The sequence below is a fragment of the Vibrio sp. 10N.222.49.C12 genome, from assembly GCF_041475025.1.
Lineage (GTDB): Bacteria > Pseudomonadota > Gammaproteobacteria > Enterobacterales > Vibrionaceae > Vibrio > Vibrio crassostreae_C.
In genome coordinates this window covers 1-115,343 of record NZ_JBFRVF010000010.1, presented here as the reverse complement: position 1 = coordinate 115,343, position 115,343 = coordinate 1, and the positions used below count along the sequence as shown (strand labels likewise).

The following is a 115,343-nucleotide window of genomic DNA, read 5'->3' as shown; positions in this document are numbered from 1 at the left end:
CCCAGATCCGTACTTTGGTTGTTGGAAATCCATCGTCCTTGCTCGCCAATAAGGCTTTGCCATTTATCCTGAGGATTGCTGTTAGTGTCGCTCTTAGTGTCAAAAATAGCGATGTAGCTCAGTTGCCCTTGCTTGTTAAGCAGTTGCTGAGCGAACCCAATATCCATCAACATTCGGCTACCTAGCTGCCATTCATCTGGTAGCACTACCACTTGAGTGAGCACTTCATCCAAAGTGAGTGTGTCTACTCCTCCCAAGTTCTGGTGTTGCGACTGGCTCATCATCACAATGGGTTCACCCGCTAAGAGTTGCGGCAAAGGTAAGGCATTGTCGAACAGGGAAATGTTTGGTTCTTTGGTTTGAGTGTTGCTTTGTTCGTCGACGCGAGCGTGACGAGATCTTGAAGTGAGGGCGGCGATCAACTCACTGCCTTGAACTGACCAACGTCGACCTTGCTCGTCTCTTACTCGCCCTTCTATAACAGGTAGCGCTGCGCTTAATCCACTTTGTCTTAAGCTGAAGTAGAGCGATTCCGGCAAATAGTTTTGCCCTGCTGGTGGAATGATAAGGTTCTGCGCTTGAGCGCTAAGTTGCTCGGTCGATTCTGCATAACTGCGCTTGGCATTGAGGTTGATGGCTTGCACTGCGACAAACAAGGTGACCGCTAACACAATGCCGATCAGAATCGCTGCGGCTTGCAATGGTGATTGACGATAGTGCGCCGCGAATAGATTCAGAGTCAGTTTGGTATGGGTGAGCTGGTTCTGAGCGAAGCCAGTTTGCTTCATTGGATTACTCACAACGCTGCTGCTCTTGGGGTTAGATCCGCGTTCCTTAAACAACCATCATCTAACACCAATTTTGTCTGCATAAAGCTGGCGCATTCTGGGCTGTGCGTAACCAAAAGCACCGCAGTGTTGCCTTGTGTGGTGATTTCACTCAGCAGCTTCATTACCTCAATGCCTGCTTTGTGGTCGAGGTTACCTGTGGGTTCGTCGGCAAGCAATAGTTTGGGTTTATGGGCTAGCGCACGCGCTATTGCGACTCGTTGTTGCTGACCGCCAGAGAGTGCGGATACATGTCTTTCGAGTAGCTCACTGATGCCCAATGCATCAACTAAATAATCGCACCAGTCGCTCCATTTCTGTTGATTTAAATGAAGAGGGAAGGCGATGTTTTGTTTTACGTTGAGTGGGGTCAATAAGTTGAACTGTTGAAAGATAACGCCCAATTTTTGATGACGAAATCGGCTCCATTGTGGATCTTTCCAATCTAATGAGTTCTCGCCATCGAGCCACAACTCGCCACCGGATAGAGGCTCAAACCCCGCAATGATGTTAAGCAGAGTACTCTTTCCACTGCCACTCGCCCCTGTCAAAGCCACGCTTGCCCCTGTCGCCAAAGTGAAGTCGACATTTTCCAACACGCTATGAGTGTCTTTACCATCAACAAAGCTTTTGTTGGCATGTGTGAGTGTGACAATAGGGCTTTCCATTTCCTTTCCTTATAACCAAAACTTACCATCAAAAGGTGTCGTTACTTGTGGCAATTACTGAAGCGACAAGCTCTATAAAACTGTAGACAACAATTTGAAAAAGAAAGCGATTTATATCGAATAATTAATAACTTGTACTTCGAAAAGAGGGAAATAGATCAGTGTGAGGAGGAATACAGGTGTAAGTGGGAGCTTAGAGTCACCTAGGAGGCTTTTGGGGCTGTTTATAGATAATAAATATCTATGTTAAAAATTGTCCCAATTCCAATTCGTTTTAAAAGAAAACGCCCCCGATTGGTTGAAGCCAATCAGGGTTAGTAAGGCCCAAGAAAATCTAGTTACTTGGACTTTATTGCGAGGATTAATTTTGCTAAGGCACCTAACAAAGCAGCGATAGCGAAAACCAATTCAGGGTTATTCATATTATTACCTATAAAGAAGCTCTCGCCTTATGTGAGAGATTCTTCGTATTATCAACATGCATGTGATGGAAGGCAAGATAAAGAAATGGGGCTACCTGTGGATAACTATCTGATTTATTAGGTTTTACTAAAAGGGGGGGGAGGCGGTGTAGCCTTCAAGTTGCAAAGTACTTGCTTACAATAGTAATGAGTGTGTCAAAGAGTCTGCTTTTACTTCTATTTTTCAACGTCACTTAATATGGATCGTACTCAACTTTCCGTAATCAACGACCTAACCACGCTCTAAGCGTCGTTAAGTCGTTATTGGTTGAGGTCAGGGGTTAATTGAGTGCTTCAATCAGAGTGATTTCGCGTTTGATTTGCTTACTCTCTTGCTCAGTCGCCTGCGCCAGTTTCTTTTCGCGTGTGGTTATGGCTGCTTGTTTGGCTTCGTCAGATTTGAACATCAGTTCTTTTACGTTGATAGAAGCGATGTTTGTGTAGCGGCCATCGTCACTGGTTGGGATTGATATGGTTTCATCATTAATTAATGACTTTACGATCTCTCGCTGTTCATTGTAGCGGCTCTCTAAACCAGAAAGTGCCCATCGCTGCTGAGTTTTACCTTCATACTGACCGTTCTTTTCTTCTTTAAGATACTTGATAGTCATGTTACGGATCGTGCCTGCTTCTTCTCCATACTCTGCTTCCGTATCAAAGAGTACAGGGAACGATTCACCTTCTAGCACGCCGCCTTTCTTGGTTAGATGACCCATTCGATAGCTATTCATACCAATACGGATTTCTGTTTGATCAGTAACCGGTGTGCCATCAGCAAACGCGAGGTTGGTGATGCGTGTACCTGCAGGCTGAGTAAGGTCGATGGTATAAGTCACGCCCGCGAAGAAGTCATTGGTCGAGTATTTTGATGCTCTGCGTTCAGGGTTAAAGCTGTAGGTCACATCACCGGGTTGCACTGAGTTGAAGTAGCCCGCAGACCATTCCATGTAGGTTCTTAACTCTTTGCCTGTCATCTGGTAGACAGTGATTTCTCCACCTGCGTATTGGTAGTTGTACGCGATGTCTTTGGCTTTGATTGGGCCAACGTCGAGCTCTGCATTGTCGTTGTCTATTTGAAGTGCGATGACATTGGCTTTGGGTGCATAGAAGAAGCTCGCTTCTTGGTATAGCGCACTGATGCCTGTGTCTTGAACATGGACTTGAGGGATACCGCGGATTTCGTTTTCTGGGACTAAATCAACGCCGGTAAGCTGAGCGACAGGTCTATTAGCCATTTCTCGGAGTTGTTTGTGATAAGGCTGGTATAACTCGTCCATATTCTCATCAGAGTCGATACCTTTAATTTTATAGGTGAAACTGTCTTTGTTAACGAGAGTGAATGTGCCATCGCGCTCTTCAAATTGAAGATCAATACGAGATAGGGCTCGGCCATACTTGTCGGGCTCAGTAATAATAACGCCATTCACAACAGCCTTATCGATGCGAGTGTGCATGTGACCAGCGACGATGGCATCAAGCTCTGGGTTTGCATTGGCAATGTCGGTGACACCGGTGTCGGCAATGTCATTCTCGTTTTCAATCCCCATATGGGCAACCAATACGATGGCATCCACTTGATCATCAATCTCTTTGACGATTTTTTTCACTTCCAAGGTTGGGTTAGTGAAAGTGACGCCTTCTAAACGGTTGGTACCTTGCGCAAAGACCTCCGTCATTGGGGTATCCATTCCGATCACGCCGATCTTAATGCTACCGCGTTCTAGGATGGTGTAACCAGGCAGGAATGGGTTTCCGTTTTTGTTCTTGATGTTGCCACCGAGAGACTGCCCTTTAAATTGGGTAACGGCCCTGTTGAGGGTTTTGAGGCCAAAGTCGAATTCGTGGTTACCTAAAACCCACACATCGTATTTCATGTGATTAAAGCCAAGCATCATTGGATCAACGGGCTCGTCTTTGAAGGTTTCTACGAAGTTGCCTTGGATGGTATCGCCAGCGTCGACAAGGATAATGTTAGATTGCTCTTTGCGGATCTCACCAACTTTGGTCGCGATTTGGCTCAAGCTACCACGAGTGTTGAGTTTATCTGCCGCGTAATCCCACGCCATAAAATGACCGTGGATATCTGAAGTACCCAGTATCGTGACATCGTGTATGTCGCCATCAGCTGCAAAGGTGGGAAAGGCTAGAGAGAGTAGGATGGCGCTTGATAGTATGTGTCTTTTCATAAGTATGTTCACATCGTGGTTTTAAGTATGACGCTACCATATAGAATCGAGGTTATCTTATGGGTGATCAGTATCATATTTCTAATGATATAACTAATTGATGTTTCAAATAAATGTGATTCATGACCATCTCGTAACCACTTAAGTTATGGAGAAATGCACCACAACTCTTCGCTATCTTTTCAATCTTCGATTTCTTTAATCAAACTTCCTAAGCGATGGTGTATTAACAAGCACGCTTGTAAGCTGTTGAACGTCTTGCCTGTTGAAATAAACAAGGTATATATCGTCCAACTCTCACTTACTGTGGCAGTAAGATGATCTTGCCCTCTAGGCGTGTGGTTTTCGATTCAATGAGATCAATCGCGGTTTGCACTTCATCGAATGGTAGATAGCGGTCAACGTCGAGCTGAATGTCGTTTGTGATGAAGTGATCTAGCATGGTCGTGAACTTATCACGGCGAACATCTTTACCTTCTGCTTCCTCCCAATAACGCAAGAAGAAGGTGCTGAAATCGATGTGTTGGTTTTTCGCGTACTCAAAGAAGCGTGGCTCGTAAAAATCCAACGACAGCGTCCCATAGTTGATAAAGCGCCCGTTGTTGCCAAGGGTGTGAACAAGATCGGTTCCGGGTGAGCCGCCAATCGCATCAAAGGCAACGGTTGGCATAGGCAAGCCTAATGCCTTAATTTGAGAAACTAGATCAGCGTTCGCATCTATCACCCAACAGGAAGTGGCAGGGTATTGTGTCTGCTGTGATGTAACGACAATGATGTTGAAGCCGAGTGATGCTGATAACTGGGAGAAGATCTTACCGATGGCTGAACTGCCCGCGTTGATGATCAACACATCCTCTTGGGTCAGCTTGGCTATTTCTGTCGTTAGCACCCATGCGGTTAGCGCATTAATGTACAACTGACAGGCGTAGCCATTGTCTAAATGTTGAGGAATTTGGAACAGATCATCTGGTGATACATCGACATAGTTCTGCCATGTTCCACTGGTTGCCACAAGCACTCGTTGATTCACTATAAACTTAGCACTGCTGGATTCTACAATCCTTCCTACCGCTTCAAATCCCGGTACTCTCGGCGGCTGATGGCTATGTTTGTATTGGCCCACACCATAAATCGACAACAGATCACTAGGGTTGATGTTAGTCGCTTCAATTTGTACGCGAACTTTATCTTTGTCTAGTACCCCTAAAGCGACATGTTCTAACTTGAGAGATTCTTTTGGCTGACCGAAACGGAACTGGCTAATTCGGGTATTTTGCTTAGTGTCAGTCATAGTTTGGGCACCTTTATGGATTATGAGTACTGCATTGATTTTAAGTGTAGCGTGTTCATAAACAACCTTGGGTCGCTAATATTGCTTAACATAGCTGGCGTCGGTAAACAGTCGTCATCAACGTAGTCGACATAGTCTGCCGCCGAATCGAAGATCAAAATATCCAAAGCCAAACGATCCAAGCCATATCGGCCTCGGTGGATCATATCCGCTGAAAACACCAATAAGTCACCTGCGGCTAACGGTATCTGCTTACCACCAGAGATGTCATCGCTGCTCACTTTGCCGTTTTCTTCTTGGCGAACATTGTACTCTTCTTCGTTATCCCAACGTTTGTGCGTTCCGGGGATAAGTTCCATGCCGGGCTCATCAAAAAGGGGCACTCGCAGATGCAATACTTGGGTTTCCATGATGACTTTCATCTGGTCATCAATGTCGTAGTCGTATTGACAGTCACGATGCCAGAAGTCTTTTTGCTGCGGGTTTACTGGGTTGAAGAACAGCTGTGTATTCATGAATGCCGGCTTGTTCGGAATCACCGCATCAACCACATCCATCACTTGTTTCGAGCTTATGAAGTCGAAAAGCACGCTTCTATCGTCGGCAGGCAAATACTCGCTTCCCGTAATTAAAGACGAGTTAAATGCTTCTTCTTTATAGAATTCTTCGTTGTCTGCTTTCCATGATTCATGAAATTTCAGCACGACTTTTCTAAGCGATGCAATTTGAGCTTCATTGAAATAATTTCTGATAACAAAGTAACCATGTTCGTCGTAACGGTCACTTAATTGTTGGCTGTTTTCTACCACTGACTACCTTCGTTCATTCTTTGCTGTATAATAACTAAGGTCAACAGCCCTAGAGATTTCTTGGGCGCATAATGCCAGACAGTCGTCATTCAACCAAGTAACGAGTGCAGAAGCCTGTAGATTCAGTGATGCGATAAAACTCTATGGGGGCGAGTGTTACATGCCTATCCATATCATGGACTCATGCGATAAAAATCTCCGCATATGTGATCTACCCCCTTTTTTTATAAAATAAAAAGATTCACATGGTGAATGTTTTTGTGGTTTGCATGATTATTGACCATGTTGAAATTTGGTTGCGTATGGAAGATAGAAAATCATGGATGGTTTTTCGCTGGATATGAGAACACTTAATTTTATTATTATTTTGTTCTCTTTCATTTACTGTATTGGCTTGTTGTTATTTCAATTCACTCAACAGTCCATTAAAGGGCTTTCAATCTTTTCCATTTCAATATTTGTTATCGGAACTGGGCCGTTGATGTTGAGCCTAAGAGGGGAGTTCCCTGATTGGGTCACCGTTATTGGTGCCAATATGGTCATTGCGCTTGGTTTTCATCTCGCCTTGTATAGCTTATGTCTGTTTCGAGAATACTCTCTCAAATGCACCTACCTCAGTAGTCTAATGATGTTGGCTCTTTTGCCATGTTTTATTTACTTCACGTTCTATGAGCCTTCCATAAAGGCTCGAATTATCCTCATTAGTTTATATCTGGCTTTTGTGACTCTTTGCACTGCCTTTGCGGTATTAAAGGGCCGGCGTGATGACTTGACTCTAGGTATTCGGATGATGGCCTTGTCATTTACGATATATGGCGGGTTTATGGTTTTTCGAGTTGTGGTGACACTATTTTCCGCTGAGCTCCAGGATTTCATGGCGGCCACTCTCATTCATCAACTTGCCTTTTTAGTGAGCATCGTTCTTATTGTGTCGATGAGCTTTACAATGCTTTGGCTGATTAACGCAAGGTTGCTTAGTTCTATTCACGAGCTGTCCTACAGCGATCCTCTAACGGTACTGGGAAACCGCAGAGCTTTAGATGAAATGGTTCCAGTCGTCATGAAGCAGGCGGGGACTGCACCTGTTAGTGCCATTATGATGGATATTGATAACTTTAAGTCGATCAATGACCAACACGGACACATTGTGGGTGACCTCGTGATCAAGTCTTTTGCTGAAATGGTTCAAAGTGCAATCAAAACATCGCCAACAGCCAGTGCGTTTCGTTTTGGCGGAGACGAGATAATGATTTTATTGCCCAATGTTAATTTCCTACAAGCACAGGCTATTGCTTGTAAGCTGCGATTATCTATTTCAGAGATCTCAGCCGTGCAAGGGAATGAGATGTTTCTGACGTCGAGTTTCGGTGTCGCTCAGCTTCACCCACATGAGAATTGGGATGGGTTTATTAGTCGAGCCGACAAAGCGTTATATCAAGCGAAAACAAACGGTCGCAATATGACTTCAATTTGTCCTAGTCATATTAACGAGATCGTCACTGCCACATCACCAATACCGCTGCAATAGAGAGTAAGATGAGTGCAAGAATGTCTTTGCGTGCGATGCTTTGTCCTAACCAGAAGTAGGATATCAACACCATGAAGATCACTTCGACTTGCCCAAGCGTCTTTACGTACGGAACGGCTTGAAGTGACATTGCGCTAAACCAACCCAGAGAACCGATAACACTCGCTAGGCTTGTCATTACGACCAGTTTCGACTTCTTGAATATCAGGCGCAGCGTGTCGCGTTCTCTGAAAAAGAGATACGTACAGATAATCACTGTCTGAAGGGAAATGACGAGGAACAGCACCCAAGCAGCGCTATGAGGGAACGGCAACCCTATGCTCAAACTTGCTTCCCGTACCCAAAGAGACGTTAAAGCAAAGGCGGTGCTACACGCCATACCTAATAAGAACACTTTTGGGGACAAGCTTCGCCAGCCAGAAGCGCTACTCATGATTAGCACGCCTAAAGTACCAATAAGTACGCCGACCCAACCTGTTAGTGTCAAAGCAGTACCAAAAAACAATACGGATAGCACCGCAGACACGGGGGCTTCACACTTGGCTAATCCTGCGCCTATCGCATAGTTTTCTAGCTTGAACAGCATCACCATTAAGCCTGTCGCGAGGATCTGCATGATGGCGGCAGCAACAATATAGAAAACAAACTCACCCGAAAAATCCGGTGCGGAGACTGGCTGCCATTGATAGAGGGTGTAGAGGTAAATAAGGGCGATTGGGCCAGCCCAAATAAAACGCGCCAACGTCACGCCAGCCACGCTCATGGTGCCACTTAATTTACTTTGAAAGGCATTGCGCCAAGATTGGCTAAAGGCAGCAAGGAGAGTAAAGGCTATCCAACTAAAAGACATGACGCGTCCATGTGTTATGTAATTTGGTGGTGATACTAACAAAAAATCACTTGATAAGAAGTGTCATTATCTGTTTATAGCCACAGGCTCACCTTTATTCTCTATTCGGCAGTAGAGATATCTTCAACAGTTCGATGCTTTCTTCAGAAGATCGGCTGTTTCTTGTTTTTGAAATAGAACAGCGCGCTGATCGAAATGAACAGTAAGGTGAAGTAATAGAAAAACGAAGACAGTGAGGCCAAGAAGGCAAGGTTCTGTTCTATTTCTTGTTCGGTGAAGCCCTGAGACACCAACTTATAGTAGTAAGCGTACAAGATCCCGATCAGCCCGTATCCGAGGTTAAACATTAAACCTTTGAAACTAAGAACGGTGGCTCGGTTGTGCGATTCGGTCTTTTTATTCAGGTGGTAGCTGATGAAAATGTTCATCGTCATGATGATAAAGATTAACACCAACGCCGGAATGACCCCGTAAATCGACCAACCTAAACTGATCCAGTAATAAGTCGCCATGCTTGCTAAACCCATGACCACAATGAAGGTTTTAGGCTCAATACTCTCTGCTAATCTTCGGCTTTGTCCTGCCAATATAATCTTAAGCAAACTTATACCCGCACCAATAAAACCAAAGTAGATAATTGGAATATCAATCGCCAGATAGTATTGGCTGTTCATGGTTAGGAACATGCGTGAGGTGTGTTCGAATAGGCTGTAGTAGAGCAAGATGAACAGCACGTAAGGTGTAGCGAATACCCATTTACCCGCATCGATCGTCAATTTAAGACTTGAGATGGTGGTAGCCAATTTGGTTTGGTCGCTTGGCATCACCTTTTTCTCTTCGCGCATATTAATCGCGGCATAGATGGCGATCATCGCTACAAATAGGGTGGCGAACACAGGAATACGCATCAGGTCTTTAGTGCTTTCTGGTTCGGCTAGTCCAAGGAAATGAAAGATGTTCGTCATAAAGTTCACGTCGTACATCGCCGCACCAATCAGCGTGACAAAGATACCGACCGTTGAGGCGACACGAAGCTGGATTTGCAGCACTCGCGGCCACAACTCTTCATTACCTTGTTCTTTTAAGGTGTCGTAAGCCAATGCCTCGTCGGCGCCGCTGGCCAGTGCCATCGCTAAGCCACTGAGAATCCGGTTAATCAGAAAGACTATGAACACCAAGTCGGGGTTTCCGGTTGGCACTAAGGCGATCATTGCGATCTCAACAAACATCACAATCGAAGACAGCACCACCAGTTTCTTGCGGCCTAAGGTATCGGCGAATGCACCCGACGGTACTTCAGCAAGCACAATGGTGGCCGCCCAAACTACATTGAGCATCGCGAATTGAGACAGGGTTAACCCGTAATCTAAATAAAGTAGTGTGAATATAGGGTAGTAAAAACGCGCAAAGTAGCTGCTTCTAAACATCAAGAAGTAGCGGACATTGGGAATTTTAAGGATCTCTTTGAGCGTCATGATAATTTCAGTAATTTAGATAACACATTATTATGTATAACCCTTTTACTCTTTTAAATCATGGAATTGTTGCCAAATCCCTAAAATATCTGGTTTGGGTGGTCTTCGAACTCATTGTTCATAGTGGGTTATAGGTTTCTCGTCTTCAAATCACTTTCCCCTATTCATTTAGTTTGTGGTGCCGTTTCACTTGTTCGACTGATTTTGGTGCAAGATCGAACTTCTACAACGTCGCTCTCGTATTTACATCTTATTGTATGATTTAATTATTGGTAATAACGATACGCAATGAATCCAATGTAATTGAGGAAGCGAGCATGATCTTAGAGTCATTCAGTCTGGAAGGTAAAGTAGCGATAGTTACGGGCTGTAACACGGGGCTTGGGCAAGGTATTGCATTAGGCCTAGCGGAAGCCGGTTGTAAGGTTGTCGGTGTTAACCGAACAGAGCCTGAAGAGACTATTGAGAAAATGAGTGCAGCAGGTCATTCGTTCCTAAACGTGAGTGCTGATCTTCTCGAGCAAGCGTGCATTCCAGGGGTTATAGAGCGCACTTTGGCTGAGTTTGGCCAAGTCGACATTCTCGTGAACAATGCAGGAATTATTCGCCGCCAAGATGCTATTGAGTTCTCAGAGCAAGATTGGGATGACGTAATGAACGTGAACACCAAGACGGTGTTCTTTATGTCTCAGGCTGTTGCAAAGCAATTTAAGGCTCAAGGTACTGGCGGAAAGATCATTAACATTGCATCGATGCTCTCATTCCAAGGTGGCATTCGAGTTCCTTCCTATACGGCTTCAAAAAGCGCTGTGATGGGCGTGACACGTGCGATGGCGAACGAATGGGCGCGCGATAATATCAACGTGAATGCGATAGCCCCCGGTTATATGGAAACGAACAATACTCAAGCTCTGCGTGAAGATGCTGAGCGTAATCAAGCGATTCTTGAGCGTATTCCGGCTGAACGTTGGGGTAAACCGCAAGATATCGCAGGTCCTTGTGTGTTCTTAGCATCATCAGCATCGGATTACATTAATGGCTATACCATTGCTGTTGACGGTGGTTGGTTAGCACGCTAATTAGTTTTTTATTCTAAATTTTGAGTTTGCAGCAATCTTGCAGGAGAAGATAAATGAAAATCGCTTTAATGATGGAAAACAGTCAAGCAGGCAAAAATGCTATGGTATCAGCTGAACTAGAGTCAGTTGCTGGTGGTTTTGGTCACGATGTCTTCAACCTAGGAATGACAGACGAGAACGATCACCACTTAACGTATATTCATCTAGGTATTATGGCGAGCATTCTGATTAACTCAAAGGCTGTTGACTTTGTTGTGACAGGATGTGGCACTGGCCAAGGTGCTTTGATGTCACTGAACCTGCATCCGGGGGTGGTTTGTGGTTACTGCCTAGAGCCATCAGATGCTTTCTTGTTTAACCAAATTAACAACGGTAATGCTCTCGCTCTCGCTTTTGCTAAAGGCTTTGGCTGGGCAGGTGAACTCAACATTCGTTATATCTTTGAAAAAGCGTTCACAGGCGAGCGTGGTAATGGGTATCCACTAGAGCGTGCAGAACCACAGCAACGTAATGCAGCAATTTTGAATGAAGTGAAAGCGGCGGTGGTAAAAGATAACTTTATTGATTCTCTGAGAGCCATCGACCAAGATCTAGTGAAAACAGCGGTTGGCAGCGAACGTTTCCAACAATGCTTCTTTGAGCATTGCCAAAACCAAGAAATCGCTGATTATGTTCGTTCACTTTTAGATTAATTAGAGCGTTTAGTTCTGATAGAGCCAGCCTTGTTCGGCTGGCTTTTTGATGAATAATTAAAGCAATGTAATGAGACAAACAGTAATCAACTGGCTAAATTGCGATTCGTGTTTTCCTGCATCTACTCTTCATCTTCGGTTTCTTTGGAAGCATTTGAGGCACAGCCTTTCTCTAGCCAGTTATCGAGCACGCGTTGCAGTGCCTTCAAAGAGGTTGGCTTCTCTAGGCGACCATCCATCAGTTTGCTGATCATATCTAACTCGTGTTGTCCTGATTCGCCAGATAAAGCAATGATTGGCGTTTGAGGAGAGCGTGCCTTGATGATTTGGCTTGCGTCAAAACCATTCATTATCGGCATTTGTACGTCCATTAAGATCAAATCGACCTTGTGTGTTTTGAACAGCTCGACGGCATTCTCGCCGTTTTTAGCTTGTAAGCTATTTACGCCAAGTCGACTCAGGTACATCTGAACAAGCGTGCGTTGCACTTCTTTATCATCGACGATCAGTACGGTTGGAGCCAAATGATTCCCAGGGGTTAGCGTGCTTGTTGGTTCTGAATTTTGCGTTGCCGCTTGGTTGTCTGGCTTAGCTTCAGCGTTGGTTTTGTTTTCAGTTGCAGTTTGATTACCTTTCCAATCATCGAAGTAAGGCGTACGAAGTGCGTCTGCTTTGGGGGCATTGGGTACCACCGGGAAGTACAGGTGGAACTCAGTAAACTCCCCAAGTTTAGAGTGGCACTCAACTCGGCCGCCAAATGAACGCATCACACGTTGACAATAGCCAAGCCCTAGGCCGCTACCACCGCTTTTTTGGTAAGAGAAGAAGTCATCAAAGATCTTATGTGCAATGGCTTCGTCAATGCCAGGGCCGGTATCTCGGAATATCAGAACGTTCTCGTAAGGCCCTGTGTTGGTGCTGATCTCAATTTGGCTTTCTGGATAAGAATCAAAGTAATAGATTGCATTACGTATCAGGTTGAAAATAACGAAATTGAATAAGGTTTCATTGAGCTTTGCTACAAAATCAGCGTGTTGTGGTAAACGAATGCGTTCAATGATCTTTTCATTCTCAAAACCATAGTGGCTTACGGCTTGATCTACGGCTTTGTGGATAGAGGTCATGGCCACAGGGCCGTGTTCAGGCGCACTGTCACTGACTTCGCGCAGGATGATATCAATCAGTTGTCGCCCGCGTTGAATCGCCGCTTGGCCATTCTCAATATCCTTTAGGATTTGTTTAGCTGGGGCTTGGTTATCAATGTGCTGTTTTAACACCTCAAAATGCAGCTGCACTTGAGCCAGCGGGTTACGCATTTCGTGTGCGATAGAATTGGCAAGCGCGCGACTTTGGCGAATGCGTCTATCGGCTTCAATGGTGCTTTGTACACGAGTTAACAAGGTTTGCAGTGCAGAGATCTCTTCGTTAGAGAACATCTTATCGTTGCTCTTATGTGATGAGACCAATAAGTGCGTGACCGATTTCCCCTGACCAAATAAAGGCATCACCAAAGCGGTATCGTTGGAGCTCATCTTGTCATACAGGGCTTTGATTGAGCGCTTGGCTGGTGCGGTGTAATCAAGCTCCTGAGACAACTCATCGAACACTAAAACGGACTTGTTGGTAGACAGGTAATCTTCGTAGAAGGTTTCGTTGTAGTTGCTGTTCACCAGACGCAACTTGTCTTCGGGAATCTGCAATAGGCTACCTAATCGACGCATTGCATCATCAATCGACAGCTTGAAATCGTCTTCTAGTGAGAGGATCTGTTGTACTGGCGTTTTCTTGTTTCCGTAGACAAAGAACGAGGCGTAGTGGCTTACGCGCTTGTAGAGAACATGCCACGTGATGCCGATAATCGCGCAGATTGGGATAGCAACAAGCCATTGACTGTCGTCTGTCAGCGGGATAAATATCGCGCCAAAAGGGATCACCAAAATAGCACAAACCAACATCGCATTTAGGCTCATGTACGCCAGGTATTTCACGCTGTAGAAGCGCGAGGTCAGCAGGGCATAGCCAACGAACAACATTTCACTTATCGACAAAGCTGGTGGCAGCCAAGTGAGCGAGAAATCACGCAAGAAGTAGGTCATGCCTAGGTGGATCGTCGCAGTAGACAGCATGAAGACTAAAATGCCGGCGATCATATAGTTGGTTTTGGCTAAAGTTAGCTTGCTGCTGTTGGCGCGCATGGCCACCAGGTTGAGTAGTGTTAGCACTACAAAGCTAATCATCCCAATAAAGAAGTACGGCGTATGCGGGCCAAACTCAATCACGAACTGGCTTGGGCCTGCAATGGTGACGTGTTCAACGGTTAACCCCGGACTTAAATTGATAAAGAAGGAGTAGACGGTCAGGGTGACGAAAATGGCTTGCTGCCACACATGAACCTTACCATTACGTTGTTCAGCGGCGAGTTTGCACGAGAAGTAATAGGCAAAGGCAAACGCAAAGAACGAGGCGAGGTTGGCAAACTTTGCGGCGAACACGGCGGCCGAGGCCCCAAGTTCCGGTAATAAGTCGGTATGGAAATAAGCGTTACTGCTGATCCACGCAACAATGCAGATCGAATACGCGATGTAAGGGGCATGGTGTGTCCCTGCGATCACTTCGTTCTTCTGTTTCAGGCGATAGCAGTAATAGAACAACCACATGACAACCACAGCCACGGTTGCAAGCAGTGTGATTGCTTTTGCATAGATGATCGCCTCTAGGCCGAAATCAAACATGTTCATCCTTTTTCACCGAGCTAGTTTTTCCTGCCGAGCGCGACTTTTCTAATGACTTTCTGCTTTCTCGCACTGCGCGTTTGTAGCTTCGAAAATCGACATTATTGAACGCTTTTACCATCATCTCAAAATTCCAGAATCCACGATAAATGGTCGTGCCATCGTCATTTAATTCGCAATACCCAGAATGGAAGTATGCATTGGAATCAATGGTTTGATAAAACTGAAGCATGAAAGGTTGTTCAATGATGGTGAAACCAATTTTGTAGCCAACTTGATGTAAGACGCTCATTAGCTCTTTTTGAGCGAGATAGAGGAAGTAGAGTTTTTGTTGGGTATTTCCACTGACGGTTAAGCGCAGAACTTCACATATGGCTCGAGATTCGGACAATTGTAACTGGAATTGTTGGTCAAATTCTGGGAGAGAGTAACATTTTGACAGTGTAGGCGGTGTGAAAAGTTGTAACTCTGCGAGTTCATCGCAGCCGTAATCGGGTAAACAGTATTGCCATTGCTCATTGCTGAACGGCGGTGCGTAACTTAGCCAAGTGTCATTCTTAGACCAGTCTTGAATCAGCGCAGAGGAAGCCAGTGTCGGAAAGGCTTCATCGACTGGATGTTTGAGCAGAATAAAATGCTTGCCTGCCTGAGAAAGGTGTAATAAAGGCAGCATCTCAAACCATTTTTCACCCTTGATGAACACCTCAAGATTGCTTAAAGCAATGGCATCGCTGATTGGCATTCCTTGTGGGTGACTCGGTGTTTGTACCAAAAGTGGCTCATGTTCTATCTGTTCGATGATCGCACCGTAATAAGCACTGTCATTGATAGGGAGGTCGACATGAGAAATGGAGCTTGGATTTAATGGAGATTTTGCTTTGATCGCAGCAATTTCACACTCACACCAGAAATCTAGCCAATGCATATAGCACTGCCCTACAGCCTGTTCTAGAAGAGCAATTTCTGCAGATAGTGTATTTGGATAGCGCAGAATCAGATCGCGGTAGTCCATCACCTCAAACAATACAGAGTAGCTTTTGTTTTGATGCTCTGGGAAAAGCAATTCTAATTGGCTTCTACGATATTCAGTCACGCTTTGAAAAAGCTCAGTGCGCTCATGTGGCTGATAAGTGCTGATGACGAGCTCTATCAGCGCTCGCTGTTTTATTTCGATAGACAGACTGCTAGCCAACAGTGAGCCTAAAGACGACGTTAATTTCATGTTTAACCTAGCCTAGGTTTATATAATTATTTTTATTTGATCTGCACTATCTATAGGACACTGATTTTAGGTATGTGTTTGAAGTTACGTTACTTTGAGAGAGCTAATCGTAACTTTACTTGTGTCCATGTTGTGAGAAGTAAGTTGCATAATCGGGTGAGATTTTACTACTTGCACCCACCCTTAACAATAAAGATTTTCCATATTTGAATGAATTCACAGATGAACAAAGTACATTATTATCAACAACTTGTAGGGCTGGTTCACAGTTTTAAAATCAGACATGATTAAGCCGAGCATAAACTTTTGAATTTATAAAATAATCTCAAATATCTATTTTTTGAACCAATATCATAATCCAAATCAACATGAGCTCATCTTATTAATCGTAACGGAAATGTTTTGGGTGTTAAGTATGTAATTAACTGATTAATTGTACCTTTCTTATACTCGCTTATTCTCTCACTACCCATTTTAATGTTCTAAATATCAGGTGGATAAGCGAAGGGCTCCAGCGCTCGGTTTGTTTTCCTGACAATCTCCTGTGTTTATAGAGTAGTTACACCATAATCTCTGATGAAGTGATGACATTCGAGGTTTAAGCTTGCCTGCATATGAAACATTATTGCGAGTAATCCCTCGTAAATGATTGAGGTAGAGAGAATTTATGAAGAACGTACGATTAACATCATTACTTGGAACAGCAACCTTGTTTAGTGTCGTGGCGTTAGCTGGGTGTAGTCAGAAATCAGAGGTACCAACTCAACCGCAAGAGAATGCGAACCCCATCTGCAGCACTAAAAACCTGACGGGTGGTTGGTCGAAAAGTGAGATAACACCAGAAGCCAAGCAAGCTTTAAACGCAGTTCTTAGCCAAATGAACACTTCAGCTGAGCTCAAGCAGATCTTGAGTGTTCGAACTCAGGTTGTCGCGGGTTTGAATTACGCTATTGAGTTTGAAATGGATAATGGTGAAGTGTGGAACACCATCGTTTACCGTTCTCTACAAGGTGACATCGAAATGACGCAACCTGCACAGAAAGGTCTTCTGTGCTCATAATCTAGATGCGTCTGTATCTTGTGAGATAGGCTTATAGCAAATAAAAATGGCTCCGTATTGGGAGCCATTTTTGTTTTTAAGAAGACTGATTTGTTGAACGTTTTCAGTCGGCCAACTCGGGCTCAGCTAACTCCTGAACACAAGCACGGCTGATGTCTTCATCAATGTAGGCCATACCGAGTTTATTGAGGTAGTCCATGCGATCAGCAGTGCGAAGCTCGATGTCGGGGCCTGCAATGTTATTGGCTTGATAAATTTCAGTGAGGTGAGACATGAATTGCTCGCCCACACTCATCATCAATAGACTCATTGCTCCTACGTCCGGTCTTACTTTGGCACGTTGCTTTTCAGATAAGTTTACCGCTAATACGATAGGCTGTTCTTCACCTTCGAATCGAACGCCTCGCTCACGAACGGTTTGTTGAGCCCAGTAGTACGCCAGTTCTTTACTCTGAGTGAGAAACACTGGCTCAACCGATTCGGTATAGTTGTTGCCGATGGTTGCCATAGTTTTTGAAGCTGCTTCGTTGAGCGCTTTGTCTCCAGAACGTTTTAAACCTTGGCCTTGAATCGAAGCCAATAAAGCTGAAGATGTGCCGTGATACCAAGTATCACCCGTCGCGAAACCATTCTCTGATAACAGTGTTTTTGCATCTTGTAGGTGTGTAGGTATTGAAGTCATAGGCACTCTCAAAAAATAAGAATCTTAACAAATAGGAATCTGAACAAATACGTATACAGTTAGCTTAAACAGAAGTTGTTCGGTTAACCGTGGTGTGGAACACAAATCTGAGGCTTTGAGATAAAGCTGGCAGTACAAGCTTTATCTCAAAGCCTTCCCCCGGATCTTACCTAAGTAAGAGAGAAGGACGGGGGAGGCTTTAGCGTTAGCGATTAATCAAAAGTGTTAGTGACTAATCAAAAAAGTACTAGCGATTAATCAAATTGGTTCGATGTATTCAGTTCACCCGCTGCTTTTAGTGCGTTTTCACCCGCGAAGTACTCTTTATGGTCATCACCCATATCTGAACCAGACATGTTTTGGTGTTTAACACATGCGATACCTTGGCGTATCTCTTTGCGCTGAACATTTGCAACATAGCCCAACATGCCTTGGTCACCGAAGTACTCTTTCGCAAGGTTGTCGGTTGACAGCGCTGCAGTGTGGTAAGTCGGTAGAGTAATTAGGTGGTGGAAGATACCTGCTTCACGAGACGCATCTGCTTGGAATGTGCGAATCTTGTCATCAGCTCGTTTAGACAATTCAGTTTCGTCATATTCAGCACTCATTAGGCTAGCACGGTCGTAGGCAGAAACGTCTTCACCAGCTTCAACCATTGCGTCGTATGCTTGTTGACGGAAGTTTAGTGTCCAGTTGAACGATGGAGAGTTGTTGTATACCAGTTTCGCATTAGGGTGTACTTCACGAACGCCATCCATCATCTCTTTGATTTGGCCGATGTGTGGTTTCTCAGTCTCAATCCAAAGTAGGTCAGCACCTGCATTGATTGCTTCGATACAGTCAAATACACAACGATCTTCACCAGTACCTTGGCGGAATTGGTATAAACCTGAAGGTAGACGCTTAGGTCGAACTAGCTTGCCGTCACGGTTGAAACAAACATCGCCTTCAGCCATATCAGCAACATCAATCTCTTCAACATCTAGGTATGAGTTGTAGATGTCACCTTGGTCGCCCGGCTCTTTCACTACGGCGATTTCTTTTGTTAGGCCAGCACCTTGTGAATCGGTACGAGCAACGATGATGCCGTTGTCGATGCCTAGCTCAAGGAAAGCGTAACGAAGCGCACGAAGTTTTGCGTGGAAGTCAGCGTGTGGAACCGTTACTTTGCCGTCTTGGTGACCACATTGTTTCTCATCGGCTACTTGGTTTTCGATTTGTAGACAACAAGCTCCCGCTTCAATCATCTGCTTAGCCATTAGGTAAGTCGCTTCTGCGTTACCGAAACCAGCATCGATATCGGCAATGATTGGCACTACGTGTGTCACGTGGTTGTCGATTTTGTCTTGAATACGGTCTTGTAGGTTCACATCGCCTGCTTCACGTGCAGCGTCTAGCTCACGGAATAAACCACCCAGTTCACGAGCATCGGCTTGGCGTAGGAATGTGTATAGCTCTTCTACTAGGCCAGCAACGGATGTTTTCTCATGCATAGATTGGTCTGGAAGTGGACCAAAGTCAGAGCGAAGTGCAGCAACCATCCAACCAGAAAGGTATAGGTAACGACGGTCAGTCTTGCCATCAAAGTGCTTCTTAATAGAAATCAGCTTTTGTTGGCCGATGAAACCATGCCAGCAACCCAGAGACTGAGTGTATTGAGAGCTGTCTTCGTCGTAAGCCGCCATGTCTGCACGCATGATATCTGCCGTGTATTGCGCAATATCCAGACCTGTTTTGAATTTGTTTTGAGCTCGCATACGAGCAGCAGATTCAGCATTGATTGCATCCCATGGAGCACCTGCAGCGCTTTTTGCAACTTCTATCATTTCGATATCTTGTGTAATTTGCGACATAACTATTCCTTAGTTTCACGTGGGGTATGGTTGCCAAATTGGCTTGGATTAAAACTTTGCTATGGACAAAGAATAACCACGCATGTGATAATTTTGTTAATTTATAGTTATTATATTCGGTATTTTTCTTATGAATATTGCTCGTATAGACCTTAATTTGCTTGTGTATTTAGACATGTTGCTACGTGAAAGAAACGTTACACGAGCAGCAAATCAATTGGGTATTACTCAACCAGCCATGAGTAATGGCCTTCGCCGATTGCGTGATCTGTTTGAAGACCCGCTATTAGTGAGAACAAGTGAAGGGATGATACCGACCGAACGCGCGCACAAGTTGCAGCCACTGATTCGAAACATCTTGGCGAATGTAGAGAAGACACTGCAACCGACCACAGAGTTTAATGCAGAAGACAGTGAACGCGTGTTTCGTATCATGGCGAGTGACTATGCAGAGTCGACCATTATTCAGCCGCTATTAAAAAAACTGAGCGAGATAGCACCGAAAATACGACTGGATATAATGACGCCAAGTGATGTGAGCTATCAGGATGTAGAGCAAGGTACCGTTGATATAATTATCAACCGATTTGACGATATTCCTCAGTCGTTTCACCAGATGAGCCTTTGGCACGACGGGTTTTCTTGTCTATTTAGTTGTGACAACCCGATAGCCGACAATTTCGATATTTTGTCTTATTTAAAGGCGCAACATATTTGGGTAAGTAAGACTGGTATGGGAACGGGAGTCGGGATAAACCCAAGCGAAGCACAAAAGCTTGGTTGGATAGATGAAGCACTAATGCGCATTGGTAAAACCCGTAACATCACGGTGTTTACGCGACACTACTTGTCGGCGATTCTCTTCGCACAACAGAAGAACCTGATCCTGACTATTCCTACCAAAGCCGCTCAACTGCAGCGCAATAACCCTAGATTGTTGATCAAGCCTGCGCCATTTGCGATTGAACCCTTTGAGGTGAAGATGGCGTGGAGTCCATTGTTACAAACCAATCCAGACCACCAGTGGATGCGTCGTTTGATTAAAAGTGTCGCTAACGAAATCGAGAGTGGAGTAACGGAATAACACAGTTTTTAGGGTATTTTTTATATGAATATCCAATATAACCGGCATAAATTAGCTAAATTCATGTCCGTTAAGTAAGTTTAAGTCAGTAAAGTAAATTTGAGCTAGTCACGAAAATTTATTGAGTAGCCATAAATTAGTTTGAGAGAGATTTTATGAGCAGTCGTATTCAACAGGGAAGCTTGAACATTGATAGCACCCTCTACCAATTAATTAATGAGCAGGTGATTCCTGGAACAGGCATTGTCGCTGAAGACTTTTGGCAATCATTTGCAACCATCCTTGAAGATTTGGCGCCAAAAAATCGCGCATTGCTTATCAAGCGTGAAGATCTTCAACATCAAATTGACGTTTGGCACCAAGAGCGTGCCGGGCAAACGCTAGATCCTGTAGAGTACAAACAGTTCTTACAGCAGATCGGTTATTTGGTTCCTGAAGGCGATGACTTTCAAGTGACGACAGCGAGCGTAGAGCCTGAGATCGCAACACAAGCAGGGCCGCAGCTTGTGGTGCCAATCATGAACGCACGCTTTGCACTTAACGCAGCCAATGCGCGTTGGGGCAGTCTATATGATGCGCTCTACGGAACGGACGTGATCAGTGAAAGTGATGGCGCGGAAAAGGGCGGAAGCTTTAACCCTGCTCGTGGCGCTAAAGTAGTGACTTATGCTCGTGAGTTCCTTGATGATGCAGCGCCATTAAACGGTGTCTCTCATAAAGACGTGACCAAATACAGCATCAGTAACGCTAGCATCGGCAATAAGCTCATAGCGACACTCGATAACGGCGAAGAAGTCACTCTCATTGATAGCGACCAGTTCATTGGCTATCAAGGTGACGCAAGTTCCCCTTCGTGCATTCTTCTTAAACACAATAATCTGCACATCGAAATTCAAATTGACCCAAGCGCACCGATTGGTAGCGTTGATGTGGCGGGTATTAAAGATGTGTTGGTCGAAGCTGCCCTAACAACCATTATGGATTGCGAAGACTCGGTTGCTGCAGTTGATGGTGAAGACAAAGCATTGGCTTACCGTAACTGGTTAGGCTTGATGAAAGGTGATCTGCAAGAATCACTAGAGAAAAACGGCAAAACTATTGTTCGTAACCTTAATCCCGATCGCCAATACACCAGCGTGACGGGTGGTGAGATTTCACTAAAAGGCCGCAGCATGTTGTTCATCCGTAATGTCGGCCACTTGATGACTAACCCTGCGATTATTGATGCCGAAGGTAATGAAGTGCCTGAAGGCATTATGGATGGCATGATCACTTCGTTAATTGCGATGCATGATTTAAAAGGCAACAGCGCGTACCAAAACTCGACTGCGAACAGTATCAACATCGTAAAACCTAAGATGCATGGCCCTGAAGAAGTCGCCTTTACTAATGAATTGTTTGGCCGTATTGAAGATGCATTAGGGCTAGATCGATTCACGATAAAAGTCGGCATCATGGACGAAGAGCGTCGTACTTCGGTTAACCTTAAAGAATGTATTCGTGCAGCTAAAGATCGTGTTGTGTTTATCAACACAGGTTTCTTAGACCGAACGGGTGATGAGATTCACACCAGTATGGAAGCGGGGCCTTTTGCTCCTAAAACACAGCTGAAAACCATGACTTGGATTGGCGCATACGAAGATCAAAACGTTGATCTTGGCTTAGCTTGTGGCCTGCAAGGTAAAGCCCAGATTGGTAAAGGTATGTGGCCAGAGCCGGATAATATGGCGAAGATGATGGACGCGAAAATCGGACATCCACAAGCGGGTGCCAATACCGCTTGGGTTCCTTCTCCAACCGCCGCGACTTTGCACGCGCTGCACTATCATAAGGTGAGTGTACCAAGCCGTCAGAAAGAGCTTCGTGAGCGAGTGAGAGCCAATGTCGATGATATTCTTACTATCCCGTTACTGGGCGATCAAAAGCTTACCGCGCAAGATATTCAAAGTGAACTGGATAACAACACCCAAGGTATTTTGGGTTATGTGGTTCGTTGGATTGACCAAGGCGTTGGTTGTTCGAAGGTACCTGATATTAACGATGTAGGGTTAATGGAAGACCGAGCGACGCTGCGTATTTCAAGCCAGCATATTGCGAACTGGTTACGTCACGGCATTTGCGAGGAAGCTCAGGTAATGAAAACCATGAAGCGTATGGCCGCAGTGGTGGATGAGCAAAACGCTGGCGACCCGAGTTACCGTAACATGGCGCCTGATTTTGAAAACAGCATTGCATTTTCAGCGGCGTGTCAGTTGGTATTCGAAGGCTGTGCTCAGCCGAGCGGTTACACCGAGCCAGTGCTGCACGCGATGCGTCTAAAACTGAAAGCGCAGGGATAGTGAAGCAACCGAATAACAAAAACAGAGAATGTAAAATACTAAAAAAAGAAACCCCCTTTAACCGAGCCCAAGGTGCCGCGCTTTTATAGCGCGGCTTTTTTTTGATTCATTTTTGTGGTGGGAAGGGGGGAGAATGGGGCAGGTTAGTGCTCACTAAGACTTAATTATTTCCGAGCCCTAATCACTGCCAGAACTTAGTTACTACCAACCTTATTTTCCGCCAAAGCAAAGATACTTAATGTCCATGTACTCATCGATGCCTTCTTTCGCACCTTCACGGCCAATACCTGATTGTTTCACACCACCGAAAGGCGCGACTTCGGTTGAGATCAGGCCATCATTAATGCCGACCATACCGTACTCAAGCGCTTCTGCAATGTTCCACACTCGGTGGATGTTCTGACTGTAGAAGTAAGACGCCAAACCATAAATCGTATCGTTGGCCATCTCGATAAGCTCTTCGTCCGTGTCGAATTTCATCACGGTCGCGACTGGGCCAAAGATCTCTTGTTGAACGATGTCCATGCTGTGTTTTACATCTTTAAGAACAACAGGTTGAATGAAAAGCCCATTAAGTTCCTGAGTTGGCGTGACAGGCGTGGCACCTTGTTCAATCGCTCGGTTTACCAAAGCTTGGATGTTGTTCTTTGCGTTCAGGCTGACAACAGGGCCAATCGTGACACCTTCATCTAAGCCGTTACCAATCTTAAGCTGCTGAACCGCTTGATCGAATTTAGCCACAAACTTATCGTACACTTTACTGTGAACGTAGAATCGGTTTGCACAGACACATGTTTGACCTGCATTACGGAACTTCGACGCCATTGCCCCTTGAACGGCTGCATCGATGTCGGCATCGTCAAACACAATAAATGGTGCGTTACCGCCAAGTTCCATTGAGGTGCGTTTGATGCCTTTTGCTGCTTGAGCCATCAAAATACTGCCCACACGGGTCGACCCAGTGAAAGAGATTTTTTTGATAAGCGGATGCGAAGTGAATAGGTTGCCCACTTGTTCAGGGCTTTCACCAAGCACCACTTGAAGTAGATCTTTAGGGATACCCGCTTGATAAGCCAGTTCAACCACAGCAAACGCGGAAAGCGGTGTCTCATCCGAAGGTTTCACGACAAAGCTACAACCCGCAGCTAAGGCAGGAGCCGCTTTACGAGTGATCATTGCAATAGGGAAGTTCCATGGCGTAATCGCGCACGCCACTCCGATCGGTTGCTTGATGGTCACCAAACGTTTGCCTGCGACTGTGCTAGGAATGGAATCACCATAAGTGCGCTTTGCTTCTTCTGCAAACCACTCAATGAAGCTCGCGCCATACACCACTTCGCCTGCCGCTTCGGCTAACGGTTTACCTTGTTCAATCGTCATGATTCGAGCAAGGTCATTCTTGTTTTCGAGGATCAACTGGTGCCAGCGATGAAGTAGTGCAGCACGAGATTTAGCAGGGATTTTTGCCCACTCTTTTTGCGCTACATGAGCTCGTTCAATCGCGCTCGATAACTCTGTTTCTGATGATATCGGTGCGTGCCCGATGAGTTCACCCGTTGCTGGGTTTGTGACTGCAACTGCGTTGTTCGCTTCTGTCACCATAAAAGAGAGTAAGTGCTGGTTATCAATGTTTAGCATCGTGATTCCTTTGTCGTGATTACTTTAGACGTGTTGCTGATGTGCGGGTTGGCGAGTGTTCAGATCACTTCGACCAAATGTTGATTAGTCGCAGATTGTCGTTGTTAATTCGATAGTTTTGAAGCCCTTGTTTGCGCAAGCATTGTTTACCAAATCATGTCTATCAAAGTAGGTTTTTCGAAATCCATGATCAGCTAAGTCATGGACTTCGAAATTCTCTAAGAAAGTGTTTACTGCTGACTCCAATTATCAGCTTCGATTTTCGCCAGCGCTTTTGCTGCTTTTTGAAGTGCGGGCAAGAATTTTATTGCTTCGTCCGGTTTCACTCGAATCACAGGTGCTTGTATCGCTAGGCCTAGGTTTGATTGACCTGTTGGTGAGGGTATCAGCACAGCGATACAGACTAAGCCTGGTAAAAACTCTTCGTCATCAATAGCAAAACCTTGGATTTTCGCTTCTTCAATGTCTTTCTCTAGAGTCGAATAGTCGGTAATCGTGTTTACTGTGTATTGAGTCAGCGGCACATTTTCAATTAATCGTCTGCGCTGCGACTTAGACATATGAGCTAAAAACAGTTTTCCAGTAGCCGAGCAGTGCACGGGAACGCGAGAGCCGGGGTGCAGGTGAAAGCGAAGGGGAGCTTCAGTTTCGGCACGATCGAGATAGATGATTTCACCACTTGAAAGAGCCGTCAGGTTACAACTCTCACCGACTTCTGCTCTTAGATTTTCAAGGATCGTGCGTCGCGCGCTGTGCATGGTGCTATTCAAAAGTAGGTTTTCGGCAAGTTTTCTTAGTCGAATGCCTGAGCTGTAGTGCTTTTCGTCGCCATCTCTTTGAATGATGCCCGCGGCTTCTAATTGCTGAAGCATTCGGTGCAGCGTGGGTTTTGGCAATCCGGTCTCTTCGACTAAACCTTGCAGAGAAATAAACTCGTCTTTTTGCGCTATCACCTCTAATAGTGCAAAAAGTCGGAGGGTCGGTGTATCCCCTTGAACTTGCGGTGTTTCTGTTTGCATACAGTGATTCATCCTTGCGATATGTCTATGCCTAAGAGTGTACATACCAAATCATTATTCTTCAATTATCTGAATAAAAGTTGACCTTTTTTATTATTCTAATTATATAAATATAAATTATGGAACAATTGATCTCAATAAATGGAATTTTAAGATGAAGGCGATTGAACGGATTATTGATAAAGCTCATTTAGATCGTAAGCGCGTTGTTTTGAGTGAAGCAGAAGACCCTCGTGTACTCAAAGCGGCGCGATTGGCGATAGATAAACAGCTCGCTTACATCACGCTAGTCGGCGATGAATCGGCGATCATCGCTGCTGCAGAACTTCACCACATTAACCTCGCTGGCATTCATATTGTTTCTCCACAGGCGTCGTCACTCAAAGAAGTGCTCGCTGAGCGGCTGTATACATTAAGAAAAGCTAAAGGCATGACTTATGATGACGCCCTAGAGCGGGTTCAAGATCCACTTGTTTTTGCCAATCTGATGGTCAGAGAGGGGCTGGTGGATGGCACAGTTAATGGTGCGGTTTATACCACGTCTGATGTGGTGCGAGCTGCGCTTCAGATTATCGGCCCCGCGCCAGACAGTGAATTGGTATCCAGTTTCTTTCTGATGATGTTGTGTGAGCCTTTCCATAATCTTAAAGGCGGTATGATTTTCAGCGATTGTGGTTTGGTGATTAACCCCACTGAAACCGAGCTGGCATCGATTGCCGTGGCCGCATCAAACAGTGCTCAAACGCTACTGATGGAAGAGCCTAAAGTCGCGATGCTGTCGTTTTCGACCAACGGGAGTGCCAAACACGAATCGGTCGATAAGGTGCGTAATGCTGCTCAACTCGTGAAACAACGTTGTCCCGGAATCGCCGTCGATCAGGATGTTCAACTCGATGCCGCGATTGTGACTGAAATAGCGGCGAAAAAGCTGCCAGATTCAGAGGTGAAAGGTCAATCGAACGTGTTGATATTTCCCAATTTAGAAGCAGGTAATATTGGTTATAAGCTTGCGGAAAGGTTAGGCGGGGCAGTTGCGATTGGTCCACTGTTACAAGGGTTGAATCAACCTGCGAATGACTTATCAAGAGGGTGTTGTGCACAAGACATCTTTAATGTGATCGCGGTGACCGCGGTACAAGCGCAGCAAGGGAAAGTGTCTGACTCTAAGGCTGATACTGAAGCTGAGGTTGAAGAAAGACAAGAGTCGACGTTTGATTTTAGGTATTAACATCTCGCTCCTGAATCTAGCACTCAAATTCGCACTCATATCCAATCCCCAAACAACCTAATTAGGATTGCTAATGGAGTTACCTGTTTTACTCGCCATTCTTACCACTATTGCGGTGGGTACCTATTTTCAAACTGTCACCGGATTTGGCCTCGGTATCATCGTGATTGGTTTAACGGTTAGCCTTAATCTGGTTTCCTTACCCGTTATAGCTGCTGTGGTCAGTATTGTGACTTTGTTCAATTGCTTGGTTGCATTGATGGGTAAGCCACTGCTTGGGGAACTCAAGATTCTGGTGGTGTTGGTCATCGGTATTATTCCCGGCGTTTCGATGGGGGTGTACTTGCTGGACGAGTTAAGCGATTCGGCAACGCATATTCTCCGAGGACTATTGGGTGCGATGGTGCTATTCGCAGGTTTGAGTTTTATGTTCAAACCTAAAACCAGAAAGGATCGCTCGGCAACCGTATCTTTCCTTGTCTCAGGCTTTAGCTCTGGGTTAGCGGGTGGGTTGTTTGGGATGGCAGGTCCACCGATTGTTTATCATCTCTATCGGCAGCCTTTTACGCTCGATCTGGTGCGAAGCACACTGTTGATGGTTTTCGCTTGTACGTCGATGTCGCGTACTGTCAATGTCTACGCTGCAGGCGACATGGAACAGAGCATACTGTGGTTATCTGCTATTGCTGTTCCCTTGGTAGCGCTTGTCACTATGTTTGCTCGGCGCTTTCCACCGCCGCTGTCTAATGATCAACTCAGAAAGCTGGTGTTTACGGTGTTAATGCTGATAGGCGGATATTTGATGGCTGTCTCTGCATGGTCGTTGTTTGGCTCCTCGTAAAACCATTCTCGACAAAGGAGGTTAGTGATTCGCTAGCCTAAGCTTCCCTGTTTAAACACGCTTTAGCATCTCAAATATGCTCCTAGATAGCCCAAACAAGCAGCTCTCTTGTACATCTAACGTGATGTTGCTGCGATAGTACGGGCTCAAATCCACTCCCATTCCCACACCATGAATCTCAATACCGTTTTTGGTCGACTCACGTTCAATCACCTGTTTGAGATGGTTATCTAAATAGAACTGATCGTTGGCGGTACTGGTAGCGGTATCCATCGGGCAGCCGTCTGAGAACACAATCAAAACCTTTCGCTGGGCGGTGTGCTGCTGCAATCGATGACTCGCGAACTGAACCGCTTCGCCATCAATTCCTTCTTTAAAGATGTCGGCTTTACGAAGACTCGCAATGCCAAGTCGAGAACCTCTCCAATGGGTATCAAAATCCTTAAACACGATGTGCCGAACTTCGTTTAAGCGGCCCGGGTGCTTTGGTTGGCCTTGTTTAAGCCACTGCCGATAGACCTTGCCACCGTTCCAGTTATTGGTCGTAAAGCCAATAATCTCGAAAGGGATGTTGGCCAGTCCAACGGATTTGAGAATTGTATCAATCAGTAGGCTTAGCTTGTGAATGTGCTTTTGCATTGAGCCAGAGCAGTCCATCAAAAATGTGGTGGCACATTGATGAGATGTACCGATGTCAGGTTGATAAAAGACAGTGCTATCCAATGGCGATGTGACGAGCTTGGTGATGGTGGTGGCGTTAACAATGCCTTCTTCTAAATGGTCCTGACGTCGGTTCCTCTGTGGTGTGGCAACAAAGCTAGTAAGCATAGCGGCTAAACGGCGAGTGTTGACTTGTCTCGCCATGATGTCATCGGTTAGCTTTTGTCTCAGTTCGAGTAATAGGGTACGCCTGACGAGTTTGTCTGCGGCGATGACTTGATCAAATTCTGAATTAAAGACCTGATAATTGGCGCCCGACAACTCGAATACCTTGCTACTGCCTGTGATGTCGGTATCGACGTCTTGATCTTGAATGTCACCATCAACAATCAAGGCAAGCTGTGCAAGGATCTTGATGTCTTCTTCAACGGTTGGTGTGGGTGAGTTATCACTTTCCTGTTCTTGGATGATTAACTCTTGTGCAAGGGCTGCAAGCTCATTGGCACTGTGTGCAAACAGTTGTTTGTCTGTTCTATGTTGCTTTAAGCGTTTAAAGCTGTGACCGAAGGTAGGCACGATGCCGGCGCGAGTCGATTCAATGGTCTCAGCAATGGGTTCCGAAACCGGAACACCGGTTAAGCGGGTGTGGATGACTTGCATCAGAGTAAACAGCAACATGCCTATTCGTGATTCGGTGAAGCCATTCTGATGATATTGGTCGCTCCAATACGCAAAGTTGAACTGAATGCTGGTGGTAACGCCTTTTAGATAAGATGGAACTTGCGATTCAATTCGCACCTGCTCGCAGAAGTCATATAACAGACGTTCGACCTCGTTTTTCGGTCGCAATGAGTAGTGAAGATCAGCATCTGAAAGCAAGAGTCGTAATGCCGATGAATCGATCTTACCTTGCATCGATAGCTTGCTGCTTTTTAGCTCGTGGCGAGACACAAAGGTGAGATCGTTAGTATGTGCTGACTGGTAATAACAGGGCTTATTGCCTTTATAGAGACGTTCTCCCCGATAGTTCAGATTGAGTTCGCCACTGATTGCTCTGGCGACAGACACATCAATATCGAGGATCTTTTTCTGCTGGGAAGAAACATTGGCCATGGTTTACGACTCCGAGTGCGAATAGTTTTGAGTATGCGTTTCCAAGGCTTCACCAAAGCAACGGAAATAGTATTCGCTAACCAGTTCTTTCTCTTCGTCTTCACAGCGATTCAAGAATGACAACCTAAATGCGGTGGCTACATCATCGAATATTTGGATGTTTTCGGCCCAAGTGAGCACCGTTCGCGGAGACATCACCGTTGAAAGGTCGCCAGCCCGAAACCCGTTGCGCGTTAACCCTGCCGTTGCGATCATTTTCTCAACCAGTTGTCGGCCACTTTCATTATTCAGCTCTGGAAGCTTGGATAACACGATCTTAGTTTCATGTTGTGGATCTAAATAGTTGAGCGTGGCGATGATGTTCCATCTATCTAATTGACTCTGGTTAAGCACTTGAGTGCCAGAATACAAACCTGAGAAGTTACCCAAGCCAAGCGTGTTGCAGGTAGCAAACAGGCGGAAAGAAGGGTGAGGCGTGATCACTCTGTTTTGCTCTAAAGAGGTGTATTTGCCGTCTTGTTCTAACAGTTGTTGAATCACAAACATCACGTCAGGGCGACCAGCGTCGTACTCATCTAACACCAATGCGATGGGTTGTTGAATGCTTTGCGGAAGAATGCCTTCTTTAAACTCAGTTACCTGCATTCCGTCCTTAATGACGATGCTGTCTTTACCGATGAAATCCAATCGGCTTAAGTGCCCATCTAGGTTGATCCTCAAGCATGGCCAGTTCAATCTCGCGGCAACTTGTTCAATGTGAGAAGACTTGCCCGTCCCGTGCGTACCTTGTATCAAGGTGCGACGATTTGAAGTGAACCCCGCCAATATGGCCAGCGTCACTTCAGGATCAAAACAGTAGTTAGGATCGATTTTTGGCACATACTCTCCCGCATGTTCAAACGCCATCACCGTTAGGTTGCTGTCGATGCCAAAGCGTTCTTTCACACTTACCGGTTGCGTTGGTACCAATTCCGCCTCTTTCATCATATTTCCCTTTATATAGCTCATCACTTGTCGCTGCTATCGCGATATGTCATCGATTATTAACAGCTCCGGTTAAGTTAACGGCACTTTTTGTACGAAAAACTACCAATAATGTGATCCAGTTTTATTAATTAGAATGAATTGTTCCAATTTAATATAAAAAGTTGACGCGCAAAAATTCTACTACTAAGGTGAAAATGAATTCGAAAAAGAGACAATTCATTCCGAAAAATGAAATTTTGGTTAACTCAAGGAGAATGGAAGAATGAGCGAGCAAGAAAAACGTACGGTTGTTTCCGGCACAGTAACAATGACACCATCAGAAGCGTTCGTTGAAACTATGGTTGCTAATGATGTTACCGACATGTTCGGCATCATGGGGTCAGCATTTATGGACGCAATGGATATCTTTGCTCCTGCTGGCATTCGATTGGTCCCAGTAGTGCACGAGCAAGGCGCTGCCCACATGGCAGATGGTTACTCTCGTGTATCTGGTCGCCACGGTGTAGTCATCGGGCAAAATGGCCCAGGTATCAGTAACTGTGTAACAGCAATTGCAGCTGCGTTCTGGGCACATAGCCCGGTCGTAATTGTGACGCCAGAGACAGGCACTAAAACAATGGGCTTAGGTGGTTTCCAAGAATGTAACCAGCTTCCAATGTTCCAAGAGTTTACTAAGTATCAAGGACACGTAACGCACCCAGATCGTATGGCGGAATACACAGGCCGATGCTTCGACCGCGCAATGAGCGAAATGGGGCCAACTCAACTGAATATTCCTCGTGACTACTTCTATGGTGAAACTCAAACCGAGATCCCTAAACCAGCGCGTTTAGATCGTGGTCCAGGTGGTGAAAAATCTCTGAATGAAGCGGCAGACCTGATTGCTGAAGCGAAATTCCCAGTCATCATCTCTGGTGGTGGCGTGGTAATGGCAGATGCCGTTCAAGAGTGTGCAGCGTTGGCAGAAAGACTGGGGGCACCCGTTGTGAACAGCTACCTGCACAATGACTCGTTCCCTGCTAGTCACCCATTATGGTGTGGTCCTTTAGGCTACCAAGGTTCGAAAGCAGCAATGAAGTTGATGGCTCAAGCGGATGTGGTTATCGCTTTGGGTACACGTCTTGGTCCATTTGGTACTTTGCCTCAACATGGCATGGACTACTGGCCGAAGAACGCGAAAATCATTCAGATTGATGCAGACAACAAGATGCTAGGTCTGGTTAAGAAGATTTCGGTTGGTATCTGTGGTGATGCGAAAGCAGCTGCGGTTGCTCTATCTGAAAGATTGGAAGGCCGTGCATTGTTGTGTGATGATAATAAAGGCGCTCGTCAAGACACGGTCGCAACAGAGAAAGCACTTTGGGAAAAAGAGCTTGATGAGTGGACACACGAACGTGACTCGTTCAGCTTGGATATGATTGAAGAAAACTCACACGAGACTCCGTTCTCTGGTGGTGAATACCTACACCCACGCCAAGTACTGCGTGAGCTAGAAAAAGCGATGCCAGAAGACGTAATGGTCTCGACGGATATCGGTAACATCAACTCAGTGGCAAACAGCTACTTACGCTTTGAAAAACCACGTAGATTCTTTGCTGCAATGAGTTTCGGTAACTGTGGTTACGCATTCCCGACCATCATTGGTGCGAAAGCAGCGGCACCTCATCGTCCAGCTATCTCATACGCAGGCGACGGTGCGTGGGCATGAGCCTGATGGAAACCATGACATGTGTTCGCCATAACATTCCAGTGACAGCCGTGGTATTCCACAACCGTCAATGGGGTGCAGAGAAGAAGAACCAAGTCGACTTCTACAACCGACGCTTTGTTGCCGGTGAACTTGAAAACCAAAGCTTTGCAGAGATTGCACGAGCAATGGGCGCTGAAGGTATCACGGTTGATAAGCTAGAAGATGTAGGTCCAACCTTGCAAAAAGCCAACGACATGCAGATGAACGAAGGCAAAACAACCATCATTGAAATCATGTGTACTCAGGAGTTGGGCGACCCGTTCCGCCGAGATGCGCTATCAACACCGGTTCGTTTCCTAGATAAATACAAAGATTACGTATAAGTCGTAGGAAGTTTGTCCGGCCACGGTATTTTCGAGAGTGTTAGAGAAAGTGCAATCGAGAATGTGGTCGGGCAATATTAACGGGTATTGGCAAAGGACTTAGGTGAAGAACGTAAACGCTTAGTTCAATAATTTCCAGTTAAACATTAGAACACTAATTAAATGTTCATTAGGAAAATAAGTGGTTATAGCTATATAAACTTTGTTACTCGTTATTATTAATCGACCATTAACTCATAGCTACTTAGTGAATGGTTTTAATACTGATACTTGTTTATGAAGATATATACTTATTATCATTTTAGAAAAATACAATAACGACACTCGTTGACTATTGGTCAATCGCTATCATTGGTTGATTTTTATCATCGATTGATAGGGTTGTTGATATTTGGATTTTACCGGATTTAAATTAAGTGAATCGTAGTATGCATGTTGTGAAAAATAAACATTATATAAGCTCACTCGAAGAGCTGTATAAAATAATCGATTCACTTATTACAGAGTGTAGTGGGCATCGTGGTTTGATTTATAAAGTGTGTGATTATGAAAATAATAACTTGATGCCAAGCTTAGGTCGCTCAAATCGAAAGAATATTCGCCGTGTCGAACAAGAGCTTCTTTCGACCGTGAGAGTTTATGGCGGGCATTCGTTGAGTGCACACGAGATAAACGATTGGTTATTGATGTGTTTAGCCAAGAAACAGGGGTTTCCAACCCGTTTACTTGAGTGGACAGATAACCTGGTCAATGCGTTGTGGTCTGTGTGTCATAGCCAAAGCAAAGATTGTATCAATATTATTAAATCCATTGATTATCATAAGGTTAGTGTTTTTAACTCACCATGTGATCTCAACAAAACTCAGATATTTAATGTGGCGGACTGCGATCAGCAAGAGCCACGCAAGGACAAGTGGTATTCCATTCACCCATTTAAGGAAGGTGGCAATGATGCCATTCAGCCTTTGTATGATGAGCAAGGATATTCAAACGGTCTAGTGTCCGTTCATATTCTTCCATCAGTGAAAGTAAACCTGATAAAGGAGTTAATATCCATGAATGTTTTAAATGAACCGACAGAGTATGTCGAAGAGAAACTAACGGATTTAAAAAATGAAGCCCATGTAGATAACAATCAAGTAATAAATAAAGGTGACGGAAATATTGAATTGCAGGTTAATACTCATGAACGTCAACTTGAACAGTATGGCCGAAAGTATCATCAAGATTTTGATTTCGACTAAAGTCTAATATTTCTACTGATTTTATTTAGAGCTCATATAAATCTAGTGAGTTACAGGATAAATAAAATTAGAACACCAATTAATGTATAAAAAGATGAAATCTGTGAGCTTAAAGATTGTTTATAACCTAACTCGAAGTTAGAGTGGCGAAGCTTGTTATCAAGTTGTTAAATTTTCACAAATCTAGTTTAAACACTCTAATAAAAAAGTGGCGCAAAGCTACTGAAATTTAAACCAATAACGAAAACATAAAGGATTCTGGAATATGAATATGCAAGCCAATGCAGCGACATTCGTGCTGGAAAACCAAGTCGATACCGCCTTTTTACAATCTTTTAGTGATGCATGGAATAACCATGATATTGAAGCGCTAATGTCGTTTATGACCGAAGACTGTGTCTTCCACACCGTGGCAGTAGAAGGCGAACTTGGAAACACTATCGAAGGGTACGAAGCAGTTCGAAATAGTTTTGAATTGGTTTGGCAGAACTTTCCAGATGCGGCTTGGAGCGATCCTGTCCACTTTGTGTGTGGTGACCGCGCAGTAAGCGAATCAACGTTCTCTGCGACTAACCCGGATGGCAGCATCATCGAAGCTCGCATGGTCGACGTGTTTACTCTGAAAGATGGAAAAATCAGCGTAAAAATCTAAGCCCTGACGATAAGCCAATTCTTACTGAGATGTTGAATCTCGCCAAAGAAAATGGGCGTGGAGTTTACACCTATCGATGGCTGAATCCGCTGTCGAGTAAAGTCGAAACCAAGCATACCTACTACCGAGTGATCGACAATAAGTTGGTTGGGGTGGGTTATTACACAAAATCAAACAAGACGTAAAAGTGTTTCTAGTGAGCCCTCAGCCTAGGTAAATAAAGGGCTAGGGGCTCGAAATACGGGTGTGTGTAAAGAAGCAATTTAGTAAAATTCACAGTGTGAAATTTTTGTTGTGAAATTGTTTAAAAAATAACAGTAGTATGAAAAACATGGAAACCACACAGTAAAGAACAATTTTGAAAAGGGTCTATTGGGATGTTTGACCTAAATGAAATTTAAAGCCGTACGAGGGATAGACTATGAATATGCTGACACTAGACAAAACAGAACTTCACAGAAACCATTCAACATTTATTGCTGAAGCTGTCTTTGCCGTCGAAATGGTGAAAGCAGACAAGCAACTCGAAAAACAAAAAATGGCGAAACAGTTGCTTGATACTCTATTCCCTCTCGAGTCTGGTTCTCACGAAGATGTAGTGAGCTACGAGATTGACTACCGACACGTTCAGGTTTATTTCAAAAACGGTGAACACACAGGTTTGAAACGCGCTAAACACTTTGTGGCTTACACAGGTGATAAATCTAAGCCTTCAGCAATCCTATTCCGTGATGAAAGCGGTACGCACGTTGAAGTGACAATCGGTGCTCGTAAAGGCACTGGCCGCCTGGAGTTGGTTGATATTCAAGATATCCAATTAGAGACGTGCACCACGTTTGGCCAAACTGAGGCTAGCCGTTCTTCAGGTATTCGTCACTGGGTGAGCTTAGTAAAAGGTGATGAAAGCGGCCGCCCAAATGCATCAAGTGAAGACAAAGAGTTCACGGCGAAGAATGGCGAAGACTACAACCTAGGTTTTTGCTTCGCGATCTAATGTGCTGTCTTTGAAATGTGAAGTGCTGCTCTGCTAATCGCAGCACTGACATCCTAACACTGATTTCTCTTTTACCTTTGGTAATTTCCCCGCCCCTATAGCGGGGCTTTTTTATTAGAGCTATAAGTAAATTGGGTGATTATTAAAATTATCTTCAAAAAGTTTGGATGTGATTTTACGGTGCGCCATTTTAATTTAAATTGTTGTATTTAAAGGTTTTTATTCTTTTGTTTTATTCTGTTTTTATTGGGTTAACTATCACTATCAACGGTGGTTTGGGTGACTATTGAGCTAAAAATCAGTCAAAATGCTTTGAGCTGTGCTATAATGTGCGCCTTGGGATTGAGCCAGTAAGTCCATTTATCACTAACTATTGTGATTTTTATTGCCTTTTATTTAGGCGATGCGGCGAGCCAATCAAGTAGTAGTTGGATATGGAGAGCGTCCTTATATTCGTTGAATCGAATATGCGAACATCATAATTTATGAGTTTTAAATCAAAAAAGTACAGTATTGATTCTACTGACTATCAAGTTGGTCAAGACAACGTCAGTAAATGGGGCATGGATGTCCATAACACAGTTTTCGTAGCCTCAGTTGGCTTATCTCTTCTCTTCATCATCACTCTTCTTGCTCTTCCTCCTGCAGATGCTAAAGCTGCAATTGATTCTATTAAGGGTGCTGTTCTATCAAAGTTTGACTTCCTGTTTATGTGGGGAGCTAACATCATGCTAGCGTTTGCTGTTGTTCTTGCTTTTTCACCGTTGGGTAAAATCCGTTTAGGTGGCGAAGACGCGACGGCGGACTATTCAATGTCATCTTGGATTGCGATGTTATTCGCAGCAGGTATGGGTATTGGACTTATCTTCTGGGGTGTTGCAGAGCCAACTGCGTTCTTCACTAACTGGTTCGGAACGCCATTAGACGCAGAGCCTTTCACAGCCGCTGGTCGTGAACTGGCGCTAGGCGCAACCGTATTCCACTGGGGTTTTCATGCATGGGCTATCTATGGCATGACGGCGCTTTGTCTGGCGTACTTTGTTTATAACAAAGGCTTACCGCTATCAATGCGTTCTGTGTTTTACCCAATTCTGGGTGAGCGTGTGTGGGGCAAAACTGGTGATGTAATCGATGTACTAACCGTACTGGTTACTCTGTTTGGCCTTGCGACTTCATTGGGCTTAGGTGGTACACAAGCAGCAAGTGGTATTAGCCACGTGTTCGGCTTGGAAAACAACATCTTCCTTCAGCAATCTATCATCGTTCTGATCATGGGCTTGGCGATCATCTCTGTACTACGTGGTATGGACGGTGGTGTTAAGTTCCTAAGTAACCTGAACATGGTTATTGCATTCATATTCCTTGGTCTTATCGCTGTATTGAATTTCACAACTGTGCTTGATTCAATGGCAACGGCGGCAACGGGCTATGTGAAAAATATCGTAGCTTTGAGCCAAAGTGCGGGTCGTGAAGACACAACATGGCTGCATGGTTGGACTGTGTTCTACTGGGCATGGTGGGTAGCGTATGCACCTTTCTTCGGTATGTTCGTAGCGCGTATTTCTAAAGGCCGTACGGTTCGTGAATTCCTACTTTGCGTATTGATTATCCCAACATTGGTGACTTCAGCTTGGATGTCTATCTTCGGTGGCGTAGCTATCGAGCAAGTGATTAATCAGGTGGGGCAACTTGGCCTCGACCAAGGCATTACAGACGTATCTCTAAGCTTGTTTTACATGCTAGATGCTTACTCGTTCGGTAGCATTCTGTCTGTTCTCGCAGTCGCGCTGATCATCGTGTTCTTCGTTACAACGTTGGACTCAGGTTCTATCGTTATCGATGGCATGACGGCGGGTGGTAAATTAGAAGTGCCAGTGAAACAGAAAGTCGTTTGGGCGGTTATCTCAGGTGCTATCGCGATGGTGATGCTGTGGATTGGTGGTACTCAATCAATCCAAGCTCTGCAATCTATTACGATTATTGCAGCACTGCCGTTTACGATCATTCTTTTGATTGGTTGTGTGAGCTTGTTGAAAGGCCTACTGACAGAAGTCGGTAAAGGGCAAGAAACGGTTACTCCGGCCACTAAGTAAGTACCTCTAGATAGGAACTTACTCTAATCAGCAGATTCAAAGCTCCCTTGCACCGCGTGCAAGGGAGCTTTTTTATGCCGTAGAAGACATCAGCGAAAGAGAAACAAAAAAGAGCCACAAGTGAGTAGTCATTTGTGGCTCTTTTAGTTCTTGGCTCTTAGTTATTAGTCTAGGTGCCCGGTTCTAGCTATGAGCGGGTTTACGCTTACGCGTTCAATTCGTGCTGAATAACGTAATCCAAAGCACCAACAACAGCAGCAACTTGAGCATCGTTACACTCTTCGTCTGTTACTTTGTCACTGTCTGGGTAAACCTCTGTGGTTGTACCGTACTTACAGTCAGTCACGCCGCCACATAAGCCAAGCTTCTTCATTGGGTAGTTGATCACGCCGTGTTGAGTGACGTCTGAACCAATGATCTTGCCTTCGTCATCCGCAGGCGCAATGTGGGTTACTTTTTCAACTGAAGCGATGACAGCAGCTTGGAATTCAGGTTGTGGGTTTTCAGTATCGCCAACAGTGTAGAAACCGTCTGGGATCATACCTTCGATGTACTCAATGCCATCACGAGCTGCGAGTGCAGGTCGGAATTCAGTTTCATCAGAGTCAGTCGTCTCATGCAGGTCAACGTGAACCAATACTTCTGGCAGAGACGCTACTAGAGCTCGTAGGTTTGCTGATTCTTCTGCTGGCGTACCGTCGTAGAAAGAGCGGTTTGGATCAACAGCATTTGGATTCCAGCGGTTGATCACTTCGTAGCCCCAAGGGCTCACACAAGGTGCGACAACAATGTTGAAGTGCGCCGTGTATTTTTCTGCTTGAGTCGCAGCGAATTTGATCGCGCCATGCACGCCACTGGTTTCGTAACCGTGAACACCACCTGTTACCAGAATCGTCGGCTTTGACTCGTCCCAGTTTTTGCTCTTGATAGCGAAGAGTGGGAAGCGAGCTTCGTCGTAGCTCAGTGCGCCGTATTGTTCGATGTCAAAGCGGTCTGCCAGTGCTTTAATCTTTGGTACAACTTCTTGCTGGTATTCACGCTTAACCGTTCGTTGAGCTAACCATGCTTCACGTTCTGCTTGTTGCCATTTTTGCCCTGGCTTACCAATCGGGTAGGTAGATTCACTTTTCATCAATACTTTTTCTTTTATGTTCGTGAAAGATTAAGACAGATTATTCCTGTCTAACAGAGACAGCAATAGAAAACACAACTTGTGACTTTATTTTTTACAGACTCATAACTTTGATGAGTGAATTGATGGTGTTACATTTTATTGATGGTTCAATTCTTTATAAAGAGACAACAAAATGGCTGGAGCAAGTTTACTAACACTGCTAGATGACATTGCAACCGTGTTGGATGATGTCGCATTGATGTCTAAGGTAGCCGCTAAAAAAACCGCAGGCGTATTAGGTGACGATTTAGCCCTTAACGCCCAGCAGGTATCCGGTGTTTCTGCTGAAAGAGAAATCCCAGTGGTATGGGCGGTCGCCAAAGGCTCATTTAAAAACAAGCTGATTTTGGTTCCGGCAGCACTATTGATCAGTGCATTCATTCCTTGGTTGATCATGCCACTACTGGTGATTGGTGGTCTGTTTCTTTGTTTTGAAGGGGCAGAGAAAATCTTAGAAAAGCTTTTTCCTCATGCTCATCAACACGAAGAGAAAGATGAGGAAAGCAGCTCGGGTGAATCTGTTGAAGAGTATGAGAAGCGAAAGGTCTCAGGCGCAATTCGTACCGACTTTATCTTATCTGCGGAAATCATTGTGATAGCTCTGGGTACCGTAACGGGTACAAGTATCGTGACTCAGATTCTTGTCGTAAGTTTGATAGCCGTTGTGATGACGATTGGTGTTTATGGCTTAGTGGCTGGGATCGTTAAGCTGGATGATTTAGGTTTTTATCTCCAGCGCACATCGAATGGGAGTACCATTAAAACCAGATTGGGTAATGGGTTAGTCGCCTTTGCACCAAAGCTGATGAAGATGCTTGCGGTTGTCGGCACGGCTGCGATGTTCTTGGTTGGTGGCGGTATTGTGGTGCACAACGTTCCTGCGATTCATCATTTAATTGAACCGATTATTATGGACTTCAGTGGACATTCGATTGCAACCGCGGTGGTACCAACGCTGTTGAATGGTGTGATTGGGGTTTTAGCTGGATTGATCGTTGTTGCTGTTTGGACTGCTATCGGAAAAATTCGCGGTAAGTAATCGTTAAATTACTGCTGGGAATAAGACAGTCTTTTATCGAAACAAAAAAGGGTCACCATAATTACTATGGTGACCCTTTTCGCTAAATGGAGGGTGTTTATTTAACAGCCCAAGTGCTTATTTTACAGACCAAGCAATCGCCTCGCCGCCACGGATTGGCACAACGATGTCTGAACCGAAAGGCATCGTTTCAGCAACATTCCACTCTTCTTTAACGAGCGTAATTGTATCTGAGTTACGTGGCATGCCGTAGAAGTCTGGGCCATTGTGGCTCGCGAATGCTTCTAGGTTCTCAATCTTGCCTTCTAAATCGAATACTTCAGCGTACAGTTCAACCGCAGCGTGCGCTGTGTAAGAACCTGCACAACCACACGCTGACTCTTTTGCACCTTTAGCGTGTGGTGCAGAGTCTGTACCCAAGAAGAACTTCTTGCTACCGCTTGTTGCTGCTTCAATAAGTGCTAACTGGTGTGTGTTGCGCTTAAGGATAGGTAGGCAGTAGAAATGTGGCTTAATGCCGCCAACCAACATGTGGTTGCGGTTATAAAGCAAGTGGTGAGCAGTAATGGTTGCCGCTACGTTCTCGTTAGCGTTCTTAACGAAAGTCGCAGCATCTGCCGTCGTGATGTGCTCTAGAACGATCTTCAGGTTAGGGAAGTCGTTAACAATCGGTGCTAGAACTGTGTCTAGGAACTCTTTTTCACGGTCAAAGATATCAACATCGTGAGCCGTTACTTCACCGTGTACCAGCAGCAACATACCCACTTCTTGCATTGCTTCGAGTACGTGGTAAATCTTTTGAGCTGAAGTTACACCTGAATCAGAGTTAGTCGTCGCGCCAGCAGGGTATAGCTTCGCTGCTACAACAGCGCCAGATTCTTTCGCTTTACGAATTTCATCAGGTGTTGTGTTGTCTGTCAGGTAAAGTGCCATTAGAGGCTGGAATTGTTCACTTGGCTGCTCTGCCATGATGCGTTCACGGTAAGCAAGAGCCATTTCGGTATCGGTTACCGGTGGGATGGTATTTGGCATGATTAACGCTCGACCATTGTAACGGCTGATATCGCGAACTGTATCTTTTAATACTTCGCCATCGCGTAGATGAACGTGCCAGTCGTCAGGACGAGTAATCGTAAGTTGTGTCATTGAAGGCTCCCACCATTTGAAGTGTTATGTAGTTGGAGCCTAAACTCAGCGAAATCTGTGAAAGCAATCGCTTACGTTTAGGCGACAGGATGATAGTGGAAAAGTACTTTCATTTCATCCTATTTTTAACTCTTCATGGCTAGGAGCTTGTTTTTATGGATATTTTATTCGGTATCTATTTGTTAATAAGGGTTAGCGGGTGGCTACCCACAGACCATGGATCATTCCTGGAACCCAGAAGAAGAAAGTAAGAATGATATTAATCACCAAATCTTTCCCGGCGCCGCGAGCGAAGAACACGCCAACAGGCGGAAGCAGTACACATAAAATGATAATGACGAGTTTGTTCATGATAAATCCTTTTTATTCAATGAAGGTTCAATGCGATAACCGTGTTCAAATTATAGAACGTATGGCGAAAGCTAATGCATTGGTGTCTTTATGTATATAAGACAGTCGTTTAAACATCTCAAGATATTAGCTTAGTATCAAGTGTTTAATGCCTGCCAGTTTATCTATTTATAACCATTTGTTAGCATTGGGACAAACAACAAAACATTGGAATCGTTATGTCGCAGTCACCTATAGATCGAAAGGCTTCAGAGCAAGCTCCTTCCTTATCTCAAATCAACGTGTTTCCGGTTAAATCAGTAGGTGGAATTGCACTCTCTTCTGCTTGGGTCGAAAAACAGGGCCTTACCTTCGACAGACGTTTTATGTTGGCCTTGGCTGACGGCTCAATGGTGACGGCGCGTAAGTACCCTAAAATGGTCAAGGTGTCTTCTAGCTTGCAGCCAGACGGTTTGATTTTTACTTACGAAGGCAAAGAACCGCTGCGCCTAAAATATGCAAACTTCAAGATGCAAGAAGCGCCTGCAACAGTGTGGAAAGATAGCTTCACTGCCTATACCACCAACGACGAGGCGGATGATTGGTTTAGCGATGTGCTTGGTGTTCGCGTAGAACTTCTGTTCTGTGGTGAGCAATCTAATCGTGTTCGAGAAAAGCTTGGTCAGAATGTCAGTTTCGCCGATGGTTACCCGATGTTAATCATCAGCCAAGCTTCGCTTGATGAGTTGAATCGCCGTAGTCCTGAAACGCATTCCATGGATCAGTTCCGCACCAATTTTGTCGTCTCAAACACTGAAGCGTTTGCTGAAGATGGTTGGAAGCGCATTCGAATTGGTGAGGTTGAATTCGAAGCGGTGAAGCCTTGTGAGCGCTGTATCCTAACGACAGTCGATGTTGAGAGCGGCGAATTTAGATCAACAAAAGAGCCGCTCAATACCTTTTCTACGTTCAGAGCTAATGAACGTGGTGGCGTTTTCTTTGGTCAGAACCTAGTCGCGAAAAATGAAGGCTTGGTTAGAGCAGGTGATGTGGTTGAAGTACTCGAAACCAAAGAAAAAGAGCACTACGAAGACACTTGGGTAGAATCACTGCACTTAACTTGCGTCGAGCGTGAAGAGATCGCTCGCGACTTCACGACGTTCTGGTTAGAGCCAGCGAAAGAGAACCATTCATTACCAAGCTATCAGCCAGGGCAACATTTACCGATTGAGATGGTGATTGATGGCGAGAAGGTTTCTCGTCGTTACACGTTATCTTCTAGCCCTTCACGAGCGGGTCGTTTAGCGATTTCAGTGAAGCGAGTGGACGATGGCCAGATCTCTAATTGGTTGAATGATCATTTCCAAGTGGGCGATACGCTAATTGCTCAAAACCCAGATGGTGCGTTCTACTTAGAAGCGAATCCAACTCACCCATTACTGCTGTTGTCTGCAGGCAGCGGCATTACCCCTATGTTGTCGATGCTTCGTTACTTGGCAGACCATGGTCAAATTGATGATGTGGTGTTCTATCACCAATGCAGCAGTGAAGAAGATATCCCTTATCAAGCTGAGATTGATAAGATCGCTCGCGAACATGCTGGTCTAAGTGTGATTTATTCACTAAGCCAACCAACGAAAGAGTGGGATGGTTTGTCAGGTCGTTTGAGTGTGTCTCATGTCGCCAAAATTGAGGACCTTCATAAGCGCCAAGCATTCGTGTGTGGCCCTGACGGCTTTATGGATAATGCCAAGAAATTGCTGATTCAAATGGGGCTGAATCCTCAGCATTATCATCAAGAAGCGTTTGGTGTTGCTCAATCAACGGAAGAAGCGGTGAAGCAACTGCAGTTGAGCGTTAACGGCTACCTGTTCGAAGGCAACAACCAATCAACACTACTAGAGCAAGCTGAGTCGGCAGGTGTGTCTATCGCATCAAGCTGTCGCGCGGGTTTCTGTGGTGCTTGTAAAGTGACCCTTGAGTCTGGGCAAGTTCATCAACCTGATGTACCGGCGTTGCAAGAGCATGAACGCAACATGGGGCAAATACTGGCGTGTTGCAGTGTGCCTCAAACTGATATCGAAGTTGTAGACTAACTCGGTAGGTCGGAAGGCCAGAAAGAAAAGCACATTGAATAGAAAAGGCCGGAAGTTCACTGAAATGAACTTCCGGCCTTTTTGATTCTAAGATTAATTCAAACAATTAATCGTAGATCGTTGGGATCGGTTGACGCTTGTGCTGTGTTGCTTTGTAGATGCCTACTAAGCGGTCTGACACGTCTTGAGGGACTTCTTTACCTTCAAGGAAATCATCGATTTGGTCGTAAGAAAGGTTCAATGCTGCTTCGTCGGCTTTCTGTGGATCAAGCTCTTCTAGGTCGGCAGTAGGCACTTTCTTAACCAATAGCTCTGGCGCACCTAGCGTTGCTGCAAGTTCACGAACTTGACGCTTGTTCAGGCCAAACAAAGGCGCTAAATCACATGCACCGTCACCGTGTTTGGTGTAGAAGCCAGTGATGTTTTCTGCTGAGTGGTCAGTACCAATCACAAGACCACCAACGTAACCCGCAATTTCGTATTGCGCGATCATGCGAGCGCGAGCTTTCACATTACCTTTAACAAAGTCGATTTTTGCTGAGTCTGTTGGTAGTAAACCTGTACCTTCAAGTGCAACGTGAGATGCTGCGTGAAGCCCATCAACACCCGCTTTGATGTTTACAGAAACAGATTGAGAAGGCTGGATGAAAGAGAGAGCAAGTTGTGCTTCATCTTCATCTTTTTGTTCGCCGTAAGGTAGGCGAACCGCAATGAATTGGTAGTCGTTGCTGCCAGAGTTTTCATTCAGGCTATCCACGGCCATCTGTGCCAAGCGGCCACAGGTCGTTGAGTCTACACCGCCACTGATACCAAGGATCAGAGACTTGCAGCCTGACTGCTGAAGTTTCGTTTTAATAAAGTCCACACGACGAGTCACTTCGAAGTGAGGGTCAATTGAAGGTAGTACGCGCATTTCGTCACGAATTAACTGTTCCATTCGTATTCCTTTCCTGCAAGCAAATTAAAAATCTAGTGTTATCATACCTAAATCATCCGATTTAAAAACCTCTTTGCACAAGCTTAGAAAGAGAAGGCAGTAATAAACAATGGAAAAAATAGCCATTTTCGGTAGTGCGTTTAATCCACCGAGCTTAGGGCACAAAAGTGTGATTGATTCGTTGGCTCACTTTGACAAAATTCTACTCGTTCCAAGTATTGCCCATGCTTGGGGAAAAGAGATGCTAGACTTTGATATGAGATGTCAGTTAGTTAACGCATTTATTAGCGATCTTTCACTGGATCAAGTGGAGCTTTCTTTGATCGAAAAGAGCCTATTTACCCCAGGTGAAAGCGTCACGACTTATGCAGTGCTCAGTGAACTGCAAAAGTTACATCGTGACGCTGAACTGACGTTTGTTATTGGCCCAGATAACTTCTTTAAGTTCTCATCTTTCTATAAATCAGATGAGATTACCGAGCAGTGGTCTGTAATGGCTTGCCCTGAAAAAGTGAAAATTCGCAGCACAGACATACGTAATGCACTGATAAGTGGAAGCGATGTTGCAAAACTGAGTACAAAGTCAGTTACAAAGATGTTGCAAGATAGTGGACTGTATCAGATAATGTGAGTTCACTAATCAAGAGGTCAGAGGACTATGCTAAAGAGCGCGATACCAGCGACGTTGATCATGGCAGCATGTAGTATGCCTGCGTATGCTGAGTGTGATTTTTTTAGCTTAGATTCAATCATGCTGACTTCTGATGAAGATGACAATTGTCTAGATTTCTCGACCAGCATTGATTCTTTTGGCCAACGTATGATGGAAATCAGTGGGCTGAGCGATGATGAACCGGAAAGCACACCGGACTATTGGTCTGACTGGGTTCTTCAAACCAAAGACTCGCCATTGCTGACACAAAGCATTGAGTCAAACTATGTTGGCTTGGGTATGTGGTTTCCAGAAGACCTTGAAGATGAGCAGTATGATATGTCGACTGAAGAGTGGTTGATGAATCATGGTCTTCAACTCAGCATCGGTTTTGGCGAGAAAGTCGAAGGGCAGCCGCGTATGCGCTTTGATTATCGTTGGCACGACTCACGTGACGCCGACCTAATGATGCAGGTTGAGTTGCCATTTTAGACAGGCAGATACACAGATAGATTGCTATCTACGTCTAAATAGTAAGAATTAAAAAAGCCGCAAAAACTCAGTTTTTGCGGCTTTTTAGTATCTGGCTTGCGAGTTTTAATACCAGCACTCACTTTCCGGCAAGCTATAAATCTTCACCAAAAACAAGCATACACAGTTGCTCGAACTCTTCTTCTTTACCTGAGAACAGATCATCAATCACAAGTGAACGTTTTTGACCTGACTGCATGCGCTTCTTCGCTTCTCGCATCACCATCACCAGAGTGTGCTCTTGTGGCAGGTTTGAATCATCAATGTTCCATTGATTGAATCGCTGAGAAAGAGCACTTTCACAAAGCAGTGGTTTAAACGACAACACTTCTTGCTTCAAGACAGAAAGCATATCTTTAAACGCTTGTTCCGTATTATTGGCATTGGAAGCGCGAGCTTTGGTTTGTTCTAGCTTTTCTAGTAGTGCCGAAGAGAGGTTGGTTTGCGTAATGTAACCCGCTTGTCTTGGGAATGAATCCGTCAAACGAACAGAAAAATCGACACGGTTAACCTGAGTGTTTGGAAAGTAGGTCAGTGACGTTAGGCAGTCGTGTGGAATCCAGACGCTTTGTCCTGGTTCAACGGCATACTCTTGTTTGCCTAACTTAATCAAAACCAAGCCACTTTGAACCGATACAAGGCTATGTTTAAGTACTTTCTTGCGTGGTGTGATCACCAAGTGTGAAAAGTAAGCCGATGTATATTCAATAGCGAAGTTCATAGATAGTACCTTAATTTTGGGGCGTCAAGATTACCGTTAATCTTAAAGAATGCCAACAATAACAGGGGATTTTCAATGTTTCTGGTCTGACCTTGTCAAAAGTATGGGCTCTGTAGCTGCGAGAAGTCAAAACAACGCGTAGAATGAGCCAGCTTTTTATTATATGAATTAAAAAATGACCTCTCCAACCGATCCATATGTTGATATTCGCCCTTACGGCGATGATGAAATTCCAGCGGCACTAAACCGTCTTATTAATGATGAAGAATTTATCAGTGCAATCTTGCACTACCGTTTTTCAAACCATGCGTCTTGGTTCAAAGCATTAATGAGCCCGATTTTGCGTGTGTACTTAAAAATGAAGTGGAGCAAGCTGACTAGCGTTGAGTCCATTCAGATTGAAGTGAAAAAGTACTTACGCGACACGTTAGCGAAAACCACTAACGGTGTGACGTACACGGGTATCGAGTCACTGGATGCGAACCAAGCTTATCTGTTTGTATCAAACCATCGTGACATTGCTATGGATCCTGCGTTAGTAAATTACGCTCTGCATCAAAATAATCATCAGACTTGTCGTATCGCTATCGGAGACAACCTGTTGAAAAAGCCATGTGCGACTGAATTGATGCGTTTAAACAAGAGCTTCATCGTAAAGCGTTCTTTGAAAGGACCGCGTGAGATGATGAAAGCGCTAGGGCAGTTGTCTTCTTACATTAAGCACTCTCTAGAAACGGGCAACTCAATCTGGATCGCTCAAAAGGAAGGTCGTGCGAAAGACGGTAACGATTTTACTGAGCCAGCAATTTTGAAAATGTTCCACGTTGAAGGACGTAAGCAAAAAATTGCTTTCCCTGAATACGTGAAGTCATTGAAGATTGTTCCTGTGGCTATTTCTTACGAGAACGACCCATGTGACACGGCTAAAGCGATAGAGCTTTTCGAAAAAGACGTAAACGGCAGTTACGAAAAGGGTGAGTTTGAAGATATCGAAAGTATCATTCAAGGCATCATCGGTAATAAAGGACGCGTTCACGTTGGCTTCGGTCAGGTTATCGACCAAGATTTTGATACCCCTGAAGCGCTTGCTGAAGAGATCGATCGTCAGATCCACGATAACTACAAACTGTTCCCAGTAAACTTGCTGGCAGCAGAAAAAGAAGACGAGTCGATTACAGCGGCCGTTAAGCAAGAGTTTGAAGCTAAACTGTCGAGCCTGCCACAAGGTGCGCGTCAGTACTTGATCGATAGCTACGCCAACCCAGTGAAGAACATTGGTTAACGAGCGTTAGTTAGCTTGCAAGTTGATTAGCAACTTGATTGAATTGAAAAAGGAGCCTTGGGCTCCTTTTTTGTTTCTGAATCACCATTTGTTGCTGCGATCGAGCATTAACGTATTAGAGCATTAGAGCATTAGAGCATTAGCCTGAATTAGCGAGCGACTGCACCACCGAGATCTAGATTGGTTGGCCATTTGGTTACGGTGTTGCCGCCCAGATAGATATTGCCTTTGACTGTCATGGTCTCGGGGAATGTTGTAATCCCAGAACCACCTATATAAAGGTCGCCGTCAATCACGATCCCGTTGGGTAACTCGGTTAAAGGAGTGCGGATCACGCTCAGATCGCCTTTTACTCTAAAGCCATTCGGTAGCCTTTCCAGTGGAGTGTCGGTGAGGTTGATAAAGCCGCCCACTCTTACACCTCTTGGCCAGCTGGTGATTTGGCTGCCAATCAAGTCGACGTAACCTTTTATCTTAACCCCGCTCGGGACTCGAGCGAGTTGGCTGTTAGAGCCTTTAAGGCTGCCGTTCACTTCTAACCCTTTGGGTAGGCGTGTGATCGCAGTATTCTCTATATTGAGATTACCATCTACCACCAAGCCAGTTGGAAGTGATGTATAAGGCTTATTTCGTAGATATAAGTTTCCGTAATTATCGAGATGGTTCAATATTTGATAGTGATCGAGTGGTTCAGCACTGACATTTGTTATGGTTAAGGAACCAATAATAAGTGCAATTATTCTGAGCATAACAGGCTTCTTATTACGATAGACGCTTACACTATAATGGAAAAATTAATCTCGCATAGTGTTTTACCCATTTGGCGGTAGATTAACGAGGAATGGAGCAAAGATGATAGGTAAATTAATGATTAGAGTAAATATACGAATTATTAAGGTCTTTCTGATAGCCGCTTCAGTGTTTGGCTCAATGTCTGCGAGTGCCAACAAAGTAATTTCAACGCCCGGTAAAGCTGCGGTGGTGGTGACACAAGGCGGTCAACAGCAACGAGTTTGTTATTACGATGACAAGGCTTATAGCATTGGGGCAGTGTTAGAGGTGGGGGGCGTAGTGATTCAGTGCGCTGCAGAAAACGATTTTGAGCAAAATGGGTCACTGGCTTGGGTTCAATTAAAAAAAGACGAGTAATTCACTCGTCTTTTAATAAGCATATAAATGCTTATATTAACGCGCTAGAGAGCGAGTCTTAAGTTCAAAAATAATCTTCTCAGCGCTAACTTCAAATTTAAAGCGAGCGTGCAACTCTGTGCTTTTTTCAGTCATCTCTGATGCTTCGAACTCAACGTTGCTAGACACTTGTTTAGCAAGTTCAACATACTTAGCAAACTCAGCTTCAATCAGTGCTTTTGAGTTTCCGTAAACCGTTACTTCAGCAACATCGTCGCCTTCTTTAATGATGAACCCGATTTCGCCTGCACAGCCGCAAGCCTCACATACATCGTTGTTACCAATATCTTGGCTCATAAATAATCCTCTTACAAAGTCTGAGGTTATTCTAACGAGCAATTTGAACTGTATCTACAAAAATTAAAACCTTTGAACTAATTTATACTGGTATGCTATGTTGTTTGTTAAGGTGTTTAATGAATATCTACATTCGCGCCGATAAATATGTATGTGATTTACCTCACGTTTTGTTGAAAAGGAATGTTATTAATTTGTCAGAATATCATTCACTTAGTTGCGCCAGAAATGATTTTATAAGACTATCTATCGCTTGATAAGTATTTATACAATGAATTTTTCGTTGGGTATTTCATATTCGAAGTCGTTATTTAAACTTATCGACTTAGGATTGTAAGGTGATTTTCGAAGAATAATTAGACAAAGTGTCCAAAGAGGCATCACTGTAAAATTGTTCGTACATAGTATTTGTGTGAATTTAGTTATAAATACTTGCGAAAAAATACCTTGCTCACATAATGCTGATAACGATTTTCATTCTGACTTCATTTGATTGAGTTAGATGGATTTACAAAGAGAAGAGCCTGAATATGCCAAAGCGTAGTAAAGAAGATACAGAAATCACGATCCAGAAAATCATGGATGCCGTTGTAGACCAGCTACTAAGATTGGGTTACGACAAGATGTCATACACGACGTTGAGTCAACAAACGGGTGTTTCTCGTACAGGTATAAGTCATCACTTTCCAAAGAAAACGGATTTTACTGCTGCTCTAGACGGTCGTATTTTCAAGATGTTCATGGAACACATTGACTTCGAAAATGGCCTTGACGCATTTTCAGCTAGCTGGGTTGCAGCACTTGAAGACGCTGAGTTCCTAGCAATCTTACGTTTACTTTTCCATCATATCGTTACTGCTGAGAGCGCACATGAGTTCGCTGCAAACGGTATTGATCGTCTATACAAGCTGACTGAAACTCAGTTTGGCGATACTAGCGGTAAAGAACTAGAGTGGTTGATTGGTAAATCATTGATTCGTATGAGCCAATAATCAGCACTCAATAAAAGAAGCTCCTGCGGGGGCTTTTTTTGTGCCTGCCGTTTCACTTCTTGTGCGTTTTTCTCTTCAGTGTTAAAAGCTAAGTAACCCTAACAAGTAGAGTTCATTTCTAGAGCCTCAAATGCTCAAGGTGAGTCGTTTTGGTGCTTGCTGTTGTGGTTATTAATAAAATTGAGTTTAAGCCGAGAGAGTGGCTGTGAGCCAATAAAAAGCCCCGAACAAATCGAGGCTTAGGATTACGTCATTGTTATCAAGAACGAATACTCAAAACGAGTCGCTCCTTAATCGGACTTATTGTGCGGGATGAACCTGAGGGAAGCTCATGGTTGGGTGTTTTTCTACGATACTTTTGTAACCATACACATCTTCTATCATCGAAGGTTTCAGTGCATCCCAAGGCTTGCCATCACACACCAAATTGCCATCTTTCAATACCACCAATCGATCGGAATACTGCGCGGCTAAGTTGAGATCATGCAAAACCACGATAACCGCGGCATTGTGGTTATCGGCTAATTCTCTCGCAATCTTTAAGGTGTTGTGCTGGTGGGCAAGATCCAGTGCAGAGGTTGGTTCATCAAGCATCAAAATACATTGGTCACCAGAGTGGTGAAGCTGAGTTAATACTCGAGCCAAGTGCACTCGCTGCTTTTCACCGCCTGATAGTGAAGGGTAAAGCCTTTCACTCAGGTGAGTCACATCAGCAACATCCATTTTTTGGCTAGCAATGCTAGTTAGTTTTTTGTTGGATTCTTGCAGAGGAATCCCACCAAGCTCGACAACTTCATGTGCCAAGAATGGGAAGGTCAATGTGCTGTGTTGAGGAAGCATAGCAAGGTGCTTCGCTAACTTTTGAGAAGGCCACTTGTCTTTGGTGTGTCCAAAATATTGGATATCGCCGTTGCTTGATATCTCTTGGCACAAGGCTTTAAGTAACGTGCTTTTCCCTGCGCCATTTGGCCCAAGCAGTGTGGTTACCTTTCCAGCCTCAATCTCAATAGAAACGCCATCTAATATCACTTTGCTGCCGAACTTCACTTCGATATCGGTCGCTTTTAACGCTGAAGGAAACATTAAAGGATTCTCCCTTTCTGTTGAAATAGTAGATACAAGAAGAAGGGGGCACCGATAATCGCAGTGACAATACCTACAGGTAGCTCTGCCGGAGCAAGTACCACACGTGAGAACATGTCTGCGGCGGTTAGCAGCAGTGCGCCTAGTACCGCTGATAGTGGCAACAGAACTCGGTGGTCAGGGCCTGCCAACATGCGACCTAAATGTGGGATAACCAATCCAATAAAACCAATCATGCCAGACAGGCTAACTGTGATACCAACGCCCGCAGCCGTCAGTAGAATCAGCTTTCGTTTCAGCTTTTGAACTGGGATACCAAGGTGTTGCGCTTCTGACTCGCCCAGTAATAGAGCATTTAGAGACATCGCTTGGCGGTAGAAAACAACAAACAAGCCAACGAGCGTAACTGCAGCAAGCAAAATGCCTGACCACTTCGCTCCTGCTAGTGAACCCATCGACCATAACGAAAGATCACGCAGCATTTGGTCATCAGCGATGAAGTTCAAGAACCCAATACCAGCCCCAGAGAGCGCACTGATCGCCACACCCGCCAACAACATGATGGTTACTGAGGTTCCGAATTTACCCGTGCCCAGTTTATAGACCAAGAGTGTGGTTAAAGCGCCACCTAAAAAGGCAAACACAGGAACGGCCGCAAAGTTCATGAAAGCAGGGTATTGAAGCGATAGCTCAGAGAACAAAACGATAGCCAGTGCAGCACCTAATGCTGCGCCCGCAGACACACCTATGATGCCAGGTTCTGCAAGTGGGTTTCGAAATAAGCCCTGCATAACAGCACCACATAACGCGAGAATCGCACCAATCAACATACACAAGATGGTTCTAGGTAAGCGGATCTCTTGAATCACTAAGTTGATGTGAGGTGCTAAGTCATTGTTTGGTTTAATTAAGCTTGTGGCGCTGTCCGCTAAGCTAATGTTCATTGGCCCAACAGTGATCGAGTACAGCGCGACGAAGACTAGGGTAGCACCTAGAGCTAACATCGACGTTTTCAGTGGGACGGAGCGTAACAACATAAAGGGCCTCAATATCTATCGCTAACTTCGACCTCCTTCAACAACAGCGTGAGTCAGTTGGTGAGGGAAGCGAATTAGCGATAGCAGAAATAGGGTGGTTGAGTTATAGCGGGTAGATAAGTGCGTTTAGACGTTTTGCTTCAGAGAGGCTTTCTAGGCCAAGCCCGCCAACCAAAGCACTGCCATTTACGGTAATGATTTGCTTGTTCATACCTGCAGGCGTTGCCGCTAGCATAGGCAGTGATTTCAGGATGGCATCTGCGCCGCCCATTTTTTGATAACTACGGCCGCTTACTAAAATGACATCAGGTTGCATCTCAACGAGTGATTCCATTGAAAGTGGCTTGTAAGACGTTAGGCTTTGAGCTGCAGGGTTGATACCGCCAGCTAACTCGATGATTGCGTTTGGCGAAGTTTCACCGCCAGCAACGTTCGCAGGGCGACCTTCATGCAGCAACAGGAATAGAACTTTCTTCGCTTCGTTGCTTGGTACTTGGTTCGCTTTCAGTGCTGCGATCTTTTGATTCACATCGGTTTTCACTTGCTGCGAGTGGTCTTCGGTATGGGTGATCTTTGCGATTTGGTCGATACGCTTTAATAGCCCTTCCACGTTTGCTTCAGTGTTAACAATCTCTACATCGACGCCTGCCGATTTTAATTGAGAGATAGCGTTGTCTGGTCCCATTTCATCCGAGCCAATCAATGTGGTTGGCTCTAGGGCGAGTAGACCTTCAGCAGACAGGTTTCGGTGATAACCAATCTTTGGCAGGTTTTCTCCTTGAGGGAAGTGGCTGGTCACATCAATCGCGACTAACTGCTCTTCGGCACCTAATGCCAAAACCAATTCAGTAACGGCACTACCAGCACTGATGATTCGAGGTTGTTCAGCGTCGTTGGCCATTGCGGGTGCGCTAAGTGCCAGGCTGATTGCAGCTAATGAAAGAAGAGGTGTCTTGGTCTTTAATTTATTGAGCACGTTTAAGTTGTTCATAATAAGTTCTTTATATTTTCTTTTTGTATCGCGAAGATACTCAGTGAGCAGTCCGTTCGCATTGTGAGTTCGAATCGATAGAGAGGCTTAGTCTGCTTGTTTAGTTTTATCAACCAGAAGCCAAACCTCGTGAAAATTGAGTGTCGCTCTAGCCATCGTCCGTGAGCAATTGAGTCGCTGGTATTCCGTTTTCTTGAAGGAATGAAAGCAACTTCACTAGGTTCTCCACGTTAGCGGCTTTATCTGCGCCAATGATGATCGGTTTTTTATCCGTTGAACCAGTCTCTTCTAACAGCGCAATCTTGAAGTTTTCCCAGTCGATGTATTCTTGGCCGTTAATTGCCCAGTAGGGTTCGCGGTCTAAAATATTGACGCTAATCGAATCCTTGTGGACTTCAGAAACGTTTTTAACATCCGAGCTTGGCAGTTCAACTTCTAGCGATTCCAGCTTTACCGATGCCGTAAGCAATAGAAAAACCATCACGATAAAAATGATGTCGAGTAGCGGCGTTAAGTCCGGCGCTAGGCTTTGCGTGTTCGATGAGTTGGGCGTTTTAATCATGCTTGGCTCACATCACCGGTAGAAGCTTGGTTTACGGTCGTGCTATTCACATCGCCGGACTGATTGGTTTGAATCGACATTCCTTCTAACCACACATTCACATAGTTCAATGTATGCTCCAGTTGAGCTAGCACTCGATCGGCCCATAGCCCTAGTAGCTGCGCCCCTGAAATAGCAGGAAGCGCAATCATCAAACCTGCTGCTGTGGTTCGCATTGCTAATCCAAGACCGTCTGCCAAATCATTAGGCGTGATGCTGCCTGTTGTCGCGGCAACGCCTTTAAACATCTCAATAAGACCAAGTACCGTACCAAGCAAGCCGATGAGTGGGCTGATCACGCCGATCAAACCAAGCAGTCTTAAACCTGCATGAAGCTGGTGGCGTTTTTCTTGTAGCCAGATCCCAGCGGCATCTTCACGTAACCCTTTTGAGAAAGAGTGGTGAGCAAGCAACATTGACACGCCCTTGTACAAGAGCGGGCGTTTACCTGAAATCGACTGAGCAAGCGCTTCAATCTCTTTGCTGTTGGTTGGTGAAATTTGGTTAAGCTCACGACGAATGGCGCGTTTGCCAACACCAATGCTTAACATCACTTGGAAGATACGTTCAGCGATGATCATTGCTGTTAATGCAGAACAGATGAGAAGAGGCCAAGTCATTAAGCCAAGTTGATCTTGTAAGTAACTGATTTGTTGCATGATTAATCCAACCTAAAACGAACAGGTATTTGTACACGGTGAGCAATCGCTCGACCATTGACAGTGTGAGGTGAGAATTTCCATTGTTTAATGGCTTCTAAAGCGGCGTTATCGAGCATTAGTGCGCCTGATGAATTTACTAATGCTTGTTTAATTTGTTTGCCTTCTGCGTCTAACCAGATCTCATAAGTTGCGACACCTTCAACGCCACGACGTCTGGCTTGGCGAGGATAATTCGGCGGTGTAGGGCGTGCAGAGAAAGAAGGCTTAGTTACTAGCACCGGTTCTTGGTTTGACACGCCTTGGTTTACTTCCTGAGGTTGGTTCGCAGACTCGTCCATATTCTTATCGATTTTCTTGTTGGCCAGTTTCTCTGGTTGAGTGGCTGGTTTGGACTTTGGTTCTGGTTTTAGGTCTGGACGCTCTTTCTTAACCACCTTTTTCTCAGTCACTGGTTTCTTTTGAACCGGCTTTTTCTCGACAACCTTCTTCTCAATAACTTTTTTCTCAACTTTCTTTGGTTGAGGTTTATTGGTGATCGCTTTTTTCTTTGGGGTTGGCTTAGCTTGCTTTGGCTCAACCGTTTTTGTTTCGACTGGTTTAGGTTCGGCTTGTGAGACGGTTTCTTTTATTGGCTCAGGTTCAACTGGCTCTGTGATTGTTTTTTGCTGAGCTTGTGAAGGAACGCTCTTAGGAGTGAAGTTGATCGATACCGTGTTCGATTGGCTACCTGCAGGCATCGCAAATACTTTGGATTCTTGAGCGACAAACAATAACGCTGCATGAATCACTAACGATGCACCGCCTGCAATAACATATCTAGGAACGTTCACAATCAATCCTTTACCAAATCAAAATTCTGTATCGGATTATTGCTTAGAATCTAAATAAGATCAATTATCAATTGCATTATCATTTGCGTGTATTTATGATTCTCTCAGTTTTTAGCGAATAGTCTTCCAGGCTTTGCTATGTAAGTGTTTAGAGAGATTATATGAGTCTTGATATTTATAAATTTGACGAATCAATCTTGGGTGTTTCTAGCCCTGATCCGCTTCGTTTTGCGTTTGCGAAAAAGCATTCTGCCCACGCCGGAGGAAGTTCAATTCCGGTCGACCCCAGTAAGAAGTTAGAACACTTTGATGAATTGATGCTAAGCGAAGGGAAGAAACAGGATAAGCGTTGCCTGTATATTCACATTCCTTTCTGCCGTGTGCGTTGTACGTTCTGTAACTTCTTCCAAAATGCCGCAAGCCGCAAATTAGTCGATGAGTACTTCGAGGCTCTGATGGTTGAGTTGAAGCAAAAAGCCAAAACGCCTTGGGCTCAGTCTGGATTATTTCACGCTGTCTACATTGGTGGCGGAACACCTACCGACCTATCGTCTCAACAAGTAGAGCAATTAGGTAAGGCTATTCGCCAATATTTCCCACTAGCAAACGATGTTGAGATGACATTGGAAGGGCGCATCAATCGATTTGGTGACGAGATGTTTGATCGTGCGCTTGAAGGTGGCTTCAATCGTTTCTCGTTCGGTATTCAAAGTTTCAATACTCAGGTTCGACGTAGTGCTAAGCGCCTAGATGACCGAGAGGTTGTGCTAGAACGTATCAGTTCACTAAGCCGCACCGAGCAAGCGCCAATCGTTCTTGATCTGATATACGGATTACCACACCAATCTATGGAAGTGTTCCAACAAGATTTAGAAGACTACATGTCTACTGGCGCACACGGCATTGACCTCTACCAACTGATTGTTGCGGGCAATGCACCTATGCTTAATCTTGTTGAGAAAGGAAAAATCCCACCGCCTGCGAATACGCCAGATAAGGCGAGCATGTATTTGGCGGGTGTGGAGTTCATGGCAAAAAATAAGGTCAAGCAACTGAGCGTAAACCACTGGACTCGTGATAACCGCGAACGCAGCATTTACAACAGCTTAGCGAAAACTTATGCCGAAGTTCTACCCATTGGTTGTGGCGCTGGTGGCAACATCGGCGGTCATGGTGTGATGCAGCATCGAACTTTAGACAGCTACATGGAGTCTATAAAGCAAGGTCAATTACCTATTGCCATGATGACTAAGCAAAGCTCATTAGAGCCTATCTTCTCAACATTAAAGGCAGGTTTCGATTCTGGTGTTGTTAGAAGAAGTACGCTACCGAGATTTATGGGGCAAGATACGTTCGACTACCTCAAACCTTTGTTCGCGCATTGGGAAAAGAACGGTTTAGTTGAGCTTTCGGAAGATTATCTGAGCCTGACTATTGCTGGCAGCTTTTGGGCGGTAAGCCTAGCGCAGAGTGTGATTCAAGTGCTTAACGCTGAATACCAAGCTATGCACCCAGCGCCTAAAGCGTCAGGTTCGGGCGTACACCCGCATGCAAGTTTGAAGCACGCTTAATATCGAATTTTTAGTTTATAACTTACTCGTTTATACGGAACATATTCAATGACAGATACAACATTAGAAATGACAGAAACTCTAGAACAACGCGTAGCTCTAATTTTAGAAGAAGAGCCAAAACTACTGCCAACAGCAATTGCTGAGAAGCTAGGTGTTTCAGAGGTTGAAGTGGTTGCTGCTTTTCCAAACGACATGGCGGTAATGCTAGATGGCAGCCGTGCTCAAGAGATTCTAGAAGGTTTAGTGGGTTGGGGCCCTGTGACCACTATCGTGCATTCATTTGGTTCTATCTTTGAAGTTAAAGCGCCATTCCCGAAAGGTAAGGTAGCGCGTGGTTACTACAACCTAATGGGCAAAGAGGGCGAGCTTCATGGTCACCTTAAACTTGATAACGTTAAACATATCGGTTTGGTGAGCAAGGCGTTCATGGGTCGTGAAAGTCATTACTTCGGCTTCTTCAGTGAAACCGGTGAGAACATTTTTAAGATTTACCTAGGCCGCAACGAAAAGCGTGAGCTTATTGCCGACCAAGTAGAACGCTTCAAAGCGCTAAAAGAACAAGCTTAAGTTCAATTTACAGTAAATAATCAGCAGCAATCTTACATAGGGTTGCCAACTGGCTTAAACAAGACATCAATGCTCGAGGATCGTTTAGTTCGCTAATGATCGCTCAACCTTGGGCAAAAATAATAAATCAGAGAAAGTGAAGAAAGGAATTACCCATGGAACAGCAAGTAAAACAAGAACGTCTACAAGGTCGCCTAGGTCCAGAAATTAAAGAGTTTCGCCAAGAGCGCCGTACCCTTCAACTTGCAACGGTTGATGAAGAAGGTCGCCCGAACGTAAGTTACGCACCTTTCGTTCAGAACCAAGAAGGTTACTTTGTTCTAATTTCTGATATTGCTCGTCATGCTCGCAACTTGAAAGCGAACCCTCAGGTCTCTTTGATGATGATTGAAGACGAAGAGAGCTCGAAGCAACTTTACGCACGTAAACGTTTAACGTTTGATGCTCAAGCAAGTGTTGTGGAGCGTGAAACGGAACTTTGGACTCAAGTGATTGGCCAGATGCAAGAGCGTTTTGGTGAAATCATTGATGGTTTGAGCCAACTTCAAGACTTCTCTCTGTTTAACCTTAAAGCTGAGAACGGCCTGTTCGTTAAAGGCTTTGGTCAGGCATACCAAGTGTCAGGCGACGATCTGGTGGATTTCGTTCACCTACAAGAAGGTCACAAAAAAGTATCTAACGAGTAATCTCGTTTAATCGATTTCTTTAGGAGCCCTCCAATGTGAGGGCTTTTTTATGTCTAAATCAAAGAGTTTGGTATATTGGCGTTTGATGACTATTTATATGTAAGGATCGGTACGTGAAACCAGTAAGTCGAGATTGGGACGAGTTCTGTTACCCGTTTATTTATGAAGACAGTCCTATCTGTGATTTTGAGATTTTGTCGGATGAACTTTGTTGCCGAGTTGGATTGGTGTTGTCTTTAGAGCTAGAGCCTCAGGTTCGTGAGATCCTGCAACGCTTGCAGCCAAACATCTACCATTTGAATGGCTCTGTGCGCGGTAAGCTTGCCATCACCGAGTCTGAATTGGTCGAGCTCAAGCAAGATTATCATCGTATCCGTGAGCAGTTAGAAGGGGGGGTTAAAGGCTTTGTCTTACCCGGTGGACACCGAGTGTCTAGTGAACTTCACTTGTGTCGTTGTCAGGCTAAGAAAGTTGTGCGAGCTTTGGTGAGTATTGAACATCATGAAAGCAAAAAGTCGCCAGACCCGATTCTTTTTAAATACGCCAACCTAGTCGCGAACACTCTCTATGCATTGGCCTCTTTTACCAATCATGTGAATGAAGTCGAGGAAGTGGAATTTGTGAGTAAGAGCTACTCTATGCCGAAAAAGTCTATGCCAGAAAACAAAGACTAACGGTTAGCTCTATTCTTATTAAGATTTGAAGAAAGAAGAGACTAAGAAGCTAAACCATTGAGCACTATGCCAGGTTTAGCTTCTATAACAGAGCCTAAGCCGCCGTAGAGGCGCCGTTTAAGACTTTTGCGCCGCGTAGCATAGCTTCGATTAATTCACCCGCGTTGAACTTCTCAAGCGCTTCATGCGCCCCCACCTGATTAGCACGGTCGACACAGATCTCACTGGACAGTGAGGTATGCAAAATACAGTAAGCGTGACTTAAAGCGCTGTCGTTTTGCACTTCAAATGCAAGCTCATAACCATCTAATCCCGGCATCTCGATATCACTCACCAGAAGATCAATGGCATTGCCAGCGCTGGCTTGGCGTCGCATTAGGTCGATGGCATCTAAGCCGTTGTTACATATGCTGTAAGGGATGTTGATGCTGTCTAAGGCATCAGATAACTGTTTACGTGCAATCAAAGAGTCATCCACTAATAAGATGTTCAATGCTTTGAGGCGTTCCCTTTCTACATCGGTCAGCATCGGGACATGAGCATTCTCATAAGCTGGGTAGATCTTAGAAAGCAGCAGTTCCACATCGAGCATTTGCACAATACGGTCTTCAAAACGTGTAATACCCGTTACAAACACATTGCGACCCACACTGGTGGGTGGAGATTCAATGCTCTTCCAGTCGCATTCAATGATTTTATCAATTGAACGAACCAAGAACGCCACAACTGTTCTCAAACAGTCAGTAACGATGAGTACACAATCTTGGTATTCAGCGGGTGTTATCGGACGGAAGCCAATCGCAGCGGACATATCAATCACAGGAACTGTAAGGTCGCGGATAGTCACTGTACCAATCACGTGATGATGGGAGTAGGGGATCTGAGTCATCGGCTGAAAAGGGACGATTTCTCTGACCTTAAGCGTGCCAATCGCAAAACTTTGAGTGAGGGACAACTTGAACATCAACATTCCCTGTGACTGACTCGCTTTACTGATCGGTTTGGCCATAAGTGGCTCCTACTTAATACGCGCTTAATTTATAAGGATTAATTTAAAGGGAAATGGAAGCCGCAGCAAGTCGCGATGCGGTTTTTAATGGCCTTTAAGGCAGTTGTTTTCGGTTATAGAGTGAAGAATAGCGGTTCTTGGGTTAAAATCACGCTAAACGCTGGCTGTCGATGAATTTATGTCGATAAGCCGTTAGCGGCAAACAGATTTACAACAGTCAGTTCATTCGCGATGTTCTAAGTAATCGTCGTAAGTAAACTGGCAGCAACAAACTGAGAATTATCATGGCAAGAACAGCAGCAGCGCTTCATATTTTGGTGAAGCATAAAGAACTAGCAGAAGACATCATGACGCAGCTTAAAAAGGGCGCTAAATTTCAAACGCTAGCGAAGAAACATTCAACCTGTCCATCTGGTAAAAAGGGCGGCGACCTAGGTGAGTTCAAAAAAGGTCAAATGGTGCCTCAGTTTGATAAGGTTTGTTTCTCTGGCGAGACGCTTGTACCACACCTTGTGAAAACAAAATTTGGCTGGCACGTCGTGAAGGTTCTTTACAGAACTTAGTTATAAATATGTGTTAGATTGAATAAAAGGAGCGTATATACGCTCCTTTTTTGTGACTTTTGTGCGCGTTTTAAAGCACTACGGTTGAGTGTTCATCCCAGACGTTATGCGATAATTGGTGCTACGCCCTCAACCATCCACCGTGAGTAATTGGTAGGAGGAGGAGGGTTTTTAATGAGTAACTCATATAATAAATGCCATTCTTGAGGAAATTTATTGCAGCTTTGCCTTTTAGCCTTTGCCTTTTCTAAAAAGCTGTAAACGAGTTTGGTAGGAGAACAACATGGAGAGTTCAGCTATGTTAAGCAAACCAGCGACAGATGTCATATTGCATGCCTTTGACTGGTGCTACGCTGACGTAATGAAGAACGCCCCACTGATCCAAGAGTTGGGTTATAAATCTGTTTTAGTATCACCGGCGATGAAATCGCTGCGCGGCCCTAAAGGTTGCGATCGAAATTCTGGTACTCAATGGTGGCAACGCTATCAGCCCCAAGACTATCGTGTGATCGATAATCAGTTGGGTGACACACAAGATTTTAAAGCGATGGTCGACACGTTAAAGCGACATGGGCTTCGTACTTATGTGGATGTGGTGTTTAACCACATGGCCAACGAATCGGGTATCCGCGGTGATCTAACGTATCCCAATCAGCAAGACATGGCGTCTTATCAAAAAGATGCTGACTATTATGAATCCATACGTTTGTTTGGTGACCTTTCTGAGCCTCTTTTTGATGAGAACGACTTCGTGGAAGCGTTTGGTATCAAGAACTGGAAAGACACGTGGGAAGTGCAAAACGGGCGTATTACTGGTGGCGCCAGCGACCCTGGCCTGCCAACGCTACTCGATAACGATAATGTGGTGGCACAACAAAGAGCCTACCTAAAAGCACTGAAAGAGATTGGTGTGAAAGGATTTCGCATTGATGCGGCAAAGCATATGACACTGGCACACCTACGCAAGGTGTGGACGGATGACATCTGCGAAGAAATGCACATCTTCGGTGAGATCATTACCGATGGCGGCGCGACAGAAGAAGAGTATGAGCTGTTCCTTGAGCCTTATCTTAAACACACTCGCTTAGGCGCTTACGATTTCCCGTTGTTCAACACCATCTTCAAAGCATTTGAAGAGCAGGGCAGCTTTAAGTCTTTGATTAACCCATACTGTTTTGGTCAGGCTCTGTCGAATATGCGAGCGATCACGTTTGCGGTCACTCATGATATTCCCAATAACGAGGTGTTTTTGGAGCATGTGATGGATGAAGTGGATGAGCGATTGGCTCATGCTTTCATTCTTGGTCGAGACGGCGGTGTGCCGCTTGTTTACAGTGAACTGAGCACCAGCGGTATTCTGGACAAGAGCGGTCAGCCTCGTTGGCTTAACGACTGGCAAGCGCCTTACATGAAAAGCATGATTCAATTCCATAACCATGTTCATGGCGAAGCGATGCGTGTGGTTGAAGCGAATGATGATTTGTTGGTGTTTGTCCGTGGCGATAAAGGCATTGTGGTGATCAACAAGTCGAAGCGAAGCAAAACAGCCTCATTAAATTGGACTGGTGCGGTAACCGATTTACTGTCGGATGATGTGTTTGAATGTGTTGGTAAGGATTTAACCATCAAGGTGGAATCGAACCAATGCATGATGTTAACGACGAATGAATTGAAGCCTGTCACGAGTTAACTTGGATAGACTAGAAAGAGAAGCCCCGCTTACTGGCAATCAGTAATCGGGGCTTTTTATTTTAAGCTATTGCTCGGTAACTAAACCAAATGGCGACTCAGCCAAACGGCAACTGAGCCAAACCTTGGTTAAACCGTAAACTTATTCAATAGCTCGTCTTGTTGGCGAACATTGTCAGTTTGCTGCTGCATTGCGGTATTCGCTTCTTGGGCCGCTGTTGATACTTGTGTTGAAAGGTCTTTGATCTTAACAGTGTTGTTATTGATCTCTTCCGCTACTAAGCTCTGCTCTTCTGCCGCTGAAGCAATCTGGATGTTCATATCTGAGATGCGTTGAATCGCGTCACGGATACGGTCAAGTGAAGAGTTCGCTTGCTGAGCGCGTTCAACGGCGTCAGTGGCTGTGTCTTTACTTTGGTTCATCGCGTTCGATACTGAGCTTGCACCCGCTTGGAGCTGCTCGATCATGTTGCGGATTTCCGTAGTTGATTCTTGAGTACGTTGTGCCAGAGTACGAACTTCATCGGCAACGACTGCGAAACCACGGCCTGATTCACCAGCACGCGCCGCTTCAATAGCCGCATTCAATGCCAGTAGGTTGGTTTGGTCTGCAATATCGTTGATTACTTTTAGAATTGTTTCGATGTTGGCTGTTGCTGATTCAAGTACTTGTACTTCGGCAACCGCTTGGTCGATACGTGCTGAAAGGTTATCAATCGCTTGAGTGGTGTCACTTACGACAGATGTGCCGTCTAGCGTTGCTTCGTCTGCTTCACGGGCTGCCGCTGCTGCGCCTTGAGCATTGTTTGCAACTTCAGTTGCAGTAACCGCCATCTCGTTCATTGCAGTCGCTAACTGTTCAAGCTCTTCCAGTTGGGTATTCATCGCTTTCGCTGATTCGCCTGCACCTTTAACCGTGATTTCAGTACCACGCTTAATTTCAACACCAATCGCTTTCGATTGAATGATCTGATTTTGCAGGTTTTCAGTAAAGGTGTTGAAGCCTTTCGCTAGGTCAGAGAACTCTTTGTCTGTGTTGGTATCTAGGCGCTTAGTTAAGTCACCTTGACCGCTCGCCACATCTTGAATGGCTTGGTTAAGCGCATCCAGTGGACGCATTAACACACGAATCAGAACAGTCAGTGCAATGATGCTGAGAATAACTGCAATCAACGAGTAGATCATTGAGCTGTTCTTCAATTCTTCAACGGTTTGGAACGCGATCTCTTCATCGAGGATTGCACCTATATACCAATCTTCACTAGGGATGTGGGTGAAATTAACTAGGAACATTTTGCCGTCGACTTCAATTTCTTGAGAGCCTTCACGAATAGTCGCTTGTGGCATGTAGCTTGATAGCGTTTCACCGTTGTTTTTCGCATTTGGGTGAGCAATCGTGGTGCCGTCGGCTGTTACTAGGAACAGGTAACCCGCATCAAACAAGTTCACTTGGTTGACCAAGGTAGCAAGGTTCGTCAATTCTAGGTCGTAGAACATACCCGCAGTAAAGCGGCCGTTGTCTTTAACTGGAGTACCTACTGATATGATGACTTTCTTACTTGATGCATCCACATAAGGAGCGGTAACAACTAAACTGTTTTTGGATTTAGCATCAATGTACCAAGGACGAATTCGTGGGTCGTAGTCTGGACCGGCATCCCAACCATCATCATTTTCAATAACGAAACCGTTTGCTTCATAACCAAAACCAACCGCTAGGAAGCTGTTTTTAAGCTTTGGCTTTTCTAAGATTTCTTTAACGTAAGCGCGATCTTCAGGGTTGATCTCGATGACTTCAGTCGTCGATTGAGCCAACGCTTTCTTGGCGTTCATCTCCGATACGACGGTATTTTTCACGCCCGAGACCATCTCTTTCAGGCTCGCATTGACGTGGTTTTCTACTGCACTTCTTACAGTGTAAAGTTGTTGTATTGAAAGCAATGATACTGTCACTAGCAGCAAGGCTGATGATGCAGCAACCACCTTATGGCTAAATTTCATTGAGTTTTCCCCTTCTCACAGGCTTTGCGAAGACTAAAGTTAATCGTGTTTTTGTAATTATATATATCGACTAGATTGGGTTTTACTTGAATGTAATTTCACAAAATAGACTGCAAAAATACAACAATCTAAACAATACAAAATTCACTAAATCACATATTTGTTACTTTTAGTATTTGGTTCAATGAGTTGGGGAATGGGGCTAGACAGAGTTTAAGGAGGGATTAAGAATGTATTAATTTGACGATTATGCGTTCAGTTTTCTATTAACAAGAGGCGGGGTGAACAAACGATATGAAATCAAATGACATACGGAGCTTATAAATTAATTGAACTCCAAATAATACTGTGTATATATTATTCGCAAATAAAAAGCCCCACAAAAGTGAGGCTTTATAAACTGAATCTTTATTGAGTTACATAAGTAGTATCTAATTTAGAATATTAGATGCGCTACACCAGCGATAACTGGAAGCGTAATTAACGTACGTAGAATAAAGATAATAAACAGTTCTAAGATGTTCACTGGAATCTTACTGCCTAGAAGTAGAGCGCCCACCTCAGACATGTAGATCAGCTGAGTTACCGACATTGCTGCAATAACAAAGCGAGTCATCTCGTTGTCGATAGAAGCCGCAAGGATTGCTGGGATAAACATGTCCGCAAAACCAACAACAATCGTTTCAGATGCTGCAACCGCTTCAGGAACACCAAGTAGCTCTAGGAATGGAATGAAAGGCTGACCTAGGATTGAGAACACAGACGTGTATTCCGCAATAACCAGTGCCATTGTACCTAAACCCATAACAACAGGCAGTACGCCAAATACCATATCTACGGCGTTACGAACGCCTTCGCCAAATACAGATTTAGCCGACTTTACTTGAGATGCTTTATTTACCGCTAGCTCAAGACCCCAAGAGAACGTTGAGTGACCTGCTGGGATCGCGTCAGCGTCTTTGTGCGGCTTGCTGCCATCAATGAAAGTATCTTTCTTCATGCTTAGTGGTGGAAGGCGAGGGATGATCACCGCTGCCACAATACCCGCTAAACAGATTGCTGCGTAGAAAGGTAGGAACAGGTGCTCTAGTTCTACCTGAGCAATAACCACAAGACTGAATGTGATAGATACTGCTGAGAAAGTCGTACCAACAACCGCAGCTTCACGCTGAGTGTAGAATTTCTTCTCGTACTGTTTGCTTGTAAGCAGGATACCAACACTGCCGTCACCCAACCAAGAAGCCATACAGTCAATAGCACTGCGGCCTGGTAGGTTGAAGATTGGACGCATGATTTTACTTAGTAGCGTGCCAAACAGCTCTAGTAGACCAAAGTTAAGTAGAAGCGGAAGTAGCAAACCAGCAAAGATGAATACTGAGAACAGTGTCGGAAGCAGGCCTTCTAGAACCAGACCACCAGTATTTTCTTCCCAAATAACCTCAGGCCCAACTTGGAAGAAAGCCATAACGGCTGCAGCACCACCAATTAAACGAACCAGCAACCACAGTGGAGATGGGTTGAAAAGGCCGTTTAAAAATGAATTTGATGTAATGAATGTAGGCTTAAAAATGGTGCTTAAAACTGAAGCTACAGACATGAAAGCAACGATCGCAGTGATGATAGGAACTAGATATTCACCGAAAACCGCTTGAATTGATTTGGCTAAGATAGCTACAGGGATGGTTAGATCACCTTGATAGCTGATTGGCGCCATGAAAAGGAATAAACCAATCAATGATGGGATTAAGAAAACCCAGAAACTGCCTTTAGATTTCTCTGTTTGAGCAGTATTCTTGTTGTTAGACATGTTATTGTTCTCGAATTTCTACACGTAAAAAAGCCACATCCTTGGCATTTTTATTCACTAAACGTCCGTATTTTCTCATTGGGTGCAAGATTACCCAGTATTAATATCGCTTGCAATACTATTCATCAAATATCGCTAAATATTCATACTGGTTATTCTGCAACGTATTAAGAGTTTAGAATAAAGTGTTGCGGATGTTACGTAGTTTGAGGTTATATTGCCAGATATTTATAAATTGACTGTGGTTTCAGTTCGATAGGTCAAGTATAACCAGTAGCTAAACGCAATAATGAAAGCAAAAGAGGCAGGGAAAGCCAATGCCAAGATTTCGAAGCGTTGGAACAGACAAGCGCCAATTAAGCCGCCAAACAGGAAGCCAACCACAATGAAAATTAGCAGTTTGGCTTTACGGCGGTCAAAAGGCATCCCCTTTAAGCGAGCGCCAATCATGATCCCAAGATCGGTAATGATCCCGCTCATGTGTGTTGTTCGAATGATTGCCCCGCTGTAAGTGGTGATCATCGCGTTCTGCAAACCACACGCGGCTGAAGCGAAATACTGACCTGAAGTATAGCCTTGCAACAGTGTCCACAGCGCCAAAAACAGCAATCCACCCTCAATACATAGTGCAACACCGTAACGGCGTCCTAACTTCAATGCTTGGTTTTCAATAAAGAACCCGCTGAACGCCGCACCTAACATGAAGCTCATGATCACCAATAGGAGGTGAACAGAAGCCGAGGTCGGTGTAAGCAGGCTACTGCCTAGCAAAGACATGGTGCCGGAGATATGGGAGATAGCTTGATGTTGGAAGCCAAGTAAGCCGATAGCATTAACACTGCCAGCAAGACCAGCTAACAAAAGGGCGCCGTATTCAACCCAGCGAGGTAACTTAGAAATCATGTGGTTCACCCTGGGTTAAATAGAGGAGCAAGATTATAACGCTAGACAAAAGATACGCTAGCGCTGTGAAGCGGTGATATTTGATCTTAGGCAACAGTATTGCAGTTTGTTTTAATACTGTTGCTATATAAAGATAACGGTCAATAACGAGATAAAGATAACGCTCAATGACGAACTAGTTGTAATGGCTCATTTGGTGGTCGAACTTAACCCAACCGTGTTTGCGTTCTTCATAAACCGAAAAGCTCGGCAGTGGGAAGTCTTGCTCTTTAAATAATCCGAGTGGGACGATATAAAAATCAGCGGCGGCAACCGACTGCAAAAGCATGGTGGTGCCACACTTGGGACAAAACTGATAGGTGACTTCATTACCCGTATCGCTGATGCGTGAAAAAGAGGTCACTTCACCGCTGAGTGTAACTTGTTCTATTGGGAACCGAGCCTGAATGCCGAACACACTTCCGGTGCGTTTCTGACACTCATAGCAATGGCAGACAGATGTACGTTGAGGTTCACCTCGGCATACTAGGTTGACTGCTCCACAGCGGCATTCGCAACTTCTGATATTTCTATCTTTAATATGATTGATATCCATCCATGCTCCACTTCTGGTTAACCCTGTATTGATAATTATACTAAAGCCCTTTATGGTCTGCACAACTGGATGAAAACAAAAGAATATAATTGCCCATGAAAAAGAAAATCTTACCTATCCCTCTGATTCTACTGATTCCAATTGTCATGCTGGTTGTGGTGATAGTAGCGGGTATTTATCGCTTTAGCTTAAGTGATGAAGAGATCTTGGCGAAGTTTCCTTCTTCTCAAGTGAGTTATGACCCAGTCGTAGAAACCGTTTTTGATTTGAAGACGACCAATCCATGGACAATTAAAGTTCCTGAGACTAACGCCTACGCTTTTATCAATGAAGTTGATGAGCCTAGAGCCATCGCGTTTGGACGCTATGACTCAGGTGTTGAGCGCGGTGTGGTAACGGTAGACACCAATAATCTTTCAGCCGCCACGTTGGGCAAGGCGAGTTTCTTTGTCGCGCCGATGTGGATATCTAACCAAGGCAGCGGTGTTTTCTATTATCTAGGCCTGTTTAAGCATGACCAGCAACGAAGCCGTGTGGTGTTAGTCGACCAACTTTTACTGGGTGATCGTATACAAATTCAGACATTGGAGGTAGCTCAGCAGCCAGGTTCGCAATCACAGAATAAACTTACTGGGGAAGGTTTTATCGGCTTTACTCAGCATTCTGCGGAACAATCATTTGCAGAACCCCCTTCTGAAAAGGTGTTAATGAGTTTTTCTTTTGATACGCAATCAATTGGTAAGCAATAACGTTTTCGTGAATGTAAGGATCTGTTGTTTATGTGAGCCAAATTACATATTATCTTAGTTAGATGAATGAAATTTAGACACAGTTAGCTTTGTGTCCGCTTATTATTACAAATGGAGCTTGCGAATGATTAATAAACGTTTTTTTAAGACGAAAGATGAAGTTGAAGTGACCTTCGAGCTAGAAGCTCAAGAAGCGAACTCTGTATCCATCGTTGCTGACTTTCTTGATTGGAAAGCCACCCCAATGAAAAAACTGGCCAAAGGGAAGGTTTACAAGTTTAAAACTCGTCTACCTAAAGATGGCGAGTTTCAATTCCGCTACCTAGTTGATGACCAACAATGGGTGAACGATGCTAATGCCGATCGTTACATCCCAAATGAATTTGGTGAAGACAACTGCCTAGTGTCGACGGTAAACGCATAATCTTTTCTTAAAACCAGCGACTAATTCGCTTCGTTTATTAATTATTCGAAACGGAATAACGTCAACCAATAGAAAGCAGAAACTAGCCGTTTCTGCTTTTTTATTTTTAAATTTAGCGGTTAATTTTATTTCTTATCTAGTGGCTCTTCATCTACGGCAACTCAATGACTTAGGCTAAGTTGGGAAGATTCACATCATATTATGACAATGCATTGATGATTTATGCGTTTGAAAAGCATATCCTATGCCTTTATATCGTAGAAAGACCTGTTTACCGTGTATTCAAAAATATTTCCCTCTCCGTTTGCTGAGCTTTCACCTGTAAAAAAAGTAGCTATTTTGGGACTGCCACTTATTGCTGCGATTGGTGTTGCTTTGCAATCGTCACAATCGGATCTGACGAAAACGATCGATCTTGATTTGCCCGACTCAACCGTTATTGAGTCAATTCTGTCACCATCTTCTGTTACCGTTATTGAGCCGCCGACATTTGAGTATCAAATTCAAACGGGCGATAACTTGAGTAGCATCTTCACTCAGCTTGGATTTTCTTACAAATCGATGATGAGCGTGATGGAAACTGATTTGAACTTCCTTGCTTTAGATACGCTTCGTCCGGGTAATACATTACGCTTTTGGCGTGATGAAGCGACCGGCGACCTTTCTAAAATGGAACTTCAATTTAGCGTCGCGGACAAAGTGGTTTACCGATTACTTGATGACGGCAGCTACGAATTCGAAGACATCTCTATTCCTGGTGAATGGAAGCAAAAACCTTTAGTGGGTGATATTCAAGGCAGCTTCTCTATGTCGGCGAACAAGGTTGGCCTGAGCAGTCTTGAGATTGACCATATTGTGACTCTTCTTAAAGATAAGCTGAACTTTAGCCGAGACCTACGTGCTGGCGATCAGTTTGAAGTGCTTCAAAAAGCGCAATATGTTGATGGTGTTGCAACCGGAAAACGTGAAATTGAAGCAATTAAGATCATGAATCGTAACCGCGTTGTGTCAGCATACTTACACACTGACGGACAATATTACGATGCTAATGGCGATAGCTTACAACGTGCTTTCCAACGTTACCCAGTGAGCAGTGGATGGCGTCAGAGTTCTCAGTTTAACCCTAAGCGCTTACACCCTGTAACAGGCCGAGTCTCACCTCACAACGGTACAGATTTCGCGACGCCAATTGGTACGCCAGTTCAAGCGACGGGTGATGGTAAAGTGATCATGACGCGTAAACACCCTTATGCGGGTAACTATGTGGTGATTCAACACGGTAGCACTTATAAAACGCGCTACTTGCACTTAAGCAAGATCCTTGTTCGTAAAGGACAAACGGTATCTCGTGGTCAACGTATTGGCCTATCGGGTAAAACGGGTCGAGTGACAGGTGCTCACTTGCACTATGAACTGATCGAACGTGGTCGCCCTGTTGATGCGATGAAAGCGAATATCCCAATGGCCGATTCTGTTCCTAAAAAGGAAAAAGCGACATTCACAGCCGCGAGAGATGAAGCCGACAAGCTATTGAAGGCAGCGTTAGAAACGCGCAATCTAGCAATGGTTAATAATGCTAGTAAGTAGCTAGCCATTAAACTGTTTTAAAGCCGCAAGAGCATCACAAAGCACAGTCAGTGTTAAGTGATGCTCTTGCGGCTTTTTAGTTCTCAATAGAAGGTTCGGTAAGGGTTTAAACTAAAGGCTCTGAGTGCGCGACATAGCTAACGATAGCTTCAGGCCGCATTGGAGGTGAGTAGAGGTAACCTTGGATCTTGTCACATCCCATCGCGTGCAGCTTTTCTAATTGCTCACGCTTCTCAACACCTTCCGCAACCAAAGATACATCGAGTCTATGGGCCAGTTGAACAATCAGCCATACTACGCTCTCTGAGGTCGAACTAGTTAACAAGTCTCGAATAAAGGTCGCATCAATTTTAATGCAATCGATAGGGTAGCTGTGGATGTAGTTCAAACTGGAGTAGCCTGTACCAAAGTCGTCGAGTGCAATCGTGAAGCCTTGTCCTCTCAGAAAGTTAAGCGCGGATTTTGTCTCTTGTGTTGGCGATAACAGAACGGTTTCGGTTAACTCGATAACAAACTCATTCGCCTTAAAATGGTGCTGTTCAATGGTTCGAGTCAGGTAGGATATATAACGTTTCGAATCAGTAAGCTCGTGCGCAGAGCAGTTGATTCCAAGTTTAACCTTGTAGCCCAAGCCTTGCTCTAGTGTGGTTTTAGCGCGGCACACCAATTCAATAATGCGTTCACCTAATTCGACAATCAGCCCTGACTCTTCTGCCACTTGAATAAACTCTACGGGTGAGATGTCTCCATGTCTGGCGGTTTTCCAGCGAGTCAGTACCTCGAAATATTCCCATTGCGTTTCACCTTGACCCACAATCGGCTGTACCACTACGTACATTCCATTGCTGTCGGGGATATAGCTTTGTGAAATTGGGTTTTCTAGCTCACTTCGTAGCGCTGCGACTAGCTCGGTTTTTCTTTGGTAACGAACTCTTAAGTGAGTGTCATAACATTGAATATGAGTATCTTGGCTGTGTTTACACTCTTTAAGCGCCAAGCTGGTATTGAAGATGATTTGCTCAACGTCTTTGTTGTCTCCATCCGAACTGGCAATACCGATGCTGACGTCGAAATCTATCTTGATATCAACGCTACTGTAGCCCTGCTTAATTTTGGCCAGTATTTGTTCGCACACGGCTATCGGATCAGAATGGTAGGTGATGAAGGCGAACTCGTTGCCAGCAGTCCGGAAAGTCAGGTTGCTTTCGGGTAAGGTTCTCCGCAAGGTTTCTGCGACAAATTGAAGTACTTTATCGCCAATATAATTACCGTGCATGTCATTAATGGCTTTGAAGCTATTGATATCGAGTAAAGCCAATGTAAACGGAGTGACGCTCTGTTGAGTAATCGACTCTAAGGTATCTGATAAACAGCTTCGGTTGAGTAACCCGGTTAGGCTGTCGTGTGACACCTCATAACTAAGCTGATTTACAAGTTGTTCGGAACGATCGTTAAACCACATTTCACGCAAGGTGTGGATGATGATGTCGGCGAACAATTGATGGTGCTTTACCACGTCTTGTTGCTGATCAGGGCTAAGAGGCGAGGTGAACGTTGAAAACAGCACGCCCATCACTTCGCCACTTTGAGTTTGAGTCGGGATCGCGATGGAGTTTTGTGAGGTGATTTCCTGCCTAAATGCCGATGTTGGCAATGACTGGACGATGTACTGAGAAAATGAGCAATCTGGGTGTCTTTGATTGACGGCTTGTTGGTAGATGTGACCATGGCGCGCATTGATTTTGTCATGTAATACATGATCAGAATGGGCGATCACCAAAGGAACGGTTTGGTCAGGGAAGTACTTCTTCTCAATGATGCTAGTGTATTGAGTATCAAAGGTCTGATGTAAAGTAAGCACAGCTGACTCTAAAAGGTCGATACCTTCCAATTTCAGCAAACGGCCAATGCGCTCTGTGTCTATCATGCTATTGTGCGTATGTTGAGTCATAGCCACCACCCCTAGTTAACCAGATTCACTGTGTAAGCGGTATACGTATTATCTTGTATATGTGCGAACTTGTATAATCTATATGCGTCAAGTTTATTATTGGCCGTATTGTATAACTTTTCAAATTAAAATGTGACTTATTTCACAGAGCTTGCGTGCTACGCTCTTTGTCTAGCCTGTCTTTCAGATGGTCCAAAAAGAGCTTGGTTCGCGTGTGCGAGTAATCAAGCTTAGGGTAGTACGCGTAAACCATCACTTCGTCGGCGGTAATATTTGGCAATACTGGAACTAATGTCCCTTGCTTTAGATCCTCTTTGATCATCGCTTTGATGGTTAACAGTACGCCCATTCCTCGCTTCGCAGCATGAAACAAAGCCTCTGGATTAGTGGTCGCAAAGTTACCGTTTAACGTTATTCGCTGCCCTTTGGTGAGTGCTACTTCACGGGTCGGACGCTCTCCCCAAATTAACGAGTTGTGTTGCTCCAAATCTTGCTCGCAAGTGGGGTAGCCGTGTTTGGCAAGATAGCTTGGTGCTGCATAGAAGCTGGCTCTGTGTTCAAACAGCGGTGTTTTCTTGAAGCTTAATGAGTTGAGCTGTTCCAGTTCACGACTGATCACCAGATCTAAGCCCAGTTCAGGTAATTGGCCTGGCGTGGTCGTGATCAGCTGCACCTTAATGTCTGGGTATTTTTCTAAGAAGTCGTCCATGTATTGCACCAGAAACTTAGAGCCAACCGCAATCGTAGCGCCAATCTTTAATAGGCCTGCTGGGGTTTGGTTAACCGAGCGAGTCTCATCAATAATGGACTGCCAATTGTCGAGCTGATCCTTGGCTCGCAGGTAAAAGAGCGCACCTGCTTCGGTTTGGCTAATCGAGCGAGTCGTTCGCTTTAACAGTTGGGTGCCGATGCGCTCTTCTAACCAGTTCACTCTTTTACTGATCGCCGAGCTGGTGGTGTTAAGTTTTCGAGCAGCACCATTGAAGCTACCTTCTTCCACTACTCTGACATAGCTTTTTACGTTAAGAATCCAATCCATATTATTTCCTGTTGGGACTTAATAAAATTCCAATTTAGCTAATTATCAATTATTGGTTTTGAATGTAAACTCGTCTAATGAACAAATATCAAACGAATAGGGAATTTTTTGAGCCAATCGACCTTTAAAAAAACACCGTTACTCTTAGCAATGATGATTATTGCTACGGGGCAGGTGGGTGTGAGCATCTACTTGCCAGCATTACCGTTAATTGCTTCTGATTTAAGTGCTACTCAAGTAGATGTACAGCTTCTCGTCACGCTGTTTCTGGTGGGTTTTGGCTTGTCTCAGCTATTTTACGGACCGATGTCCGATGCGGTGGGAAGAAGACCTATCTTCTTGTTAGGTCAGGGTGTTTATTTGATTGGTACAGTCGTTTGTGTTGTGTTTTCTGACAATATGACGGCGCTAGAAGTTGGTCGCTTGCTGCAAGGTTTAGGGGCGGGCAGTGCCTCGGTTCTTGGGCGAAGTGTGCTTCGTGACAGCTATGATGGTTCACAGCTTACCAAAGCGTTGTCTTATATCTCGATCACCGCGTCGATTATGCCGATCATCGCGCCTGTATTTGGTGGTTGGATTTCATTTCACCTCGGTTGGCAGGCGGTGTTCCTTTTCGTTCTATTGTATTTACTGGCGATATTCACACTGGGTTACTTCGTGTTGCATGAAACTCTGCCATATGGGAAGAGCCGTTTTGAAGTCAGCCAAGTGGTAAAGAACTATGGACGCTTGTTAACGAATCGCCAAGTGATAAGCAGCGCCAGTTATAACTGGATGAGTTATATGGCGAGTTTGGTATCGTTATCTTTATTCCCATTCTTAATGCAAGAGCAATTGGGGCTGACCGCCGCTGAGTATGGTTCATTGATGATTGTCCCTTCGGCAGGCTTACTGATCGGTAGCGTTGCTTTGAACTTGCTCAATCGTAGGTTTAGCACTCCGCAATTGATGAGCCTTGCGATTTTGATTATTTTGGCTTCGGGAACTTGGCTTCTTACTCATGAGTTATCCATCTTTAACTTGGTTTGGGCGTTTACTTGGTTGGCGATAGCACAAGGCATTTCGTTCCCATTATCAATCAGCATGTTATTAGAACCTCATAAGAAGCAAGCGGGCGCAGTATCGGCATTGTCGGGCTCTATTCAGATGTGTTTAGCGGGTTTATTGGGTGGGTATCTAGTAGAGAGTTGGGTCACGACTCATCTACAGTTAGGCGTGTTCTACCTCATTATTGGCGCAGCCATGGGCGGAGTGCTTTGGTCTTCAACCAAAATGAACAACAAAGGCGATACTGTTGAAGTGGAATATAGCTAAACACTAAATTCACTATCGTTTAACGCACCATCGTTAATACGTTGTATTTGTGCTGATGGTTTTCTACAATGCTTCGGTCCATTGAATAGGTAAAAACAAAATGCAGCAAAATGAATTTGAAGTACTGGTAAAAGCTATCTGCGCACTAGATGGCCTGCCTCAAGCGCTTGAGCTATTGAAATCCAATGAGGATACAGAAGTCGCTGAGGCTGCTGCATCACTGACTGGTCAATTTGCACTTGCTGAAGTGGAAGGCGAAAAGCGTATTTACCACGTGACGCTTCAAGAAAATGAACAAGGCGAAGAGCAAGAGTACATCGAACATGTCATGAATGAAGGCGATGACTTAATCAAATTTGCAGCTTGGTTCTTTGAAACGATGTTTGAATTGAAGCAAAAAGACACATACCAAATTGCCGGTAAAACTTACAGACAGCCGAAGCGCAGCTAGGTTTCTCAGTAAAGCATTTTAGAAAGCAGCTCTATTGAGCTGCTTTTTTTATCAGTGTCTAAATCAATGTCTTGGGTTGTTATTAGGAATGGAGCATTAAGCTCAAACCAGAATTTAGGTTAACTCATTGATATACAAAAACAATGCTGATTAGCACAGAGACAAAATTAGGCTAATTGCAAATGAATGCTTAATATTGCATTAAAGTGTGATTTAGATCTTGTTTTTGGGCGTTTTAAGTGTAGAATCCGCGCTAAAGAAAGTTGATTATGTGCGGAGATAAGCATGAATTACGAACTAGGCCACGCATACCTTGGTCAAATGGCAGCAAAAAACATGATGCACGAAGCATTGTACGGCACTTCAAAGCCAAAGAAACCATCGTTCTTTAAGCGAATGATGAAGAAAATGGCTAAATAAGCATTTTCAAAAACGGAATTTTAAAAGGCCTTAAACTCGATGAAGTTTAAGGCCTTTTTCGTTTTAGCGATTGGTGAAAGTTATCGCTTTGTTTTGTTGTGGATGGACACAAAAAATACCAATTAAGCTTCTGACTAATGGCTTTTAATGAACTCAGCCAGCAGATTGATTGGATAAGTCGACCACATTATTAGGGATGCTATCTAAGCCATTCTCTTTCATCCACGCTTCTAAGTTATCGGCACCACCGATGTACTTACCATCAAGCCAGATCTGCGGGACGGTGACCGGTGTTTTCTCACCAATGTGTGCTTTTACCTCTGGAATCATACGGTACAAAGCGGCGCTGTCTTTTACGACATCGTGGTATTGGTATTCAACACCCGCTTCATCCAGCATTTTCTTCGCTTTAACACAGAATGGGCAGGTCGCCTTACCATAAACGATGTTGCCTTTTAGGCTGTCTCGTTTGGTCCACTCTTTGATCACCGATTGGATTAACACACCGCGATTCAGCGCTTCACCTTGGCTGACCACTTTGCCTTCAACAACAAGGATTGGAGCATGCCAAGAGCCTAGTTTTAGCGGCTCCCACCAGTGAGACAACCAATCTTTCACTTCCAGTTCGACATCGACATCGGCCAACTCATTCTCAAAAGTATCCTTCAGAATGTCTTTGGTAAGGGTACATTCTCCACATGGGATGTTAACTTTAAATGGACCCCAGCTGCCTGCCCAACGGTATAGTGTAATCTTGACTGGTTTCTTCATGGTTACGGCCTCGTTTGAATTCTCTTATCCATATAGAACGGACAGTCGAACTATTTATTTCACCAACCTTAAACTTTCTTCACTTTTGAAGGTTTTTTAGTTTCCCAGTGCGTTATAAATGCAACTGACGCAATAATAATAGCAGCCCCTAGCCATAAACGACCCGGTGGAACCCAACTAAATACAATCCAACCTGCTAAAACATTTAGCGGTAATTTGGCGTGGTCAAAAGGTTGCACAAACGAAGCATCAGCGACCGAGTAGGCTTTTACTATCGCCCATTGAGCGAGTGCCGTCATAACACCGATAACAATCAAGATAGCCCAAATTGTACCGCCGCTTGGCGTCTGCCAATCTGGCGCGGCAAGCAGGATGTTAAATGGTGTGATTAATAGCAGCAGGTACACCACCATGGTTGAAGGGCTGTCTTGCGAAGAGAGCTTTTTCACCATCAGTGAGTAGCATGCCCAGAAGAATGCGGCACCGACTGGTAATAGCGTTGCCCAGTTAAAGTCTTCAGCCCATGGCTCTAGAATCACCATCGCACCTACGAAACCGGCTAAGGTCGCGCTCCAGCGAGCAGCTCCAACTTTCTCCTTGAGGAAAAGCCCTGAACCTATGGTTGCAAACAGTGGCGACGTCATGAGAAGGGCAATGCCTTGCCAAATTGGTACTGGGTAAGCCAGTGCCCATATCCAAAGTTGAATACCAATAACAGACAAGAAGACACGAAATACGTGCAATTTGAGGTTGTCGGTTTTTAGCGCGCGACGAATGCCCAGCGTTTTCAGATAAGGAAGAATAGCGAACAACGCGATAGCGTATTGAATGACGGCGACGGTGGTAGAAGTAAGTCCGAAATGAATGCTAGCAATTTGAGTTAGGCTGTTAATAACGGCAAAGGCTAGGCCTGCGGTTAGCATCCAGCTAGCGCCTTGGATCGGATGGTGTTGTGACATGATGCTTCTAATTATTTGATGTGGTTCACCTATGATACGGATTTAACACCACTTAACCAGAAAAAGCATTGATGAAGTCAGTCAGAATATTTGAATATGAAAAAAGGTTGAGCCATTGCCCAACCTTTTTAGTCTGTATCTAAAGTCGATTTAGATTAGAAGTCGTAACGTACACCTAGGCGAAGAGAGTCTTCACTTTGTGTTTCTAAACCTGCAACTTTTACGTCGTCTAGATTGTTTAATTGGTAAGCAATGTATGTACGGATAGATTTGTTGAACTTGTAAGTACCAGTCAGCTCAAAGAAGTCAGCTGTGTCTACAGTTAAGTTCTGTGTCGCGTCTTTTTCTTGTTTTTGGTACAAAGCAGCCAATTCAAACTGATCTGTTAGTTTGTACTTAGCCGCAACTTCTACACCAGAGAACTCAGTTTTTGCTTTGTCGTCTAGGTCACCCATTGTGTAGGTTGCACCTAGGTATAAAGCATCCATTTTGTAGTTAATACCAGCAATCAATGCTGTAGCTGAACCATTACCAGTACCGTTGTCGTTACCTGAGTAACCAAGACCGAAACCTAAGCCCATCGGTAGTGTGTAAATGCCAGAGATACCGTAACCGTCAGTATCTTTGTCTTCACCAGCAATCAAACTTGCTTTAAGAGAAAGTGCGTCTGCGTCGTAAGCGTATACAAACGTGTTATTGATTTGCTCGTCACCTGCATTGATGAATGCTTTTTGGTCACCAGAGTAGATAGTAACATCCGACATTTCTGAGATTTGAGCTGCAGCTGTATCTTGACGACCTACTGATACTGCGCCGAAGTTACCTTCAAAACCTGCATACATGTAACGTTGCTTAAAGTTTTCAGTCTTACTGTTATCAGCAGAAGATTTCACGCCTTGTTCTGCTTCGTAGAAACCAAAACCAGATAGGTCGCTAGTGATTTCTGTAGTACCGCCAACATTTAAACGTACACGGCTTTTATTTTTCATTGTTCCGTCGATTTCTTTACCGCCTGAACCAATGAAATCACCACGGAATTCCGCACGACCGCCAATTTTAAGTTCTGTACCGTCAGAGCTGTAAACTGTTGCTGCTAGAGATGAACCTGAAACTAGTGCCGCTACCACTGCAGAAGCTAGAACTGCCTTTTTCATAATCACTTACCTTGTATTTTAAAATCCGTGAGCAATGTGCTCTCCGTTTCGATATGAAGCTAATTTAGAGCAGATAAATTAAGCTTTCATTTCCATAAAATTACATTTTCGTGAATGGGGAACTTTTTTAAGTTTTGATTTTATTGCATTTTTATTTCATGCGACTGAGTGTTCTATGAATAGTTATACAAGTTGCGTGTATTTCAAAGGTCACATTGGCAAGTTTTACCTTGCAATCACGTATGTCGATGGTGGTGAATTTTGGCTGCGCTGAGAGCTTGTTAATCTGATTAACTGCTTGTACTGGTAAGGATATCCTCTATGATGCAAAAACTTAGAAGAGAATAGATTCTGCTCAACAATATGGAGACGTTGGATGAAAACAGAGTACTTAGGCGATGTTTTACAAGGTAGGCAGGTTATTGGCTCCTTGAATGTTGAAGACCTACCCGTTGGAGAGCACCAGTTTTGGTTTCAAGTCACCAGTGATGGGCTAGGGCAACCTAAGAACATGCCGGTTTCTGTTTTCAAAGGCAGTCAAGAAGGTCCTAAGTTGATGATCACCGCCGGTATTCACGGTGATGAGCTAAACGGAGTGTTGGCTGCACAGCAAATTATCAGGGACTTAGTCGGTAAAACGCTCAAAGGTACGGTAACGATTGTGCCTACTGTGAATTTGTCTGGCTTGCTGAACCATAGCCGTGATTTCATCTCTTCGGATCCGGGTTCTTGCCCTGCTAATCTTAATCGACTCTTTCCGGGTGACGCGAATGGCTTGGCTGCGGAGCGCTTTGTTGCGTCTTTGTGGGAGCGTTTGCTTAAGCATAATGCCACCTTCGCCGTTGACCTCCACACTCAAACTCGTGGCGCAGTTTATCCACTTTATGTGTTTGCTGATTACCGCATAGAACAATGTTTGGAGATGGCGAGGCTGATGCAGCCCGATTGTGTTCTGAATGACCCTGGTGACCCAGGTATTTTGGAAACGGTTTGGAATCGAAGTGGAATTCCGAGCATCACGGTGGAAGTTGGGATGGGGAAATTTACTCAGCCTGACATGATTCAACGAGCGGTAGACGGTGTTTTTAACATGCTATCTTATTATGAAATGTTCGAGGTTGAAATAAATCATCCCGAGAAAATGCAGCTGCCGAGCATGGATTGGATAGAGGGTAATGATGTGGTTTCTATCCGCGCTGATATTGGTGGCTTTGTATTGCCGCAGGTTGAGCTTCTACAGAGCGTAGAACAAGATGATCTGTTGGCTATTCAATATGACGCTTTTGGTAATGAGTGTCGCCGTTATCACGCGCCGTCTGCCGGACGTGTCCTTAGCTATAACGTGGATGCGTTAAGGGAGCCGGGTGCGCTTGTTTGTCGTTTGCTAAGTTAAGGCTCAGTCGGTTTGACGTTTCCGTGTTAATGCACTGTGTTGTTATCTAAAACACGTAAAAAAAGACCGAGCTAGGCTCGGTCAAAGGACAGTTGTCTAGAGTAAGCACGTCTTGGACTCATCGAGAGAACTGCTTTTAGAGTAGCGAGGCTAGATTAAGAATCCATTGCAAGATAGTGACACTTCGACTGCTTTTCTGTTTCAAAAATAATATTGAAAACATTACCTTAAGCTCATTAAAAGCCGACTGTGAGTTACGCAGGTCGGCTTTTTATTCACTTCTCTTTCGAATTTTTATCTCTAACTACACTCGATTAAAAAGCGTCGTCCACGATCTCTTTTAATCGGTCATAAGGCACATATCCTGGTAAAACATTTCCGTTCATCATCATGGTTGGAGTGCCCGTTAAGCCGAGTGCACTGAACGTTTGATGGTTAGTGGTTAGAACCTGGTTTTGTTCTTGAGTTGTTTTTAGTTCCGCCTCTGTTCCCGTCTTCTTGGCAACGGCTTCTAGTGAGCTTTTCGAGTGAATACCGCTTTTCGCCATCAGCAATCTATCAACTTCAGGGAATGCTTCTGGGTTATCTTTCCATACTTTCATCGCGTATAGCGCCGCGTTGGTGTCTAGCCCCGCAACTTGTTGTTGCTTAAACGATAAGTACACGTTGATCACTTTAATGTCGCTGTTTTCAGAGGCTAATTGAACCAAGCCTTTTTCCAAGCGCTTACAGTAAGGGCAGTTATAGTCGGTAAAGTTAATGATGACCGATTTACCATCTGGATTGCCAAGGATCGGGTGGGCGTCATTGTTGTATAACCAATCATGGCTTTCCGCTTGGGCTTTCTTCGCTTGCTCTTGACCTGCTACGTACTGCTCTAAACTGGTATGCAATCCAGAGATCGTCGATGGGTTTTCCTTCAGGAATTGATTAATTTCTTCAAGTTGTTGAGTTTGTTCTTTGTTTAATTCTGCGAAGGCATTAGTACTCATTAATGAGCCTAAAATCAGTGCGCTTATCAGATGCTTTTTCATATTGTCTTTTCTCTAATTCGTGATAATCGTGAGCGCTTATTAGGTTGCGCTCACATTAATATTGTTTGTTAAACTGGCTGAGTCGGTTTATTTACTTAGCTTTGCTCTGTTTTTCTTTGTGAGCGATTTAGGCAAAGTAGGTTCTTAACCACAGGCCGATAGGGGATGTAACGCCGGTTGCGATACTGCTAATCTTTCCATCTTTGATGATGACAATACTTGGCGTGACATTAACGCCCCAACTTCTGCTGATTGACCCAGAAAGATCATTGATAACAGGGAAGTCATACTCTTTTGCATCCAAGTAGCGCTGGACACGTTCGTCTGGACCAGACGATAGAGCGACCGAAACCACCTGATGGGAATCACTGAAGCTATTAACCGTCGGGCTTACAAATTTGCAGGCACCACACCAAGTCGCCCAAAAATAGACAATGACTGGCTTACCATTTTTGCTTAGCTCGATAACATCAATATCTTCGCCTTGGAGCGATTGACCCACAATTGGAATCGCATCGCCCTGAGGCATGCTTCTGCTGTGATAAAAGTCCATGGCAAATGAAACCACGCCAACGATCAATATCATTGAAACCAGTTCCTTTCCCCACTTCTTAAGACGACTTGGCTTTTTGGCCTCACCCTTTACAGCGTCGTCTTCAATCGTGCTAGATTTATCTTCATTGTTGGGAGTCTTCATCAGTTATCTCGCAGCGTCGATGGCTTGAACGACAGTGTCACTGTTGAGAATGACAGGCAGTGGAATACCGCTTTTATAGCTCGGGCCGTAGACGATATTAAATGGCACACCAAATCGCCCATTACTTTGTAAGTATTGAGTGACACTTTCACTTGGTGTTGTCCAATCACCTTTCATCAAAACAATGTCTTCTTGCTGTAGGTGACTGTAGACAGGGTCTTGAAGGATGACGCCGATCTTGTTGGCTTTACAAGTGATACACCAATCAGCAGTCACATCAACAAACACCGTTTTGCCTTCATCAACGAGCTGAGGGATTTGCTTCGCATCCAGCTTTTGCCAAGCGAGATCGTCAACAATCGGAGTCGCCCAGTTATCAGCGGTGACACTACCGACGATCAATGCAGCACCAAACACCAAGGTTGTGGTTGCGACGATAGGAATAAGCACCTTGCGACCCAACTTACGGCCAATCCAAATCAATACTGAAATCACGATAAATAGCGACAGCAGGATAGTTGGGAATTTACCAATGAATGGGCTAAGGAGGCTTGTTAGCCATAGGCTGGTAATGAACATCATTAAGCCAAATACCAGCTTAACTTTGAACATCCACGCCCCAGGCTTTGGAAGCAATTTGGTTAGGCTTGGGAATAGCGCAAAGATCAACCAAGGCGCACTCATACCGATACCAAGCGTGATGAAGATAGCCCATAACTCTTGGTAGCTTGCTCCAAGTGCATACGCGACAGCGGTTCCTAGGAATGGCGCGCTACACGGCGTTGCTAACAGCGTTGCAAACATGCCTTGAACAAAGTGGCCTGAATGTGAGTCATCGCCTTTGGTTGCCATCCAGGTGTTTAAACCTGATGGTAGTCTGAATTCGAATAACCCAAGCAGGTTAATCGAAAACAGCAAAGTGATGATCAGCATGAACCCGATGAACCAAACATTTTGGAACTGGATTCCCCAGCCAATTGCATTACCACCCATTTTTAGAGCGGTCATACCTAGGGCTAACAGCGCAAATGATGTAATGACACCTGAAGCAGAAGCTAAGAATGAGAGTCGAATATGACGATTAGATGCACCTTGGTTTTGAATGATGCTGTTTAATTTCATTCCTAAGACTGGCAACACACATGGCATGATGTTGAGGATCAAACCACCAATTAAAGCGAAGCCTATCATCGCCAAAAAGCCGTTGTTGCTTGTTTGGTAAGCGATCGGTTGTGAGCCAACTTTGGCCGTCATCTCTTCGGCGAAATTAGTGTCTGAAACGGTGACACTCACGTTACGGTCCGTTAAGTCGACTTCACCTATCCAGTTGCTCACATCAAATACGGCCGTCATTGTATTGTCTGTGATGTGGACGCTTGGTTGAGAGAAGAAGTCATCAATCACTTCTTGCCCGTCAATCAACACCATCGGCTTATCCCAGCCATTTTTACTTGTCAGCTGAGTAACCAGTTGCTGCTTGCTCTTGTCCCAAAATAGACCATTGACTGAAGTGCGATTAGCTTCTCGTGGAGATTGGCTCATGCCTTGGTTGAACAAGAACATCGCTTCTTCATCGAGCGCTAAAGTTTGTGGGTCAATCGGCAGTTCGATATCGTAATCGGTTAACACACAGATATTGGTACACGACGGAAAGGTAAACGATGCCCTGAATATCGCAGGCTTCGTGTTGTCTTTCAGGGATAAAGTGACAGGAAAGCTGACATGTTTTTTGTAGCCTAACGTCATGACGTCAAGCTGCTCGTAGTATTTAGGTATCGGCCAGTGCCACTCTACTGACTCAATGTTTGTTGAACCAGACCAGTCCCAGCTTGGCGGAATGCCACCTTCGCCTGGGCTGCGCCAATAGGTTTTCCAGTCGCCGTCGAGCACGACATCGAGCACGGTTTGGATCTTAGAGCCGTCATCCGACTGTTCACCCGTCGACATCATTCGCATTTTAACAGGCGGATGCTCAGGCACACTAAGCCAGCCCGTTGTCTGTGCCAAGGCGGTAAATGACGTCATAACCAAAAGGGCAGTGACTAAGGTTTTCGCGCATGTACGCATAGAGAATGCCAATGAATCGACAAACTTAGTTAGTAGTGTGTAGTACACAAATGTATCTCCAAAAAATAAATAAAAGGGTGTAGTAGCCCGGTTATTTACTCTCTAAATATACAGTGCTTTAGATGCAATCGGTGTTTTGTCGGTCGAGTAGAGCGATGATTGTCTCTAGATAATCTCGAGATGTGAGGAGGTAAGTTAAACGCAACAGCAATAATAAGTACGAATGGGATAAGCCAGCCGGTTTTTGGGGCGGCAAAGGTCAGCATTTTCGAACTTAGGCTGCATGAATTTGAATTGGGGGACGTTAACATTTTTGAGGCTTCTAAGCCGAAAACGCTGGCGTATAGAGCAGCCATTTTTTCTGAAGAAGCGATGTTGGTTTGGGGATTACTGGTTTCTGTATGAGTTTGTGTGCCAACTAGGACTGATTGGCCATTAGCGGATGCAGATAACGATACTTTCTTGACGGCCAGAGTGCTCGCCAGACAAGTTACGATAACCAGTCCGGTAAGGAAGAGCGCCCAAAGCGAATGCTTTTGTCGGCGGTTCTGTGTGGATAAGAAAAGTAGCGATGTGTTCAGCAAATTAGTCAGTAATCAAATCTGTTAGTCGTTAAAGCAAGCTCATTGAATTGTGGTTAGCTTAGATAAGTTCTCTTCGTGCCACAAGTCATAAAATGGTTAAAGTGAAACTATGTATAAATGCGGGAAACGGCTGATACACGATAAAAGACGCATAAACACCAATTCACGCGAATACGACATTGAGCTGTAGCTAAAGTTCACAACAACTGAAAGTTATCGCTAATTATTCTGTATTGAGTGGTTTATTAACTATCAGGACGGGACAGGCGATACAAAAAAGCCCAACAGATCGTCAGTGAACGTGTTGGGCTTTAATCATTGGTGCTATTGGAAAGGCTTAGTGAGTGCGGCGAGGGCCGTTACGTACCAAGTCTTTACCGTTATCAAACACCTCTTTGGTGATCCAGCGAGCAAGCAGAACTTTATGGCTGCTATTGAATACAGCAACGAAGTGACGACCATCCGAATTATTGGTTGCCATGCCTACACCTTCAACGCCTTCAAGGCCTAAACCGCCAGCTTCCACTGAAATTAGGAATTGCTCTAGTTCTTCTAGAGACTCAATAATATCAAGTTCGTTGTTCATTTTTATGCTCTCTTGCTGTGAGCCAACATCGTATTTAGGGCGCTTTAGTGCTGTGCTCGAATGAAGATATTGGCTGTTGTTCTTTGTTGGATGCGTACTCTACAGGTCATAAGAGGGGATTGGAACTCTCAAATATTAGAAGCAGGCTGATAATTTGCGAATTTTTAACATAACATACGTTTAAATGCTTGTTATCCATATTCTTTTTACTACTATTTATAGGGTCAATTTAGACAGTGATAGGAATTAATATGATGAAGGTTTGGCGTTGTCTATTGTTAATGTTGGCGTTTGTCGCATTTGGAAGTTATGCGCAGAGCGTTGAGAAAATCGCAGAAGTACAAGATCAGTTAATGCTCGATCTAGCAACATTAGAAACGGCGCATGATGCTGAGAAGCCCTTTCTTGAAGATATCTTAAGGCGTAAGAATCAGGGCCTACGCGAAGAGATTTTTTCACAGCTATCGTCAGATAAAAAAGAGGGGCTGGATGTCACTCTTGCTCAGCAGGTCGAACTGCTACAAAAATTGCTGTCGTTGAATGAAACTAAAATCGTTTCAATGAGTAAAGAAAACCGTTCAGCTGAAGGTGACGCTAAAAAACGCCTTGAATTGCGTATTCAAAAACGAATCGGAATGATGGATGTCTATTATCAGCAGCTTGCTAAGACCTTAAATTGGTCGAAAGAGCGTGGTGTTGATGTTGCTGTTCCTGAAGGTGAGCTCAAAACGGCACTTGTTTCTCGTTCTCAATACCTGACTAATGCCATTCTTTACACAGACACACAGCGACAAGATCTAGAAGCGCGTTTGTCTTTTGTGAATGAAGAAGAGAAAGCGACGATTAAAAAGGAGCTTGAGCGTTTCAGCGAGCGCACTAGCGTTATGGTCGCGAGCTTAGAAGAAACCATCACACTAATGGAACCGTTTGGCGTCGACGTGACTTCTTACAAGCGAGTGTTGCTGGCAACGACGGGAGATATTAACGCCGATGTATTGGATGTTGATGTTGCACTTGAGTTGTTGGATGGTTGGCTTCGTTCGTTCAGTTCATGGGCTTTTGAAAATACCCCTTCATTCATTGTCAAACTGGCTCTGTTCTTGGGTATTTTGTATGTGACTCGTTTGCTGTCAAACGTCGCACGCAAAACCGTTCGTAAGAGCGTTTCGCATTCGAAAATGGACTTTAGTGTATTGATGCAGGACTTCTTTGTATCAATCGCATCTAAAGCGGTCGTGTTTATTGGTTTGCTTATCGCACTGTCTCAAATAGGGATAGAGCTAGCACCTCTTCTTACTGGTTTCGGTGTAGCCGGTGTCATCATTGGTTTCGCATTGCAAGACACACTATCTAACTTTGCATCGGGTTTGATGATCTTGATCTACCGTCCTTATGACGTCGGTGACATGGTTAAAGTGGCAGGCGTGCAAGGCACGGTAAAAGACATGAGCTTAGTATCGACGACTGTTCAAACCATTGATAACCAACGCTTGGTGATCCCAAACAACAAGATTTGGGGTGACGTGATCAACAACATCACGGCAGAACGTGTAAGACGTGTTGATATGGTTTTCGGTATTGGTTATTCAGATGATATCGATAAAGCGAAAGCGGTATTGAACGACATCATTCTTGCACACCCTCTAGTGTTGAAAAAACCAGAGCATATGATCAAGCTTCATACCTTGAATACGTCTTCTGTTGATTTCGTAGTTCGACCTTGGGTTAAGACTGATGACTATTGGGATGTGTACTGGGATGTAACGGAAACCGTGAAGAAACGCTTCGATGAAGAAGGCATCACGATTCCATTCCCTCAACGAGATGTACATATTTACAATCACGAAGAGAGTTAAGCGAATGAGCTAGTGCGCGAAGCGATTTCGAAAAGAGCTATTACGAAAAAAGCTAAGCATGGCTTCGAGCCATCATTCTTAATGTGATATCAAATGGACGCTGAATAAGCGTCCATTTTTATTGGCTGCCGCTTATGTTGAGCTTCATTCTTTTATGTCACTCAACCACCTTAGAATTACGTTATGATGGGGTAGGCTTAATCTGGAAAGTTGAAATCGAATGGATGATTCACAGCAAAAAACGAATACTAGAAATACAACGGTAAGAAAAGCGACGCGAATTGAAAGTGTTATGAACTCTGCGATGTGGCATTTAACTCAGAGAGACATGACGGAAAGCGAGTTAGTGGCGAAGCTCAAAGTGAAAACCGACAATCAAGAATGGATCGATGAAACTCTAGGGACATTGAAAGGCTTCGGGTATCTCAAGTCTGACCAAGTGTTTGCAGAACAATTCGTGGAACAAGCTTTCTCTGGTGAATTCGGTTCTCGATACATTGTCGAAAAACTGAAGAAGAAGGGGCTGACCGATTCAGTGATTTCTGATGCAATCCATAAAGTGTCGTTCGAAAAGTCTATTGATGAACAAACCATCTTGATAGACCGAATCAACCACTACTATTCAAGCTTTACCATGAGCCGTGAAAAGCTGGTTGCGACACTGCAAAAGCGTGGCTTTAGCTATCAACAAGTTAAGGTAGCGATTGACCAGCACCCACAAGCGCATCAACTGAAAAGTAACATTCAAATTAAGGCCGAGAAAGCCGACTTGGAAAAAGAGGTGCTCAAGTACGCTCGTAAAGGCAAGGGCCTGACCGCCATTCAGCAAGAACTTAGACAACGACAAATCGACACAAGTGAGCTGTCATCGCTCATCGACCGATTGATTAATGAAGAGCAGCTAGATTTCTATTCTTCTTGTTTAGAACAGTTGCAGAAGAAGCCTTATGACCTAAACGATCATAAAGAACGCTCTAAGGCTTACGCGATGCTAAGTCGAAAGGGGTTCTCTTCTGACGAGATCAAATTTGCATTGAGTGAAGATAACGAATAACTAAGCCGGAAAAATTTCCTATTGTAGTATGTTGGTTTGTCCTAAGTAACTATTGGACAAAAATCGTTTAGTGGGATTGCTCTAAACGACTTACGCCAGATTAGAAAAAGTATCTTGAAACCTTAAATGATTGTTAGCTCTCGGACTTAAATACTTCATGCGATAGATATATGTTCATATTTTCATATATTGGGGTGATATACCTTATGACCAATGGAGCCAATTCCTTGCAGTTAATCAAATCACTTACCCATGAAGAGCAGTCATCTTCCATGAAGGACGCTTTAGACTTTACACCTAATTCAGTCATTATTTCTTGTACTTTTTTGTTTGGTGCTTGGTCCTTTTCTAGCAACTCACCCTTGTAATGAACAAGTTCGTTACGTAGTGCTTTTACCATGTTAAATGATTTAAAAGGTTCTTTGGTGTGCTCCCAGCATTTTCCATCAGTAACCTTGACGATCATATTCCACTTTTCGGCTGTCGATTTACGCGAGTATTTTTCCTGAACTTGTTTCCATATTGAGTCTTCGTCACCAATAGATGCATACATACTGATCAGTTCATTTAGCTTTGCTTCAATTGCTGAAATTGAAAACAAAATACAAGACATATTAGCAGAACGAATTTGGTAGATTTTGTCGGAATTTTTAGCAATATGAGCATTGTACTTACACCCTTCAAACAAGTCCGTAGAGAAGTCATACATCGAAGCACCAATAGTTGCCCCCTCACATGTATCACCATTTGTTTCATCATAAATCCAGAACTGCATATTTTCTCCTAGATAGCTATATACCCCACTGAACCAGCCAAGAACACCAGACTCCGAACCAAAACCGCCGAGTGTAACGCAGCACCTTGATTGCCACTTGTTAGCACTACGTATCTAGCATATCCCATTCTTCACCAAGCACCCAACGTAATGCGGATACTTTCCCATTTAGCATTCCCCATTCAAAATCATCCCAACCGAGATTTTCTTTTCCAAATTTATCTTCAACTTTTTTAGCTGAGGCGAGTGCACCTTCCCAGATTTCAGGGGCGACTTTCTCACCAAGAAATTCAACTTTATAACGCAAATTTAAATGACGGTTATACCAAACCTTTTGGATCATATCGTCTAGTTCAATCAGTATTTCATCAACACTACGGTCGTAGTCATGCTCATGCATGTTCAACGTGTAATTTTTAAACTCACTATAATCAGCGGCTAATAGTTCTAATTTTTCAGTGTAGAAATTAAGCTTATGCTCCTGTTGTGCAAAGAAAGCTAATTGCTCTTCTTTTGTTAACTCAACATCAAGATACTCTAATCTAACTCCATAATTAGAAGGTTGATCAAGGATGCTACTCACTCTTTCCAAGTGATATACCGTCACCTCAAAATTAACAGATTCGTCTAATGTGTGGCGCTGAGATAATGAGAGCTCTTGATTCGTAATAAATACAATTCCATCAGCTTTATTTTTTATTACACCAAGAGCATCGCCATCAAATTTACTCTTTATTTCGCTGAACGACTTTTGACCACGAGGGAAATATACCGCACCAACATATTTCTTTGAGTTTTTGGCACATAAAATGTCTTTCCCTCCATCCCGACCACCTAAGGGGTGAGAAGGGTCAACTGAGTGGTATTGCTCAGATTTAAGGATATGAGCTGAAATTCTTTCTGCTGCTTTCTGCCCCTTTGTCCAATTTAGTAAACGAAACCAAGTTTCGTCACCCTCAGAAGATCTTCTATTGCTCAACTTTCTCTCCAAAATATCCATGTAGTCCTGTTAAGGTATAAGCAACGCTACCACCAAACCTAAACCTTACCACCGTAAACACAAAACCCAACACGGAGCTGAAAATGCCAAGCGTTGGGAATCTGCTTGAATTGCTTGTATGTGTATTACCCAAAGGTTTCCAAAATACTATTTTCTAGCTCTTTCTTTTTCATGACTGTCTTGTGATTACGAGTTTTGAACCTAATACCAAAAGAGATAAAGTGATGAAATATAATGAGATGGCTTCTGTTTTTTGACCAGACAACACACTCATCTTCTGCGACAACCCATGATTTTGAGTTGGATTCTAGGTCTTTGATGGGATTGCTAGAAAACTTGTTCCCATAATTTTGCGCAAAACTTGAATGAACCTGTTTATTGAAGAAGCGAATATGCATAACGTCTCGCTTTTCGCTGAATACTCGTTGATGCTTTAGGAAAAACAAACCCTTACCAAAAAACGTTGCATAGTCGATCAACTCTTGGCCATAAACTGGCATTTTAGCTTCAACGTGGTCACCTACCTCTACAGCACTATCATACATTTCCCAAAGACGGTTAGGCACGTTCTTACGTTTAGTAAAAGCACGAACTAGTGCTTTTACAGCTAGCTCACTGTCACTGGATTGGCATCGGGCAATCAGACCAAATATTTCATCCAATGTACCTTTTTCAGAATTGCACTTACGACAGGCATAGAAGTCACCATCTCCGTTGTTTCTCTTTCGCGATAAAGTTGTATTTGGAACAAGATGCTCTACAGAACGACTGTTGAGCAAATTCTCGCCTTTTACCATTGCGACTGAACAATAAGGACAAATACTGTTTGCGATCAATTTGTTAGTTCCTCTATACACATACCGCTTATTAGCCGAAAAATTGTCGTCTTTCGCCCCTCTATAATGCAGCCTTTCTCATATCAGTTCAATTAATTAACAATCAATAGGTTAAGTCAAGTGAAGGAAAGTTAGGCTGCAAGATGTCTCCTAATAACGGTAATGCTGATTTATCAACTCGTTCGGATAATATTTGGTAGGGGAAACACACGTTAATAAGTATGTTACGAACTTCTACTCTAAGAAGCTTTGGGGCAAAAATGAGTTATGTCACTACTCATTTTTGCCTTTTTCATTAGCATTAAAACTCAATCTATCGACCGTATTGCTCAATAATAAAGTGCTCAAAATCATCACACATTTGGTCATTCGACTTTGCATTATTCGCTAATTCAGTTGCTCCATCAACGATCGATACCTTCGCATTCAAATCCGCGACTGGTGCACGTTCTCTTGTCGACAGCTGTTTGATTTTTTGCTCCTCAATCGCCCAAGCCTCCTCTGGCGATAAGTTACACTCGTCAGCGAGATATTTGGCATTAAAACCTTCCCCAGTCAGGCTTTCGATTGTACCGTTATGGTTCACGCTATTGCCTTTATGCCAATAGTGTTTCGCCAACAAAGGCCCGATCTCTGGGTTATCTGTTAAGTAACCAAACTTGTCGGTGAAATAAGCTCGTGTTTGATACACCGCCATATGAGCCAATAGATAACCTTGGTATGAGCAAGATGCTTCATCAGACAATAAGTGAGGGATCGCCATCAGTGGACGAGGGCTGCAAGACAATCCAAGAATTGCCTTTTCACTGCTACGAGCAAGTGCCGTGATTTTTTCAGGCGTGAGGTCTTCATCAGCTAATTCGTACAGGGCTCGCTCGAAATATGGAACCACAAGAATGCTGCGTTCTTGGTAAGCTCGGAAGGGCTGTTTATTGTCGATGATGGCTTTAATTAGATCATCTGGCACAGGTTGCCCGTCCGCATTTAGAGCGTACTGTTTTAGCCAGTCAGCGTCATTTAACAAGCTGTCGCAGAACATGGATTGTGTTTCAGCATAAGCCATCGAAGTCGGCGCAAACTCTTGAGAGAAACAAGGGGCGTTCATTTTTACATTAGCAAAATGCGCCGCGTGACCACCTTCGTGAAATAGTGTGTTAATCCCATCATAGCCACTGCCTATTTGATCGGGCTTAGCGTTGCTAGTGAAATTAACTTGGGCCGCAACCCAAGCATCTTGGTCATAGAAAGAAGGGATAGGGCCATGGCAGAAGCCATTAGGGTATTTTCCTTTGCGATCAAGTAAATCGAGTTTCAATGTCGCTTGAGAGTATTCAATGTTGAGGCGACCAAAAGACTCTATCCAGCGTCTTAATGATTTTGAGAACGGAACATACGGGTCAAGATCATTCATAACGTCACCTGCAAAAGAGTAGGTAAAGTTATGGGCTTGAAGTGCATTCTCGCCTTTCTGCTCTGCCAAATTGGCTAGGCTTTGCTGATGGCTATCACGCGTGCGTGCTTCGAAGTCATCCAGAATCGTAAACAGTTGTTCTGTCGTCATCTGTTCGGTTTTTACCACCGAGTAATCAAAGAAGGTTTTAAAACCCAGTGATTGAGCAAATTGGTTACGTTTTTTGATCAGTTCAATGAAGCCGTTAGCCAGCAGCCACTGTTCTAAATCTAATAGTGCTTGGTGTGCAGAAAGCCTGACTTGTTCATTACCATTACTTCTAACGGCTGAACCTAAAACTGGCAGTGATCCTTCTGTTTCGTCGCCTGTTTCATTTACGTAAGTCATCACATGATTCTGTTTTTTCTCAAACAGTTCAGCCTCAAACTTTATGAGTTCGGCTTTAAGCTTCTGTGACTGTTCAGACTCAATAGCGTGAGATCTAAAGGTCGCCAACCAACCATTCAAGCCTGTCAGCGTACTCTCTTTTTCGAGAGGATCTTGAATTTCATCAATAGCAGCGAGTTGCGTTTCGATAGCAGTAATCTGTTCGGCAGAGCTTAGAAATTCCGTCCACTGAGTCTGTGCGAGTGTCGAACCATCGTGGTCGTCACTGATACCCATATATGTATCCCAAAAGAAGTCTTCTTTCGCTTTATGAGTCGCAAGATACTTTTGATTCAATTGGTTGAGATAGTTCGTTGCAGTCATGACATTCCTTGAAATTTAACCAGTAATTTCAACATTATGACACATTCATTGAATGTATTTTGTGACGATAGATATAACTGAATGCAGTCACAGCCTATCGGTTTTCTTTACAGCGTATTAGTGATAATTAACTGTTAATGGTTTGTTGTTTGCTAGTATTAACTAAAGAGAGTGTGCTGATTTCTCCGGCTTTTTATTGAGTAAATTGATGTTCTCAAGGTCAGCGTTTTTGTAAGGAAGAGGTTTAGGATGGATCCTATTTTATATATCGAAGTTGGTGGTGTTGTGTGGCAAGTATTCCCTGATGGGACTTGGCTTCAATTACCTGCTACGCAGCCAAAAGTTGAAGGCGTGCAAGTCGTCAGCATTGAACCTCAGAATTTACAAGAGGCTCAGCCCCTAACCGAACCACAAATCGCCGCAGTTGAACAACAGTTGGAAAAGGTGGTCACCGAACTCGTCAACAACATTGAAAGCGCACCTCAACAGCCTAACTCAGTAAATGATCAACCTAGTTCCAGCGCCTCTTTTATTGCTTATGTTCGTTCCACCTTAGATGAAACGCTCGCTGAGGCGGGTTTTGATACGCGTCCTGCAGAATATGCCGACGAAGATACAACCTCGAATGAGGGTAACCTTGATATTCTGTTACCTAGTGCACTATTAACCGTTGATATTTTGGATGGTGGAGACGGTTACGAAAATCAGTTTGAAGTACCAAGTGTCACGATTACGGGCTCGGCAGTGGATGTTCGAGACGGGCGTACCGTTGTTCTGACCATCACTGATGTTAACGGAAACACAGTAACCACCACAGCCATCACAAGCGATGAAACGTATGTCGTCAATGGCGTCGACCTCTCTTCATTGGAGGAGGGGGATCTTCAAGTCGATGCTGTCATTGCTGATGATTTTGGCAATAGCATTGCAGCTAACGATTCCACAATCAAAGACACATTAGCCAACATTGAGGTTGACTTCGATGGCTTTGGTGATGAGTTTTACAATCAATTTGAAATATCGAATGGGGTGCTAGTTGGTACGATTGCCAATGTAGAAGATGGGCAAACCATCAACATTTCAATTACCGATAGCCAAGGAACGATACAAGAATACACAACGGAAGTATCCGGCGGAACTTGGACTCTGACTCTTCAAGACTACTCAAGCTTTGCAGAAGGTGAGCTAACCGTTGTTGCCAATACTATCGATATTGCTGGAAACCCTACAACAGCGACCGACACGATCGTGAAAGATACGCTAGCGGACATCACCGCTGCGGTTGATGATGGTGGCGACGGTGTCCTCAATAGCTTCGAAATTCAGTCGGCTAAATTCTTTGGTACGGTACAGAACGTAGAAGATGGCCAAACGGTCAATATTCGTATTTCTGACAGCACAACGAATGTCATTGTTCTGACGGCAACTGTGATTGATGGTGCTTGGTCAGTTGAAGGCGTGGATCTAACCAGCTTTTCCGATGGTGGCATTCAAATTGAGGCTGACACTGTTGACGTTGCCGGTAACCCTGCTTCTGCAATAAATAGCGCAGGGCAAATTGTTATTGATACTGTTTCGCCTGTTATAGACATTGATACGCTAGACGGTTTTAGTATTTTGGCATTTCGTGGCGGCCAACTTACAACCATGCAAGGCACAACCAATGTTGCCGAAGGTCTTCCTGTTTATATTGAAGTTAATGATGGCTCTCAGACTCTTGTGTTTGAGGGTGTTGTTGATGCATCAGGTAATTGGGTTGTTGAAAATATAGATGTCTCGTCCCTAAACTTGGCGTCAGAATGGACGGTTGATGCCAAAGTTTTCAATACGGTAGGCAATCAAGCTATCGATGATATGCCAAGCATTATACTGCCCGAGTCGGTTGTGTTCTCAGAAACTGTTGTCGGGATTTTTGGAAATCAAACTCAGACCTCTGATATTCGCATCGATTATGCGGACTTCTCTTTTAGCGATGATCAAAGCATCGCAGAGTCACTAACTTCTCAAACCCTATCGATAACCGTTGCTGTATCGGCTGATAAACAAAGCCTAATTGGCACACGAAGCGATGGGCAAAAAGTATTCGATGCGTCAATTTCCGGCAGCAACGTAAATATCAATTTTTATAAGGCGATTGATCAGGAAGCTGGGTTAGATTCAATTCTGACGGCTTTGCTCATCGAAGGTTTGCAAACCGATGCTGATGGTACAACGGAGTTAGTGATAGGACGTTTACCTATTGTCATCAAAGATTCTGAACCTCTGGTTTTTGATGAGTCTTATCAAATGATCGAGGGTGAGATTGCGTCAGGGAACGTGTTGAATAACGACATCGATTTGGATACTCAACTTACGATAAAAAGTGTTGAAGTTGATGGTACGACCAAGACGATTGTTGGTGGCTCTCCGGTTTCATTTGCTACTAGCGAAGGCACCTTGACCGTATTTGCGAATGGTCATTGGACGTTCGTCGCCAACAGGAATTTGGACCACACAGTTGATCAGAACATCACCTTCAACTATGTTGCTGGCGACATCAGTAATGATTTCGGAAACGGCACTGCGGTCATTGATATTTTTGATGGTGATGCAGGGCTAGTTGTTGATGGGACAACGACCAGCTCTGAAGGTGATGTGTCTGATGGAATTCAAACTGTAGTCGGCCAGTTTACCGTTTCCGCTGGATCAGATAATCCAGATCCCGCTTCTATTGTATTTAATGCTAATACTCTGGTGCAGTTAGACGCCTTGGGCTTGACGACCGGAGATGAGAACTTTCCTCTAACCTACACGTTAGCGAATGATGGTAAAACGATTACCGCACAAGCAAATGGTGAAACGATATTCACGCTAACGTTGAGTGCAGTCGCTAGTGGTATCGATGTTCTAGCAGATGTCACATTAGTGTTAGAACAGTCTATCAACCACCTGTTCAGCAACGACTCCATAACCCTGCCACTTATTATTGATGGAACGGATTTAGATGGCACTTCTTTAAAACAAGGGCAATTCGACTGGATCATCCAGGATGGAGCCGACCCAATATTAACTTCAACTAGCAATGCTGCTGTGGACGAATCAGATCTTATTCACGGCAGTGTTTCAGATACTGGCACTTTCAATCTCAACGTCGGAAGTGACTTTGTTGAGTCTGTATTTTTTGATGTTGGAGATCAGCCGCAGTTGTTTAGTGGGGGTGTACAGATCATCTATGTGGTCTCTGCAGACGGAAATGAACTTACTGGTTATGTTGGCTCTGAAAGTGCTGAAAATAAAGCGTTCACCTTGAGCTTTACCTCTCTGTCAGGTGAGACCGATACTGATGTCACTTACATCTTTGAACTATTCAAGGGCCTCGACCAAACGAATGGAACCGACCAAATTCCTTTTGTCATCACAGCAAAAGATGATGACAACGATGAAACTCAATTAACCTTGAACGTCTCGATTACGGATGGTGGGGAGCCTACGATTGGCTCTGGCATGGTCGAGTTGAGTGAAAACCCTGTTGCTGATACAACCCCGTCTGGTGTTGGAACAACAGCGAGTGCAAGCTTAGCCGTGAGTGCGGGCAACGATCCACTCGTGTTCTTGGGGTTAGATGTGACAACTGGCCAAGCCGTTCTTGATAGTGACGGTGAGGCGGTGACACGTAATGGTGAAGCATTGTCTTGGCGAGATAATGGGGATGGAACGTTTGATGCGGTATTGTCGAATGGCGATGCTGTTTTCCAAGTGAGACTTCCTGAAGATTTTAGCTTAGAAGCCAATGGTTCCACGAATGTCACGGTTGAGATTGATTTGTACCAGTCAATAGACCACGGAACCGGTGTGAAGGACACAGAGCTGTCGATTCCAGCCTCAATCGTCACAATCGATTCAGACGGTTCACGAGATACACAAGAATCTGATATTAAGATTTACGATGGTGCAAACCCTAAAATTACTGTTATCGGAAGCATTTCTGTTGATGAAGACGGTCTGCTTGGAGACAGCGAACAGGTTGGTGTTGAAGATTCTAGCCCTTCGTTAGGAATCATCGAAGGTTCCGATGATGTTGTCTCTGTGACGGTCGACACCGCTGCGTTTGATGCACTTTCATATTCGAGTGCAGGGAAAGACATTTCACTGCAAGCTGTCGATTCTGATGGTTGGTATTACGGTCAAGATTCTGATGGAAACAATATATTTAGGATTCGTTTTAATACTGAAGGGACAACAGAGTTCGACCTTTATGCACCTCTCGATCACGCCAATGCTGATGGAGAGAATAATCTAGCCCTCAATTTTGAATTGGTGGTCAACGATGCGGACGGCGATAGCTCTGATCCGGCAATTTATTCTGTCAACGTAACAGATGCTGTCCCAGTTGCGCGTTCAGGGGCAATTGAAATGGTTGAGGGTGATGACCTTAATGGACAATTTCTAACAGAAAAATTCGCAGGTGCCGATGGCGCAACCATTGTAAGTTTTGACTATCGCGGTACTACCTATACCTTTGATAACGCAGGCACTCCTATCACGATTAATCTAATTAATGATTATGATGGTGGGTCTACTTACGGTCAGTTTACGCTTTCTTCAGATGGTAGCTACCAGCTGACTACAAATCCCAATGTATCAACAAACCCTGCAGATCCTAAGATCGTCGATGACATCGATTATCTGGTGCGAGATGCGGACGGTGATAAAGTTACCAGTACTGCTGAGCTTATTCTGGATGATAACGAAGGTTTTATTCGTTATGAAGATTCTGAAACCACAGAAGACAATGACGCGATTATCGTTGTAAGTGTGGCAACCGGCGATGTCGACCAAAGCGAAACCGTTACTGCTATCGAGTTCTCAGAAGCATCGCTAAACGGTGGTAGCTTGTACCTTGATGGGGTGTTGCTTCAAGTTGTAGACGGCAAGGTCACCTTGTCTGGAAGTCAATTGGCAGCGATTGATAGTCAGTTCACTGGGCCTAATGGACAGTTGACTTATCGTCCCGCGCTTCATGAATCCAATACTACCTCAACGGTTATCCTAGCGATCAACGCAATCATTAGCACTGATACGGATCCTAAAGAACTGACGGCTGATGTTGCAGTGTCTGTTTTACCGGTGGCTGATGCACCGGATTGGTCGGCTTCCGTATTCTCCTATCATTCAGTAGAAGATGACTCAGACCCAGTCAGTTTGGACATAACAGCTCAGCTGGTGGATAAAGATACGTCAGAAACATTGAGCTACCAGATTAGTGGGATTCCTGACGGCTTGAATTTGACGTTAAATGGCAACGCAGTCAAAGAAGGGAAATCTTACACACAGGCTCAGATTGATAAAATGGAAATCAGGGCTGACGACAACCTAGCGGGTCGCTTTGAGTTTGAGATTACTGCGGTTGCAACAGAGTCTGGCAATTCATTCGCTGACCCAGATGATAAAACGGCAAGTATTGTACATACCGTTACTGTCGATATTTCACCTGATGCTGATACTCCTCATGTGTCTGTTAAAGACTACAAGGGACTAGAGGATGAAGCTATTTACCTCAAAGACGTTATTGAAGGCGCTTTGGCGGACACCGATGGTTCTGAATCGTTAAGTTATATTATCCAAGTTCAAGATGGCTGGTCTGTTGAAGGTGATGGTACCGCAAAGATAGGCAATAATTCCTATTCAGTCACTGCCGAAGCTATCGCCAATGGTGTTGCTTATATTCAGCCTAAAGAAGACATCAGTTCCTTTACTGAAGATCTGTCAATAGACGTAACAGCAATAGCGACTGAGTCGACGATCGATTCACTTATTCCTATCAATGGGCAAGCGTCAAGTGATACAAAAACCATCAATATCTTTTTGAAAGGTGTTGTGGATGAACCTATCGCGGTAGACGGTGGTAATGGTCATTGGCAATACGACAGTGACAGTAAAGTCATCAGCAACCAATCGGTCTTGAATGAAGATGGGTTAATACAGCTCGACTTCCTCATACAAACGACGGATGACGATGTTTCAGAAGAGATCAACATACTGCTTACTAACATTCCTGAAGGCACTTTGCTGGTGGATGCGTTGGGTGAACCAGTATCGCTGACGATTGCGTATGTTGATGATGTGACAGGGCCCGTATTCCAAGTCTCTAACGCTCAACTGGATGATCTGTATCTCAAGCCAGTTCTTGATTTTAGTGGTGAATTAGAACTCACCGTTATTGCTATCTCAACTGAGCCCGATGGTGATTCGGGCGAGTTTCCTATGACACTTAAAGTAGAGCTAGCGCCGGTCGTTGATCAAGAAGACGGTCAAGTGGTCAGTACTCAAGGCATCGAAGACAGTCAAATCGGCCTGAACCTTGAACCTTCAGTGAATCAGGATATTGATGGCAGCGAATCCTTGACGGGATATGTCATTGATAGCCTACCTGCAGATCTCACTCTTTATTTTGATGGGAGTGTTATTCAGGTCCCAGCTTCAGGCTTAGATTTGGATACTCTACTGGACTCAACAACGCCAACGCTTTCGGATCTTCTAAGCAGCGGCAGGCTTTCTGTTACAGCGACAGAAGATTTAAGCGGAACATTCTCAATTCCTATCACCTATGAAGTCACGGATACCTCTCCAACTGGTGCAACGGATATTAAAGATATTACCGGATCCATTAGCGTGACTGTCGATGCTCGTGTCGAGCTAGATACTCGATTAGAAGGCTCTACAGAGCTGTTACAGAGTACAGATGGCTCGCCTGTTGATATCTCTAACGCCGTGACGTTCGTCGACGCGGATATCGATGGGTCAGAGTACCTAGATTATATTTTGATCGAGATTCCCGACGGCTATTCGTTGATTGTTGAGCACCCTAATGGTGCCGCTCAAGATAGCTCTGGGAATTGGATCATATCTGCGGATGGGTTAACGAGTGACTCTTTCCAAGAACTTGCAGCGTACATTTTAGATAATGCGACGATTTCCAGCCCAAGTGATACTCCGGTACTGGATATTGTGGTTCGTGCTCGTGTGATTGATGGTGATGATGCGAGATATATTGATGCGACTTTCCCGCTGCAAATTACTGGTCATGACGGCGGTGGCGGTTCTTGTGACCCTGTTGGCCCACCAAGTCCCATTCAACCGGGTGGTGATATTAAGACTAATGAAGGTGAAGATATCGATTTAACGGGCTTGCTCAATACTAATGTAGCGAATGACCCAGACAATACGATCTCTTTCTATATTCCTGCCGATTCTCTTCCTGAAGGCGTCGAGATTTCGGGTGATGGTGTTATTGCGGAATATGACGCGGCTGGCGAAGTAGTTGGTTACTCGATCACTGCAGATGGACTCTCGAAACTAACGTTAACGGGCTTGGATGAAGATTTTGCAGGGTGTATTGATTTCACCATAGAGACAATTGAGACCTCACCATGTAGCGGTGATACGGTGACGACGGCCCAAACCATTAGTATCCAAGTTCTGCCTGTGGTCGATGACATTACGGTTGAAGCCGACTCCACAACCATTCAAGAAGACATCGCGACAGACCTTAACCTTGAACTGGTTCTTGGTGATAGCGTTGAAGATGGACAATTAATCACTGGTGAAGGCAATAGCGCTACCGGTAAAGAAACCGTTAACTCTCTAACGGTGAGCATTTCGAATGGAGCGACCTTGTCTGAAACTCCAACTGACACCGGGTTGTTAGTTGATAATGGCAATGGTACTTGGACGGTAACGGATCCTAGCCGCTTGAGTGATGTGTTGGTAACACCACCTGAACATTACAGCGGCGATATCACCTTCACGGTAACTGCAAATATTACCGATGAAGCGGATTGTGTCGTTGAAACGGATACGCAAGATAAAACGACCGTAGTCACGATCACCGTTGAGCCAGTCGCTGATGCGGCGAACTTGGTGACAGAGGATATAGTCGGCGACGAGGATAACTACATTTCATTGTCATCACTTAGCGCAGAGCTCATTGACCAAGATGGTTCTGAAAACATGTCGCTTTCGTTAAAGGGAGTTCCTGAAGGCGCAGTTGTCGCTATTAAAATCGGAGACAACTATGAGTTGGTTCCAAACAATGGTGCTGATGGCGGTACCTTCGATGGAAACCCTACCTATGAGTGGCAGTTAGATCCAAGTCAGTTATCTAATCTAGTCATTCTGCCACCAAGAGACTTTAGTGGTGACATTAATCTGTCTCTAGAGGCGATTACTCAAGAAATTGGTACGACGGATATCCGTTATACACAATCTGAATTTACTGTAGGTGTTAACCCTATAGGTGACAAAGTTGAGTTCTTCGATTTACCTGAACAGCTCACTGGAAGTGAAGATGATGGCATCGTGATTCCTCTTGATGCCAATAGCTTTGAAACTAACAGTGATGAGTTTTTAGCAATTACGGTAACAGTGAATGGAACTTCGGACCCATCAGGGTTAGTTGGGTTAGACCGAATTCGAATTGGATCAGAAACCAGTTCTTTCACCAGTGTTGGTGGCATCATACAGGCGACGATCCTCGTTAAAGCAAGTTCTGTTGATGAGCTCGAATTCTTTGCAGGCGATGCGTTTGGTAACCTCGATATTACGATTACCGGCCGAACGGTTGATCAAAATACGGTACTCGGTGAGTTAGTGGTCGACACGGGTGACCCGAGCTCGCAAGACATGACGCTTATTATCACACCAGAGCCTGATGCACCGTTATTGAGCGTTGAATATTCTTCGATCGTGGCAGAAGCAAGTGGCACGATTCCTCTTGGTTTAGACCTTTCTCTTGTAAACCCTGCTGATTCAGAAGTGGGCTTCATTACAATTCATGATATTCCCGCAGGTTTGACGTTCTCACACGGCTCTATGGTCTATGGTCAATATGTGGTGGACTTGGCAGATGTGCCTAACCTAGCGATTACCGGGGGCTACAACAGTGGTGATCAATTTGACCTAACGATAGAGCCGTCTGCAGAGATAGGCAATAACCAAGCGGTCGGGTTACCCCAAACCGTATCGATTGAGTTTGTCGCTGAAGGGGATTCTACGATTACCGCGACAGATGATAACGATCTGTTGATTGGCGGTACAGGCTCTGACAATTTTGTGTTCGCATCTTCAGGCTTAGGGAGTGCAGAAGCACCAAGCTACGATGTGATTCAAGATTTTGATGCGTCTCCAGACACTGATGCAATTGACCTCTCGGGTATTTTGGGAAGCCTAGGGCTTAATACAGGGCTAGGGGCAACACAATATCTAGATTTAGAAGAATCTGGTGAAGGTGTGACCATTTCTATTAAACCTAATGGTGACGAAGACGTTCAACAAAACATCTTGCTAGCTGATGTCACGTACGACGATCTGTATCAAGGTGACAGTAGCAGTGCATTAGAAGCACAAATTTTACAAAAAATGATAGAAGACAATAATTTAACGCTGTAAGTTAGATGTACAGTCTATAAAAGGAAGTTTAGATTGGTAGAACAAAAAGACAGCTGGCTAGCTTGTGTTGAGTGGTTGTGTGAGCATTTTAATGTTCGCAGTCACCCTTCCAAAATAGTGTCTGGCCTACCTTTAAATGAAGGCAGGCTCAATGAATCCCTTTTCCCAAGAGCCATTGAGAAATCGGGGTTAACGCTGAGCCACGTTAAAAAAGAATTATTGAATCAATGTCAGTTCCCTGTTGTTGCTGTTGAGTCCGCGACAGGGTCTCCTCTTGTCGTAACCCAAAGCTCCGTTGGCGACTTTCAAGTATTGAATTGTGAATCCAACTTAAGCCAACAAATTCTCCTTAAAGACTTAGTCATTAAAGTGGATGCATTTGTTTGGCAAGTGGGTGCTCAAGCGCTTGATGACGCCCGTGTTCAGGCACATGAGCGCAATGACAGTAAATCCAACACCCGTTGGTTGTGGCGGGTGGTCAAAGAAGTGAAGCCTTGGTATCGCGATCTGTTTATCGCTTCGTTCTTGATCAACGTGCTTGCGCTAGTGGTTCCGTTATTTACCATGAATGTGTACGACCGTGTTGTGCCAAACCAAGCGTTTAACACGCTTTGGGTATTAGCAGCAGGCGTTGGTATCGTTGTTATTTTTGATTGGGTATTGAGAAGCTCACGAAGCTCTGTGACTGATATGGCTGGGCGCTATATTGATAACAAGTTGTCTTCTCAGCTGTTCTCGAAAGTCCTTGGTATGAAGCTCGAAAATCGACCTCAATCGGTAGGCGCATTTGCCAGACAGCTTCAAGACTTCGATAGCGTGAAAGATTTCTTCACTTCTATCTCGTTAGTCACTTTAGTCGATCTGCCATTCACTTTGTTATTCCTACTGCTTATCGGCTGGCTCGGTGGCGCAATGATGTTCATACCTGTCGCGATCATGCTTGTTTTGATTGTGCTGAGCATCGCGATGAAAGGCAAGGTCGAGAAAACATTCGATGAAACCGCACGTCTCTCGACACAAAGACAAGCCCAGCTGTTTGATTGCTTAACAACCCTTCCGGATATCAAGCAAAACAATGCTGAGGGTATTACCCAGAAGCGTTGGGAACAGACGATTTCGTCGCTCTCTCAATGGCAGACTCAATCTCGTCATTACTCCAATATCGTGACGCACTCTATTCAGTCCAGTCAGCAGATCGTTACCATCACTCTGATCATCTTCGGCGTGCATCAGATCTCTGAAGGCTTGCTGAGTATGGGTGGTTTGATAGCCGTTGTGATGTTGAGTGGGCGCGCTGCAAGTTCGGTGAACCAGCTTTCTCTTCTATTGCTGAGGTTCCAGCAAACACGTTCGGCCGTTGAAGGGCTGAATCAGATTATGGAGCTACCTCAGGAAGAGTCCAAACACCAAGTTATCGACAAAGGAGACTTTGATGGTGGGGTTAGGTTAGATGAAGTGACTTTTACTTATCCAGAGACTCAAAGTCCTGCATTAAAGGAGATTTCCCTAGAGATCAAACCGGGTGAGCGAGTTGGTCTTGTCGGTGCGGCAGGCGCGGGTAAAACAACTCTACTATCGATTGTTGCGCGCCAGTATTTGCCAACAACAGGACAAGCTTTCTATCAAGAAATCGATGGGCAATTATGGCCAACCAGCGTTCTGCGTAGTGGCATGGGTTGGGTAGGGCAAACCACTAATCTTATTTTTGGCAGTGTTTACGACAACGTTACGCTTGGTGCGACCAACGTTGATGAAGAAAAGCTAAGACAAGCTCTTCAACAGTCGGGTTTGAATGGTTACATGGGGCGCCTAAGCAATGGCCTTGAAACACCTGTCGGTGAGGGTGGTCGGTTACTTTCTGGTGGTCAGCGCCAAGCCGTTGCCATTGCGAGAGCTCTGTATCGTTGTCCAAAGTTATTGATCATGGATGAGCCCACCAGCGCGCTAGACAAGAAGGCCGAGATTCAGTTCTTTAATGCACTTCAAAGTATGCCGAGAGAAACCTCAATGCTGATCAGCTCCCATAAATCTTCATTCTTGATGATGTGTGATCGAGTGATTGTATTGGATAAAGGTCAAATCGTGGCAGAAGGTGAACCTAAAGAAATTCTCTCTTTACAGAAGAAAAGTGTACCTAAAGGTACGAGCCGGTTTAAGACGGTATCTGTGGTGAAGGGAGGTCGTCATGAGTAATGATATTCAATGGACCAACAACCACTTAGCATTCCGCTCTCGTAAGTTGATTTGGCTAAGTGCTCTACTCATTGTCTCAATTATCGGCTGGGCGTCATGGGCAACATTGGAAGAAGTGGTTATCGGCGAGGGCAAAGTCGTTCCTAGCCTTTCTGTACAAACCATTCAGAGCTTAGAAGGCGGTCTAGTTCAAGAGATCATGGTGCGACAAGGTCAATCAGTAGTGAAAGGACAGCCCTTGGCTAAGCTCGAAGACACTCGTTTTAAAGCGGCTTTTTTAGAGTCGGCTCAACAAGCGGATACCTTACTGGCCCAACAATTAAGATTGAAAGCAGAGCTGTCGACCGTTGTTTTAAATAACGATGCAAAACAGTGGTTTGAACGAGTTGTCTTGGTGCCACAAGATATTGTCATCGATGTATCGAGCCATCCGGCATTAATGAACGCTAAAGCCAACTATCGAGAACGTTTAGGTCAGTTGAAATCGGAACTGGAAGAGGCGGCACTTCGCATTGAGCAACAAGACCAAGCACGTGTCGATACGCTCAATAATATTCAGACTCTTGAAAGCAGCCTCGAGATTGTGATTCGTGAACGCAACATGCTCAAAGACGTGGTGGCGAGTGGTGCTGTTGCTGAAGTTGAACTACTGAAGTTGAACCGTGATGTGGTCAAACTGAAAGGTGATATTGCCAGCTCGAAAGTGGCGGCTCAGAAACAGATAGCGGCTTACTCAGAATCGATAGCCGACCACCGCAGCATCGCGTTAGATTTTCGTGCCAAAGTACAAGGCCAACTGAACGAAGTTGCCAGCAAAATAGCGCAATTGAATGAAAGCCAACAAGCGATCGCCGACCAACTGAAGCGAACACAAATCTTAGCGCCAGTTGACGGAACAGTTAAAGAGGTCTTTGTGCGTACTATTGGTGGTGTTGTTCGTCCAGGCGAACCGATTATTGAGATCATTCCATCAAACAGTGACCTGATTGTTGAAGCGAGAATCTCTCCACAAGATATTGCGTTTGTTCATAACGGGTTAGGTGCGACAGTTAAATTCACGGCCTATGATTTCGTCATTTACGGCGGACTTAAAGGTGAGGTGATTTACGTGAGTGCCGACGCCTTACAAACGGAAGACGGAAACGCCTATTATCGTGCCCATATTCAGTTAAACGAAGACCAGCAACAAAACTCTGCCTTTAGCATTATCCCAGGGATGCAAGTCGCGGTCGATATATTAACCGGAGAGAAAACAGTATTGAGTTATTGGTTAAAACCTATTTTACGAGCTAAGGAAAACTCACTTCGTGAACGATGAAGTGGGTTAAAGCATAAATATAAAAGGAAGTGTAATGCATTCAAAATTCTTACTCTCTTCTTGCTTGCTAATGAGTGGGCTGTCTCAAGCAGCTTCATTAGAAGAGTCCGTGGCCTTTGCCATCGACTATAGCCCAGAGATATTGGCGCAATACTCCCGATACCAATCGGTGGTCAGAGACGGAGACGCTGCGAGTGGTTTGTATATGCCACAAGTGAACTTGTACGCGGCAGCAGGTTATGAAGAAACGCGCTACAACAGTGGTAGCAAACTTGATACCGATGATCGAGGCCTAACGAGAACGGAAATTGGCGTTAAAGTATCCCAGTTACTATTTGATGGTTTTAAAACCACATCGAATGTCGATCGACTGACGTTCGAAGCAGAAGCTGAGCGTCTAACTCTGATTTCGCGAGCTGAAAACGTATCGTTAGATGTGGTGAGAAATTACCTCGATATCCTAAAAGCAGAGACGCTACTTGAATTGTCTAAGCGTAATGTAAAAGAGCACCAAGAGATCTATCAAGATATCCAAGATAAAAAGAGCAAAGGCTTGAGTAGCAACTCGGATCTGGCTCAAATCTCCGCCCGTGTCGCGACCGCGCAGTCTTCACTTATCGCCGCTCAGAACAACCTGTTTGATTTGCAAACTCAGTATCTACGCTTGGTTGGCAAACCTGCGGTGAACTTGGTTTACCCCCGGTTTGATTACGCTCTATTACCAAGCTCAGCACAGGTCGCACTTGAACAAGCTGTCGAGAATCACCCTGAAATCAAAGCCTCTTTGCTTGATATCGACGCGGCTCGTAAAGAGATGCGCCGCGAGAAAGGGGATTACTACCCAGAACTAAAACTTGAGCTTCATGCCAATAAGAATGACAACGTATCTAACCCGCCAGGCGGTGTCGATGAAGATGCACGTATCATGTTGACGATGGATTATGACCTGTTTAATGGCTTCTCTACCGACTCCAGGGTTGAATCGTCAGCTTGGCGAGTGGAAGAGGCAAGGGCGATCCGATTACGAACAGAGCGTGAGGTTCGAGAAGGTACACAACTGGCTTGGAACGCTTACAAAATGCTTGAGCAGCAAAAATCCTTACTTCAACAGAATGTTGATGCAGCGAAAATTGCAGAGCTTGGCTATATCCAGCAATTCAATGTTGGCAGACGAAGCCTTCTTGATGTACTGGATGCAAAAGTAGAAGTGTTTTTGGCTCGAAGAAACTTCATCAGCACTGAATATGATCAAACGTTAGCGGCTTATCGAGTGTTAAATGCGATGGGTATGTTGACGTATGCGTTGAGGATTGAACATCCAGAAGAGTGGCAAGGGGAGAATAAGTAATGAGATATTTTAAACTAGCGCTACTTAGCTCTATCTTGCTAATAGGATGTGCAGAAACGCCTGATACGACAATGACACGCCACCAAATTGATGACTTAGCGGATAATGACCGAGATGGTGTGATTAACCAGCGAGATCTATGTGCCGATACGCCAGAAGGTGTAACGGTAGACATTAAAGGGTGTGCCAATTGGAAAATTGTCGAAGACGTTGAAGTATTAAGTGTGGCATTTGATTTTGATAAGTATGACCTTAAACCTGATCATACCGCTGTATTAAATGAGTTGGTGCGTTTACTAGGAGAGCAGCCTGATGCTTCGGTTACCTTGGTCGGAGATACCAGTGCTGAAGGTACAAACGTGTATAACAAAGCATTGGCCAAGAAAAGAACGGGCGTGATTCGAGACGCATTAATTGATAGAGGCATCAATGGTGAGCGTATCTTCGAACAAGAGTTTACTCAGATAACCAGCTTAACTCAGCACCTTCACAAGCGTAAGCGTAGAACCATTGCAGTATTAAAAACAGAGAACATGGAAGTGAACCCATCTTGGAACATCTTCACTTCAGAAATGCAGCTCGATAGTCATAGCGATGTTGAGTCTAAAACGTCGATTGATCCAGTAGGAGGCCAGTAATGAAACGTCTATCGAATAAATCGGGCTTACTGCTTGCTGCTGTACCTATGTTGTTCTCTGCATCGACGTTCGCGAATGATGCCAGTGACATTGGTTTGGTCGCGATTGAGCCGAATATGCAGGGGCTTGTAGAAGATCTGCTTAAGAGCCAAGAGATCGACTTAGAAATCTTGTTGAGTGACAGCGTCCCAGAACAGATGATCATGCAGCGCTCGCGTGTTGGTATCACTTCCAAAAAGTGGACTGACAAAGAGATGGCTAGGTTTGATATGCGTTACGGTTATAGGCCAACAGAGCTGATGTTTACCGCTGACGTGATTGCGATTCTAGCCAATGAAAATAACCCTGCGACATCAATCACCGTCGCTGAATTAATTGATGTGTTTGGTTGTTCTAACGATCCTAAACATCCAAAATGGTCAGCAAGTAGTGATATTCGTAACGGTGAAAGCCTAGATACTCATATGTTGCCCTTTGCCATTGATCACAACCTGAAAGGCCATACTACCTTTTCAAATTGGGTCGAATGTGGAACTGACGGGGAATATGCGAATACTCAGTTCTTAGCGGATTTACCTGATCTGATTAATAAGATTGAAGACGAAGATGCCGCCATTGGTTACACCGTTTACTCAGATCAGATCTCTGATGTGAAATGGTTGAGCGTGGTTGATAACCTAGGTGTGAACTACGACCTAAACAAAGAAACGATCCTCTCTGGTCGTTACCCGTTAGCAACGGTTTATTACATGTACTTGAATATTCCAGCGCATCGCAAAGGCTTTACGGAACAAGAGGAGTTCTTTGTTGGGCTTACCTTGTCACAAGATCATCAAGTCGTTTTGAACCAATACGGCTTCATCAGCTTGCCGCCAGAAGCTATTCAACGTAACAAAGTCAGATTGTCGCTTGAAGAGCCTGCTATTGAAGGTGGCTACAAGTAATGGGTATGTCATGTTGTAACTGTTGTGGGAGAGTGATATTCTCTCTTTCGTAATGGTTCTCAACGTGACGGATTACGTTATTCGGTGATGAAATTATCTAGCGGGCATGTATGCCCGTTTTTTTTCGCCTAAAATTTGCGACTCGAGCAGTTGTTTGTCGTTTGGTCACGTATAATGGACACTTCATATAGCGCTAAATAAGCCCAGTCGATGAAAATCTTTCAAGTTCTAATCTTGCCTCTAATGCTGTCCCTCAATGCTATTTCATTTTCAGCGCAAGCAACCGAAAGCTGGTGGCTAAGAACAGTATTTAACAGCAACCCAAGTCTGCCGAATTCTCAAAACTATATTAATGATATCGAGTTGATGGATTGTGGTGAGATCGAAGGTACTTTGTTGTGCAGTGACTTAACCCAATATTACGACCTGGATGTGTATGTTGAACTGGAGTTGGGGGACTCAAGTGTCGAAACGGTTCGCTTAAACCTGCCATATTCGGACCTAAGTTACACAAAGCTTCAGGCATACCTTCGCCAAGATGGCTTTGCTCTCAGTTCAATTCGTATTGGTGAAGATGAATTCGATGTTACAGCTCAACTCGAACAAGCTCGAAATGAAGGTGTTGGTTTCGATAAGGTGGATAAACAGCTGGTCGAATTCATCAACGCGCCTCACGGTTCAGCAGAGCAACTGAGTGTGTGGAATGTGCCTAGCTTATCTTCTTCTAGCTCTACTTCTCCTTGGATTCAGTTACAGAGTGATGGTGACAACTTAACGGTTGAACTTAATCGTTTTTAATTGCTCAAATTTATAGATAGTTTCGTTATTTATTAGGCTAAACAAGCCTTTCAGGAGAACGGCTCGCGGGCAGACAGCAAGTTATAATTCATTTAAGTGTTCGTTTTTCTGCGGCTCTCACATTTTTAATAAGCGTTTAGCTTTGCCATTTGTTATACGTTGAGCCTTCGGTAAAACGAGATTAGGATACGTTCAGTATTGATAAAGGAGACAACCCATGGTTGCAAGAGTAACGATAGCGCCACAAGGCCCAGAACTTTCTGAGTTGGTGCAAGGATACTGGCGTACAGCAGAGTGGGGCATGACCCCGCAACAACGCCTGACTTTCCTGAAGCAACATATTGATCTTGGCATCACAACTGTTGATCACGCGGATATTTACGGTAACTACCAATGTGAAAAGTTGTTTGGTGAGGCTTTAGCGCTTGAACCAAGCCTTCGTGATGATATTCAAATCGTCACCAAGTGCGATATCAACCTATGTGGTGACCACACTCCAGATCGTAAGATCAATCACTATGACACCAGCGCGCAGCATATTTACCAATCAGTAAATAACTCATTAGAGCACTTAGGTGTTAACGATATCGATGTATTGTTGATTCACCGCCCAGACGTTTTAATGGATGCCGATGAAGTAGCAGAAGCGTTCGCAGAGCTACACAAAGTAGGTAAAGTTAAGCACTTCGGTGTTTCTAACTTTTCACCGCGTCAGTTCGAACTGCTTCAATCTCGACTCGGTAAGCCGTTAGTGACCAACCAAGTTGAAATCAACCCATTGAACTTCGAAGTGGCTCATGATGGCACGCTAGATCAACTGCAGATGAACCGCATTCGCCCGATGGCGTGGTCTTGTCTCGGTGGTGGTAGCATCTTCAGTGGTGATTCAGCGCAAGCGGTTCGCGTTCGTGATGAGCTAGAGGCGATTCGTCAAGAAGTCGGTGCAGACAGCATTGATCAAGTGATTTACGCTTGGGTTCGTCGTTTACCATCTAGTCCAATTGCAATTATTGGTTCTGGTAAGATTGAGCGTGTGAAGACGGCCGTTGATGCACTGAAAATCGAGCTGACGCGCGAACAGTGGTATCGCGTATGGGTGGCATCTAAAGGTCACGGTGTGCCATAGAAAGCAATTCGTATAGAAGTTAAAGCCAGCTAAGTAAGCTGGCTTTTTTGTGTTCGCCTAACATGTTTCTCCAAAACTGTGATTAAGGTGGAATAATTTTCAAAAACACTCATAATGCACTCTGTTTTTCACCAGTTGGATATTTCCATTGAGCACTTCAAAATTCTCTTCAATCGCCCTTAAACCAGAGCTTCTAAATACGTTAGATTCTCTTGGTTATACTGAAATGACGCCGATCCAAGCGTTAAGTCTTCCTACTATCCTAAATGGCAAGGACGTTATCGGTCAGGGTAAAACGGGTTCAGGTAAAACAGCTGCTTTCGGTTTAGGCGTGCTGCAGAACCTACGCGTTAAGCGTTTCCGTGTTCAGTCTTTAGTGTTATGTCCGACTCGTGAGCTTGCAGACCAAGTAGCAAAAGAGATTCGTACTCTTGCTCGTGGTATTCACAACATTAAAGTGCTGACACTATGTGGCGGTATGCCAATGGGCCCACAGATTGGTTCACTAGAGCATGGCGCACACATTCTTGTAGGCACACCTGGTCGTATTCTTGATCACCTAGAGAAAGGCCGCATTGACCTGTCTGAGCTGAACACACTTGTGTTAGATGAAGCGGATCGCATGCTAGAGATGGGTTTCCAAGACGCTTTGGATGCTGTGATTGAAGCGGCGCCAAAAGAACGCCAAACTCTGCTATTCAGTGCGACTTTCCCTAAACAGATCAAATCTGTTGCAGACCGCATTATGCGCAATCCAGAAATGGTGAAGGTTGAATCAACACACGATCACTCAAGCATCCAACAACACTTCTACAAGTTAGAAGGTTCTGAAGCTCGTGATGACGCTCTAGAGCTGCTGTTGTTGCATCACCAACCGGAGTCTGCGGTTGTGTTCTGTAACACTAAGAAAGAAGTGCAGAACGTAAACGATGAGCTAAGCCACCGCGGTTTCAGTGTTATCGAACTTCATGGTGACATGGAACAGCGTGAACGTGACCAAGCTTTGGTTCAGTTCTCAAACAAAACCATCTCGATTCTAGTGGCGACAGACGTTGCGGCTCGCGGTCTTGATGTTGATAACCTAGATGCTGTGTTCAACTTTGAATTGTCTCGCGACCCTGAAGTTCACGTACACCGTATTGGTCGTACTGGCCGTGCAGGAAGCAAAGGCGTAGCGATCAGCTTCTTTAGCGAAAAAGAGATGTACCGTGTTGCTCAAATTGATGAGTACATGGACATGCCAATCGAGCCATCTGAACTGCCAGCAAAACCAATTGCTAAGCCGTACTACTCAAACATGGTTACCATCCAAATTGATGGCGGTAAGAAAGCTAAGCTTCGTGCTGGTGATATTCTTGGCGCACTGACGGGCCAAGGCGGCATTGATGGTAAATCAGTAGGTAAGATCAATCTGTTTGCAATGCGTGCTTACGTAGCGGTAGAAAGATCTGTGGCTAAAAAAGCACTGAACAAAATCGAATCAGGTAAAATGAAGGGTCGTCAATTCCGCGCCCGAATCCTGAAGTAATTCGAGACTGAATCCCTTTGCTGCGATATGTCTAATTAACGACATTGCTAATTAATGGCATTGCAGTAAAGGGTGTTCCACAAAATGCCACTTAAGTTTCTTATCTTAGGTTTATCGACCTAGTCCTCTATACCAAAGCATTATTCATCGGGTCTTATCGAATAAAGATCGTTGATATGTTTTCCTTTGCTAAGATACCAAGTCATCGCTTCCTGTCGATTGTGAACGAATATCGTGATTGTGGTTATTGAACCATCATCAAAATAACAAAGCTCATATTCTAAATCGCTTGGATGATCAGGAATAGCGGCCATAGCTTCCCTCCCAAATATCAATCATTTTAAATACGTCAACCCAACTCATTTATAGGGCTCGTATCACGTCAAATGAGTAATAAAATCAAGTTACATCACTGCCATTAATCATTTTTAGTTTAATCATTTGCCTAAATAGCTAGATTAGCAAGTTTGGGTCTCAATTTATCTCAAAGTTTTTACGACCACTGTTTATTAAGACTACTTTTATAAGAGCTAGAATTAGCGTTATAAAAACTGGGCTAACCTTAAAGGGATGAGTTAATCGGTTTGTGGCTTTGTTGAATGTCGTGAGAGGGTAGAATGAGAAAGTGCCGGTGGTTAGTTTTAGTGATCTGTTTTCTATTTACTGGGTGCGGGACCAAGTTCGCCTATAACAATATAGGTTGGTTTGTCGTTAGCTATATAGAAGATTTTGTTTCCCTCTCAAATAGCCAAGAATCAGAGCTTGAAGAGCGATTAGATATATTACAGAAATGGCATAAAGAAACTCAGCTACCTCTGTATATTTCGCAATTAGAAGCGATTCAAAACGTAGAACGGTCGGATATGAATCCCGCTTTTATTGTTGGCCAAAGTGAAGAAACGAAAGAGCATATTCGCTCAATCGTCAATAAGTTCGCTCCAGATATTTACGCCTTGAGTATGCAGCTTAGCCCTAAACAAGACAGGGAGTTTTTAAAGAACTTTCGTGAAAAGCAGCAAGACTATTATGAAGAAAGGTTGTCGTTGAACGATGACGATTCGAGAGAGCGATACCGAAGCAGAATAGAAGAGCGTGCAGAACGGTGGTTGGGTTCAGTATCGAAAGAACAAAAACAGATTATTTTGGCTTGGTCTAAAGAGTGGGTAAATACCAATAGCAGTTGGCGACAATATCAAAACAACACCTATCAAGAGCTAACGACGCTGATGGCAAAGAAGAGCGATCTGCATATTGCTCAGCCGATTATCATGAAGTTGCTTTTAAACAATGAAGCTTATTATCCTGATGAACTTGAGTCACAACTCAACCAAAATATGGAAACATCAGCCAAGTTTTTAGTAGATATCGCCGCGACCAGCAGTAACAAGCAGTGGGCGTATTTTATGAATGAATTAGAAAGCCTCAAAGGAACGTTGAAGTCATTGCAAGAGTAGAGCGTCCCTTTTAAAGGCTAGCGGTTATTGTCGAGCTAGCCTTTCATCCCACTTTAAGGTGAATTTCGGAACCTAACCCCTGTTGCTCATCAGTAGTTTTGGAATCGAACCTTTGGCTGTCTTCGATATTTTCTGCATCAATTGGAAGCTCGGCTGTTGAATACCGTGGTCACTCTGCAGCTCATCGATCATTAATAACCACAACCTTGCTGTCATTTCTGAATCGGCTAACGCTCTGTGGAAAGTACCGTCGTTGTCGATATTTTTGAAACGCACAAGGTCGCCTAGCTTATGAGTTGGTGCGTCTTGGATTAGACGACGAGCTATCAACATTGAGCAAGCGAACTGTCCATTGTAATCGCGACCAATATTATCTAATTCCGCATCAAGAAAGCGCTTATCAAATGAGGCATTGTGAGCGACAAGTTGGCTGTCTTGAATGAAGTCTGCAAACTCATCCATCACTTCACTACAACTGGCCGCTGTGCTTAACATACGGTTACTGATTCCGGTATAACCTTCAATGAATCCACTCACACGAAATCCCGGGTTCATGAGCTGCTGGAAGGTGTCGACGACTTCGCCGTTAACGAGTTTAACCGCACCGATCTCAATCGCTCGGTCGCCCATATTTGGTGATAAGCCTGTGGTCTCGAAATCGAGAACGATAACGGAATCTGCGGAGTTTGGAGCCATCGTGTTTCCTAATTGCTGTTTGGTAGTATCGCTTTGTATGGGGCGTTTGGTGTTGCTATGGGTAAATCAGTTATTTGCTATTGCTGATAGTAAGTTCAGTGTAACCCGTCGAATCGTCATGCTCTCTGTTGAAGGTCAAGGTATCGTAGCGGTGAACAATCAATTCAGCCGTGGTCGCGATAATCGTCCCTTCAAGCAAATGCCCACCAATTACATTGCCATTCTCATCAGCAACGGAGATATGAATATGCTGGTGGTTTGGGGTTAGCGTTGCCATCACCGAGACTATTTCGAACGGAGCTTGAACTAGCTTGGTGTTGTTGGCATTAGCTAAGCGAATATTGAGTTGAGAAACACATCCGACACAAGACGCAATAGAGCCCGCGGAGATATTGTGCGCTGTCACTAGCCTCTGGATCTCAAGCTTTAGGTCTTGCCCGCGGGTTAATCTCGTTGCGATAGGAGTAATCATCTCATACCTCTGTTTTATCTGTGTATCAAAGAACAAAACGAAGCCGCATAGGGCTTCGTTTTATTTTCATTTTGGCTAATGCGACTTTTCTTTTGGTTAATGCAACTTTGCATTTTCTGTCGCTGAAATTACTTAGTCTTGTTGCTGTTCTCTTTTCTTCTTAGGAACGAAGTTCAATACTGAGATTGGCACTTCTTTGCGTGGTTCGAAACCTTCAACAACGCGACGTTCAATCAAGTGACCCAGACGCTTTTCAATAATGCACAGGTTTTTGAAGTTATCTTTCGATAGGAAAGAGATCGCTTCACCAGATGCATCAGCACGGCCTGTACGACCAATACGGTGAACATAATCATCTGCTGGGAATGGCATGTCGTAGTTTACTACGCGGCTTAGGTTGTCGATATCGATACCACGAGCAGCAACACCCGTCGCGACTAAGTATTTTAGGCGACCTTTCTTAAAGTCAGCCAAGATTTTTTCACGAATCGCTTGGCTACGTCCACTGTGGAAAGCTTCCGCTTGAATACCACGTTTCTCAAGTTGAGCAACCAACTTAGCCGCGCCGTGCTTGGTTTCGATAAAGATAAGCGCTTGGTCCCAGTTGCCTTCGGTAATCATGTGGCTCAATAGTGCTGACTTACGGTCTTTATCTACGGTAACTAACCATTGCTCAATGTTCGCTTTAGACGCATCTGTCTTGGCAATCGAAATCTCTTCCGCTTCGCTGATAGCACTTTTCGCTAGCGCGCGCACTGGCGTTGAAAGCGTTGCTGAGAACAGTAGATTTTGGATGTCTTGTGGTAGACGCGCGATGATCTTGTTGATGTCTTCAATGAAACCCATGTCTAGCATGCGGTCAGCTTCATCTAGAACCAGAACTTCCACTTCATCAAAGTGAACGGCACGTTGTCCGTACATGTCGATCAAACGACCTGGTGTTGCCACAAGAATATCCACGCCTTCAATAAGACGATCTTTCTGGTGTTGGTAAGACACACCACCGTACATCGCTAGTGATGTTAGGTTTAGGAACTTCGCGTACTTAGTGATGTTCTGTTCAACCTGAACTGCCAGCTCACGCGTTGGTGTCAGGATAACTGCGCGGATACGTTTTTTACGCTGCGTTTCACCTTTGCTTAGCATTTCTAAGATAGGGAGAACAAAGCTCGCAGTTTTACCTGTACCTGTTTGTGCTGCAGCAATAAGGTTCTTACCAGAAAGAACAATCGGAATTGCTTTTTCTTGAATAGAGGTTGGCTTTTCATAGCCTTGTTTTGCAACGGCTTTAACAATAGGTGAGCTTAATCCAAGCTTGGAAAATGGCATAAGTTTCTCGGTATGATTTGGCTAAATAGCGATGGAAAGGTTCAACAATCTTATATGAGGATAAGATTAATGGCTGCATTCTACCATGTTGCTTGCTCACCGCTAGTCACATGCACATAAAAAAATCCAGTGTCGACAAGGCACTGGATTTTTAGTTGTGCGCCGAGCATGGCG

Annotated in this window: 94 protein-coding genes and 2 pseudogenes (1 of these 96 running past the window's edge); 46 read left to right on the top strand and 50 right to left on the bottom strand. The window is 44.3% G+C overall.

The genetic code is table 11. The annotated features are described in order from the left end of the window. From AB4583_RS03335 to AB4583_RS03315, 5 genes are all read right to left on the bottom strand, one after another. Nucleotides 1-788: the beginning of an ABC transporter permease gene (locus AB4583_RS03335; protein WP_372116438.1), read on the bottom strand. 1,747 nt of this gene lie to the left of the window's left edge; 788 of the gene's 2,535 nt are visible here — the first part of the coding sequence; the start codon lies at nucleotides 786-788; the stop codon falls past the left edge of the window. An 8-nt stretch (nucleotides 789-796) separates the two neighbouring features. Next, entirely contained in the window at nucleotides 797-1,495 is a 699-nt protein-coding gene (locus AB4583_RS03330; protein WP_372116422.1) for an ABC transporter ATP-binding protein, read from the bottom strand. A 742-nt stretch (nucleotides 1,496-2,237) separates the two neighbouring features. Then, entirely contained in the window at nucleotides 2,238-4,142 is a 1,905-nt protein-coding gene (locus AB4583_RS03325; protein ID WP_017067921.1) for a bifunctional UDP-sugar hydrolase/5'-nucleotidase, read from the bottom strand. 301 nt (nucleotides 4,143-4,443) lie between these two features. Continuing rightward, on the bottom strand, nucleotides 4,444-5,433 hold the full coding sequence (locus AB4583_RS03320) for a zinc-dependent alcohol dehydrogenase family protein (RefSeq protein ID WP_017067922.1): 990 nt from the start codon (nucleotides 5,431-5,433) through the stop codon (nucleotides 4,444-4,446). Between the two features lie 20 nt (nucleotides 5,434-5,453). Continuing rightward, entirely contained in the window at nucleotides 5,454-6,242 is a 789-nt protein-coding gene (locus tag AB4583_RS03315) for a phytanoyl-CoA dioxygenase family protein (RefSeq protein WP_017059991.1), read from the bottom strand. 319 nt (nucleotides 6,243-6,561) lie between these two features. Here AB4583_RS03315 and AB4583_RS03310 point away from each other — a divergent pair, with 319 nt between their 5' ends. Then, nucleotides 6,562-7,770 carry a GGDEF domain-containing protein gene (locus AB4583_RS03310; protein WP_372116419.1) on the top strand — a complete coding sequence of 403 codons (1,209 nt, stop codon included), beginning with the start codon at nucleotides 6,562-6,564 and terminating at the stop codon, nucleotides 7,768-7,770. Here the strand turns inward: AB4583_RS03310 and AB4583_RS03305 are convergent. Both AB4583_RS03305 and AB4583_RS03300 read right to left on the bottom strand, forming a co-directional pair. Further along, nucleotides 7,739-8,620, bottom strand: a complete 882-nt coding sequence (locus tag AB4583_RS03305) for a DMT family transporter (protein WP_017067924.1) — start codon at nucleotides 8,618-8,620, stop codon at nucleotides 7,739-7,741. The genes AB4583_RS03310 and AB4583_RS03305 overlap by 32 nt on opposite strands. A gap of 143 nt (nucleotides 8,621-8,763) precedes the next feature. After that, nucleotides 8,764-10,095, bottom strand: coding sequence for an MFS transporter (locus AB4583_RS03300; RefSeq protein ID WP_017067925.1), 1,332 nt, complete (start codon nucleotides 10,093-10,095; stop codon nucleotides 8,764-8,766). 317 nt (nucleotides 10,096-10,412) lie between these two features. Here AB4583_RS03300 and kduD point away from each other — a divergent pair, with 317 nt between their 5' ends. Both kduD and AB4583_RS03290 read left to right on the top strand, forming a co-directional pair. Then, nucleotides 10,413-11,174 (top strand): 2-dehydro-3-deoxy-D-gluconate 5-dehydrogenase KduD, encoded by a 762-nt coding sequence (kduD, locus tag AB4583_RS03295; RefSeq protein WP_017067926.1) that lies wholly within the window; start codon nucleotides 10,413-10,415, stop codon nucleotides 11,172-11,174. A 53-nt stretch (nucleotides 11,175-11,227) separates the two neighbouring features. Continuing rightward, a complete protein-coding gene (locus AB4583_RS03290) occupies nucleotides 11,228-11,866 on the top strand; it encodes an RpiB/LacA/LacB family sugar-phosphate isomerase (protein ID WP_017067927.1) in 639 nt (212 codons plus the stop codon). Between the two features lie 122 nt (nucleotides 11,867-11,988). Here the strand turns inward: AB4583_RS03290 and AB4583_RS03285 are convergent, their stop codons facing one another. Continuing rightward, nucleotides 11,989-14,598, bottom strand: coding sequence for a hybrid sensor histidine kinase/response regulator (locus tag AB4583_RS03285; RefSeq protein WP_017067928.1), 2,610 nt, complete (start codon nucleotides 14,596-14,598; stop codon nucleotides 11,989-11,991). Further along, a complete protein-coding gene (locus AB4583_RS03280) occupies nucleotides 14,591-15,820 on the bottom strand; it encodes an acyl-homoserine-lactone synthase (protein WP_372116417.1) in 1,230 nt (409 codons plus the stop codon). The genes AB4583_RS03285 and AB4583_RS03280 overlap by 8 nt, the downstream gene beginning before the upstream one ends. Nucleotides 15,821-16,487: 667 nt before the next feature. Between AB4583_RS03280 and AB4583_RS03275 the strand changes: the two genes are divergently transcribed. Beyond that, on the top strand, nucleotides 16,488-16,880 hold the full coding sequence (locus AB4583_RS03275) for a cystatin domain-containing protein (RefSeq protein ID WP_017064277.1): 393 nt from the start codon (nucleotides 16,488-16,490) through the stop codon (nucleotides 16,878-16,880). 103 nt (nucleotides 16,881-16,983) lie between these two features. Here the strand turns inward: AB4583_RS03275 and AB4583_RS03270 are convergent, their stop codons facing one another. Both AB4583_RS03270 and AB4583_RS03265 read right to left on the bottom strand, forming a co-directional pair. Beyond that, nucleotides 16,984-17,562: a hypothetical protein gene (locus AB4583_RS03270; protein ID WP_017067975.1), complete on the bottom strand. Its 579-nt coding sequence runs from the start codon at nucleotides 17,560-17,562 to the stop codon at nucleotides 16,984-16,986. A gap of 254 nt (nucleotides 17,563-17,816) precedes the next feature. After that, entirely contained in the window at nucleotides 17,817-19,415 is a 1,599-nt protein-coding gene (locus AB4583_RS03265) for an isocitrate lyase (RefSeq protein WP_372116414.1), read from the bottom strand. Between the two features lie 130 nt (nucleotides 19,416-19,545). Here AB4583_RS03265 and AB4583_RS03260 point away from each other — a divergent pair, with 130 nt between their 5' ends. Together AB4583_RS03260 and AB4583_RS03255 are read left to right on the top strand one after the other, a co-directional pair. Next, nucleotides 19,546-20,499 (top strand): LysR family transcriptional regulator, encoded by a 954-nt coding sequence (locus AB4583_RS03260; RefSeq protein ID WP_009845781.1) that lies wholly within the window; start codon nucleotides 19,546-19,548, stop codon nucleotides 20,497-20,499. A 155-nt stretch (nucleotides 20,500-20,654) separates the two neighbouring features. Beyond that, nucleotides 20,655-22,838: a malate synthase G gene (locus tag AB4583_RS03255; RefSeq protein WP_065583554.1), complete on the top strand. Its 2,184-nt coding sequence runs from the start codon at nucleotides 20,655-20,657 to the stop codon at nucleotides 22,836-22,838. Between the two features lie 210 nt (nucleotides 22,839-23,048). Here the strand turns inward: AB4583_RS03255 and AB4583_RS03250 are convergent, their stop codons facing one another. After that, on the bottom strand, nucleotides 23,049-24,476 hold the full coding sequence (locus tag AB4583_RS03250; RefSeq protein ID WP_372116412.1) for an NAD-dependent succinate-semialdehyde dehydrogenase: 1,428 nt from the start codon (nucleotides 24,474-24,476) through the stop codon (nucleotides 23,049-23,051). A gap of 230 nt (nucleotides 24,477-24,706) precedes the next feature. Then, nucleotides 24,707-25,495, bottom strand: a complete 789-nt coding sequence (locus tag AB4583_RS03245) for an IclR family transcriptional regulator (protein ID WP_017065657.1) — start codon at nucleotides 25,493-25,495, stop codon at nucleotides 24,707-24,709. 154 nt (nucleotides 25,496-25,649) lie between these two features. Here AB4583_RS03245 and pta point away from each other — a divergent pair, with 154 nt between their 5' ends. Next, on the top strand, nucleotides 25,650-26,723 hold the full coding sequence (gene pta, locus AB4583_RS03240; RefSeq protein WP_372116410.1) for a phosphate acetyltransferase: 1,074 nt from the start codon (nucleotides 25,650-25,652) through the stop codon (nucleotides 26,721-26,723). 73 nt (nucleotides 26,724-26,796) lie between these two features. Next, a complete protein-coding gene (locus AB4583_RS03235) occupies nucleotides 26,797-27,564 on the top strand; it encodes a TSUP family transporter (RefSeq protein WP_372116408.1) in 768 nt (255 codons plus the stop codon). A gap of 51 nt (nucleotides 27,565-27,615) precedes the next feature. On the opposite strand, the gene AB4583_RS03230 is transcribed toward AB4583_RS03235, so the two are convergent. Further along, complete coding sequence (locus tag AB4583_RS03230; RefSeq protein WP_372116406.1) at nucleotides 27,616-29,337, bottom strand: cobaltochelatase CobT-related protein; 1,722 nt, start codon at nucleotides 29,335-29,337, stop codon at nucleotides 27,616-27,618. Nucleotides 29,338-29,340: 3 nt separating this feature from the next. Continuing rightward, the gene (locus AB4583_RS03225) at nucleotides 29,341-30,324 is read right to left on the bottom strand and encodes an AAA family ATPase (RefSeq protein ID WP_372116404.1); all 984 of its coding nucleotides are present in this window, start codon (nucleotides 30,322-30,324) and stop codon (nucleotides 29,341-29,343) included. Between the two features lie 262 nt (nucleotides 30,325-30,586). Between AB4583_RS03225 and xsc the strand changes: the two are divergent. The 6 genes and pseudogenes from xsc (at nucleotide 30,587) to AB4583_RS03195 (ending at nucleotide 37,380) form a co-directional block, all read left to right on the top strand. Then, nucleotides 30,587-32,397: pseudogene (gene xsc, locus AB4583_RS03220) on the top strand (sulfoacetaldehyde acetyltransferase). 428 nt (nucleotides 32,398-32,825) lie between these two features. Beyond that, entirely contained in the window at nucleotides 32,826-33,641 is an 816-nt protein-coding gene (locus tag AB4583_RS03215) for an FRG domain-containing protein (RefSeq protein WP_372116402.1), read from the top strand. Between the two features lie 265 nt (nucleotides 33,642-33,906). Beyond that, nucleotides 33,907-34,293: a nuclear transport factor 2 family protein gene (locus AB4583_RS03210; RefSeq protein ID WP_372116401.1), complete on the top strand. Its 387-nt coding sequence runs from the start codon at nucleotides 33,907-33,909 to the stop codon at nucleotides 34,291-34,293. After that, nucleotides 34,287-34,478 (top strand): annotated as a pseudogene (locus AB4583_RS03205) (hypothetical protein); the annotation flags it as partial. The gene AB4583_RS03210 and the pseudogene AB4583_RS03205, both read left to right, overlap by 7 nt. Nucleotides 34,479-34,714: 236 nt before the next feature. Continuing rightward, nucleotides 34,715-35,287, top strand: a complete 573-nt coding sequence (locus AB4583_RS03200; protein WP_017059967.1) for a malate synthase — start codon at nucleotides 34,715-34,717, stop codon at nucleotides 35,285-35,287. Nucleotides 35,288-35,772: 485 nt separating this feature from the next. Continuing rightward, on the top strand, nucleotides 35,773-37,380 hold the full coding sequence (locus tag AB4583_RS03195; RefSeq protein WP_171732749.1) for a BCCT family transporter: 1,608 nt from the start codon (nucleotides 35,773-35,775) through the stop codon (nucleotides 37,378-37,380). A gap of 205 nt (nucleotides 37,381-37,585) precedes the next feature. Here the strand turns inward: AB4583_RS03195 and AB4583_RS03190 are convergent, their stop codons facing one another. Continuing rightward, nucleotides 37,586-38,512 (bottom strand): M14 family metallocarboxypeptidase, encoded by a 927-nt coding sequence (locus tag AB4583_RS03190; protein WP_017064294.1) that lies wholly within the window; start codon nucleotides 38,510-38,512, stop codon nucleotides 37,586-37,588. Between the two features lie 175 nt (nucleotides 38,513-38,687). Here AB4583_RS03190 and AB4583_RS03185 point away from each other — a divergent pair, with 175 nt between their 5' ends. Then, the gene (locus AB4583_RS03185; protein WP_372116398.1) at nucleotides 38,688-39,593 is read left to right on the top strand and encodes a DUF808 domain-containing protein; all 906 of its coding nucleotides are present in this window, start codon (nucleotides 38,688-38,690) and stop codon (nucleotides 39,591-39,593) included. A 117-nt stretch (nucleotides 39,594-39,710) separates the two neighbouring features. Here the strand turns inward: AB4583_RS03185 and pyrC are convergent, their stop codons facing one another. Then, nucleotides 39,711-40,739, bottom strand: coding sequence for a dihydroorotase (pyrC, locus tag AB4583_RS03180; RefSeq protein WP_017059963.1), 1,029 nt, complete (start codon nucleotides 40,737-40,739; stop codon nucleotides 39,711-39,713). A gap of 192 nt (nucleotides 40,740-40,931) precedes the next feature. Next, complete coding sequence (locus AB4583_RS03175) at nucleotides 40,932-41,090, bottom strand: YqaE/Pmp3 family membrane protein (protein ID WP_017059962.1); 159 nt, start codon at nucleotides 41,088-41,090, stop codon at nucleotides 40,932-40,934. Between the two features lie 218 nt (nucleotides 41,091-41,308). Here AB4583_RS03175 and AB4583_RS03170 point away from each other — a divergent pair, with 218 nt between their 5' ends. Beyond that, nucleotides 41,309-43,165, top strand: a complete 1,857-nt coding sequence (locus AB4583_RS03170; RefSeq protein WP_372116397.1) for an MOSC N-terminal beta barrel domain-containing protein — start codon at nucleotides 41,309-41,311, stop codon at nucleotides 43,163-43,165. A 106-nt stretch (nucleotides 43,166-43,271) separates the two neighbouring features. On the opposite strand, the gene nadE is transcribed toward AB4583_RS03170, so the two are convergent. Further along, nucleotides 43,272-44,102 (bottom strand): ammonia-dependent NAD(+) synthetase, encoded by an 831-nt coding sequence (nadE, locus tag AB4583_RS03165; protein WP_017062768.1) that lies wholly within the window; start codon nucleotides 44,100-44,102, stop codon nucleotides 43,272-43,274. 109 nt (nucleotides 44,103-44,211) lie between these two features. Here nadE and AB4583_RS03160 point away from each other — a divergent pair, with 109 nt between their 5' ends. Together AB4583_RS03160 and AB4583_RS03155 are read left to right on the top strand one after the other, a co-directional pair. Further along, on the top strand, nucleotides 44,212-44,733 hold the full coding sequence (locus AB4583_RS03160) for a nicotinate-nicotinamide nucleotide adenylyltransferase (protein WP_017067959.1): 522 nt from the start codon (nucleotides 44,212-44,214) through the stop codon (nucleotides 44,731-44,733). Nucleotides 44,734-44,760: 27 nt separating this feature from the next. Next, complete coding sequence (locus AB4583_RS03155) at nucleotides 44,761-45,246, top strand: hypothetical protein (RefSeq protein WP_017067958.1); 486 nt, start codon at nucleotides 44,761-44,763, stop codon at nucleotides 45,244-45,246. Nucleotides 45,247-45,379: 133 nt separating this feature from the next. On the opposite strand, the gene AB4583_RS03150 is transcribed toward AB4583_RS03155, so the two are convergent. Beyond that, on the bottom strand, nucleotides 45,380-46,006 hold the full coding sequence (locus AB4583_RS03150; RefSeq protein ID WP_017067957.1) for a hypothetical protein: 627 nt from the start codon (nucleotides 46,004-46,006) through the stop codon (nucleotides 45,380-45,382). A 175-nt stretch (nucleotides 46,007-46,181) separates the two neighbouring features. Between AB4583_RS03150 and AB4583_RS03145 the strand changes: the two genes are divergently transcribed. Further along, entirely contained in the window at nucleotides 46,182-47,288 is a 1,107-nt protein-coding gene (locus AB4583_RS03145) for a 1-acyl-sn-glycerol-3-phosphate acyltransferase (protein WP_017067956.1), read from the top strand. Between the two features lie 149 nt (nucleotides 47,289-47,437). Here AB4583_RS03145 and AB4583_RS03140 read toward each other — a convergent pair whose 3' ends face one another. Then, nucleotides 47,438-48,037 carry a hypothetical protein gene (locus AB4583_RS03140; protein WP_017062763.1) on the bottom strand — a complete coding sequence of 200 codons (600 nt, stop codon included), beginning with the start codon at nucleotides 48,035-48,037 and terminating at the stop codon, nucleotides 47,438-47,440. Nucleotides 48,038-48,140: 103 nt separating this feature from the next. On the opposite strand from AB4583_RS03140, the gene AB4583_RS03135 reads away from it, so the two are divergent. Next, a complete protein-coding gene (locus AB4583_RS03135) occupies nucleotides 48,141-48,437 on the top strand; it encodes a YnjH family protein (RefSeq protein ID WP_017067955.1) in 297 nt (98 codons plus the stop codon). A 36-nt stretch (nucleotides 48,438-48,473) separates the two neighbouring features. Here AB4583_RS03135 and AB4583_RS03130 read toward each other — a convergent pair whose 3' ends face one another. Further along, on the bottom strand, nucleotides 48,474-48,773 hold the full coding sequence (locus AB4583_RS03130) for a YfcZ/YiiS family protein (protein WP_017067954.1): 300 nt from the start codon (nucleotides 48,771-48,773) through the stop codon (nucleotides 48,474-48,476). Nucleotides 48,774-49,303: 530 nt separating this feature from the next. Here AB4583_RS03130 and AB4583_RS03125 point away from each other — a divergent pair. Further along, nucleotides 49,304-49,765, top strand: coding sequence for a TetR/AcrR family transcriptional regulator (locus tag AB4583_RS03125; RefSeq protein ID WP_004731875.1), 462 nt, complete (start codon nucleotides 49,304-49,306; stop codon nucleotides 49,763-49,765). A 300-nt stretch (nucleotides 49,766-50,065) separates the two neighbouring features. On the opposite strand, the gene AB4583_RS03120 is transcribed toward AB4583_RS03125, so the two are convergent. From AB4583_RS03120 to AB4583_RS03095, 6 genes are all read right to left on the bottom strand, one after another. Next, a complete protein-coding gene (locus AB4583_RS03120; RefSeq protein WP_017067953.1) occupies nucleotides 50,066-50,848 on the bottom strand; it encodes a heme ABC transporter ATP-binding protein in 783 nt (260 codons plus the stop codon). Continuing rightward, nucleotides 50,848-51,885: an iron ABC transporter permease gene (locus AB4583_RS03115; RefSeq protein WP_017067952.1), complete on the bottom strand. Its 1,038-nt coding sequence runs from the start codon at nucleotides 51,883-51,885 to the stop codon at nucleotides 50,848-50,850. The genes AB4583_RS03120 and AB4583_RS03115 overlap by 1 nt, the downstream gene beginning before the upstream one ends. A gap of 103 nt (nucleotides 51,886-51,988) precedes the next feature. Beyond that, entirely contained in the window at nucleotides 51,989-52,876 is an 888-nt protein-coding gene (locus AB4583_RS03110; RefSeq protein ID WP_017062757.1) for a hemin ABC transporter substrate-binding protein, read from the bottom strand. Between the two features lie 148 nt (nucleotides 52,877-53,024). Then, the gene (locus AB4583_RS03105; RefSeq protein ID WP_017067951.1) at nucleotides 53,025-53,438 is read right to left on the bottom strand and encodes a biopolymer transporter ExbD; all 414 of its coding nucleotides are present in this window, start codon (nucleotides 53,436-53,438) and stop codon (nucleotides 53,025-53,027) included. Beyond that, nucleotides 53,435-54,136 carry a MotA/TolQ/ExbB proton channel family protein gene (locus AB4583_RS03100; protein ID WP_017067950.1) on the bottom strand — a complete coding sequence of 234 codons (702 nt, stop codon included), beginning with the start codon at nucleotides 54,134-54,136 and terminating at the stop codon, nucleotides 53,435-53,437. The genes AB4583_RS03105 and AB4583_RS03100 overlap by 4 nt, the downstream gene beginning before the upstream one ends. Before the next feature lie 2 nt (nucleotides 54,137-54,138). Continuing rightward, a complete protein-coding gene (locus tag AB4583_RS03095) occupies nucleotides 54,139-54,969 on the bottom strand; it encodes an energy transducer TonB (protein WP_017067949.1) in 831 nt (276 codons plus the stop codon). A 161-nt stretch (nucleotides 54,970-55,130) separates the two neighbouring features. Between AB4583_RS03095 and hutW the strand changes: the two genes are divergently transcribed. The 4 genes from hutW (at nucleotide 55,131) to AB4583_RS03075 (ending at nucleotide 58,470) form a co-directional block, all read left to right on the top strand. After that, nucleotides 55,131-56,540, top strand: a complete 1,410-nt coding sequence (hutW, locus tag AB4583_RS03090) for a heme anaerobic degradation radical SAM methyltransferase ChuW/HutW (protein WP_017067948.1) — start codon at nucleotides 55,131-55,133, stop codon at nucleotides 56,538-56,540. Nucleotides 56,541-56,588: 48 nt separating this feature from the next. Beyond that, the gene (gene hutX / locus AB4583_RS03085; RefSeq protein WP_016784265.1) at nucleotides 56,589-57,110 is read left to right on the top strand and encodes a heme utilization cystosolic carrier protein HutX; all 522 of its coding nucleotides are present in this window, start codon (nucleotides 56,589-56,591) and stop codon (nucleotides 57,108-57,110) included. Between the two features lie 155 nt (nucleotides 57,111-57,265). Continuing rightward, a complete protein-coding gene (gene hutZ, locus AB4583_RS03080; protein WP_004731858.1) occupies nucleotides 57,266-57,796 on the top strand; it encodes a heme utilization protein HutZ in 531 nt (176 codons plus the stop codon). A 113-nt stretch (nucleotides 57,797-57,909) separates the two neighbouring features. Next, entirely contained in the window at nucleotides 57,910-58,470 is a 561-nt protein-coding gene (locus AB4583_RS03075; RefSeq protein ID WP_017062752.1) for an ATP:cob(I)alamin adenosyltransferase, read from the top strand. Nucleotides 58,471-58,564: 94 nt separating this feature from the next. Here AB4583_RS03075 and AB4583_RS03070 read toward each other — a convergent pair whose 3' ends face one another. After that, nucleotides 58,565-59,479: a chemotaxis protein gene (locus AB4583_RS03070; protein ID WP_372082823.1), complete on the bottom strand. Its 915-nt coding sequence runs from the start codon at nucleotides 59,477-59,479 to the stop codon at nucleotides 58,565-58,567. Between the two features lie 281 nt (nucleotides 59,480-59,760). Between AB4583_RS03070 and ppiC the strand changes: the two genes are divergently transcribed. Together ppiC and AB4583_RS03060 are read left to right on the top strand one after the other, a co-directional pair. Next, the gene (gene ppiC, locus AB4583_RS03065) at nucleotides 59,761-60,042 is read left to right on the top strand and encodes a peptidylprolyl isomerase PpiC (RefSeq protein WP_258185064.1); all 282 of its coding nucleotides are present in this window, start codon (nucleotides 59,761-59,763) and stop codon (nucleotides 60,040-60,042) included. A 283-nt stretch (nucleotides 60,043-60,325) separates the two neighbouring features. Next, complete coding sequence (locus AB4583_RS03060) at nucleotides 60,326-61,732, top strand: alpha-amylase family glycosyl hydrolase (protein ID WP_017062749.1); 1,407 nt, start codon at nucleotides 60,326-60,328, stop codon at nucleotides 61,730-61,732. Nucleotides 61,733-61,860: 128 nt separating this feature from the next. Here the strand turns inward: AB4583_RS03060 and AB4583_RS03055 are convergent, their stop codons facing one another. The 4 genes from AB4583_RS03055 to AB4583_RS03040 all read right to left on the bottom strand — a co-directional run bounded on the left by AB4583_RS03055 (nucleotide 61,861) and on the right by AB4583_RS03040 (nucleotide 67,100). Next, on the bottom strand, nucleotides 61,861-63,732 hold the full coding sequence (locus AB4583_RS03055; protein WP_372116390.1) for a methyl-accepting chemotaxis protein: 1,872 nt from the start codon (nucleotides 63,730-63,732) through the stop codon (nucleotides 61,861-61,863). Between the two features lie 436 nt (nucleotides 63,733-64,168). Beyond that, on the bottom strand, nucleotides 64,169-65,539 hold the full coding sequence (locus AB4583_RS03050; protein ID WP_017067418.1) for a YjiH family protein: 1,371 nt from the start codon (nucleotides 65,537-65,539) through the stop codon (nucleotides 64,169-64,171). Nucleotides 65,540-65,767: 228 nt separating this feature from the next. Further along, nucleotides 65,768-66,442, bottom strand: coding sequence for a YoaK family protein (locus AB4583_RS03045; RefSeq protein WP_372116388.1), 675 nt, complete (start codon nucleotides 66,440-66,442; stop codon nucleotides 65,768-65,770). Nucleotides 66,443-66,617: 175 nt separating this feature from the next. Beyond that, the gene (locus AB4583_RS03040; RefSeq protein ID WP_170791798.1) at nucleotides 66,618-67,100 is read right to left on the bottom strand and encodes a GFA family protein; all 483 of its coding nucleotides are present in this window, start codon (nucleotides 67,098-67,100) and stop codon (nucleotides 66,618-66,620) included. 32 nt (nucleotides 67,101-67,132) lie between these two features. Between AB4583_RS03040 and AB4583_RS03035 the strand changes: the two genes are divergently transcribed. From AB4583_RS03035 to AB4583_RS03025, 3 genes are all read left to right on the top strand, one after another. Next, nucleotides 67,133-67,786: a hypothetical protein gene (locus AB4583_RS03035; protein WP_017064322.1), complete on the top strand. Its 654-nt coding sequence runs from the start codon at nucleotides 67,133-67,135 to the stop codon at nucleotides 67,784-67,786. A 124-nt stretch (nucleotides 67,787-67,910) separates the two neighbouring features. Beyond that, nucleotides 67,911-68,210: an isoamylase early set domain-containing protein gene (locus tag AB4583_RS03030; RefSeq protein WP_009845720.1), complete on the top strand. Its 300-nt coding sequence runs from the start codon at nucleotides 67,911-67,913 to the stop codon at nucleotides 68,208-68,210. A gap of 276 nt (nucleotides 68,211-68,486) precedes the next feature. Further along, nucleotides 68,487-69,797, top strand: a complete 1,311-nt coding sequence (locus AB4583_RS03025; RefSeq protein ID WP_029235564.1) for a peptidoglycan DD-metalloendopeptidase family protein — start codon at nucleotides 68,487-68,489, stop codon at nucleotides 69,795-69,797. A gap of 106 nt (nucleotides 69,798-69,903) precedes the next feature. Here AB4583_RS03025 and AB4583_RS03020 read toward each other — a convergent pair whose 3' ends face one another. Both AB4583_RS03020 and AB4583_RS03015 read right to left on the bottom strand, forming a co-directional pair. Beyond that, nucleotides 69,904-71,748 carry a bifunctional diguanylate cyclase/phosphodiesterase gene (locus tag AB4583_RS03020; protein WP_104216192.1) on the bottom strand — a complete coding sequence of 615 codons (1,845 nt, stop codon included), beginning with the start codon at nucleotides 71,746-71,748 and terminating at the stop codon, nucleotides 69,904-69,906. 142 nt (nucleotides 71,749-71,890) lie between these two features. Further along, the gene (locus tag AB4583_RS03015) at nucleotides 71,891-72,787 is read right to left on the bottom strand and encodes a LysR family transcriptional regulator (protein ID WP_017068382.1); all 897 of its coding nucleotides are present in this window, start codon (nucleotides 72,785-72,787) and stop codon (nucleotides 71,891-71,893) included. Between the two features lie 108 nt (nucleotides 72,788-72,895). On the opposite strand from AB4583_RS03015, the gene AB4583_RS03010 reads away from it, so the two are divergent. The 3 genes from AB4583_RS03010 (at nucleotide 72,896) to AB4583_RS03000 (ending at nucleotide 74,972) form a co-directional block, all read left to right on the top strand. Beyond that, nucleotides 72,896-74,101: a multidrug effflux MFS transporter gene (locus AB4583_RS03010; RefSeq protein ID WP_017071617.1), complete on the top strand. Its 1,206-nt coding sequence runs from the start codon at nucleotides 72,896-72,898 to the stop codon at nucleotides 74,099-74,101. Between the two features lie 100 nt (nucleotides 74,102-74,201). Continuing rightward, nucleotides 74,202-74,552 (top strand): hypothetical protein, encoded by a 351-nt coding sequence (locus AB4583_RS03005; protein WP_017057980.1) that lies wholly within the window; start codon nucleotides 74,202-74,204, stop codon nucleotides 74,550-74,552. 285 nt (nucleotides 74,553-74,837) lie between these two features. After that, nucleotides 74,838-74,972 (top strand): hypothetical protein, encoded by a 135-nt coding sequence (locus AB4583_RS03000; RefSeq protein WP_010431176.1) that lies wholly within the window; start codon nucleotides 74,838-74,840, stop codon nucleotides 74,970-74,972. Between the two features lie 153 nt (nucleotides 74,973-75,125). On the opposite strand, the gene AB4583_RS02995 is transcribed toward AB4583_RS03000, so the two are convergent. From AB4583_RS02995 to AB4583_RS02985, 3 genes are all read right to left on the bottom strand, one after another. After that, nucleotides 75,126-75,743 carry a glutaredoxin domain-containing protein gene (locus tag AB4583_RS02995; protein WP_017062739.1) on the bottom strand — a complete coding sequence of 206 codons (618 nt, stop codon included), beginning with the start codon at nucleotides 75,741-75,743 and terminating at the stop codon, nucleotides 75,126-75,128. 68 nt (nucleotides 75,744-75,811) lie between these two features. Further along, complete coding sequence (locus tag AB4583_RS02990) at nucleotides 75,812-76,702, bottom strand: DMT family transporter (protein WP_017068384.1); 891 nt, start codon at nucleotides 76,700-76,702, stop codon at nucleotides 75,812-75,814. A gap of 155 nt (nucleotides 76,703-76,857) precedes the next feature. Further along, nucleotides 76,858-77,856: a porin gene (locus tag AB4583_RS02985; RefSeq protein ID WP_372116386.1), complete on the bottom strand. Its 999-nt coding sequence runs from the start codon at nucleotides 77,854-77,856 to the stop codon at nucleotides 76,858-76,860. A 376-nt stretch (nucleotides 77,857-78,232) separates the two neighbouring features. Between AB4583_RS02985 and AB4583_RS02980 the strand changes: the two genes are divergently transcribed. Next, nucleotides 78,233-79,249, top strand: coding sequence for a succinylglutamate desuccinylase/aspartoacylase family protein (locus AB4583_RS02980; protein WP_050632901.1), 1,017 nt, complete (start codon nucleotides 78,233-78,235; stop codon nucleotides 79,247-79,249). 314 nt (nucleotides 79,250-79,563) lie between these two features. Here AB4583_RS02980 and AB4583_RS02975 read toward each other — a convergent pair whose 3' ends face one another. From AB4583_RS02975 to AB4583_RS02960, 4 genes are all read right to left on the bottom strand, one after another. Continuing rightward, complete coding sequence (locus AB4583_RS02975) at nucleotides 79,564-80,283, bottom strand: DsbA family protein (RefSeq protein WP_017071614.1); 720 nt, start codon at nucleotides 80,281-80,283, stop codon at nucleotides 79,564-79,566. A gap of 127 nt (nucleotides 80,284-80,410) precedes the next feature. Continuing rightward, a complete protein-coding gene (locus tag AB4583_RS02970; protein ID WP_017064333.1) occupies nucleotides 80,411-80,980 on the bottom strand; it encodes a protein disulfide oxidoreductase in 570 nt (189 codons plus the stop codon). A 3-nt stretch (nucleotides 80,981-80,983) separates the two neighbouring features. Next, a complete protein-coding gene (locus AB4583_RS02965) occupies nucleotides 80,984-83,047 on the bottom strand; it encodes a protein-disulfide reductase DsbD family protein (RefSeq protein WP_372116436.1) in 2,064 nt (687 codons plus the stop codon). Between the two features lie 921 nt (nucleotides 83,048-83,968). Beyond that, on the bottom strand, nucleotides 83,969-84,217 hold the full coding sequence (locus AB4583_RS02960) for a hypothetical protein (protein WP_017062732.1): 249 nt from the start codon (nucleotides 84,215-84,217) through the stop codon (nucleotides 83,969-83,971). A gap of 251 nt (nucleotides 84,218-84,468) precedes the next feature. On the opposite strand from AB4583_RS02960, the gene AB4583_RS02955 reads away from it, so the two are divergent. Continuing rightward, the gene (locus tag AB4583_RS02955) at nucleotides 84,469-86,073 is read left to right on the top strand and encodes a mechanosensitive ion channel family protein (RefSeq protein WP_372116383.1); all 1,605 of its coding nucleotides are present in this window, start codon (nucleotides 84,469-84,471) and stop codon (nucleotides 86,071-86,073) included. Between the two features lie 220 nt (nucleotides 86,074-86,293). Beyond that, a complete protein-coding gene (locus tag AB4583_RS02950) occupies nucleotides 86,294-87,127 on the top strand; it encodes a RecX family transcriptional regulator (protein WP_371724962.1) in 834 nt (277 codons plus the stop codon). Nucleotides 87,128-87,260: 133 nt separating this feature from the next. On the opposite strand, the gene AB4583_RS02945 is transcribed toward AB4583_RS02950, so the two are convergent. The 4 genes from AB4583_RS02945 to AB4583_RS02930 form a co-directional block, all read right to left on the bottom strand. Then, a complete protein-coding gene (locus tag AB4583_RS02945) occupies nucleotides 87,261-87,902 on the bottom strand; it encodes a hypothetical protein (protein WP_005598465.1) in 642 nt (213 codons plus the stop codon). A 106-nt stretch (nucleotides 87,903-88,008) separates the two neighbouring features. Then, nucleotides 88,009-88,902 (bottom strand): hypothetical protein, encoded by an 894-nt coding sequence (locus tag AB4583_RS02940; protein ID WP_138944304.1) that lies wholly within the window; start codon nucleotides 88,900-88,902, stop codon nucleotides 88,009-88,011. Between the two features lie 125 nt (nucleotides 88,903-89,027). After that, nucleotides 89,028-89,738, bottom strand: coding sequence for a hypothetical protein (locus tag AB4583_RS02935; RefSeq protein ID WP_372069098.1), 711 nt, complete (start codon nucleotides 89,736-89,738; stop codon nucleotides 89,028-89,030). A 313-nt stretch (nucleotides 89,739-90,051) separates the two neighbouring features. Beyond that, nucleotides 90,052-91,899, bottom strand: a complete 1,848-nt coding sequence (locus AB4583_RS02930; protein ID WP_017068393.1) for a M3 family metallopeptidase — start codon at nucleotides 91,897-91,899, stop codon at nucleotides 90,052-90,054. 249 nt (nucleotides 91,900-92,148) lie between these two features. On the opposite strand from AB4583_RS02930, the gene AB4583_RS02925 reads away from it, so the two are divergent. From AB4583_RS02925 to dbpA, 9 genes are all read left to right on the top strand, one after another. Further along, the gene (locus tag AB4583_RS02925) at nucleotides 92,149-101,325 is read left to right on the top strand and encodes an RTX toxin (RefSeq protein ID WP_372116380.1); all 9,177 of its coding nucleotides are present in this window, start codon (nucleotides 92,149-92,151) and stop codon (nucleotides 101,323-101,325) included. A gap of 33 nt (nucleotides 101,326-101,358) precedes the next feature. Next, nucleotides 101,359-103,518, top strand: coding sequence for a type I secretion system permease/ATPase (locus AB4583_RS02920; RefSeq protein WP_372116378.1), 2,160 nt, complete (start codon nucleotides 101,359-101,361; stop codon nucleotides 103,516-103,518). Further along, nucleotides 103,511-104,836: an HlyD family type I secretion periplasmic adaptor subunit gene (locus AB4583_RS02915; RefSeq protein ID WP_372116376.1), complete on the top strand. Its 1,326-nt coding sequence runs from the start codon at nucleotides 103,511-103,513 to the stop codon at nucleotides 104,834-104,836. The genes AB4583_RS02920 and AB4583_RS02915 overlap by 8 nt, the downstream gene beginning before the upstream one ends. A gap of 34 nt (nucleotides 104,837-104,870) precedes the next feature. Further along, complete coding sequence (locus AB4583_RS02910) at nucleotides 104,871-106,184, top strand: TolC family outer membrane protein (RefSeq protein WP_017059472.1); 1,314 nt, start codon at nucleotides 104,871-104,873, stop codon at nucleotides 106,182-106,184. Continuing rightward, nucleotides 106,184-106,822, top strand: a complete 639-nt coding sequence (locus AB4583_RS02905) for an OmpA family protein (RefSeq protein ID WP_372116374.1) — start codon at nucleotides 106,184-106,186, stop codon at nucleotides 106,820-106,822. The genes AB4583_RS02910 and AB4583_RS02905 overlap by 1 nt, the downstream gene beginning before the upstream one ends. Continuing rightward, nucleotides 106,822-107,766: a PstS family phosphate ABC transporter substrate-binding protein gene (locus AB4583_RS02900; protein WP_372116372.1), complete on the top strand. Its 945-nt coding sequence runs from the start codon at nucleotides 106,822-106,824 to the stop codon at nucleotides 107,764-107,766. The genes AB4583_RS02905 and AB4583_RS02900 overlap by 1 nt, the downstream gene beginning before the upstream one ends. Before the next feature lie 210 nt (nucleotides 107,767-107,976). Continuing rightward, the gene (locus AB4583_RS02895) at nucleotides 107,977-108,564 is read left to right on the top strand and encodes a hypothetical protein (protein WP_017059475.1); all 588 of its coding nucleotides are present in this window, start codon (nucleotides 107,977-107,979) and stop codon (nucleotides 108,562-108,564) included. 217 nt (nucleotides 108,565-108,781) lie between these two features. Continuing rightward, a complete protein-coding gene (locus AB4583_RS02890) occupies nucleotides 108,782-109,690 on the top strand; it encodes an aldo/keto reductase family oxidoreductase (protein WP_017064347.1) in 909 nt (302 codons plus the stop codon). A 148-nt stretch (nucleotides 109,691-109,838) separates the two neighbouring features. Beyond that, complete coding sequence (gene dbpA / locus AB4583_RS02885) at nucleotides 109,839-111,218, top strand: ATP-dependent RNA helicase DbpA (protein WP_017064348.1); 1,380 nt, start codon at nucleotides 109,839-109,841, stop codon at nucleotides 111,216-111,218. A 140-nt stretch (nucleotides 111,219-111,358) separates the two neighbouring features. Here the strand turns inward: dbpA and AB4583_RS02880 are convergent, their stop codons facing one another. Next, nucleotides 111,359-111,532, bottom strand: a complete 174-nt coding sequence (locus AB4583_RS02880) for an RNA helicase (protein WP_372116370.1) — start codon at nucleotides 111,530-111,532, stop codon at nucleotides 111,359-111,361. Nucleotides 111,533-111,835: 303 nt separating this feature from the next. Here AB4583_RS02880 and AB4583_RS02875 point away from each other — a divergent pair, with 303 nt between their 5' ends. Beyond that, the gene (locus AB4583_RS02875; protein WP_372116368.1) at nucleotides 111,836-112,672 is read left to right on the top strand and encodes a DUF6279 family lipoprotein; all 837 of its coding nucleotides are present in this window, start codon (nucleotides 111,836-111,838) and stop codon (nucleotides 112,670-112,672) included. A gap of 72 nt (nucleotides 112,673-112,744) precedes the next feature. Here AB4583_RS02875 and AB4583_RS02870 read toward each other — a convergent pair whose 3' ends face one another. From AB4583_RS02870 to AB4583_RS02860, 3 genes are all read right to left on the bottom strand, one after another. After that, complete coding sequence (locus AB4583_RS02870) at nucleotides 112,745-113,368, bottom strand: PolC-type DNA polymerase III (RefSeq protein WP_017059480.1); 624 nt, start codon at nucleotides 113,366-113,368, stop codon at nucleotides 112,745-112,747. A gap of 70 nt (nucleotides 113,369-113,438) precedes the next feature. Beyond that, nucleotides 113,439-113,840: a PPC domain-containing DNA-binding protein gene (locus tag AB4583_RS02865; protein ID WP_017059481.1), complete on the bottom strand. Its 402-nt coding sequence runs from the start codon at nucleotides 113,838-113,840 to the stop codon at nucleotides 113,439-113,441. Nucleotides 113,841-113,972: 132 nt separating this feature from the next. Beyond that, the gene (locus AB4583_RS02860; RefSeq protein WP_017064352.1) at nucleotides 113,973-115,169 is read right to left on the bottom strand and encodes a DEAD/DEAH box helicase; all 1,197 of its coding nucleotides are present in this window, start codon (nucleotides 115,167-115,169) and stop codon (nucleotides 113,973-113,975) included. Nucleotides 115,170-115,343 lie beyond the last annotated feature (174 nt).

Coding starts and splice junctions, on each gene's coding strand:
- AB4583_RS03330 (WP_372116422.1), bottom strand. CDS start 1,495: ATGGAAAGCCCTATTGTCACACTCACACATGCCAACAAAAGCTTTGTT.
- AB4583_RS03325 (WP_017067921.1), bottom strand. CDS start 4,142: ATGAAAAGACACATACTATCAAGCGCCATCCTACTCTCTCTAGCCTTT.
- AB4583_RS03320 (WP_017067922.1), bottom strand. CDS start 5,433: ATGACTGACACTAAGCAAAATACCCGAATTAGCCAGTTCCGTTTCGGT.
- AB4583_RS03310 (WP_372116419.1), top strand. CDS start 6,562: ATGGATGGTTTTTCGCTGGATATGAGAACACTTAATTTTATTATTATT.
- AB4583_RS03305 (WP_017067924.1), bottom strand. CDS start 8,620: ATGTCTTTTAGTTGGATAGCCTTTACTCTCCTTGCTGCCTTTAGCCAA.
- AB4583_RS03300 (WP_017067925.1), bottom strand. CDS start 10,095: ATGACGCTCAAAGAGATCCTTAAAATTCCCAATGTCCGCTACTTCTTG.
- kduD (WP_017067926.1), top strand. CDS start 10,413: ATGATCTTAGAGTCATTCAGTCTGGAAGGTAAAGTAGCGATAGTTACG.
- AB4583_RS03290 (WP_017067927.1), top strand. CDS start 11,228: ATGAAAATCGCTTTAATGATGGAAAACAGTCAAGCAGGCAAAAATGCT.
- AB4583_RS03285 (WP_017067928.1), bottom strand. CDS start 14,598: ATGTTTGATTTCGGCCTAGAGGCGATCATCTATGCAAAAGCAATCACA.
- AB4583_RS03280 (WP_372116417.1), bottom strand. CDS start 15,820: ATGAAATTAACGTCGTCTTTAGGCTCACTGTTGGCTAGCAGTCTGTCT.
- AB4583_RS03275 (WP_017064277.1), top strand. CDS start 16,488: ATGAAGAACGTACGATTAACATCATTACTTGGAACAGCAACCTTGTTT.
- AB4583_RS03270 (WP_017067975.1), bottom strand. CDS start 17,562: ATGACTTCAATACCTACACACCTACAAGATGCAAAAACACTGTTATCA.
- AB4583_RS03265 (WP_372116414.1), bottom strand. CDS start 19,415: ATGTCGCAAATTACACAAGATATCGAAATGATAGAAGTTGCAAAAAGC.
- AB4583_RS03260 (WP_009845781.1), top strand. CDS start 19,546: ATGAATATTGCTCGTATAGACCTTAATTTGCTTGTGTATTTAGACATG.
- AB4583_RS03255 (WP_065583554.1), top strand. CDS start 20,655: ATGAGCAGTCGTATTCAACAGGGAAGCTTGAACATTGATAGCACCCTC.
- AB4583_RS03250 (WP_372116412.1), bottom strand. CDS start 24,476: ATGCTAAACATTGATAACCAGCACTTACTCTCTTTTATGGTGACAGAA.
- AB4583_RS03245 (WP_017065657.1), bottom strand. CDS start 25,495: ATGCAAACAGAAACACCGCAAGTTCAAGGGGATACACCGACCCTCCGA.
- pta (WP_372116410.1), top strand. CDS start 25,650: ATGAAGGCGATTGAACGGATTATTGATAAAGCTCATTTAGATCGTAAG.
- AB4583_RS03235 (WP_372116408.1), top strand. CDS start 26,797: ATGGAGTTACCTGTTTTACTCGCCATTCTTACCACTATTGCGGTGGGT.
- AB4583_RS03230 (WP_372116406.1), bottom strand. CDS start 29,337: ATGGCCAATGTTTCTTCCCAGCAGAAAAAGATCCTCGATATTGATGTG.
- AB4583_RS03225 (WP_372116404.1), bottom strand. CDS start 30,324: ATGATGAAAGAGGCGGAATTGGTACCAACGCAACCGGTAAGTGTGAAA.
- AB4583_RS03215 (WP_372116402.1), top strand. CDS start 32,826: ATGCATGTTGTGAAAAATAAACATTATATAAGCTCACTCGAAGAGCTG.
- AB4583_RS03210 (WP_372116401.1), top strand. CDS start 33,907: ATGAATATGCAAGCCAATGCAGCGACATTCGTGCTGGAAAACCAAGTC.
- AB4583_RS03200 (WP_017059967.1), top strand. CDS start 34,715: ATGAATATGCTGACACTAGACAAAACAGAACTTCACAGAAACCATTCA.
- AB4583_RS03195 (WP_171732749.1), top strand. CDS start 35,773: ATGAGTTTTAAATCAAAAAAGTACAGTATTGATTCTACTGACTATCAA.
- AB4583_RS03190 (WP_017064294.1), bottom strand. CDS start 38,512: ATGAAAAGTGAATCTACCTACCCGATTGGTAAGCCAGGGCAAAAATGG.
- AB4583_RS03185 (WP_372116398.1), top strand. CDS start 38,688: ATGGCTGGAGCAAGTTTACTAACACTGCTAGATGACATTGCAACCGTG.
- pyrC (WP_017059963.1), bottom strand. CDS start 40,739: ATGACACAACTTACGATTACTCGTCCTGACGACTGGCACGTTCATCTA.
- AB4583_RS03175 (WP_017059962.1), bottom strand. CDS start 41,090: ATGAACAAACTCGTCATTATCATTTTATGTGTACTGCTTCCGCCTGTT.
- AB4583_RS03170 (WP_372116397.1), top strand. CDS start 41,309: ATGTCGCAGTCACCTATAGATCGAAAGGCTTCAGAGCAAGCTCCTTCC.
- nadE (WP_017062768.1), bottom strand. CDS start 44,102: ATGGAACAGTTAATTCGTGACGAAATGCGCGTACTACCTTCAATTGAC.
- AB4583_RS03160 (WP_017067959.1), top strand. CDS start 44,212: ATGGAAAAAATAGCCATTTTCGGTAGTGCGTTTAATCCACCGAGCTTA.
- AB4583_RS03155 (WP_017067958.1), top strand. CDS start 44,761: ATGCTAAAGAGCGCGATACCAGCGACGTTGATCATGGCAGCATGTAGT.
- AB4583_RS03150 (WP_017067957.1), bottom strand. CDS start 46,006: ATGAACTTCGCTATTGAATATACATCGGCTTACTTTTCACACTTGGTG.
- AB4583_RS03145 (WP_017067956.1), top strand. CDS start 46,182: ATGACCTCTCCAACCGATCCATATGTTGATATTCGCCCTTACGGCGAT.
- AB4583_RS03140 (WP_017062763.1), bottom strand. CDS start 48,037: ATGCTCAGAATAATTGCACTTATTATTGGTTCCTTAACCATAACAAAT.
- AB4583_RS03135 (WP_017067955.1), top strand. CDS start 48,141: ATGATAGGTAAATTAATGATTAGAGTAAATATACGAATTATTAAGGTC.
- AB4583_RS03130 (WP_017067954.1), bottom strand. CDS start 48,773: ATGAGCCAAGATATTGGTAACAACGATGTATGTGAGGCTTGCGGCTGT.
- AB4583_RS03125 (WP_004731875.1), top strand. CDS start 49,304: ATGCCAAAGCGTAGTAAAGAAGATACAGAAATCACGATCCAGAAAATC.
- AB4583_RS03120 (WP_017067953.1), bottom strand. CDS start 50,848: ATGTTTCCTTCAGCGTTAAAAGCGACCGATATCGAAGTGAAGTTCGGC.
- AB4583_RS03115 (WP_017067952.1), bottom strand. CDS start 51,885: ATGTTGTTACGCTCCGTCCCACTGAAAACGTCGATGTTAGCTCTAGGT.
- AB4583_RS03110 (WP_017062757.1), bottom strand. CDS start 52,876: ATGAACAACTTAAACGTGCTCAATAAATTAAAGACCAAGACACCTCTT.
- AB4583_RS03105 (WP_017067951.1), bottom strand. CDS start 53,438: ATGATTAAAACGCCCAACTCATCGAACACGCAAAGCCTAGCGCCGGAC.
- AB4583_RS03100 (WP_017067950.1), bottom strand. CDS start 54,136: ATGCAACAAATCAGTTACTTACAAGATCAACTTGGCTTAATGACTTGG.
- hutW (WP_017067948.1), top strand. CDS start 55,131: ATGAGTCTTGATATTTATAAATTTGACGAATCAATCTTGGGTGTTTCT.
- hutX (WP_016784265.1), top strand. CDS start 56,589: ATGACAGATACAACATTAGAAATGACAGAAACTCTAGAACAACGCGTA.
- hutZ (WP_004731858.1), top strand. CDS start 57,266: ATGGAACAGCAAGTAAAACAAGAACGTCTACAAGGTCGCCTAGGTCCA.
- AB4583_RS03070 (WP_372082823.1), bottom strand. CDS start 59,479: ATGGCCAAACCGATCAGTAAAGCGAGTCAGTCACAGGGAATGTTGATG.
- AB4583_RS03060 (WP_017062749.1), top strand. CDS start 60,326: ATGGAGAGTTCAGCTATGTTAAGCAAACCAGCGACAGATGTCATATTG.
- AB4583_RS03055 (WP_372116390.1), bottom strand. CDS start 63,732: ATGAAATTTAGCCATAAGGTGGTTGCTGCATCATCAGCCTTGCTGCTA.
- AB4583_RS03050 (WP_017067418.1), bottom strand. CDS start 65,539: ATGTCTAACAACAAGAATACTGCTCAAACAGAGAAATCTAAAGGCAGT.
- AB4583_RS03045 (WP_372116388.1), bottom strand. CDS start 66,442: ATGATTTCTAAGTTACCTCGCTGGGTTGAATACGGCGCCCTTTTGTTA.
- AB4583_RS03035 (WP_017064322.1), top strand. CDS start 67,133: ATGAAAAAGAAAATCTTACCTATCCCTCTGATTCTACTGATTCCAATT.
- AB4583_RS03030 (WP_009845720.1), top strand. CDS start 67,911: ATGATTAATAAACGTTTTTTTAAGACGAAAGATGAAGTTGAAGTGACC.
- AB4583_RS03020 (WP_104216192.1), bottom strand. CDS start 71,748: ATGACTCAACATACGCACAATAGCATGATAGACACAGAGCGCATTGGC.
- AB4583_RS03015 (WP_017068382.1), bottom strand. CDS start 72,787: ATGGATTGGATTCTTAACGTAAAAAGCTATGTCAGAGTAGTGGAAGAA.
- AB4583_RS03005 (WP_017057980.1), top strand. CDS start 74,202: ATGCAGCAAAATGAATTTGAAGTACTGGTAAAAGCTATCTGCGCACTA.
- AB4583_RS03000 (WP_010431176.1), top strand. CDS start 74,838: ATGAATTACGAACTAGGCCACGCATACCTTGGTCAAATGGCAGCAAAA.
- AB4583_RS02995 (WP_017062739.1), bottom strand. CDS start 75,743: ATGAAGAAACCAGTCAAGATTACACTATACCGTTGGGCAGGCAGCTGG.
- AB4583_RS02990 (WP_017068384.1), bottom strand. CDS start 76,702: ATGTCACAACACCATCCGATCCAAGGCGCTAGCTGGATGCTAACCGCA.
- AB4583_RS02985 (WP_372116386.1), bottom strand. CDS start 77,856: ATGAAAAAGGCAGTTCTAGCTTCTGCAGTGGTAGCGGCACTAGTTTCA.
- AB4583_RS02980 (WP_050632901.1), top strand. CDS start 78,233: ATGAAAACAGAGTACTTAGGCGATGTTTTACAAGGTAGGCAGGTTATT.
- AB4583_RS02975 (WP_017071614.1), bottom strand. CDS start 80,283: ATGAAAAAGCATCTGATAAGCGCACTGATTTTAGGCTCATTAATGAGT.
- AB4583_RS02970 (WP_017064333.1), bottom strand. CDS start 80,980: ATGAAGACTCCCAACAATGAAGATAAATCTAGCACGATTGAAGACGAC.
- AB4583_RS02965 (WP_372116436.1), bottom strand. CDS start 83,047: ATGCGTACATGCGCGAAAACCTTAGTCACTGCCCTTTTGGTTATGACG.
- AB4583_RS02960 (WP_017062732.1), bottom strand. CDS start 84,217: ATGAACAACGAACTTGATATTATTGAGTCTCTAGAAGAACTAGAGCAA.
- AB4583_RS02955 (WP_372116383.1), top strand. CDS start 84,469: ATGATGAAGGTTTGGCGTTGTCTATTGTTAATGTTGGCGTTTGTCGCA.
- AB4583_RS02950 (WP_371724962.1), top strand. CDS start 86,294: ATGGATGATTCACAGCAAAAAACGAATACTAGAAATACAACGGTAAGA.
- AB4583_RS02945 (WP_005598465.1), bottom strand. CDS start 87,902: ATGCAGTTCTGGATTTATGATGAAACAAATGGTGATACATGTGAGGGG.
- AB4583_RS02940 (WP_138944304.1), bottom strand. CDS start 88,902: ATGGATATTTTGGAGAGAAAGTTGAGCAATAGAAGATCTTCTGAGGGT.
- AB4583_RS02930 (WP_017068393.1), bottom strand. CDS start 91,899: ATGACTGCAACGAACTATCTCAACCAATTGAATCAAAAGTATCTTGCG.
- AB4583_RS02925 (WP_372116380.1), top strand. CDS start 92,149: ATGGATCCTATTTTATATATCGAAGTTGGTGGTGTTGTGTGGCAAGTA.
- AB4583_RS02915 (WP_372116376.1), top strand. CDS start 103,511: ATGAGTAATGATATTCAATGGACCAACAACCACTTAGCATTCCGCTCT.
- AB4583_RS02910 (WP_017059472.1), top strand. CDS start 104,871: ATGCATTCAAAATTCTTACTCTCTTCTTGCTTGCTAATGAGTGGGCTG.
- AB4583_RS02905 (WP_372116374.1), top strand. CDS start 106,184: ATGAGATATTTTAAACTAGCGCTACTTAGCTCTATCTTGCTAATAGGA.
- AB4583_RS02900 (WP_372116372.1), top strand. CDS start 106,822: ATGAAACGTCTATCGAATAAATCGGGCTTACTGCTTGCTGCTGTACCT.
- AB4583_RS02895 (WP_017059475.1), top strand. CDS start 107,977: ATGAAAATCTTTCAAGTTCTAATCTTGCCTCTAATGCTGTCCCTCAAT.
- AB4583_RS02890 (WP_017064347.1), top strand. CDS start 108,782: ATGGTTGCAAGAGTAACGATAGCGCCACAAGGCCCAGAACTTTCTGAG.
- AB4583_RS02880 (WP_372116370.1), bottom strand. CDS start 111,532: ATGGCCGCTATTCCTGATCATCCAAGCGATTTAGAATATGAGCTTTGT.
- AB4583_RS02875 (WP_372116368.1), top strand. CDS start 111,836: ATGAGAAAGTGCCGGTGGTTAGTTTTAGTGATCTGTTTTCTATTTACT.
- AB4583_RS02870 (WP_017059480.1), bottom strand. CDS start 113,368: ATGGCTCCAAACTCCGCAGATTCCGTTATCGTTCTCGATTTCGAGACC.
- AB4583_RS02865 (WP_017059481.1), bottom strand. CDS start 113,840: ATGATTACTCCTATCGCAACGAGATTAACCCGCGGGCAAGACCTAAAG.
- AB4583_RS02860 (WP_017064352.1), bottom strand. CDS start 115,169: ATGCCATTTTCCAAGCTTGGATTAAGCTCACCTATTGTTAAAGCCGTT.